Here is a 113,123-nt window from a genome sequence, read left to right on the forward strand (position 1 = left end):
GAGCTTCCGCCACCCGACACAACATTGACGGTTCATGCGGCGGGGCGCGATGCGGCAACCGGCGCCGATTACGATCGTCTCGGTGAGTGGTCGCGTGCCTGCCATGCCACACAGGGCATGGGGCGCTGGCCGGAAATGCCGAAGGTTGAGTGGCCGCTGCATCTGAAACTGCCAGAAAGCCATTCGGAAACGACAATCCTTGACGCGCTTCCCGAAACTCTTGCCACACTGGCTGAAGTCAACGGACTGGCGCTTGAAAGCCAAAAGCAGCTTCTCAATGTCCATTCTTCTATTGAGCAGGCAATAGCCGTTTTTCCCAATAGAGAAGCCATTATCAAAAATCTTGTCGAGGCCGCAAAACGCCTGAAAGCTGTTCTGGCCAGCGCGCAGGAAGGTTTCCTTTTGCAAGACGGGCACAGGCTGGAACGCAAGCTGCGGGAAATCGATGCCGCGCTGATCGAAGCCGCCTCGCTGTTTGAGCGCGCTTATCTGGATGAGCCGATATTGCCGACAGGCGGCGAGACGCGTCTTGTTGTCGAATACGGCCCCGGTGCGGCAGAGATTGCAGCAACGGCGGAAGCCATATTGCCGCAAGGCTGTTCGATCACCGGCGAGCACCGCACGCCGGAACGAGAAATCCTGACCATTTCCCTGGCGAAAGATGCAGCACCTTCCCCGCTTTTCGAACCTGTATGGCGGTCAGTCGGCGGCAATGGACAAGCCTATATCCGGCTGAAAGCGCAGTTTGACGGGCATCTGGCGGAATCTTGTTGCGATCTCGAAGAGCCGCTCGCCATTGTGCCGCCTGTCTCGTTGAAGATCGACCCGCCAGCCGTCATCATATCGGGCGAACACGCCCCATTGCCGATCCAGCTTCAGGCCAATGGCCCGGCAAAACAGATTACCTTCGCCTCGTCGAACGGCTGGGAAGTCAACGTAAACGGATCGAATGCCGTCTTGCACGGGCCATCCGATCCGGCACCCGGATTGACCTGCCTGCAGGCATTGGTTGATGGAACTCCCGCGTGGCAAACGCACGCCGCCAGCTATCCGCATATCGGCAGAACCGTCTGGTGCGAGCCTGCCGTACTGCCTGTGCTGACCCTCGACGTGAAGCTGCCCGACGCTCGCATCGGCTATATCGGCAACGGCGCTGACAATGTCGGCCTTTGGTTGAAACGCATGGGATTTGATGTCACCGACATCGAACCGCATCATCTTGCCGGTGATCTATCAGAGTTCACGACCATCGTGATCGGCATATTTGCCTTTGGCGTGCTCGACGATCTTGCTGCGGCAACGGAAAAGCTGCACCGCTTCGTTGAAGATGGCGGACATCTGGTAACGCTTTATCACCGGCCGTCGGACGGCTGGCATCCAGATCAAACACCACCGCGAAGACTGATCATCGGTTCCCCGTCATTGCGCTGGCGCGTTACGAACCCACATGCGGCGGTTACGGTCCTTGCGCCCGACCATCCTCTGCTGCTCGCCCCCAACATTATCGATCGGGATGATTGGGAAGGCTGGCAAAAGGAACGCGGGCTTTACTTCGCCTCTGCATGGGATGACGCCTATCAGCCGCTGCTGGCCATGCACGATGAAGGCGAACAGCCGCTTTTCGGTGCGCTTGTTTCAGCGCAGATCAGCAAGGGCCGTCATACGCATACAAGCCTCATCCTGCATCATCAGCTCGACAAGCTGGTCCCCGGTGCATTCCGGCTGATTGCCAATCTGGTACAACCTGCGGGATAATTTCGTGATGTCGTTTTCGTGAAATATTCATGACATTCACATCCTCTCGAGAAGAATGTATTTCCCTTATATTTCATTTCACTAATTAATTTTTCTTGAGTTTCCTTCGCTGGAAATTTCGCTCTATCACAGCGTGTATTCGACTCATGGAGATAAATTGTCATGCGCAATCTGGTACGTGTTTCTTTGACCGGCCTGTTCCTTGGAGCAGGTCTTGCTGGCGCTTTCGCACAGGCCACGCCGGAACAGATGGAAATGGCCTATAATGCCGCCCGCAACCAGCTTGGCGTGCTCCAGTACTGCCAGGAAAAGGGTTATACCGATGGCGGCGCCATCGAGATCCAGACGAAGATGATTGCGCTTATCCCTGCTCCTTCCGACACCGCCAAAGCCGATGCTGCAGAAGCTACAGGCAAGCAGGGTAAGGTTTCGGCTATGGGCATGGAGCAAGATCTTGCAACCAGCGCAAAGGCCCAAAACGTTTCGGAAGAAAAGCTCTGCCAGAGCATGGCCGATATCGTAAAACAGGCTGGTGCCCAGCTTCCAAAGTAAGACGGATCACGCCATTCCAGAAAAAGAGCCTCGCGTTAGCGGGGCTTTTTGCTGTCTGAGGTTTTATATTCGATATCACTTAAATAACGCGCATGGCGAGATTGCAGTTTTCGTTTTAAATTCAGCACTTTATTAATCATATGAAATACTCATTTTCCGTTTACCATGCAACTTAAGAGGGTACACATAATTGGCGGATAGTTTGCTCCCAGGTCACAGCGACCACTAAACAAGCAAGAATGATCTCAGGAGCAACACATGACCAAGTTTTTCGCACGCTTCCGTAAGGACGAATCCGGCGCAACCGCCATCGAATACGGCCTCATCGCGGCTTTGATTTCGGTTGCTATCATCGGCGGGGCCTCCACCCTCGGCAAAGATATCGGCAAGAAATTTACGGACATTAGTACAGCCGTTACAGGTGCAAAGTCGCCTACGGAATAATCAGATACCGTAGGTACTAGCTTATAAAGGCCCCTTCATCGAAGGGGCCTTTATAATTGCTGCACATCACCAATGAGCATGTATCATCACAGCTAACCAAGCTAACGTTCTGCAATCTTTATTGATTATGGGTGCTCGACAGAAACGCGCATAATCCCTCTAAATAGTGGTTCGCCGCGTGGTTTTTGCGTATTCCAGCGCTGACCCCGGCCTTTCGGGAGTAGCGAACATGTCATTGAAATCCATTTTACTGGCGCTCGGCATCGGCGCTGCCGGTTTGACACTTAGCGGTTGTGTTTCCGAGGGATATTATGGCTCCGGCTATTATGATCCGTATTATGTGCGCGGCGGCTATGTCGGTACGGGCGTGATCTATAATAACGGCGGCTATTATCGGAACTATCCGCGTTATTACCGAAACTCGCGCTACTATCGTGACCGCGATTATTACCGCTATCGTGACCGGGATCGTCCTGGCCGTCCATCGCACAGCAGACCGGACCGCCCACGCCCACCGCGGCCGGATCGTCCGCCGTCTGACAATGCAGGCCGTCCAAATCCGGGAAATCTGCCGGTTATCCAGCCGATCAAGCGTGGTCCGCATAACTGAAACAAAAACACCCGCCGAAATCCGGCGGGTGTTTTGCATAAAAGGAACCGATGTCAGAGCTTGATGACATATTCCTTGCGGGTGGTCTCGATGACTTCCCAGCTTCCCTTGAAACCGGGCCGGATGACGAAACTGTCTCCGGCTTCGACTTCACGGGTTTGACCGCCCTCTTCGCTGACGACGGACCGGCCTGACAGAATGTGGCAAAACTCCCATTCGTCATATTCGATACGCCATTTTCCAGGCGTGCTCTCCCAAATTCCTGCGAAAAGCGTGCCATCGGCATTCTCGTCCAGATTCCACGTGCGGAATTTTGGAGCACCTGAAAGAAGGCGCTCCGGTGACGGTGCGCCTTCCTCCGGTTCAATGCCGGTCAGGTCGAAATCGAGAAACCGGGTCATAAATTAGACCTTTGCCAGCGCCTGCTCGATATCGGCGATGATATCGTCCGCATCCTCGATGCCGATAGACAGGCGCACGACATCCGGACCAGCACCCGCCGCCACCTTCTGCTCGTCGCTGAGCTGGCGATGCGTCGTCGATGCCGGATGGATGACCAGCGAGCGCGTGTCGCCAATATTGGCCAGCAGCGAAAACAGTTCGAGGCTATCCACAAACTTGACGCCAGCTTCATAACCACTCTTGAGACCGAAGGTGAAAACAGAGCCCGCACCCTTCGGCGCATATTTCTGCTGGAGTGCATGGAATTTATCATGCGGCAGCCCGGCGTAATTCACCCATGACACTTTCTCATGGCCATGCAGCCAGGTGGCAACCTTCAGAGCGTTGTCGCTGTGGCGCTGCATGCGCAGCGGCAAGGTTTCCGCGCCGGTCAATATCTGGAACGCATTGAACGGTGAAATGGCCGGACCAAAATCGCGCAACCCCAGTACACGGGCCGCAATGGCGAAAGAAATATTGCCAAAGGTCTTGTGCAGTTCCAGACCGGCATAATCCGGGCGCGGTTCCGTCAGAAGCGGATAATTGCCGGATTTCGCCCAGTCGAACGTGCCGCCGTCGACCAGAATACCGCCCATCGAATTGCCATGACCGCCGATGAACTTGGTCAGCGAGTGAACGACGATATCCGCGCCGTGCTCGATCGGACGCACCAAGTAGGGTGATGCCAGCGTATTGTCCACGATGAGCGGGAGGCCGTTTCTGTGCGCGATTTCGGCAATAGCCTCGATATCCACCACGATGCCGCCGGGATTGGCAAAGCTTTCGATGAAGATAGCGCGCGTCTTGCTGTCGATCTGCTTTGCAAAATCGGTCGGGTTGGTGGCATCGGCCCAGCGCACCTGCCAGCCGAAGGATTTGAACGACTGACCGAACTGGTTGATCGAACCGCCGTAAAGCTGGCGCGCTGCTACGAAATTATCACCCGGCTGAAGCAGCGTATGGAACACGAGCAACTGCGCTGCATGACCGGATGCAGTTGCAACGGCTGCCGTACCGCCTTCGAGTGCCGCAATACGCTCTTCCAGAACAGCGGTCGTCGGATTTGTGATGCGCGTATAGATATTGCCGAACGCCTGCAAACCAAACAGCGAAGCGGCGTGGTCAGCATCATCGAACACAAATGAAGTCGTCTGATAGATTGGCGTTGCGCGGGCACCGGTTGTCGGATCGGGCTTTGCCCCTGCATGAACAGCAAGCGTTTCAATTCCGGGAGAGCGTTTCGACATCATTTCCTCCTGTGTCCCAAACCCTAATCAGGTCCGGACGTTAGGCGTTGCCGCCAGGAAAGCAAAGGAGGTTTTTCCGCCAAATGCCAGATTCGCAGAAATTAAATCCGAAAGCTCTTATTCAGCGACCAGACGTAGATATTCGATAGCCGGGCAGCGGTCCATGACGACGGTGACGCCTGCTTCTCTGGCCCTGTTTCCAGCGTCTTCGTGCACGACGCCAAGCTGCGTCCACAAGACCTTCGGGCGATGCTTCATTGCAAGAACTTCGTCCACGATGCCCGGCAGCGAATAAGGTTCACGGAAGACATCCACCATATCCACCGGTTCTTCGATATCTGCCAGACGCGCAACGACACGCTGACCGTGTATATCCTTTCCCGCCTGCCCCGGATTGACCGGAATCACGCGGTATCCCTTGGAAAGCAGGAATTCCATCACGCCATTGCTCGGCCGCTCCGGTTTCGGCGATGCGCCGAGAAGCGCGATTGTTTTGACGCAAAGAAGGATATCTCGGATCTGGTCGTCGGAAGGATTTTGCATCTTGTCCTCTTCAGTCGCTAGGGCCAGCGCTTGCATCAAGGCTGCCGCAGCCTCTATTGATAAATAAATTTGGGAGGAATGCATGAATATCAATACCGCGCATCGCACAAGCGTCAGCCCCGTCATGGCTATCGATGAACTGCGGGCTTTCATGAGGCGCGAATTTCCACAGCTTGGCGATGCTTTTGAGGTCGTGGCAGTGGATGAGGGTTCCGCGACAATGCGGCTTCACGCCGATGAGCAACATCTGCGCCCCGGTGGCACGGTTTCCGGCCCCTCGCTTTTCGCGCTCGCCGATGTGACGGCCTATGCAGCCATATTGGCCCATATCGGCCCGGTGGCGCTGGCCGTAACGACAAACCTCAATATCAATTTCCTGCGCAAGCCCTCCCCTGGCACCGTTGAGGCCGTTGCTCATCTGCTGAAGCTCGGCAAGCGCCTGGCGGTGCTCGATATCAGCCTGACCGACGGCACAAGCGGCGAGCTTGTGGCCCACGCCACTGCCACCTATTCGATCCCGCCGCGATAAAAATGCGCAAAAAGATAAGGTATTATAATACCAATTACATAACTAACTGATTTTACTATGTTTTTAAAACTATACTCCGAATATAAGACTTGACGGCCACCCGGACATTGTGTATCGACCCGCCAGTGAGCCGAGCAGAAGTGACCTTTTGCCCGCTCGTTCGGGTTGGACACGATCCAACACAAGCAACAAAAAAAGCCCTGATTTTCAAGATCGGGGATTAAGTCAAGGAAGACTTCAATGGCAACTTTCTCTCAGAAGCCGGCCGAAGTGGTGAAGAAGTGGGTGCTGATCGACGCCGAAGGCCTCGTGCTCGGCCGTCTCGCCACCATCGTCGCCAATCGCCTGCGCGGCAAGCATAAAGCAACCTTCACTCCGCATGTTGACGATGGCGACAATGTCGTAATCATCAATGCCGACAAGATCGTGCTGACCGGCAAGAAGTACACCGACAAGAAGTATTACTGGCACACCGGTCATCCGGGCGGCATCAAGGAGCGCACTGCTCGCCAGATTCTCGAAGGCCGTTTCCCGGAACGCGTCGTCGAAAAGGCAATTGAGCGTATGATCCCGCGCGGTCCGCTCGGCCGTCGCCAGATGAAGAACCTGCGCGTCTATGCAGGCCCGAACCATCAGCAGGAAGCTCAGCAGCCGGAAGTCCTCGACGTCGCCGCGCTGAACCGCAAGAACAAAGGGAATGCATAATCATGGCTGAGCAGCTCAACTCGCTCGAAGAACTCGGCACTGTTGCCAAGACCGAAGCTGCCGCTCCGGTTCATGTCCAGAAGCTGGACGCACAGGGCCGCGCTTATGCCACCGGCAAGCGTAAGGACGCCGTTGCACGCGTATGGGTCAAGCCGGGCACCGGCAAGATCACCGTCAACGACAAGGAATTCGAAAAGTATTTCGCACGTCCGGTCCTGCAGATGATCCTGCAGCAGCCGATCGTTGCATCGAATCGCGCTGGTCAGTTCGACATCGTTGCCACCGTTGCCGGTGGCGGCCTCTCCGGTCAGGCCGGTGCTGTTCGTCACGGCATCTCCAAAGCCCTCACCTACTACGAACCGGGCCTGCGCACGGTTCTCAAGAAGGGTGGCTTCCTGACCCGCGACAGCCGCGTCGTTGAACGTAAGAAGTACGGTAAGGCCAAGGCTCGCCGTTCGTTCCAGTTCTCCAAGCGCTAACGCGCTTAGGGCCAGTTCTCAAAGCGCTAATATTCTTATCGCTTTGGACTTACAGAAAAGCGGGCCTTTGGGTCCGCTTTTTTGTTTATTTAAACGATGCCTTATATGCATTGAAGTAAATCAATAAAAGATGCCACAATAACAGCTACCTATTATATGCAATATTCGGAATATTGAATAATATATATAGGCACTCCGTCTTAATTGGAGTGTCGTATGTCTATCAAAAAATACTACGGAATAAATTTCACATTATTAATTGCAGCTGCATTACCATTTTACCTGCCATCGATTTCGCAGGCGCAAGAGCTAATCCGCCACGACAAGAACATGCCTTTCAACAGAGCCGTCATCTTTGGCGACAGTCTGAGCGATAATGGTTACTTCCCTGATTTGCTTATGAGGCTTACCGGCAAGAATACGACAAACGGCCGTTTCAGCAACGGAAATATCTGGGATGAATATCTCTTTCCCATTCAGGCCAGAGGTGTAAAACTCTTTCTCTTTGGAGCCTACCGTAATGGGGATTATGGAAACCATACGGAAAACGGGGACAGTAATGTCAATTATGCCATAGGCGGCAGCACATACACGCCAGGCAATTCATTTTTTGGTCATTTAAAAGATAGATATATACTTCCAATTGACAAGCAAATCGGAAAATTTACACAAAACAACAATACCTTCTCTCGTGATAACCTCATATCTCTGTGGGCCGGCGCCAACGATGCACTGAACGCGATAGATGAAGGCCTTCCAGCCGATGAGCAGGCGGCGCTGGTGGCAGGTAAGTTTTCAGATGCGCTTGAACAGCTTTATCGTGCAGGGGCACGTCAGTTCCTGCTCCCCGACATGCCTGATTTTTCCAAAGTGCCACGCTTCAATGGTAACAACACTTCTATACCACACCAGACCGCAGAAGCCTTCAACAAGGCGATTGCGGACAGCATAGCTGCCTTTCACAACAAGCACCGTGACACAACGGTGTTCGCGCCGGAAATGAACGGACTGCTAGACACTGTGATAAATCATCCAGATCTGTTCGGATTCAAGAATGCGACAGATGCTTGCACCAGCATCGCCGAGTGCAAGAACGCTCCAGCGGGAGCGACTTTGCAAAATGAGTATCTTTTCTGGGACGACGTACATCCCACAACCATGACGCATCACTACATCGCCAATTACATGGAGGAATATTGGCAGAACCCGAACCTGGCTGGCTTCTATGTCCGATCACCTGAAGGGCGGTTCGAAACGGAGCGCAACTATTTCTTTCCAACTACCGATAAAGCCGTCACCGGATATCTGACCGGCAACAGAGCACTTTATAAGCTCAATGCCGGCAAACTCACCCTGACCGGAGATCACAGTTATACAGGAGGAACATTTGTAATAGAGGGCGAGCTGGAACTGGGCAATGGCGGTAGAACCGGTTCCGTGACCGGAGATGTCAACCTTAAACAGAAAACAACTTTTGCATTCAATCACAGCAATCTACTAGGCCATGTTGACAAAGTGCGGCATCCATATTTTGACGGCGGCGATGGCTAGGAATGCCTCGAAAGATTTTCTGGTTTTGTCGTATCGAGTGGCAATGCGACGAAATTGCTTTAACCTATTGAACATACGCTCGATGCGGTTGCGATCCTTGTAGGCCTGAAAGTCGCAAGCGGGAGGGTTTTTCCGGTTCGCTTTGGGCGGAATAACGGGCGTTATGCCACTCCACAGCAGGGCGTTCCGAATGTTGTCGCCATCATAGCCTTTATCGGCGAGCAACAGTCTGGGCTTTTTCACAGGAATGGACATCAAGTCTTCAACTGCATTGTAATCTGAAGCCTCTCCGCCTGTCAGAACGAAGCCAAGAGGGCGTCCCTGACCGTCTGTACGGGCGTGGACTTTTGGCGTAAAGCCGCCGCGTGATCGACCAAAAGCCTCCTTATAAGTCCCCCTTTTGCGTCGGCTGCCTGAGAATGACCACGAACAGTCGTGCTGTCGATCATATGTTGCCAGTCGTCAGTTAAGCCCAGTTCGACGAGGGTTTCCAAAAGCGCATCCCATACGCCTTGTTCCGCCCAGCGTCGAAACCGAACATAAACCGAATTCCATTTGCCGTAGCGTTCATGCATGTCGCGCCAGGGGCAGCCAACCCGCAGAACATGAAGCATACCGTTGAGGTAACGTCGGTTATCCAAAGAAGGCCGAGACTTTCGGCCCCGCTCAGCGGGCAACAAGCCCTCAATCAGAACCCATTCCTGCTCGCTAAGATCGCCGCGCGCCATAACCGCCTCCTAAAAAGCAGTTTTGAATCACGCTTTAGCTGATTTGTGAATCCACTTTGTCAACACGACCTAGCTGTTTGGTTGCGGAACATCATTGGGATGAGGTAGGATGGGCTATTGCTGAAAATGCCTGGCGTTTCGAAACCATGATTAATGAGGCCCTGTGATGATGCAAATCCATCCTCAAGCGCGAACGACCCCTGCAGTACGAGCAGAGATCGCCCGATCAACGGAGCCGACAAGTGTCATCGCCAGACGCTATGGCATCAGCGATGAAACAGTGCGCAAATGGCGCAAACGGGGAGAGCATGCTGTCCAGGATCGCTCGAGCCGTCCAAAGCGTTTGCCATGGCGCGTCACGGAGGAAGAGCGTGCCATCATCTGCGCGGTGCGACGCGCAACGGGCTTTCCACTGGATGATCTGACTTTCGTCCTTCGCCACTTTCTGCCGCATCTCAACCGCGACAACATCTATCGTGTCCTGAAGGCTGAAGGTCTGAACAGGCGTCCCGCAAAACCATCAACCCTTCCGACCAAAGGACAGGGCCGCTTTCGCGAATATGATCTGGGCTACGTCCATATTGACGTCAAACATTTACCGAAGCTGCGGACCGCAGATGGAGAGATACGCAAGCGTTATCTTTATGTTGCAATCGATCGCTGTTCGCGCTTCGTACATCTGGCCGTTTACGATGCTGAAAATGCAGCCAATGCAGTTGCCTTCTTGAGCCAGACACGAAAGGCGTTTCCCTTCCGCATCACGCATGTGCTCACTGATCGCGGATCATGCTTCACCGCCGATGCCTTCGAAGAAGCCTGCGCAAAACTCAAAGTCATCCGCCGTACGACAAAGCCATATACGCCCCAGACTAACGGCATGGTGGAACGCTTTAACGGTCGTGTCGCGAGCGAAGTTCTCGGTATCAATGTCGCCGGCCATGCAGATCTCGAAACACTGCTCATCGGCTTCAACCATGCCTACAATCGACGAAGACAGCGGGTTCTTTCGGGAATGTCGCCCGTCGACAAAGTAAAGCAACATATTGAGAAGAACGCTCGCCTCGCCAACCCTGTTTACAAACCCGCAATTGACGACGAACTCATGGCCAAAGTAGATGATGTGCTTTATTATGCCAATGAGGTCTCACAACCAGACACCTAGCACTACTTTGGCAGAATAGAATTTGGGGTCATTTGGAACCTGATACGGCAATGAGGACATCGTTGTGGTGGATGGTGGCTTGAGAGCGCGGCTATGACAGCGCGTCGGATGGCTGGCAGTGTCGGCTTAGGCGGGCCGTACCTCTTCCTTTTTTTCCCGCTTTGCCTTGTTGAGGCGCTGATGTTGCAAGAAGGCGTAAGCGATCATCGTCATCAACGCGTGTCGGTGGAGGCCCTGCCATGATCGGCCTTCGAAGTGATCGAGGCCGAGTTCTTCCTTCATCTGCTGATGGGCCTGCTCGCAGACCCATCGCGCCTTGATGGCCGCCGCGAGCGCTTTCAAGGTCGCCTCGGCCGGCAGATTGGAGAGATAATATTTGCGCTCGTCGTTTGAGCGCCATTCACCAACGAGCCACGCCTCTTCGCCCGGCATATGCTGCTGTCCCTTGTCCAGGATGCGTTGCGGGTTGCCATCAGCAATCCGAATGCGTAGGGCAGCGAAGCGTGCGGTCAATCGACCTTTCGTGCCATGACGCCAACTGACCTTCTTCCAGGTGGTTCCTTCCAGGATCGTTTCGGCTGCGGTCGAAAGGGTGTCGGGGATTGAATGCTTGCGCGGCCTTCCATGGCCGGCGACAGGAAAGATCAATGCAACATCATGAGGATAAACCTTCTGATGCTTGGGAATACCGACAGCCCAGGTGAGATTGCGTGCACTGAGCCCCTGGCGAAACGCAGCCGACAGACCATAGCCGGCATCCGCAAGCACGGTGCCAAACCGCACGCCTGCGGCCATCAGTCGATCGATCTCGCCGAGCGCGATCTCCGGTTTGGTGCGGGATCGGCGCATCTCCTCGGGAACACCAGCCTTCGCCATCCGATCCTGATCACTCGTCCAACTGTCGGGCAAGAACAATCGTAAGCCCACTGGGACGGGGACCTCGTCGCGGGCCAGCGTCAACGACACCAGCGTCTGGCAATTGGCACGCTTGCCCAGCACCGACGCATACTGCGGCGCGACCCCAACAGAATGGTCGCCTTTCTTCGGTAGACCTGTGTCGTCGATCACCAGAAAAGCATCTGAAGCCCCGACAATCCTGTCGGCCTGCACCGCCAGTTCCGCCTCAAGAGGACCAGCATCCCAAATCCCATCCGAGATGAAATGATGCAGGCGGTCGTAGCGATCGGGTGCCAGACGTTCCGCCATCGGCTCGATACTCTTGCGATCGCCAGGTCCGATGAGGCCCGAAATATAGACCGGGCACATCTGCCGCCGCTTCTTGTGACCAAGCTTCTCGACGAACGGCTTCAGCCAATCTGCCAGCGCAACATCCAGTTCCGACATCTCGCACACCCCTGTGAAAGTGCCCAAGATGGCCCATTATCGCAAATGGTCGGTTAATCTGCCAAAGTAGTGCTAGGTGTCTGGTTGTGAGACCTCATTGGCATAATAAAGCACATCATCTACTTTGGCCATGAGTTCGTCGTCAATTGCGGGTTTGTAAACAGGGTTGGCGAGGCGAGCGTTCTTCTCAATATGTTGCTTTACTTTGTCGACGGGCGACATTCCCGAAAGAACCCGCTGTCTTCGTCGATTGTAGGCATGGTTGAAGCCGATGAGCAGTGTTTCGAGATCTGCATGGCCGGCGACATTGATACCGAGAACTTCGCTCGCGACACGACCGTTAAAGCGTTCCACCATGCCGTTAGTCTGGGGCGTATATGGCTTTGTCGTACGGCGGATGACTTTGAGTTTTGCGCAGGCTTCTTCGAAGGCATCGGCGGTGAAGCATGATCCGCGATCAGTGAGCACATGCGTGATGCGGAAGGGAAACGCCTTTCGTGTCTGGCTCAGGAAGGCAACTGCATTGGCTGCATTTTCAGCATCGTAAACGGCCAGATGTACGAAGCGCGAACAGCGATCGATTGCAACATAAAGATAACGCTTGCGTATCTCTCCATCTGCGGTCCGCAGCTTCGGTAAATGTTTGACGTCAATATGGACGTAGCCCAGATCATATTCGCGAAAGCGGCCCTGTCCTTTGGTCGGAAGGGTTGATGGTTTTGCGGGACGCCTGTTCAGACCTTCAGCCTTCAGGACACGATAGATGTTGTCGCGGTTGAGATGCGGCAGAAAGTGGCGAAGGACGAAAGTCAGATCATCCAGTGGAAAGCCCGTTGCGCGTCGCACCGCGCAGATGATGGCACGCTCTTCCTCCGTGACGCGCCATGGCAAACGCTTTGGACGGCTCGAGCGATCCTGGACAGCATGCTCTCCCCGTTTGCGCCATTTGCGCACTGTTTCATCGCTGATGCCATAGCGTCTGGCGATGACACTTGTCGGCTCCGTTGATCGGGCGATCTCTGCTCGTACTGCAGGGGTCGTTCGCGCTTGAGGATGGATTTGCATCATCACAGGGCCTCATTAATCATGGTTTCGAAACGCCAGGCATTTTCAGCAATAGCCCATCCTACCTCATCCCAATGATGTTCCGCAACCAAACAGCTAGAACTGAACGGCATTGTGTCCGGTCAGGGCGCCGTCGTGCAACGGGGTAGCGGGATAACGGTCCTGAATGCTGCCAACAGCTATAGTGGACCGACCGATATCACCAACGGCGAGCTGATGGTAAACGGCTCGATCATTTCTCCGGTAGCCGTTCACACCGGAGGCGCTCTCAGTGGCATGGGATACATTGGCAATTTGACAGCAGAGAACGGTTCCGTCGTCTCTCCTGGTGATTTCCGGTCAACACAGAACGGATCGCTAACCGTAAGCGGGGATGCCCGATTTCAAGAAGGAAGTACACTTGCCATCGCATCCAACATCGATGGTTCCACTTCCGCGCTCAATGTTACCGGTTCTGCATATCTAGCCGGAACTGTTGTTTTCGGCGACGGACGAAGGGGCATTCCACTCAGCGTGGCCGATACGCTTGCGATGCTGGGCAAGGAAATGACATTTATTACAGCGGATAGCGGCGTTCAGGGTCAATTTGAAAGGGTAAGGCCCGAGTATCGTTTCATCGGAGCAACACTGGATTATCAGCCAAAGAACGTTCAGGTCTCCTTCGCCGAAACCGGACGGCGTTTTGCAGAAGATGCGAAAACACCCAATCAGCATGCCGTTGCCGATGCGCTACAGGCGCTCGGACGTGGCAATCAGCTCTACGATAATATTGCGGCCTCAACGTTCAGTGACGACCTGTCCGGCGCTTACGCTCAGCTCAGCGGCGATATTTACGCCTCCCTGCAAACCTCGCTGCTTCAGGACAGCCTATTGACGCGAGATGCCGTGTTGCAACGCATGGCCAACCTATTTGACGCGCATTTGGATCACTCACATACCTCTTCAAGCGATGCCATCTGGGGGCAGGCCTATGGCGCCAATACGCGTTTCAGCAGCGACGGCAACGCGCAAGCTATGAAACGTAACCTTGCCGGTTTCATTACGGGCATTGACGGCCAACTGGCAGACAATTGGAGACTTGGCCTTTTCACCGGCTATATGCAGGGTTCGCTTGATGCCGGATCGTCTTCCGCCACGGCCAACAGCTATCAACTGGGCGCCTATACCGGATATAAATGGGACAAGCTGAAGCTGGTTTTCGGCGGCAATGCGATGCTGCATGATATAGAGAGCCAGCGCTCGATAGCGTTCAAGGAACTCAACCATTCCAACCATGCCGACTTCAGAGGCTACAGCTTCCAGGGCTTTACGGAGCTAAGTTATGGCTTCCAGACTAAGCTGGCACAAATCGAGCCGTTTGCTGGCATTTCATATGCTTATGTGAAAACCGACGCGTTTGCAGAAAGTGGCTCCCCTTCCGCAGCTTCTGGAGCGGCGAGTGCAACGGATGCACTCAGCACGCTTCTAGGCACACGCATCCAACGGACTGATATAATTTCGGATACGGCGAGTGTTTACACCATTCTGATGGCTGGATGGCAACACAACAACCGTCAAAGCCCTCGGGCTGAGCTCAGCTTCAATGGCGGGGGTGATTTCACGATCAATGGATTAGCATTGGAGCGTGACACGTTCATCACACAGGCAGGGCTGAATTTCAATTTTGGACCTAACACAACGGTTGGCCTGACTTATCTGGGTCAAATGGCAAGCGGGCTGCAGGATCACGCGTTGAAGGCTAACATCTCGGTCCATTACTAGCGGCCTCTAGATTCCGGCATTTGCTAATCCCACGTAACTGGGAATACAAATGTCGGAATCAGATCAATACCGGATAGAGACATGTCCTCATCAGCCGACTTGAACCGTTTCGCCGCCACACCGGAACCTCCTTATCTGATTGTCACCTTTGCTTCGCAGCGTGTTACGGGCGAGGATGACGGCTATGGCGACATGGCAGTGCAGATGGGAGAACTTGCAGCGAAACAACCCGGCTATCTCGGTATTGAAAGCGCGCGCGACGCGGAAGGCTTCGGCATCACCAACTCCTTCTGGGCCGACGAGGAAAGCATCCGCGCATGGAAGCGCGACGTGGATCATCTGGTGGCGCAGAAGCTTGGTCGCCAAAAATGGTACGAAGCCTATCGTGTACGCATTGCCCGTGTGGAACGCGCTTATGGATTTGATGCCAAGAGCGCGTGAAAGCGCTATAGAAGCCAGATTATCATCGGGGAAGCGGCCATGCCCTCAAAGACCATCGACCACGCGATCACTGCCCGCAGCCTGACAAGCGCAGCAACGGACCCGACGCATGCTGGCGTGCTGTCCTTCATGCGGCGCATGTACACGAAGTCGCTGAAGGGCGCGGAAGCCGTCGTCTGGGGTATTCCCTTCGATGCCGCCGTATCCAACCGGCCCGGTGCGCGCTTCGGCCCGCAGGCGATCCGGCGGGCGTCGGCGATCTTCGACAATGATCCGCAATATCCGTTCCAGCGCGACCTTTTCGAGAATCTCGCCGTCATCGACTATGGCGACTGCCTGCTCGACTATGGTAATCACTATAAGACCCCAGCCACTATCGAGCGCGAAGCGGCGAGAATCCTGAAGTCGGATGCATTCCTGCTGACACTCGGCGGCGATCATTTCATCACGTGGCCGCTGCTCAAGGCCCATGCCGCGAAATATGGTCCGCTGGCGCTGGTGCAGTTTGATGCGCATCAGGATACATGGTTCGACGACGGCAAGCGGATCGATCACGGCTCTTTCGTGGCCCGTGCAGTGCGCGACGGCATTATCGATCCCGCTCATTCGATCCAGATCGGCATCCGCACGCACGCGCCGGAAGATTGCGGCATCAGGATCATTTATGGCCATGAGGTCGAGGATATGTCAGCGGCGGCGATTGCCGATGAAATCCTGAAGCGCACCAATGGCCGGAAGACCTATCTGACCTTCGATATCGACTGTCTCGATCCGGCCTTTGCGCCGGGAACCGGCACGCCGGTCGCGGGTGGCCCGTCTTCGGCAAAGATGCTGTCCGTCTTGCGTAAGCTGACGGCTCTTGACTTTGTGGGCGCCGATGTGGTCGAGGTTGCACCGGCCTATGACCATGCCGATATAACAGCAATCGCGGGAGCGACGATCGCAATGTACTATTTGGGCCTTTTGGCCGAACGGAAAGAACGACGATGAGATGCTTGTTCACAGATCGATTCAAGCAGCTCAAGAACTGATTCCGAATATTGTCGTAACTTTCTGAATTCAAAGGCAAAACGCATGAAACCGAAAATCTTCATTGATGGCGAACACGGCACCACCGGCTTGCAGATCCGCACCCGTTTGGCCGAACGCGACGATCTTGAAGTGATCTCCATTCCGGAAGCCGAGCGGCGCAACAAGGATTTGCGCGCCGACTATCTGCGCTCTGCCGATATTGCGATCCTGTGCCTGCCGGATGATGCTTCCAAGGAAGCGGTTTCCCTGCTCGAAGGCCATAACTCGACCCGCATCATCGATACCTCGACCGCGCATCGCGTGCATCCCGACTGGGCCTATGGCTTTGCGGAACTGGCCAGGGGCCAGCGCGAGCGGATTGCCGAGGCGCGTCTCGTTGCGAATCCGGGCTGCTATCCGACCGGCGCAATTGCGCTTGTTCGCCCGCTCCGCGATGCGGGCCTACTGCCTGCCGATTATCCGGTGAGCGTCAATGCCGTCTCCGGCTATACGGGCGGCGGCAAGCAGATGATTGCGCAGATGGAAGACAAGAACCATCCGGAGCATCTTGCCGCTAACAACTTCCTCTACGGCCTTCCGCTGCGTCACAAGCACGTGCCGGAACTGCAATTGCATGGCCGCCTGGATCGCCGCCCGATCTTCTCGCCCAGCGTCGGACGCTTCCCGCAGGGCATGATCGTGCAGGTTCCCCTGTTCCTGGGCGAACTGGAGGGAACGCCGTCGCTCGAAAAGGTTCATGCCGCGCTGACAGAGCATTACGCTGGTCAGGAAATCGTCGAGGTCGTACCGCTTGAAGAAAGCACCAAACTGGCGCGCGTCGATGCGGAAGAGCTTGCTGGCAAGGACGGCATGAAGCTTTTTGTCTTCGGAACTGAAGGCGACGGAGAGGTCAATCTGGTGGCGCTACTCGATAATCTCGGCAAGGGTGCATCGGGCGCGGCAGTCCAGAACATGAACCTCATGCTCGGCAAAGCCTAAAGCATGTCTCCCAAAAGTGGAAACCGGCTTTGGGATAAAGACATGCTTGAAAACAAAGACTCAAAGCCGATGTTTCCCATAGAATGGAATATCGGTTCATCTGAGCCCCTGGCAGATACACATTCAAGCCTCGTCTGGAAGGTCGAACGCAGCGACCATCCAGGCGAGATTTTTGTCGTCAAGCAGTTGAAGCCAGCCGGAATGGACGAACTGCGCGGCGCGCATTATCTGGACTGGCAGGATGGCCATGGTGCGGCACGATTATACGGCCTCAAGGGCACATCGATGCTGCTCGAATATGCGGGCGACTATCATCTCGATGAGCACCTGAAACGTGGCAAGGACGCCGAATGTCTACAGATACTCGGCGAGGTTCTGAACGCGCTGCATACGCCCTCTCCTGCCCCGATACCGGCCGACCTGCAACCTCTGGAGAAGCACTTTTCCGGTCTCTTCGCGGTGGCGCATGAAAGCCCCATCTATGCAGAAGGCGCGTCTGTTGCAAAGCGTCTGCTGGCGACGCCGCACAAGGCCATTCCGCTGCATGGTGACATTCACCATGAGAACATCATCAAGGGACCACGAGGCTGGCTGGCCATCGACCCGCACGGGCTGGTCGGCGACGCAGCGTTCGATGCAGCCAATATCTTCTACAATCCGCTCGATCGGGACAATCTATGTCTCGACCTTGAACGTGCCCGGTCCATGGCCGAGCATTTCGCACCGGTCATCGGGCGCGAACCAGCCTATATTCTGGATTATGCCTTCGCCTATGGCTGCCTTTCAGCCGCATGGCATCGTGAAGACGGCAACGACGCAGATGAAACGCGGGAATTGAAGATCGCGTCCGCGCTCAGACACTTGCGCCAAACGGCTTATACCGCGTAAGCGCCCTTTGTTGCGCGCCAGTGCGCGACCGCGAAGGCCAGCACGATCAGCGCAAAGAACTGATGCGTAAGACCCAGATGCAGCGGAACGCTCATCAAAAGCGTCGCAATGCCGATAACGGCCTGCACCAGAACAAGGCTAACCAGAACAATGGTGCGGCGCGCATGGGTGGTGCCGGGTGCCTGTTTCCACACCTGCAGCGAATGCAGGACCGTCAGAACCAGAACCGTATAGGCGAACATGCGGTGCACGAACTGTACAGTTTTCGGGTTTTCAAACAGGTTGCGCCACCATGGCGACTGGATGAACAGATCTGACGGGATGATAGCACCATCCATCAGCGGCCATGTATTATAGGTCAGACCGGCGTGAAGCCCAGCCACCAGACCGCCCAGATAAATCTGCACCAGAACTGCGAACACGACGCATCCGGCAAAGCGCTGGATCGACCGTTCCGCCGGTCGTTCGCTATAGGTGACAAGCCCGCGCGCAATATAGAAAACCGCCGTTATGATGATACAGGCTGTCGTCAGATGGATCGCCAGACGGTACTGGCTGACACTGGTAAGCTCACTCAGGCCGGAAGCGACCATCCACCAGCCGATGGCGCCCTGCAAGCCGCCGAGCGCGAGCAAGCCCAGCATACGGTACTTAAGACCGCCCCCGAGACGCCCGGTCACCCAGAAGAAGGCGAGCGGGACAGCAACCAGAAATCCGACAAAGCGCGCCAGCAGGCGATGCGCCCATTCCCACCAGAAAATATACTGGAATTCTTCAAGAGACATGCCCTTGTTGATCTGCTGGTATTGGGGAATCTGGCGATACTTGTCGAACTCTTCCACCCATTCGGCGTGGTTGAGCGGCGGAATGACGCCGTGAATGGGCTTCCATTCCGTGATGGAGAGGCCCGATCCGGTCATACGGGTAGCCCCGCCGACCATGACGATAGCAATCAGCACGACGAACACCGCATAAAGCCAGTATCGCACAAGGCGACGGTCTCGATCCTCTTTCGATGATCTGGACCCCTGCCCTACACGCTGCGCCGTTGCTGCCGTCATGCCATTCACCCTTCGATAATGAGCCGAAGGATACATGCAGCATCGACCTGTGAGTTACAAGTTCATGTCACGCGACATGCCGCCGCGTTTTTGCCCTTTCACTGTCCCTTCTCACGCGCTAGTGATGAGCCGGGAATAGGAGAGATGCATTATGCCCGTTCGGCTGAAGAAACTGATCGGCACTTTTTTGCTGGTTTCACTGGTCATCATCTATGCGGTGTTCGCGACCATCATCGCCGTGGCGCATCTTGCTGAATCGAGTGCCTGGGTGCATCTCCTTTATTTCTTCGTGACCGGCATTCTCTGGGTTCTGCCAGCCATGGGCATCATCTGGTGGATGGCACAGCCACCGCGCAAGAAACAACACTAATCCCATTTGAGGATACTGCGGACGATGGCGGGCGAAGTTACAGCGCGCATCCTGACGGATTTCAACGAGATCGGTCAACTCTGGACCTATGACCCAGCTATACATGGTGCGCCGCAATCGCTCGCATGGATCAATAACTGGCGCGCAATCGTCAATGCTGACAGTTTTGTCGTGGGGCTTTTTGACCGCGATGGTCCAATCCTGCTTCTGCCGCTAGAAGTCATCAGCCAGAACGGCGCGAAAATTGCGCGCTTTCCCGGCGGAAGCCACGCCAATTGCAATTTCCCATGGCTGCGAAAGGAATATGGCGGTGTCCTCGGACGCGATGTAGTCCGGCAACTGATCGAGGCGACCCGCAAAGCACGGTCTGATATCGGCGCACTGTCATTGACGCGCCAGCTTTCCGAACTGCAGGGCGTCGCCAATCCGCTGCTGGCTCTTGGAAAAGCGCCCAATCCAAATCCGGTTCTTGCCGCCTCGCTCGATGGTGGCTTCGATGCTGTGCTTGACCGCGCCAACCGCAAGCGAAAGCTGAAAAAGCATCGTCAGCACAGTCGCCGTTACGAGGAAAGCGGTGGCTGGAGAGTTACCGGGCCGCAAACTCGCGCGGAATCCGACACGATTCTCGATCTCTATTTTGCGATGAAGGCGCAGCGCTTCCGGAAGATGGGAATCCGTGATCCTTTTGCCGATGAAAATGTACGCAGTTTCTTCAAAGCTTTCTTCGGTGAAGGACCGGCAAAAGGTCAGAATCTGAATGAACTGCGCTTTCTCGAAGTTGGCGGCACTGTGCGCTCGATCATCGGAAAACTGTTCGGCAATACAGGCCCTACCGTCGAGTTCGCTGCCATCGCAGAAGACGAACTGATGGCGGCAAGCCCAGGGGAATTTCTCTTCTTCGAGGATATAAGCCGCAGTTGCGACGAAGGCCATTCGATCTACAGTTTCGGCATTGGAGATGAGCCATACAAACGCGAATGGTGCGATATCGAGCGCACGATCTATGACACACTGGTGCCGCTTTCCGCCAAGGGCAGGCTTTTCACGACACTGCAATCAAGCCGCAATGCGATTGCAGGAAGCCTCAAGCGCAATCCGCGTCTGTGGAGCCTGGCCAAGACACTGCGCAGCAGGTTCGCAAAAAGGTAGAGAGTGTTAGCAATCTGATTCAGGAACGCTACCTAAAGCACTGTTCTGGAATCGGATTCGACAATCAGGCGGTTTCGTCCATCAGAATGACGACGTCTTCATAACCACCCTGATCGAGATCTAGAGCAGCAAGCGCAACGCCCTTATCGTCCGGATCGACGATGCTCATCACCACAGAAGCAGGCCCGTCGGCAATGCGTCGGATTTGTTCCGAAGATGACGGACCACATTCCACAACGACAAAATCATAGACCGTTTCCAGCGCGTCCAGAATGAGCGGCAGACGATCAGCAGAACGCATGGCGGTTTCAGGATCGGCCTCGCCCAGCGGAACGACGTGAGCCTGCGAGAACCGATCACTGTGGATGACCTCGTTGAAGCGGCGCTCACCGGACAAAAGCTCGGTAATACCGGGCAAATGTGTACCGTCCAGCATGGCAAGCCCGACAGTTCCTTGTGCGGTCATATCCACGAGAATTGCGCGTTTGCCACGGTCTGCGAATTCACGCAGCAGACGTACCGTGCCTGCCGATGCTTTATCGCCCTCGGGAGAGACGACCACGATACGTTTCAGCTTTCCGCCGGACAGCAGATCGGCAACAGCTTCCACACCATTTGGATTGCGTGGTTTCGTCTCGCGCTGCCTGATCTCACTTTGCTTGGTCTCACCTTGCTTTATCACGGGAAACTCCTCCACGGATTTCCTTGTTTCGGAAACCGGCGGCTTCGCCGCAAACGGCATAGTCCATGAACGGCGCGGCGCCGCAATTGTTTCCTCGGAAACAGCGTCTCTGCCTTCGCCTCTGGACGGCGGCACGGCACCAGCTTCAGCGGCAGCAGCAATAACCGGCATTTCGATTTCCTCGACGGCGGCAACTCTTTGGCCATCTGCGGTCACGAAAGCACGCCCGCTGAACAATTCACGCAGGAGAACGAAAATTGACAGCAAGAGCAGACCGGCCGCAAAAGTTGCACCGACAATCGGCAATATCATCGGATAATAGGGAACTGCCGGGGCTTCGGCAGAAGAAAATACCCGAGCGTCGACCGGCACATAATTGCGGTCGGTGCGCGATGCAGCTTCGCGATAACGTGTCAGATAGGTTTCCAGAAGCTGGCGCTGTGCTGTCGCCTCGCGCTCCAACGCACGCAGTTCAACTTCCTGATCGCCCGCCTGCGCCGCCTGTGCCTTCACGCGGTTGAGTTCACGATTGAGTTCGTCTTCGCGAAGTTTTGCTGCGGAGACTTCGTTGTCGAGGCTTGCAACAAGCTTGCGACCTTCGATCCTGATCTGCTGGTCGAGATCGGCAAGCTGCGAGCGCAGTGCCTTAATGCGCGGATGGCCGTCCAAAAGTGTTGTCGAAAGATCGGCAATCTGGGCGTTGAGCTGAATGCGTCTTTCAGCAAGGCGCTGCATCATGCCGGAAGCAATCACGTCCGGCAGCGTGTCGATGGGCGCACCCGAGGCGAGTGCTTTTCGAATGCTTTCCGCCTTTGCTTCTGCCGAAGCGCGGCTGGTGCGAACCCGCGTCAGTTCGGTTGAGACTTCAGAGAGCTGCTGTGTCGCTATCGTGCTGTTGCTCTGGCCGGTCAGGAGCCCGCGCGAAGCACGATAATCCGCAACCTTCTTTTCCGCATCGCGGACGCGGTTGCGCAGATCGTCAATCTCGGGCGCGAGCCAGCCGGTAGCATCGTCGTTCGATTCCAGCTTCGCGGCCTGCTGAAACAGGATATACTGGTTGGCCAGCGCATTGGCGACGTTTTTGGCCGTTTCAGGATTTGCCGAATTATATTGCACCACAATGACGCGTGAAGCAGTAACGGTAAAAACCTGCATGTTCTTGCGAAGCTTCTGTAGAACGCGCTCTTCGGGGGTCAGCCGTGCGGGATCGGTGCGCATGCCGAGCAAGATGAGAACACGGGTCCACGGCTTCACTTCCGTCGCCGTGAAGGTTTCGTTGCTGGTCAGCTTGAGTTCGTCGGAAACTTTCTTGAGAAGATCGCCGGAGGAGAACACCTCGACCTGGCTCTTCACACCCTCGGCGTCGAATACGGGTCGCTCGGCTGCTGTCTCGCCATTTGGGCGGGTATAAATGGATTCGCGAGCCTCGATCATGATGCGGGCTTCGGCACGATAATCCGGCGTCAGAAGAAGGCAGATGGCCCACGCCAATGCCGCCATGAGAAGAGCGCCAACGACAATGAACAGCCAGTTGCGGCGCAGGCTGGAGAACAGCGCGCCGATATCGATATCTGCGTCCCTTGATAACGGATCGACTTCTGCCATTCCCCATTCTCCATGGACTTCGCGAGTGCGCTTGCGCGCGTGATCGCTCTCGCCCGCGTGGGGTAATACACCCCCGAATCTGGAGCGCTTTTCGATCTGATTACATCAGATCGGCGCTCTGCATGTTTCTTTTCACAGCGCATCTTGCCCGAAAACCGCGTCGCACTTTTCGGGATGCGCTTTACTGGAAGGTAAAGGAACAAGGTAACCAGAGGGTTAAGCACGATAAGTTCCCAACAGTTGGCGAGACATAAAGATTTTGCGCCGAACCCCGTCTTCTTTACCAGCCATTAACCCTAATCAATCGATAACGCTTGCAACCGATATTCGTAATCGCGCTGTCAGTACCGCGTCGATTGCGTTCGTAAGAAATATTGCTTTTCGGAAGAACCGAGGCGGATGATGACGGCGAAGACGATCCATAACAAGCGCAAAGGCCACGCTCTGCTCGTGGCGCTGGGCCTTGCCGCCATGACGCTTTCCGCTTGCTCCAGCTATCGCCCTGCCCCGCCCGCTTTCCACGAGGCGCTGAACCAACCTTATATGCTGGATGCCGGTGATCGCGTGCGCATCACTGTTTTCGAGCAGCCGAGCCTCTCCAATACCTATAGCGTCGATCAGGCTGGCTATATCGCCTTTCCGCTCGTGGGAAGCATTCCGGCGCGCGGCAAGACATCCAAGCAGCTTGAGGGGCTCATCGCCTCCAAACTGCGTGGCGGTTATCTGCGCGATCCCGATGTCAGCGCGGAAATCGACCGCTATCGCCCGATCTTCGTAATGGGTGAAGTTGGTGCCGCTGGCCAATATTCCTATGTTCCGGGCATGACCGTTCAGAAGGCCATTGCTGCCGCTGGCGGTTACAGTCCTCGCGCCAATCAGGAGAATGTGGACATCACGCGCCAGTTTAATGGCAAGGTGCTGACCGGTCGGGTGTTGATTTCCGATCCAATTCTGCCGGGTGACACGATCTATGTACGCGAACGTCTGTTCTGATGGCGATTGATGGCTGATGACACCAATGTCTCCCCACTGCGCATCGTCCACTGTTTCCGCGAGCCGACCGGTGGACTCTTCCGCCACGTTCGCGATCTCGTGGGCCTGCAGGCGGAAAAAGGCCACGCGGTCGGCATCGTCTGCGATGCAACGACCGGCGGCCCGCGCGAAGACGCGCTTCTCGAAGAATTACGGCCAAAGCTCGCGCTCGGCCTTCATCGCATTGCCATGCAGCGGCATGTCGGACTCGGCGACGCAGCGGCAGCGTACAAAGCATATCGCATCATCAAGAAATTGCGGCCGGACATATTGCACGGACACGGCGCCAAAGGCGGCGTCTATGCGCGATTGTTCGGCTCAGTCTTACGGGTTTTTAGGTCTCGCGTAGCCCGTATCTATTCACCGCATGGCGGTAGCCTTCATTTCGACCGGAAAACGCGCCGTGGTGGCGCCGTCTTTCTGGTCGAGAGAATGTTGGCTCCAATGACCGATGCGGTGATGTTCGTTTCCAACTTCGAAAAGCGCATCTATGAAGAAAAGGTGGGGCGGCCTTACGGCCTTCATGCCGTCGTTTACAACGGTTTGGCCGAAGAAGAATTTATATCGGTCGCCGACGCAGCCGATGCCAGCGATTTTCTTTTTGTCGGCACGATGCGCGAATTGAAGGGGCCAGACCTTCTGATCCGTGCACTGGCGCGCCTGCGTGACCAACACCAGCGCAATTTCACCGCAACGATGGTGGGAGACGGAACGGAGAAGCACGATTTCGTCAACCTGGCCAACGAGTTCGGAGTATCCAGGCAGATCCGCTTTCTGCCTGGAATGGCAGCGCGAGAGGCTTTCGAATTAGGACGGATCATGGTGGTTCCATCGCGCGCCGAAGCATTTCCCTATATCGTTCTGGAAGCGCTTGCCGCCGGAAAGTCCGTCATTGCCAGCAATGTCGGCGGCATTCCCGAAGTGTTCGGGCCGCAGTCCTCAGCACTGGTGGAGCCCGAGGACGAGGCGATTGCGAACAAGATGCTCGGTGTGGCGGACGATCCAACGGCGTTTCGCGCCGTGATGCCCGATTTGACACGGCTGCATGAGCGTTTCAGCTTGCAATCCATGGCACACTCGATCGAGACGATCTATTACGAGGCGCATCCGGACCGGGCAGTACCGGAAGACTGACTGATACCCCCTCAGCCCATCATCGCAGCAAAGGGTTCGGACGCTGAAAGCGACCGTCCGAACTGTGACCGAAACCCACCCCGCGCCGCAAAATAGATATAATGGAACGCATCAGCGCGTCCGCCAATGAGCGAGATATCTTCGCGTTGCCATTCCCAGGGCAGCATGTCCAGCTTGTCTTCAAACGGGTTCGATATGGTCGCAGACCAGAACGCGGCAATGCCATTTGGCTTGAGCGCCCTTTTCACCAGCCTCAGGCCATCATCTTCATAGATGACGCCATTGGCGGCCCGAACGGTAAAGTCGGGTCCGTTATCCGTGTCCATCAATATCGCATCGTATCGGCCCGGCTCTGCGAGGAGAACATCCATCACGTCGGCAACCCGCACATCAACGCGCGGATCATTTAGCGGATGGTCGGCTAGATGACCAATATGAGTCCGGTTCCAGCCTACGATTTCCGGGACAAGCTCACAAACCGTTACTCTGGCATCAGGTCCGAGCAAATCGAGTGCTGCCCGAAGCGTGAAGCCCATGCCAAGGCCACCGATAAGCATATGCGAAACCTGCCGCCCGTGCAGGCGAAGTGATCTTTCAGCCAGCACAGTCTCGGACTGGAAATTGACGTTGGACATCAATTCCAGACCGTTATAGCGAATTTCGTAGATGCGGTCGCGTTTTCGCAACAAGATTTCATCACCGGCAAGATTGCCTGCTTTAGCCACTTCGGCCCAAATAGTCATGATCAACCCTAGCGCGCCCTCCGATAAAGCTGAAACTGGCTCGGATAAAGCGCATTAAAACAAACAGTTAATACGACCTTGCAAGGTCGCAGCGTGAATTGTTCTCATCAGGATTTTGGGTCGCTATGCGGTCAGACGCGCAGCAACCCCATGACATCGTCCGATCTGGTGCCGATCAGGAGTGGGAAGAGTGCCGGCCTGTTGACGGCAACGTGAACCGAACAGTTCGACGGCGAAATGCCGCTTGCTGCATTGTCTTCCAACGGTTTCATATCACCGTCCTAGGCAATATAATCATACAAGGCAAGCTTGGCAGCGGCTTGGCTTGCGACAACTGGCGCGTATCGCTTCCCGCCTCCAATGCTGTAGCAATACGGACAGTAACAATGTTACTTTAGCTATCACTAACAGTAACGACTTTCGGTCGTGTATTTAATTGAGTGTTTACCTAAGTCAAAAGCTTGTCATGCGGCGTTTATATTCTGCTTAGGACTCTCGGTCTAATTACGAGGCTATCAATTTACGATCAGGGGCAATGTTGTGCGAGACAATGATGCGCTTTCTCCTTTTGGCCGCAAAGCCATGGAAGCCAGCAGCAAGCGAGATTCCGGACAAGATTCCAAATCGCAGGATCCGGTAGAACTCAGCCCATTGGCGCGCCAGATGGCCGAGCAATATCAACGCGATACGTTTTCGCCGCTGATGTTGAGCGGCGTCATGCGCATGGTGGAATTCGGGCTTGTCTTTTTCTCCGGCATTCTCAGCTTCCTGCTCTATATCGGCATCGACACGCATCTTGTGTTCTATTATCCGCTCGTCATCGTCGCTGGCGGCGCGCTTTTCGTCCTGCTGATGGAAATCAACGACGGCTATCAGATCAACATTTTGCGCAGCCCCGGTCGCTATCTGCGGCGGCTTTTCATCAGTTGGGCGGCAGTGCTTGGAACGCTGGCAATTGCCGGCTTCCTCATGAAGGCGTCTTCCGATTTCTCACGCGGCTGGTTCCTATATTGGGCACTCAGCGCCTGCGTGATGCTTTTGCTCTCACGCGTATTCGTCGCATGGAAAATCAAGCGTTGGGCGCGCAATGGCACAATGGAGCGCCGCGCCGTCATTGTCGGCGGCGGCCCCAATGCAGAAGCGCTTATCCGCTCGCTGGAACAGCAGCCTGACAACGACATCCGCATTTGCGGAATCTTCGACGACCGCGACGACAAGCGCTCGCCGCCTATCGTTGCGGGTTACCCCAAGCTTGGCAATATCAACGAGCTGATAGAGTTTGCCCGTATCGCTCATATTGACATGCTGATCGTGTCCCTCCCGATCAGCGCCGAAGCCCGTGTGCTGGCCCTGCTGAAGAAGCTTTGGGTTCTGCCTGTGGACATCCGCCTGTCCGCGCTGAACAATCACCTGCGTTTCCGGCCTCGTGCCTATTCCTATGTCGGCGCGGTGCCGATGCTGGATATTTTCGACAAGCCGATCAACGATTGGGATTCCGTCGCCAAACGCATCTTCGACGTTGTCTTCAGCATCCTCGGCATCGTTCTTCTGTCACCGATCATGATAGGCACCGCAATTGCCATCAAACTGGATAGCAAGGGCTCCGTGATCTTCAAGCAGAAGCGGCATGGCTTCAACAATGAAGTCATCAATGTCTGGAAATTCCGGTCGATGTACACCGAGATGTGCGACCCGACCGCCAAGCAGGCCGTCACCAAGAACGACCCCCGCGTCACGCGTGTCGGGCGCTTCATCCGCAAGGCCTCCATCGATGAGCTGCCGCAGTTCTTCAATGTTCTCGCCGGGTCCCTGTCGCTCGTCGGCCCGCGTCCGCATGCAGTCGCTGCCCATTCGCATAATGTGCTCTATAACGAGGTGGTTGACGGTTATTTCGCGCGCCATCGCGTGAAGCCGGGTGTCACCGGCTGGGCGCAGATCAATGGTTGGCGCGGTGAAATCGACAATGAGAACAAGATCCGTATGCGCACGGAATTCGATCTCTACTATATCGAAAACTGGTCGCTCTGGCTTGATCTCAAGATTCTGTTCCTCACACCTATACGGCTTCTCAATACGGAAAACGCTTATTGACCAGCGTGGCGCAAAGGTTTGACGGCAATCCACGTCCAGCCATGATGCTGCGGGCAGACGTAGCGCGCAAACGCGCGCTCAATCGCCTCATCGCCAATATTGCAATCGGGTTTGGCGTTTTTCTGCTTGGCTTCGTGATGAGCGAACCAGCACCTTATGAACTTTACATGGTCGGCCTGATTGCGCTGGCACTGCTGTTCGGACTGCGGCTAACCCGCACCAGCCTTGTGCTGCTGGCGATTTTTGTCGTGTTCAATTTCGGCGGGATGATCTCGGTCATGCAGATGGCCGACGTCAAGAAGGCCCCGCTCTATATCGCCGTTTCACTGTTTCTGGCTTTCACGTCCGTATTTTTCGCTGCGGCCATTGAAGGGGACTACCGGCGTCTCAGAACGATCTTCAATGCCTATCTTCTTGTTGGGGTACTTTCTTCCGTCCTCGGTATTGCCGGTTACCTCGGCCTTTTTCCGGGCGCAGAAATCTTCACGCGCTATGGTCGAGCGCAAGGCGCATTTCAGGACCCCAACGTCTATGGGCCCTTCCTGATATTGCCACTGACCTGGACGCTTTACCGCATCATGCGCGGGGGCATTCGCGATATGGCCATCTATCTGCCTTTTTGCTGCCTGCTGACGCTCGGCGTTCTTGTGTCCTTCTCGCGCGCAGCCTGGGCGATGGTTCCCCTCTCCTTCGCCATTCTGTTTGGCGTGCTTTTTCTGCAAAGCAACAGCAACCGTTTTCGGCTGCGTCTGATAATCATTGGTCTGCTTGCCGTTGCAACGATTGTTCTCGCGATCCTGATTATTCTGCAAATTCCCGGCGTCGGCGATTTCTTCCGCGAGCGCGCGCGCCTCGAACAAAGCTATGACAGCGCGAGACTGGGGCGCTTTGCGCGGCACTGGCTTGGAATGATCCTCGCCACACAACATCCACTCGGCATCGGCCCGCTCGAATTTGGTCCAATGTTCGGCGAGGATACGCACAATATCTGGCTGAAGGCCGTACTCGACTATGGCTGGATCGGCTTTATCGCTTTTCTGACGCTGACATTCCTGACACTCGGGATCGGCTTCAAACTTCTGTTTCGCAATCGTCCGTGGCAGCCGTTTCTTCTAGTCGCCTACGCAACCTATCTCGGGCACGTCCTGATCGGCAATGTTATCGACACCGATCACTGGCGCCACTTTTATCTGCTTTTCGGGATCATCTGGGGTTGTGCAGGACTCGAATACAAGTATCAGCTTTCACTCAAACTCAGAGAACGATCAGGAGAGCAGCATTTTGCAATTCGCGATATACGCCGCAGCAGCCCTCTTTGAAATTGCCGGGTGTTTCGCCTTCTGGGCATGGTTGAAGCTTGACAAGTCGCCGCTGTGGCTGGCGCCTGGCATGGTGTGCCTCGCATTATTCGCCTATCTGCTGACCCTCATTGAAAGCAATATCGCGGGCCGCGCTTACGCAGCCTATGGCGGCATCTATATCATCGCATCGATCCTGTGGATCTGGTTTGCCGAGGGCGCCCGTCCTGACCGTTGGGATGTCGTCGGCGCATGTACGGCATTCGCCGGCACGTGTATCATTCTCTTCGCGCCGCGATCATGATGCCTGAAGCGATGCACCAATGTCATGTGCAATTTGCCAGTTTCGGCAAATTAGCCCTTGCGTGCCAAGACGTTATATTCTACGGCTTTCCCCGGCTCGGAGCGTAGCGCAGCCCGGTAGCGCACTTGACTGGGGGTCAAGGGGTCGTGGGTTCGAATCCCGCCGCTCCGACCATTTTTCTTCCCCAAACCTTTATTTTCATACGATCTTTCCTTTGCACAGAAAGTGCAAATCGGATTAGCTCTGCCATGCATTGCATGGAGGAAAGCATGAAGAACGCCTTGATCACTGGCGGCAGTCGCGGCATTGGCCGCGCTACCGTTCTGCGCAGCGCCGCACAAGGCTGGTCTGTGGCCTTGAACTATGCTGGCAACGAACAGGCTGCACAGCAAACAGTGACCGAAGCAGCGAAGCTCGGGGCGAAAGCGCTGGCGATCCAGGGCGACATATCCAGAGAACAGGACGTAATTTCCATGTTCGACAAGGCCGAGGCCAATCTTGGTCCGCTGAAAGGTGTCGTCCTGAACGCCGGTATCGTTGCCCAAACCATGCCTCTGGCAGACATGAGCGCCGAGCGTCTGAAAATGATGTTCGACGTGAATGTTTACGGCACCTATCTATGCGCCCGCGAAGCAGCGCGGCGCTTGCAGCCGGACAGTGCAATCGTCATCGTTTCCTCCATGGCCTCTCGGCTTGGATCACCGTTTGAATATGTGGATTATGCCGGGGCGAAAGGTGCCCTCGATACGCTGACCACCGGTCTCTCGAAGGAACTGGCGTCGAAAGGCATTCGCGTCAATGCGGTGCGTCCCGGACTGATCGACACCGAGATTCATGCCAGCGGCGGCAATCCGGACCGCGCTGCGCGGTTAGGCGCCGGTACGCCGGTCGGACGTCCCGGAAAAGCGGAGGAAGTCGCGGAAGCCATTTTCTGGCTGCTGAACGACGCCCCCGCCTATGTGACCGGAACATTCATCGACGTTGCTGGCGGACGTTAGAGCGCGTTTCGCTCTGATTAGATCAGATCGGCGCTCTAACTTCTTCTATTTCAAGCATAATCTTATCGATCCTCGTTTCACTCCGGTCGGATTATGCTCTAAACAAACTGTTGGAACGCCTCGCTCTATTTCTCGCGTAGCTGGTAGGTTTCCGCAACGTAGCGATAGCCTTCGCCTTCCCGCTTGAGATAGGCCAGCGCCGGAAATGGCATATGATAGCCGATGAACGGTAGCCGGTCGGTCGCGATCATGTCGAACATGCGCTTGCGGGTCTGAACGGCGGCTTCCTTGTCGATATCGAAGGATACGTGCCATTCGGGTCGCTGCAACGTAATGACGAAATGGTTCGCCGTATCTGAGACCAGCATCAACGACTTGCCGTCTGTTTCGACCCGGAAAGCCAGATGCCCCGGCGTGTGGCCGTAAGCCGCCACGGAATGAATGCCGGAAACGACTTCGCTGTCATCACCCAGAAACGTCATCTTCTCGGCGAGAGGCTTCACATTTTTGGCCACCATTTCGGCAACTGTCTTGGCGGGACTATCGAGCCGCGCGGGATCGGTCCAGAAGTCGAATTCCTTCTGTCCCGCAGCATAACGGGCATTGGCGAAGGCTGGCTTGCCATCTTCCATCAGCCCGCCGATGTGATCGGGATGGAAATGGCTTAGCACCACGAGCGACACATCGTCCGCCTTGTAGCCCGAAGCCTCAAGCGCACTGGCGAGTTTACCCAGCCCCGCTTCGCGGGCACCAGCTCCCATGCCGGTGTCGAACAGGACAAGCTCCTTGCCCGTATTTATGAGCACCGGCGTGAAACTGTTGACGAAACGGTCGGCAGGCAGAAGATTTTCTTCAAGAAGTGCGGCAACCGCTTTCGGGTCCTGATCCACCGCATATATCTTTTCGGGCGCTTCACCTGCCCTCCGTCCATCGGAAAGCGTGGTGATCTCGAAATCACCAAACTGAAAACGATGGAAGCCCGGATTTTCTACCTGTGAAGGGGTTTTCACTTTGGAACTGCCTGTTTCGGCTGCGGCCCTGGCGCGTTCCAGTGGCGACATGGCCAATCCGGCACCGGCGGCAGATGCTGTAACAATGAAATTACGTCTTGAGATGGTCATCGATCGATCTCCCGGCATAATCTATGGGTAAGAATAACAGGATACCCGAAAAAGCCCTCTGATCCATGAAATACGCGATCAAGTTTCCGTTGGCTTGATTGCGACGGTCTCCTCTTGCGCCAAAAGCCAAGAATCACTATTTACAGGGCCGCGCGGGACGACCCACGCCTGTGTTCGCATCGGGGACGGCCCCATAGGGGGTGTCCTATGGCAGGGCCGATCGAACAATTTGCAATCAAGCCTATCGTTGAACTTGGAGAAATCGGCGGTCAGCCGGTTGCTTTCACCAATTCTGCACTCTTCATGGTGCTGACGGTATTGGGTGCGGCTGCGTTCATGTTCCTGTCGTCCCGCAGGGGCACCGTCGTTCCAGGCCGCTGGCAGTCGTCAGCCGAGATTCTTTACGAATTTGTGTCGAAGACACTGCGCGAGAATGCCGGTGAAAAAGGCATGACCTTTTTCCCGCTCGTGTTCTCGCTGTTTCTGTTTATCCTGTTTGCCAATCTGATCGGTATGTTTCCATACGCCTTTACAGTGACGAGCCACATCATCGTGACATTTGCTCTGGCTATGCTCGTATTCCTAACAGTCACGATCTATGGTCTCGTACGGCACGGCTTCAAGTTCTTTCGGCTGTTCATGCCTGCAGGCGTGCCGGTCGTGCTGGCGCCGATCATCGTGCCGATCGAGATCATGTCCTACATCTCGCGTCCGGTCAGCCATTCTGTTCGTCTGTTCGCTGTGATGCTTGCGGGACATATCACGCTGAAGGTCTTTGCGGGATTTGTCGTTGGGTTGGGTAGTCTTGGAACGCTCGGCATATTGACTGCCGTGCTGCCGCTGGCAATGACCGTCGCGTTGACCGCACTCGAATTGTTGATGGCAGTCATTCAGGCTTACGTATTTACTATGCTGACCTGCATGTATCTCAACGATGCACTGCACCCGTCGCACTGAATAATGACTTCGCAGGAAGGACGGCCTTCCTGCCTCTTCAACGAACGGGACGGCCCGTTCAGAACCCTCGTGAGGGAGCATTAAAATGGCATGGCTTTATCTGATTGTGGCCGGAATTCTTGAGGTCGTCTGGGCCTATTTCATGAAAAAATCGGAAGGTTTTTCCCTTCTGACACCAAGCGCTATTACCATCGTGACGATGATCGGCAGCTTCATTCTGCTGTCCATCGCCATGCGCAGCCTGCCGCTTGGAACGGCCTATGCAATCTGGACAGGTATCGGTGCGGTTGGCGCGTTTGTGGTGGGCATCTTCATTCTTGGTGAGGCTGCAACCTTCTTCCGTATCGCGAGCGTGACGCTGATCCTCGCCGGTATCATCGGATTAAAACTCTCATCCAGCTGATCCAGTCAGCTAAAAGAAAAGGGAGGCGAAAGCCTCCCTTTTTCATGTGATCCGAAGTCGATCAGCGCACCTGATCAAGAAGGCGCTTGCATTCGAGGAGATCGAACAATGCTTCCTGAAGGAGCGAGCGATTATCCTTCGAAGGCCGCTTTCCATCGGCTCCGATGGGGCCGTCTTCCTCGCCCTTCAATAAGCCGAAGAGCTTGCGGGCCGGTTGCGGCGCCTTGATGCCGTTTGGCAGCGCCATTTCATTGTCTGCCGCCTCTTCTGCCGCGCGCTTGTCAGCAGCGGCCTGTTTCTGGCGTGTGATCGCCTCAATGGCCTGAACGTCGCCATTGCCAAGAGCGATGATGAATTGCGCATTGTTTTCGCGAAGCAGACGTTGCACGCCCTTAATCGTATATCCCTGATCGTAGAGCAGATGGCGAATGCCCTTGAGCAATTCCACATCGAGCGGTCGATAATATCGACGGCCGCCGCCACGCTTCATGGGCTTGATCTGGGTAAAACGCGTTTCCCAGAAACGCAGCACATGCTGCGGAAGATCCAGATCATCCGCTACTTCGCTGATCGTCCTGAATGCATCAGGGCTCTTGTCCATTCCACTTGCCCTTTCCAGTGGTTCAGGTTTCGCCATTGCGGCGCAACCTCGCCGATCCAGATAGTTCAACTCGCTGCCAACGCGAACGCGTCTCCAACACGAAAGGTGCTTGTTACCATCGGATTTTAAAAGACGGGAGTTAACAAACTCCAGCGTGCGGAAAGACACGGCGCAAACGTCATTCAAAACCGGACGGCGTGCAACACAAACTCGCTCTGAAAAGCCAAACGCTTTCCAGATTTCAATATTAGCGAAGCGATTCGTTCCGCTAAATCCATTATATAATATCAGAGCTTTATAAGCATCCCTTCACGCATGGCCGAAGGTAGCGTGGCCAATTCGTGGCCAACCCAAGGTAAACAGCGACCGTCACCCCTGACAGGTCTGGCGGTCGAAACAAAACAAACGTTCTCCGCGCCTGGTCCTAAACCAGACGCGGAGAACTGTCAGCGATTTGCAATGATGGCGCCAAAAACAAAATGCTGCCCGTCGGGCAGCATTCTAGCAATTACTTCTGGCTTTTGGTTTCACGCTTCTGGTGTTCCTGCAGAATACGCTGCTTGAGAACGTTGGAAGCTTTGAAAGTCATCACACGACGGGGAAGAATTGGAACCTCCTCGCCTGTTTTCGGATTACGGCCAATGCGCTCGTTCTTGTCACGAACCTGAAATGTCGCGAAAGACGACAATTTCACGGTTTCGCCGTTGACGATAGCGTCACAGACTTCATCGAGGATCATCTCGACAAGAGCCGCCGACTCCGTTCTGGAAAGGCCTACCTTCCGGTAAACAGCCTCTGCCAGATCAGCTCGCGTGACCGTTTTACCTCCCATGACCGAACCTGCCTGGTTAGCGTTTGAACAGATAATATCCTTACGTGACAGGACGTTACACAAATAAAAGCGCAACGGTCAAGCCGCGAGTTCCCTCACGGCAGATCAAATTTGTACTTACCAGCGCAACAGAACCGCGCCCCACGTGAATCCGCCGCCCATTGCTTCCAGAAGAACGAGGTCGCCCTTCTTGATGCGACCGTCTGCAACGGCGGTCGCAAGAGCCAGCGGAACCGACGCTGCAGAGGTGTTACCATGGCGATCAACGGTGATGACCACCTTGTTTTCAGCAATGTTCAGCTTCTTGGCGGAAGCATCGATAATGCGCTTGTTGGCCTGATGTGGAACGAACCAGTCGATATCCTCGGCAGTAAGGCCGGTTTCCGCGAAAGAAGCCTCGATAACGTCCGTAATCATGCCAACGGCATGCTTGAAGACTTCACGGCCTTCCATGCGCAGGTGCCCGACTGTCTGGGTGGTAGACGGGCCACCATCCACAAAAAGTTTTTCCTTGTGATTGCCGTCCGAGCGCAGATTGGCTGCGAGAACACCGCGATCCGAGGTCAGCCCGTTGCCTTCGGCAGCTTCCAGAACCACCGCGCCGGCACCATCGCCGAACAGAACACAGGTCGTACGATCATTCCAGTCGAGGATTCGCGAGAAGGTTTCCGCGCCGATGACCAAAACCCGCTTCGCCATGCCGCCGCGGATATAGAGGTCAGCCGTCGTGATGGCATAGATGAAGCCGCTGCACACGGCCTGCATATCGAAGGCAAAACCCTTGGTGATTCCCAATTCGCGCTGAATTTCCACGGCACTTGCCGGAAAAGTATGGTTGGGCGTCGAGGTTGCCAACAGAACGAGATCAATATCGGTCGGCTGAAGACCGGCATTCTCGATTGCCGCGCGGGCCGCAGCCGCGCCGAGCGAAACCGTGGTTTCGTCATCGCCTGCAATATGGCGCTCACGGATACCCGTGCGCTGCACGATCCACTCGTCCGAGGTTTCGATAATACCTTCGAAATCGGTATTCTTCATGACCCGCTTCGGCAATGCCGAACCGATACCCCGCACGACAGATCTTATCATCTCTTATTTCCTGTCCTTACATGCGACCGGCGCGACAAGCATTCGCGCGCGCAGCCGTGAATTCTGGCCCTACACATATTCGGTAAAAGTTACTTCACCGCTTCGGTGCCGAAAAAATAATCGGCGAACCGCAAATCTTATCCAATTCCGTCTTCCGGATGGCGTTGCCGGAATTATGCCTTTGCGGCCTCGCCACCTTCATTCGAAACATGCGGATGACTGTGGTGGAAATGCGCCAGATCGGCTTCGATCTTTTCCAGAAGGCGATTTCTCACCATGTCATAGCCGACTTCCACTGCCGAGCAGAAACCTTCTGCGTTCGCGCTGCCATGACTTTTGATGACAATTCCGCTGAGACCGAGGAAAACGCCGCCATTGACCTTATTCGGGTCCATCTTTTCACGCAGACGGTCGAACGCGCCCTTGGCGAAAACATAGCCGATCTTGGCAAGCAGCGTGCGACTCATTGCCTGACGCAACAGTTCCGCCATCTGGCGGGCCGTGCCTTCCGCAGCCTTGAGCGCGATATTGCCGGTGAAACCTTCGGTCACGACTACGTCCACCGTGCCCTTGCCTATATCATTGCCTTCAACGAAGCCGGAATAGGCCAGCCCGTCCAGCGGAGTATCACGCAGAATCTGGCCCGCTTCCTTGATCTCGTCGAGACCCTTGACCTCTTCCGTGCCTACATTCAGGAGACCGACGGTCGGCTTGCGCACTTCGAACAGGGCACGCGCCATGCCCGCGCCCATAACGGCATAATCGACGAGCTGACGTGCATCGGCACCAATTGTGGCGCCAATGTCGAGCACGATGCTTTCGCCGCGCAGCGTTGGCCAGATGCCTGCAATCGCGGGGCGCTCGACGTCCGACATCATGCGCAGGCAGAATTTGGACATGGCCATCAGAGCACCCGTATTGCCGGCGGAGATACACGCCTGCGCGTCACCGGTCTTTACAGCCTCGATAGCCTGCCACATGGACGACTTGCCCCGACCGGCGCGCAAAGCCTGGCTCGGCTTGTCATCCATGCTGATGGCAACCTCGCTCGCGCGAAACTCGGATGCGGCCTTCAGTTTCGGGTAACGTGCCAGAACGGGCTCCACCTGAGCGGGGAGACCGAAAAATATGAAACGGATGTCAGGATGGCGCTCAAGCGCCTTCGCTGCGCCGGGGATGACCACTTCAGGGCCAAAATCACCGCCCATCGCGTCAATCGAAATTTTGATCACTCTTGATTATTCCTGTGCGATCCCTGTTCCTGCCCTGCCTTTGCAGCAGACAGGTTTTCGGCGAAAATAGTGTTTTTGCGTTTCCGCACAACCAAATTCTATCAAACTCACCGTGAATCACGGCTTCTTTTGCCATTCCGAAAGTTTCGCAAACGGCGAAACGGGCTTCTCGTCCCCCTCTTCGTCCCCGAAAACCTTCGGCTCGCTCTCGTCAGGCAAGCCCGGTTTGCGGGGATATGGATCAATGGCGAGATCGAAGAATTCCTCTGCAATCGCGCCGACATCAATCTTGTCACCGACAAAAACTTCCGGACTGTCCGCGCCTTCCGCATCGAGCAGCATTTCACCGCTTTCATCAAGCTGAATTCGGGCGAGCCGTGAATTTTCCGGCACGAAGATCGTGTCGACCTCTTCAGCGACACTGTTGGTCAGCGGCTCCAGCGTCACGACGCAGGATTGAACGATCTCCGCATCGATGCGGCCGCGCACCCGGATACCGTCCTTCTTCCAGGGCGTAATCAGAAATTCCGCGCTAAAGGCGTTCACGGCCTCAAGTCCATGGTCTGCCGCAAGCGCTGCGCGCTCTTTCTCATCCGTGCCTATTTTCACCGTTACGCCTTTTTGCGGCAGGTGAAGAACCGGAACAGGATAGGTGAGCGCCGGTTTATCAGTCATTCTTATTGGCCTCTTCAGCATTGTTCGTTGGCGCAAGGCCAATCTCATCGGCATCCATATAGGAAATGTCGCCTGCCGCCAAAGCATCGTCCGCAATTTTTTGCAGGCGGTCGCGGCATCCCAGAACATATTCGCTTAAATGGTGGGCATGCGGCCAGAATTCGAGGTCCGGACGGATATTTCGCGTCAGCGCCGCTGCCAACGCCTCTGCATCGTTTGCATCCAGCGCCTCACCATAGGCCGCGACACGACCGTAGAACATGCGCGCAAGTTTCTTCATGCGCTTCGGCACGCCCTGATCGCCGATGCCGAGTTCGCGCAGCGAATGGTCGACATCCTTGAAAAACTCATCCGCGATTTCCTGCGCAAGATCGGCAAGCACCTTGTTTTCTCCCCTCATGCGGTGAAGGGCGAGAAAAATATGCAAGGAAAGCATTTCATAGCGACCGAGTGGCGTATCGGGCACCTGAAATTGTGCATAAAACCGTTTTTGCCGCGCCGCCGCCACGATCACCTCGTAAACGCGAAGCATAATTGCCTCGTTTGCTTTCGACTTGCGGCGGAATAGTTGGAGAATCATGTCCGTACGACCGTTCCAGTTGCATAAATAAGCAAGGTGGTTTACCGAAGTTCTCCCGACGGCGAAAGTGCCGCGCTGATTTAGAATGTATGGAGAGGTCTTTGTTGCAGCGAATTTTACCAAGTGTACGCAAGCAGCGTGCTCTTCTCGCAGGCACGGCAGTTCTCGTCTCAGTGGCTCTTGCCGGATGTAACACTGCGTCCACGCTCAATCCATCCGAAACGCTGACAGAGGGTTACGTGCTCGATCAGGGTGCGCTTGATTCGGTTCCTGTCGGTTCCAGCCGCGAGCAGGTGCTTCTGGCGCTCGGCACGCCGTCCACCACTGCGACCTTCGACAACGAAGTGTTCTATTACATTTCGCAGAAGCGTTATCGCGCGGCGCAGTTCATGAAGCCGAAGATCGTTGAGCGGCAGATTCTTGCCATCTATTTCGACAAGGACGGCAAGGTCGAGCATATCGCCAATTACGGCCTGAAGGACGGCAAGCTGTTCGACTTCGTGTCGCGCACAACGCCGACAGGCGGCAAGGACCAGACCTTCCTCGGTCAGATCATTCAGGGCGTTTCCAAGGCCCCAACATCATTGCCGGGCATGGGCTCTTCAGGCGGCGCCAACAACTGATCCGTCAAATATCTACAAAAAGAAAACCCGCCTTCACGGCGGGTTTTCTTTGTTTGAAGTTCAATCCGTCATGCCATATGCGCCAGCACAGCCAACAGAAGAAGGGCCACGATGTTGGTAATCTTGATGGCCGGATTGACGGCCGGACCAGCGGTATCCTTATAGGGATCACCAACAGTATCGCCGGTCACCGATGCCTTGTGCGCTTCCGACCCTTTCAGGTGCTTCACGCCATCGGTGTCGGTAAATCCATCTTCGAAGCTCTTCTTGGCATTGTCCCAAGCGCCGCCGCCGGACGTCATGGAAATCGCCACGAACAGGCCGTTGACGATGACACCGAGAAGCGATGCGCCGAGTGCTGCAAAGGCTGCTGCCTTCGAGCCTGAGATGAGCAGCACGCCGAAATAGACGACTATCGGCGCCAGCACAGGCAAAAGCGACGGGATGATCATTTCACGAATGGCCGCTCTGGTCAGCAGATCGACCGCACGGGCATAGTCCGGACGTTCCTTGCCGGTCATGATCCCCGGCTTTTCGCGGAACTGGCGGCGCACTTCCTGCACGACCGCGCCGCCTGCCCGGCCCACGGCCGTCATGGCCATGCCACCGAACAGATAAGGGATCAGACCGCCGAAGATCAGTCCCGCAACCACATAAGGATTGGAGAGATCGAAGGAGACAGGTCCCATATCCGCGAAGTAGGGATAGGTTTGCCCGTTGGCGGCGAAATAGGCCAGATCGTTGGAATAAGCCGCAAACAGCACCAGTGCACCAAGTCCCGCCGAACCGATGGCATAGCCCTTGGTGACGGCCTTGGTCGTATTGCCCACGGCGTCGAGCGCATCGGTAGCCTTGCGGACTTCCGGGTCGAGACCGGCCATTTCCGCGATGCCGCCCGCATTGTCCGTAACCGGGCCGAAGGCATCAAGCGCTACGATCATGCCCGCGATGCCAAGCATGGCAGTAACAGCAATAGCGGTCCCGAACAGGCCTGCAAGCTGGTAGGTCGAGATAATGCCACCTACGATCACGATTGCCGGAAGCGCGGTTGATTCAAGCGAAACCGCCAGTCCCTGAATGACATTCGTGCCGTGGCCCGTGACGGAAGCCTGCGCAATGGAATTGACCGGGCGCTTGTTGGTACCGGTATAATATTCCGTAATCACGACGATCAGACCGGTCACGATCAGACCGATCAGACCGCAGATGAAGAGATTGGCGCCGGTAATGCTCTTTCCGGCCACAGTTCCGATTTCACCCCAGCCGATGGTCAGTGTATTGGCAACGGCAAGACCGACAATGGAAAGCAGGCCGGTCGCGATCAGCCCCTTGTAGAGCGCACCCATGATGGAACCATCGACGCTGAGCTTGACGAAGAAAGTCCCTATGATCGACGTAATCACGCAGGCACCGCAGATCATCAGCGGATAAAGCATGACACTCGGCAAAACGTCCGATCCGTTGAAGAAGATTGCGCCGAGAACCATGGTAGCAACGACCGTCACAGCGTAAGTTTCGAACAGGTCAGCGGCCATGCCTGCGCAATCGCCAACATTGTCACCGACATTGTCTGCAATAGTTGCAGGATTGCGCGGATCATCTTCGGGAATACCGGCTTCCACCTTGCCCACCAGATCGCCGCCGACGTCGGCGCCCTTGGTGAAGATACCACCACCCAGACGTGCGAAGATCGAAATCAGCGAAGCGCCGAAACCGAGCGACACCAGCGCATCGATAACGGTACGGTCCGACGGCGAATAACCAAGCCAGACGGTGAGAATGAAATAGTAAACGGATACGCCGAGCAGCGCGAGCCCGGCCACCAGAAGGCCGGTAATGGCCCCGGACTTGAAGGCCAGTTCAAGCCCTCCGGCAAGGCTCAGCGAAGCTGCCTGCGCGGTGCGCACATTGGCGCGAACCGAAACGTGCATTCCGATAAATCCGGTGACACCCGACAAAACCGCACCAATCAGGAAGCCGATTGCGGCGCTGATCGACAACAGATACCAGGCTGCCAGAAAGACCACGACGCCGACGATGGCAATCGTTGAATATTGTCTTGTGAGATAGGCTGAGGCACCCTCGCGGATGGCTTCAGCAATTTCCTGCATGCGCTGCGTCCCCTGATCGGCTGCAAGAACCGAACGGATCGCCCATATGGCGAAAAGAACGGAAACCACGCCGCAAGCAATGACGAGAACTAAGACTGCCACTCCCATTTGCATAAAGGCCAACTCCCATTGAGTTTGCGCTGGCTACCGTCAGACCGCGAGCCGCGATTGTCGGCAGGCACATGCGCAGGATAGGCCCGAAAACCCCTCCCCGGACCCGATTGAGCGGCATGGAAGTGCCTGAAGCCAATAAAGGATACCGGGCTTCATCGGTATATTCACGTCTGGAACTTACGCCTTGGAATCAATCAATTGGCGCGATTCCTTGTATTTCAGCGTTCTCAATGCCGCACGCCCAACATGCGAAACGGTTTAACAAACGTCAAGTCGTTCTTTGCCAGCGCACAATGAAAGAAGGGCTGCGATTTCTCACAGCCCTTCTTTCATATTTGTTGTTGCTTAAATCTGATCAGCGCGGCTTCACGCCGCGGCTCTCGCCACGAATGACAAATGCGAGGCGATCAAGCACAGCGTTGACCAGCTTCGGCTCTTCTTCCGTATAGAATGCCTTGGCGATATCGACATATTCGGACACGATCACAGCCGTTGGCACGTCTTTGCGCGTCTGCAATTCCCATGCGCCTGCACGGAGAATTGCGCGCAGCGTCGAATCGAGACGCGACAGCGGCCAGTCTTCCGTCAGCGCCTGATGAATCAACGGATCGAGCTTCAGCTGTTCATCGACGACCCCGGCCACAATCGCGCGGAACCATTGCGGATCGGCATCGAGATACTGGGTGCCGTCCACTTCCTTGCCAAGACGGAAAGCTTCGTACTCAGCCACCACTTCCAGAACCCCCGTCCCGGCAACATCCATCTGATAGAGCGCCTGGACTGCAGCAAGACGGGCAACGCCGCGCTTGTTCGCCGTGCGTGGAAGATTGGGGGTCGGGCGGCCTTCGGTAGAAGAAGTCATGGTAATCAGACTCCGAACTTCTTGCGCAGGTCGATCATGGTCAGTGCGGCACGAGCGGCAAATCCGCCCTTGTCCTTGTCTTCACGGCGAGCGCGAACCCATGCCTGCTCTTCGTTTTCGACGGTCAGAATGCCGTTGCCGATAGCGATGCTTTCCTCGACCGAGAGATCGGTAAGCGCACGGCAGGATTCATTGGACACGATATCGAAATGATAGGTCTCGCCACGGATAACCGTGCCGAGCGCGACAAAGCCGTCATATTCCTTGCCGCCATTGTCTTCGCCGTCGAGTGCGAAAGAAATGACTGCCGGAACCTCAAGCGCACCTGGAACCGTCACGACATCATAGGTCGCCCCTGCTTCATCCAAGGCTGCCTTTGCGCCATCCAGAAGCGCGTCGGCGAGATCATCGTAGAAACGCGCTTCGACAATAAGCAAATGCGGCGCATGCGCCTCGTGCTTGGACATGAGAGACTCCATGACAAATTTTGCGGACCGCAACGATTGCGGTCAACGCTTAAAATCGGGATATGCTTTTACAGCCTGGGAATTTAGGCTGTAAGCCTATTTCTGATATTGCGCAAGCCTTGCCGCGTAACGTGCCAACTGGTCGATCTCGATATTTACCTTATCACCTGCTTTCCGCTCGCCCCAAGTCGTGACTTCAAGCGAATGGCGGATCAGGAGCACATCAAACTCGTTTCCGTTGACGCCATTGACCGTCAGCGAAGTTCCGTCGAGCGCAACCGAACCCTTCTGGGCAATGAATGGAGCCAGTTCTTCCGGCACGCGCAGGGTGAAGCGCACTGCGTCGCCCTCATCCTTGCGTTCGATGATTTCAGCCTGTCCGTCGACATGGCCCGAAACGAGGTGGCCGCCCATTTCATCACCGAGTTTCAGCGAGCGCTCCAGATTGATGCTCCGTCCGCTCTGCCAATTGGAGATCGTGGTCAGGCGCAGCGCTTCTTCCCATGCCTCCACCTCGAACCAGCGGGCATTCGTGCCTTTTTCCGGAAGTGCCACCACCGTGAGACACACACCGGAACAGGCAATCGATGCACCAAGCTCGATCGTTTCGGGATCATATGCGGTTTCGATACGCAGAAGAACGCCTTCATTCAGCGGCTTGATACGGTCAACTTTGCCGATATCGGTAATAATGCCTGTAAACATCAAGTCTTCCTTACATATTCCGCATAGGCATCGTCACCATAGCGAGCCTGCCTCAGAATTTTGAATTCGTCTGCGATATGGGTTTCAAGCCCTTCCACGGCAACCCCGTGTTCGCCGCCGATTTCAACCGGCGAGCGGAAGATAGCAAGCCGATCTACCAACCCCTCGTCCATAAAGCTTTTCGCAACACCTGCTCCGCCCTCAACGAGAACCGATGAAATACCCTGCGCCGCAAGATCATCCATCAGTTCAGGCAAGGCGATGCGGCAGTCATGTGCTTCTGTTGCGAGAATGCGGCAACCAGCGGCCTTCAATTCATACCGCCGTTCCGGCGATGCCTCTTCACCGCAGGCGACCCACAAGGGCTGCGCATCGGCCGTCTGCACGAGCTTCGAGGACAGCGGCAGGCGCAATCCGCTGTCGAGCACGACACGAACGGGTGAACGCTGCTCCAGCCCCGGCAGACGACAATTCAGCACCGGATCGTCGGCTAGCGCTGTTTCGATACCAATCAGGATCACATCGGTTTGCGCTCGCAGAATATGCGACTGCGCCCGCGCAATCGGCCCGGTTATCGCAACCTGCCCCTCACCCCGGCGACCGATCATGCCGTCGGCGGAAAGTGCAAGTTTCAGAATCACTTCCGGGCGCTTCTTCGCAGATCGATTCAGATAACCGGCAAGATCGTCAGCAGCCTGTTCGGCGAGAATGCCCGGCACGACCTCGATCCCTGCCTCGCGCAGTATGGCAAAACCTTTTCCGCTGACGCGTTCATCCGGATCGGTTGCGGCAACCACGACACGCGCTACCCCTGCCCGCACCAGGGCCTCCGCACAAGGCGGCGTGCGTCCGTGATGTGCGCATGGCTCCAGCGTCACATAAGCCGTCGCGCCGCGAGCGGCCTCTCCCGCATCAGCCAGTGCCTGCGGCTCGGCATGGGGTCTGCCGCCAATTGCAGTTACACCGCGTCCGACGATGACGCCATCTTTGACTATAATGGTGCCGACGGAAGGATTGGTTCCCGTCAGCCCCTTATGACGGCGGGCATGACGGATCGTTGATTCCATGAAGCGAACATCTTCCGAGGTTGCATTCGAAGGCGGAAACTTGCTGCCACTCATACTCAAGCGTCCAGATCGTCCTCGATTTCAGCAACTGTCAATTCATCGATGACGTTGTGGAAATCGACGGCCTTGCTGAAATTGCGATAGACCGACGCAAATCGGATATAGGCAATATCGTCGATGCCTTTCAGCGCATCCATCGCCAGCCGCCCGATTTCATCGGATGTCACCTCTGCCTCACCCGAGCTTTCAAGCTGGCGCACAATGCCGGAAATGGCGCGTTCGACCCTGTCGTTATCGACATCGCGTTTGCGCAGCGCGACTTCGATGGACCGCGTGAGCTTGTCACGATCGAAGGGGACCCGACGCCCGCTTTTTTTCACGACCATCAGGTCGCGCAACTGCACGCGCTCAAAGGTCGTGAAACGACCGCCGCACACCGAACAGACACGGCGCCTGCGAATGACAGCACCGTCTTCCGCAGGGCGGGAATCCTTCACTTGCGTATCTTCAGACTGGCAATAGGGACAACGCATGGAACTCTTTCGATTTCAATATCGGCAATCTCAATATCGGCAGCTTCAATACTGGCAAGTTTGCACTGGCGACGAACAGCTCATATGTGGGGTTACCCCCGCCAAAAACTCAAGAGCTGTACCATCGGCAACCGATTCCCGGCAATCATAGCCCATAAGCGGCAACCTACCTACCGGATGCGACAATGAAAAAGCCCCGCTCAACAAGTTGAAACGGGGCTTCATCTCAATCATGGAAACAGGCTTATCCCTGATAGTCGTACATCGGGAAACGGGCGGTCAAGGTCATGACCTTTTCCTTCACGGCCTGTTCGACGGCAGCATTGCCTTCGTCGGAATTGGCAACCTTGAGGCCGTCGAGAACTTCGGCGATCAGCGAACCGATTTCCTTGAATTCAGCAGCGCCGAAACCGCGGGTCGTGCCTGCAGGCGTGCCGAGACGGACGCCGGAGGTGACGAACGGCTTTTCAGGGTCGAACGGAATACCATTCTTGTTGCAGGTTATGTTGGCGCGGCCGAGAGCTGCTTCCGCACGCTTGCCCGTTGCGTTCTTCGGACGCAGATCGACCAGCATCAGATGGTTGTCAGTGCCACCCGAAACGATATCGAGGCCATTCGACTTCAGTTCTTCGGCAAGCGCGCGCGCATTGTCGACGACGTTCTTGGCATAGAGCTTGAATTCAGGCTTCAGTGCTTCACCGAAGGCAACCGCCTTGGCGGCGATGACGTGCATCAGCGGGCCGCCCTGAAGACCTGGGAAAACAGCCGAATTGAACTTCTTCGCCAGGTCAGCATCATTGGTGAGGATCATGCCGCCGCGTGGACCGCGAAGCGACTTGTGCGTCGTCGTCGTGCAGACATGGGCATGCGGAACCGGCGAAGGATGAACGCCGCCGGCAACGAGACCGGCAATATGCGCCATATCGACCATGAGATACGCACCGACTTCGTCAGCGATCTCGCGGAAGCGCTTCCAGTCCCAGACGCGCGAATAGGCCGTGCCGCCTGCGAGGATGAGCTTCGGCTTGTTTTCACGTGCGAGACGGGCAACTTCGTCCATATCGAGCAGATGGTCGTCCTTGCGAACGCCATAGGACACGACATTGAACCACTTGCCGGACATGTTGACCGGCGAACCGTGGGTAAGGTGACCACCCGAATTGAGGTCGAGGCCCATGAATGTATCGCCCGGCTGAAGCAGAGCGAGGAACACGGCCTGGTTCATCTGGCTGCCGGAGTTCGGCTGAACATTTGCGAATTCGCAGCCGAAGAGCTTCTTGGCGCGTTCGATGGCCAGTTCTTCCACGACGTCCACATACTGGCAGCCGCCGTAATAGCGCTTGCCCGGATAGCCTTCGGCATATTTGTTGGTGAGGATGGAACCCTGTGCTTCCAAAACAGCGCGCGAAACGATGTTTTCCGAGGCAATCAGCTCGATCTCATGACGCTGACGACCGAGTTCGTTGCGAATTGCACCGAAAATCTCGGAATCGATGTCCTCGAGGCTTGCATTGAAGAAAACGTCGGAAGACGCATTCTTGGCGGCGGCGTTGGCTTGAGACATGTTTCACACCCTCCGGGTTAGCCGGTAAAAGCTATATGGATGAGGCGCATTATCACACTTGAACGCACAAGGCCAATGGTCGCAAAGCGAAAAGCTTATTCCAAAATGCGGCAAACCGATTTGATAATTAAACGGAGACGAAAAAGCCGCCCAAAAAGCTTTCGGACGGCTTCGAAAACTCAAACTTAGGATGAGAATCAGGTGTCGGTGCCGAGTGCGAGTTCGGTCGCACCGTCCATCTTGTAGATGTCGTCGCGGAACTGCACCACGCCATCGCCAGTGGACCAGGCGGAAATGTAGACAAAGTGCAACGGAACCGGATCAGCAAGCTGGATCGGGGTATTCGTACCGGACTTGATCGTGCCTTCGATGTTCTGGCGGTCCCAGCCAGCAGTGTTCTTCAACAGCCATACGTCGAGATCGCGTACGTTCTGGACGCGGACGCAGCCCGACGAGTCGAAGCGCATGAGCTTGTTGAAATAGCTCTTCTGCGGCGTATCGTGCATATAGACCGCATACTGGTTGTGGAAGTTGATCTTGGTCGAGGACATGGCGTTGATCTTGCCTGGGTCCTGACGGAACATCAGCTTCACCGCATCGTCCGTATTCCAGTCGATGCTTTCCGGTGCCACTTCCTGACCGGACTGGTCGTAGAGGCGGATCTTGTTCTTCGCCAGATATTGCGGGTCTTTCCGCATCAGCGGAATGATATCCTTCTGGATGATCGACTTTGGCGCGGTCCAGTAAGGATTGAGAATGACTTCGTGAATCTTCGAATTGAGGATCGGCGTCTGACGGTCGATCTTGCCGACAACCGCCGTGTGGCGCTGCACGACGCTGCCGCCTTCAACGGCCTCGATGCGCGCGGCCGGGATGTTGACCATCACGAAACGCTGCTCCTGCATACCCTGATTGGCCAGAGGCGAAAGGCGCTGCAGATTGGTCTGGAGCTGTCCGAGGCGCGTATTGGCATCCACATTCATGGCCGCATAGGTAAACTGCCCCATGACGCCGTCGGCTGGCAGGCCATGACGGGACTGGAAGCGCTTCACGGCAGCATCGACATAAGTGTCGAAGGAACTAGAAAGCCCCGCTTCCTGCGGCAGATCGCCCGAAATCATGAGGCGCTTGCGCAGCGCTTGCACTGATGGATCGGTGACACCGATCTGAAGCTTTGCATTACCCGGAACGCTCGGCCAGCCGCCGCGACCGGCGATGTCGGTATATTGCGCGATAGCAGTCTGGAGATTGCCGACCGTCTGCTGGCTCAAAACCGGCTGGTTGGTCGCGACCCGCTGGCCACCCGTTGCACGGGCGTCGAACTGGTCAGCCCAGTTGCCGCGGCGCGACGATCCAATAACGTCGGTCAGAGCTTGCTGAGCATAAGCCGAGGAAACCATGGCGGAGGCAGCCACGGAAAGGCCGGCGGTCGCCGCGCCGCGCAGGAAACTGCGGCGATCTACTCTGAAAGCATCGGCTGGTCTGTCGGTCTTGGTCATTTTGCTTAGTCCCAAAAGGCTAACCGCTCGCGCGGGATCTTCCCAGAGAATATCAGCAATAGGTCAACAAGGCGATAACCGGATTGCAAGCAACGCAAAGCTACTCGCTTATCCGAAATTCGATTTCGAGCCCATTCCTGACTGAAGGTGGCACAATATTGCTCGTGCCGTTCTAAAACGCTTATGTCGTTTTTTATGGCTTAATCATGTCGCATGGCCTGAATTTCAAGCCATGCGCCTTACGATTGAGAGCTTCACAGCACCTTATTCTTCTCAATGGCAGCCTGTTGTGACAGTTCTGCAACTACTTAGAGCCGATAGGCGATGCTGTCGTTCCAGAAGCGGTCGAGACGCTGCAGCGACTTGTTCATCGCCGTGAATTCTTCAACCTGAATGCCGCCGACCTGTTCGATCGAGGAGATATGGCGTTCGTAGAGCGAAGCCACCTGATCGGCAATCGCATTGCCCTTGTCCGTCAGGCTGACGCGTACCGAGCGACGGTCAACGCGCGAGCGCTGATGATGAATGAAGCCCATTTCGACCAGCTTCTTCAGATTGTACGAAACATTGGAGCCGAGATAGTAACCGCGCGAGCGCAGTTCACCGGCGGTCAGCTCCGAATTACCGATGTTGAAGAGCAGAAGAGCCTGCGTCGCGTTGATATCGTTCTGGCCGTTACGGTCGAACTCGTACTTGACAACGTCGAGCAGGCGGCGATGCAGGCGCTCGACCAGCTGAAGTGCTTCCAGATAAAGCGAGCGAAGTGCAGTTTCCGGTGTCATGAGCGGAGCGGATATGTCCGTCTTGCGCTGTGCGTTGATCATTTCTTTTGCCTCTCTGTCGGAGCCGCATTCCATGAAGCCATGATGCAGCTCTCTGTCCTGTTTTATTCGGTGTATTGTTCTCACCGTGTCTGGAGAGGAATTTAGGGGAGATGCATAAAATTCGACTTAAAAGTCAGCCTTAACAGTAACTTACCGGCGAGATTGAGCATTCAGGCTTAATGTTTGCTTACTCCGCACCATTTGCGGGGCCTGATCCGGAAGCGCTGTTCCAGCCTGAGAATGCCGGCTTTTCGGGGGTTAGAGCAGCGTGCAACATTAAACTTTCGTCATTTGAGAAGTGCCTTTGTTGAGGCTAGATACTGGCCAGCAACAATCCATTGGAGGGACCATGACGCTTCGTCTTGCACAGTATTTTGTGGTCGGCGGGCTGTTAAGCTTTACCGGCTTTACGAGTTTCGCTCACGCGGAACCGGTTATCACAGCTCCACAGATGACCATGTATAAGGACCCCTATTGCGGCTGCTGCGAGGGCTGGGCTGAACATATGAAAGCCGCTGGCTTCAATGTCACTGTGAAGGTCGAGGAAGCGATGGATACCGTAAAGGCAAAGTATGGTGTCGGTGCCAATCTTGCCTCATGCCACACAGCAGTCGTGGACGGATATGTCATCGAGGGGCATGTTCCAGCCGGTGCGGTCAAGCGGCTGCTGGCTGAACGTCCGCAAGCCACGGGACTGACCGCGCCCGGTATGCCTATGGGATCACCTGGCATGGAAATGCCGGGCAGCAAAGCCGATACCTATGATGTTCTGCTTTTCAAAGGCCAGATGACGAAGCCATTTGCCCGCTATGAAGGGACACAATCGCTATAAAAGCTAGATCGGCAGGCTCGCACGGGCCTGCCGTCTCTTTTCGAAGAAGAGCAGAATACGAAAAGCGATGAAAATGACGATGCAGGCCGCATTGAACCCGACGGTCAGCGGCTTGTATTCGAAATGTCGCGAAAAAACGGAATAAATGGCAATTTCGCCGAGTGCCGCCACGAACCACAACACAGGCCCCCAGGGCGCGCGCATCCACAGCCCGGTTGCCGCAACAGGCATCAGAACGGCCAGAGCGACAACGGCTGTCTGCCAGGGCCATGGCATAAGATCGAAACGCCAAAGAAGCCCCGGGTGAATACCGATCAGCCTGATCCAGTAGAAAACGCCGCTGGCCAGCGCCACAAGAGCGAGTATCCGAACGAACCATGTGAAGGCCCATTCTGTTCCGCTCGGCTGGGTATGCTGGCGTAGCTCGTTCATATGCATCAAAAGGTCAGTTCCTTGTCACCCAGATTTGCAAAATAGGCATTGACCTGTTCGGGCTTCACTTCATCGAGCGTTGCCGGTTTCCACGCTGGCGCACCGTCCTTGTCTATAAGCAATGCGCGAACGCCCTCATAGAAATCGTGCGCTTCCAGCATGCGGTTGGCAATGCGGTATTCCATGCGCATGCAATCATCGAGATCGAGCGGGCGACCATCGGCAATCTGGCGGAAAGTCACCGCGACACTCGTTGGCGAGCGTGTGGCGATTACCTTCACGATGTCCATCGCAGCCTTGTTGCCCGCCTGGGCTTCTTTTTCCAGAGCGGCCATGCAATCGCCAAGCGTTGCACCGGAAAAGCATTCCGCGATGATCTGGCGCGTTTCGACGGAAGTTTCAAAATCGGGATACTGGCTGCGCGTCAGTGCCGCGTCGATGTCGGCAGTCGCAATGATATCGTCTCGCAGATCATGCAGATCGCTTGCAGCTACGGCATGAGTTGCAATCCCGCTCTGCAGGCAGTCGCCCCAACGGATGCGATTACCGGTCAGTGCCAGATAGTATCCGAAATTGTCATGCAGATGCGGCAGGAACGCACTGCCGCCCACATCCGGGAAGAAGCCGATGCCGGTTTCCGGCATGGCAAACATGGTGTTTTCCGTCACGATGCGATGCGAACCGTGAACGGAAATGCCCGCACCACCGCCCATGACGATCCCGTTGATCAACGAGATATAGGGTTTTGGGAAACGGCCAATACGCGCGTTGAGCCGATATTCGTCGCGGAAGAACTCGTAGGCGGGCGTTCCAGCCTGACCAGCCTTGTAAGCGGCAACCACATCGCCGCCCGCACAAAACGCACGTCCTTCGCCTTCCACAATCACGCAGGCCACTTCAAGGTCGTCTTCCCAGGCCTGCAACGCGCGGTCGAGCGCCAGAATCATTTTATGCGTGAGCGCATTGAGAGCCTCGGTCCGCGTGAGCTTCACAAGCCCCGCTTTTCCCTTGCGCTCAAAGCTGATTTCGCTGCCACCGCCGAAGTCAATCTGCATATCCTGTCTCCCGTTCCATCAAATGGGTAGAAAGTGAGACGCCCCGCGTCAATCCTGCACAGGTCAATGTTCTTGGTTTCATCACTTTTCCCATGATAAACGGTGCGCATCCGATATCAGCCTTGTGATTTCATATTCCAAGGCATCAATTCTCGGGAATAGCTTCATGACCGACCGCCAGTCCAAATATTTGCCCGCCAATATCAGTCAGCATGTCGATGACGTCACCGGCAGCAGACGTCTGCGTCGCATGCGCAAGGCCGACTGGTCGCGCAGGCTGGTGCAGGAAACCCGGCTGACGGTCGATGACCTCATCCTGCCGTTTTTCCTGACCTATGGAACCGGTGTGGCGGAACCTGTGGAAGCAATGCCCGGTGTCGAACGCTATTCGGTCGATATGGCTGTTCGCATGGCGGAAAAGGCCGCCAAGCTTGGCATTCCTGCCATTGCCCCCTTCCCCCGCGAAAAACTGGAAGTGAAAACCGAGGATGGCGCCTTCGTCGCAAGCCCGGACAACCTGATCAATCGCGCCGTGCGCGCAATCAAAAAGGAAGTGCCGGAAATTGGTATCATCACCGATGCGGCACTTGATCCCTTCACCACGCATGGCCATGACGGCATTTTGCGGAACGGCGAGATCGTCAACGACGAATCGGTCGCCATGGTGGTTCGCGGTGCTCTTTCGCAGGCTGAAGCCGGTGCGGATATCATCGCGCCGTCCGATATGATGGACGGTCGCGTCGGCGCCGTGCGTCAGGCGCTGGACGAACATGGGTTCTGCCACCTGCCGATCATGTCCTATGCCACCAAATTCGCGTCGGCCTTCTATGGTCCGTATCGCGATGCCATCGGCACGCAGGGACTGCTCAAAGGCGACAAGAAGACCTATTATCTCGACCCGGCCAATCCAGAAGAAGCCCTGCGCGAGGCCGAGCAGGATATTGCCGAAGGCGCCGACATGCTCATGGTCAAGCCGGGCCTGCCCTATCTCGACATCATCCATCGTCTGAAGAGCGAGTTCCGCCTACCCACCTATGCCTATCAGGTGTCGGGTGAATACGCGATGATCAAGGCCGCTGGTATCAATGGCTGGATCGACGAAGAAAAGGTGATGATGGAAAGCCTTCTGGCGTTCAAGCGTGCAGGCTGTGACGGAATTCTTACTTACTTCGCAATCGAAGTGGCTGAAAAGCTTAAGCAACAGAACTGAACCACAAGTGTTACCGGCGGGAAATCACCAAATTTCCTTGAAACCGCCGATTTTGGTTCCCATGTTGATGACTGTTCCGCTGAGGTAGCGGGACAGCGCCGGTTGTCTCATTCCCCGGACGCTTCCTTGGAAACGACTGGAAGGAAAAATGTCCGACCATATTCTGCACGGCGAAGTCATGGGCCCGCGTTATGAAAGCCGCGCATTCTTTGAAGGCGTGCGCACGCGCCGCATTATGGCTTTTCTTATCGATTACCTGATTGTCTTTCTACTCTGCATCCCAGCTGCAATCGTCATTGCAATACTCGGCATCATTACGCTGAGCCTCGGCTGGATGCTCTATGGCATCATGTTTCCCATGGTGGCGCTGTTTTATGTAGCGCGCACGCTGGGCGGACCGCAGCAGGCCACCAAGGGCATGCAGATGATGAACATCAAGCTCGTACGACTTGAAGGCGGCACGGTCGATCCGATGCTCGCAATCGTTCATACAGTCCTGTTCTGGGGCTTGAATGTGGTGCTGACGCCGCTGATCCTGCTTGCAACGCTGGTTCTCGACCGCAAGCGCACCGTGCACGACCTTCTACTTGGCACAGCCGTGATCCGTTCGGATCGATAAGCGGATAGAGTTGAAGACGCATCGTGTTTTCCGAAAATCGATTCCGATTTTCGGGCTGATGCTTCAGATCAAAAAAATTCAGAGCCGGCTGCGCAAAATGCCTATTGACGTTTTGTGCCGTCGGCTCAATCCTTAGAGACAGTATCGTGATGGTTTTGCCAGAGCATTTCCAGCAAAAGTGCGAAGCGGTTTTGCGTAGGAAAATGCGTCAAAGCGAGTAAATTAAGCCATTTCGTGGATATTGAATGACTCATCAACCGCAACAGTCTCCGCAGTTCTTTCTGACAGCTCCGTCGCCCTGCCCTTATCTTGAGGGTCAGATGGAGCGAAAAGTCTTTACGCATCTGGTCGGTGACAAAGCGAACGAAATCAACGATCTTCTGACCCAAGGCGGTTTCCGCCGTTCCCAGAACATTGCCTATCGTCCGGCCTGCGAATTGTGCAGAGCATGCATATCCGTTCGCATCCTCACCGGAGAGTTCAAGATGACGCGCAACATGCGCCGCGTCTGGACGCAGAACAATGACCTGATCGGGCGCGTGCACAAGGCACAGCCCAGCACCGAACAATATGCGCTTTTCCGCGATTATCTCGATGCGCGCCACCGTTCGGGCGGCATGTCGGACATGACTGTCCTCGACTATGCGATGATGATCGAGGATACGCATGTGAACACGCAGATCATCGAGTATCGCAAGCGCGGCCCGGATAGCTTCATCAGCGCCAAGGGCGACGGTGAATTGATCGCGGTAGCACTCACCGATGTGATGGCCGATGGCCTATCAATGGTCTATTCATTCTTCTCACCGCATATGCATGACCGGTCGCTTGGGACCTACATGATCCTCGATCATATCCAGCGCGCACATGCCGCCGGTCTGCCGCATGTTTATCTCGGCTATTGGGTCGAGGGATCACGCAAGATGCAGTATAAAATCCGCTTCACTCCGCAGGAACATCTGGGCCCCCGCGGCTGGCAACGGTTTGAGGGTTAGACATAAAAAGCGGCGAAAGCCGCTTTTTTATTGATCCGTTTGCGCAGTGTCTGAATCAAATAGCGGCAGGCCGTGGCGAAAATGGTGATTTCGAGAACCGGAGCGCAGCGTACATAAAGGTACGTGAGCACCGGAAGCACAGAAATCGCCATTTTCAGACCGGCATGACGACTTTTAGATCAGGCACTTAGAACTTGCCTGAACGCGGAAAGCCCTTCGGCACCAGACGGCCCGCAGAGGCGCGTGCGCCGATCCACTCGACAAGCTCTTCCTTGTTGCGATTGAAGGTGCGCTCTGCCGAATCCTGCCAGGAAAGCCCCTCGGCAAGTGCAAAGGTGCGGACGTCGGAAACACCGCCATCCTTGTATTTTTGCAGGCGCACGCCCTTGCCGCGTGTCATTTCCGGAATGTCGGAAAGCGGGAAGACCACCATCTTGCGATTCTCGCCGACGACAGCGATATGATCGCCCGAAACGCGCTGGCAAAGCTTTGCCTCGTCCGGCGCCTTGACGTTCATCACCTGCTTGCCCTTGCGGGTGTTGGCGACCGCTTCGTTTTCCGGAACGATGAAACCGTTACCTTCATGGCTGACAAGCAGCAGTTTCGCGGATGGATCATGCACGAAGGCCGTCAAGATATCCTGATCGTTTTCCATGTCGACAAGGATGCGGATCGGCTCGCCATGGCCGCGACCGCCCGGCAGCGTGTTTGCGCCGATGGTGAAGAACTTGCCGCCCGTCGTGAAGAACAGAAGCTTGTCCGTCGTCTCGGCATGGAAAGCGAGCTTGAGCTTGTCGCCTTCCTTGAAGGCGAGCGTCGAGAAATCGGCCAGATGCCCCTTCATCGCGCGCAGCCAGCCCTTTTCCGAAACCACGATCGTGACCGGCTCACGCTCGATCATCGCCTGATGAATATCTTCCAGATCGTGGGTCGGCGCATCAGCAAAGGTCGTGCGACGCGCGCCGAGCTTGGTCTTCGGACCGAACTTTTCGCGCACCGACTTGATTTCGGCGCTGATCTTCTTCCACTGGCGTGTGCCCGAAGCGAGCAACCCTTCGAGATCGGTCTTCTCGACGGTGAGATCGTCGAACTCCTTGCGGATTTCGAATTCCTCGAGCTTGCGCAACGAACGCAGGCGCATATTGAGGATCGACTCGGCCTGAACGTCGGTCAGCTCGAAGGTCCGCATCAGGTCCTGCTTCGGCTCATCCTCCTCGCGGATGATGCGGATCACTTCATCCAGATTAAGATAGGCGATCAGGAAGCCACCAAGGATTTCCAGGCGTCTTTCGATTTCCGCCAGACGGAATTGCGAACGGCGGACAAGCACTTCCTTGCGGTGGTCGAGCCACTCGCGCAGAACGCTGCCCAACGACAGAACATTCGGCACCTTGCCATGCGACAGCACGTTCATGTTCAGTGAAACGCGGCTTTCCAGCTCGGTCAGCTTGAACAGCGATTCCATCAGCAGTTCAGGATCGACAGTCCTGTTCTTCGGCTCCAGAACGATACGGATGTCTTCCGCCGACTCGTCACGAATGTCGTCGAGCAATGGCAGCTTCTTTGCCAGCAGCAGCTCGGCAATCTTTTCGATCAGGCGCGATTTCTGAACCTGATAGGGAATTTCGGTGACGACGATCACCCAGGTGCCGCGATTGCCTTCTTCCTTCTCCCAGCGCGCGCGCACACGAAATGCGCCGCGGCCCGTGCGATAGGCTTCCAAGATATTGCCATGCTCTTCGACAAGGATGCCGCCGGTCGGGAAATCCGGGCCACGCACCTTGCACTTCAACAGAGCAGCCGGGTCGGTCTCGGCTTCGCGCTTCAGTTCTTCCCATTGCTCCGGCGAGGTAACGAGTTCCTCAACCGGCGTGTCAGGATGATTGATGATATAGAGCGCCGACGAGCAAAGCTCCGCCACATTATGCGGCGGAATATTGGTCGCCATGCCGACCGCAATGCCCGCCGAACCGTTTGCAAGCAGGTTCGGGAAAGCGCCCGGCAGAACGATCGGCTCTTCGTCCTCTTCATTATAGGTCGGGCGGAAATCGATGGCGTTTTCGTTGATGCCTTCCAGCAGCAACGTCGCCACTTCCGTCATACGCGCTTCGGTGTAACGCATGGCAGCCGCGTTATCGCCGTCGATATTGCCGAAGTTGCCTTGCCCGTCCACGAGCGGATAACGCACCGCGAAATCCTGCGCCAGACGCACCAGCGCATCGTAGATCGACGCATCGCCATGCGGATGGAACTTACCCATCACATCACCGACGATACGGGCGCATTTTGCATAGGCCTGATCGGGATTGAGACGCAGCAGACGCATGGCGTGCATGATGCGACGATGCACCGGCTTCAAGCCGTCGCGCACGTCCGGCAGCGCACGATGCATGATCGTCGACAGCGCATAAGCGAGGTAACGTTCCTCGAGAGCCGATTTGAGATCGACCCGTTCGATGTGTTCTTCGCCGTCATCCGGCGGAATCAGACTTTTTCCCATGTCTCTCAGTACCAACTGCGCGATTCGCCAGCAAGAGTTCAGGAGAACCAATCCAGTACATTAGTGTGTAATAGTCGCAATCCTGCCGCCATTTATGTCCTATAGAGGTATCAAGGGTAAGTTTCCCCGGCTGCAATCGCAGGATGAGGAAATCATGTTGTTATTGCGAGTGATTTCCGCCTATGAATGCCGCGCTATATTAGAGATTAGGCAGGAGCTTCGAATGCAGGTTTTCGTCAATATCAAGCCAGCGGCACGTGTTTTGGCTGCAGGTACAGCGCTTTCGCTGATTTTCGGCAGCGCGGCCATGGCAGCTGACGCCAATGCAGTCGCCGAGCGTATCAAGGCACTTTATGCGAAACAGGGCGGCGAACTGAGCTTCGCCAATGTTCAGGCGAACGGCTCCGACATCGTGCTCCAGGGCACCAAGATCAAGCTGCCGACGGTGGGCGAAAAAGAAACCGCCCTCGGCGACGTGACGCTCCAGAACGTTCAGGATGCGCCGGACGGCGGCTACAGCATCGAACAGGTCACCGTGCCCGATCTTGCCTTTGCTGGCGAGGAAGACAAGAACGACAAGGCCGAGATCAAGGGCCTTGCCATGCAGAACGTGTATATTCCGTCGGAAACCGCCAAGGGTCCGCTCGACAGCATGGTCATGTATGACAAGCTGAAGATTGACGAAATCCAGTTCGGCACCCCCGGCACGGATGGCGCCACCGTAAAGGGTTTCGACCTGTCGCTCGACACCTCCAACAAGGCCGAGAAGATCGGCTATGTCTGGACCATCGCCAATATCGACGCGACCTTTGAGAAGGGCGGCAAGAACCCGCTTGCACCGCTCGACATGAACACCTTCAACGGCTCGCTGAACTCCAAGGGCAGCTGGTCGCCGACTTCGGGCGACACATCGCTGGACCAGCTGGAACTTCAGGCCGAGGAACTTGGCAAGATCAACATCACCGGCAGCCTCGGTGGGTATGATCTGGCCTTCCTCGAAGCCGTCCAGAAGACACAGGAAAACATGAGCAAGGCCGACGCAGACAAGGATGCTGCCGGACTTGCAATTCTGGGTCTGGCGGAACAGCTGAACTTGAAGAACCTGTCGATCCGCTTCGACAACGAAACCCTGACCCAGAAGCTTCTCGACTATTACGGCAAGCAGCAGGGCGCGGATGGCAAGCAGCTTGGCGAGCAGCTGAAAATGATGGTTCCGCTGATGGCGACACAGCTGAAGAACCCTGAATTTGCCCAGCAGCTCAAGGCCGCATCCGACAAGTTCTTCGATGATCCGAAGTCGCTGACCATTAGCGCATCGCCGGACCAGCCGGTGACCTTCGCTTCCATTGTTGCCACCGCATCGCTGGACCCGACGAAGATCATCCAGCTTCTGAAAGTCAGCGTCGACGCTAATAATTAAAACCAAAAAGCCCGGTGAGAAAACTCATCGGGCTTATTGTTGCCTAATAAAAAAAACCCGGCTCAAGTCCGGGTTTTTGCTTTTCATAGAGGTCGCTTAGCTCTTCTGTACCGGAGCCAGACGGATATGCAGGTCACGCAGTTGCGCGGGCGACACATCCGAAGGCGCATTCATCAGAAGATCGAGCGCCTGCTGGTTCATCGGGAACAGCGAGATTTCGCGCAGGTTCTTCGCACCGACCAGAAGCATGATGACGCGGTCGATACCGGCAGCCATGCCGCCATGCGGAGGTGCACCGTACTGGAACGCACGATAGAGACCGCCGAAACGCTCTTCCACGTCCTGCTGGCTGAGACCAACCTTTTCAAATGCCTTGACCATGACGTCCGGCAGCTGGTTACGGATCGAACCGGAAGCGATTTCGAAGCCGTTGCAGACGAGATCGTACTGGTAAGCCTTGATGGCGAGCGGGTCCTGATTTTCCAGCGCGTCCATTCCGCCCTGCGGCATGGAGAACGGGTTGTGTGCGAAGTCGAGCTTCTTGTTGTCTTCGTCCCATTCGTAGAACGGGAAGTCGATGATCCAGGCCAGTTCGAAACGGTCACGATCGACGAGGTTCAGTTCTTCACCAGCGCGCGTGCGGGCATCGCCTGCGAATTTGTAGAACTTGGAGGGCAGACCAGCAACGAAGAAGCAGGCATCGCCGTCTTCCAGACCCATCTGCGTGCGGATCGCTTCCGTGCGCTCTTCACCGATGTTCTTGGCAATCGGGCCAGCGCCTTCAAGCTTGTCACCTTCCTTGCGCCAGAAGATATAGCCGAGACCCGGCTGACCTTCGCTCTGCGCCCAGGAATTCATGCGGTCGCAAAATGCGCGCGATCCGCCGGTCTTGGCCGGAATTGCCCAGACTTCGACCTTCGGATCGTTGGCGATCATGTTTGCGAAGACCTTGAAGCCCGAACCGGCGAAATGGTCGGTCACAGCCTGCATCTCGATCGGGTTGCGCAGATCCGGCTTGTCCGAACCATAGGTGCGGATTGCATCGTCATAGGCGATGCGGCGGAACTGCTGCGTCACCGGCTTGCCTTCAGCAAACTCTTCGAAGATGCCGCGCATGACAGGTTCCATCGTTTCCCAGACTTCTTCCTGGGTCACGAAGCTCATTTCGAGGTCGAGCTGGTAGAATTCGCCCGGCAGACGGTCGGCACGCGGGTCTTCGTCGCGGAAGCAAGGCGCGATCTGGAAGTAGCGGTCGAAACCGGCAACCATCAGAAGCTGCTTGTACTGCTGCGGCGCCTGCGGCAGCGCATAGAACTTGCCTTCGTGAATACGGCTCGGCACGAGGAAATCGCGTGCGCCTTCCGGCGACGAGGCCGTCAGGATCGGCGTGCTGAACTCATTGAAACCGATTTCGGTCATGCGGCGACGCATCGCGGCGATGATCTTCGTGCGGCTCATGATGTTCTTGTGCAGCGTTTCGCGGCGCAGATCGAGGAAACGGTACTTCAGGCGGATATCTTCCGGGTAGTCCGGCTCGCCGAAGACCGGCAGCGGCAATTCCTTGGCGGCTGCGAGTACTTCGATCTCGGTTGCGAAGATTTCCACCTCTCCGGTCGGCAGATTCGTATTGACCGCATCGTCTGCGCGGGCCTTCACTTCACCATCGACGCGGATAACCCACTCGCCGCGAACCGTCTCGGCAACCTTGAACGCGGGCGAATCAGGATCGGCCACGATCTGGGTAATGCCGTAATGATCGCGAAGATCGATGAAGAGAATGCCGCCATGGTCACGGACGCGGTGAACCCATCCGGAAAGGCGAACGTTCGAACCAACGTCCGTCTTGCGAAGGGCTGCGCAGGTATGGCTGCGGTAACGGTGCATGATTTCTGCCTTTTGGTAAGATAAGTCAGTGCAGGCAAAGCGCTGCAAATTCTGGCGGAAAAGCGCATTTTGACCGGGTTTTGTCAAGTCTGCACTCTCTACAAGGGTCGAGGTTCGGGGCACATGACGCAACGTATCGACAAAAAACACGATTTGCACTTGTTATGCTGCGGGTTTTGCGCATTCTTTCGCGACAAGCGGCCGCGCTTTCTCTAAAAGGTAGACATGCATCTCATCACGACGACAGAGGCCCTCGAAGAGGCCGTATCCGCCCTTGCCAAATCCGATTTCGTCACGGTCGATACAGAATTCATCCGTGAAACGACGTTCTGGCCGGAATTGTGCCTTATCCAGATGGCTTCGCCAGACCATACGGCGCTAGTGGACGCGCTGGCACCGGGGCTCGACCTTGCGCCGTTCTTCCGCCTGATGGCGGACGAGAAGATCGTCAAGGTTTTCCACGCCGCACGGCAGGACATCGAAATTGTCTTCCATCTGGGCGACCTCATCCCTTCACCGGTCTTCGACAGTCAGGTCGCGGCGATGGTCTGTGGTTTCGGTGATGCGATTTCCTACGACCAGCTGGTCCAGAAGGTGACCGGCAAACACATCGACAAGTCGTCGCGCTTCACCGACTGGCGCCGCCGTCCGCTTTCGGAAAAGCAGCTCGACTATGCTCTGGCCGACGTTACCTATTTGCGCGACATCTACCTCTACCTGAAGGAAGAGCTTCAGAAAGAAGGCCGCAGCGAGTGGGTAAACGAGGAAATGGCGGTGCTGACTTCCCGCGAAACCTACGACCTGCATCCGGACGATGCCTGGCGGCGGGTCAAGGCGCGCGTCCGCAAACCGCTCGAACTTGCCATTGTGCAGGCTGTGGCCGCCTGGCGTGAACGCGAAGCACGCGAGCGCAATGTGCCGCGCGGACGTATCATCAAGGACGATACCATCGCTGAAATCGCACAGCAGCAGCCGCGTGACGCAGAAGCACTCGGTCGCCTTCGTTCGATCCCGAAAGGCTGGGAGCGCTCGGCACAGGCTGCAGGGCTTGTCGCTGCGATCCAGTCAGCGCTTGAAATCCCCAAGGAAGATTTGCCGAAATTGCCGAAGCCGTTGCATTCGCCGGAAGGCAGCGCTGCTGCTGCAGATATCCTCAAGGTTCTGCTCAAGCTTGTGACGGAAGAGCACGGCGTCGCGGCAAAGATCGTCGCCAGTTCTGATGACATCGAAAAGATCGCCTCAGAAGGCGAAAAGGCCAATGTACCTGCCCTGCATGGCTGGCGTCGCGAGGTGTTCGGTCAGAAAGCCCTCGATCTCATCGACGGCAAGATCGTTATCAAGTTCGAGAACCGGCGGATCAGGGCGGTTGAGTTAGGGGAATAAGGCAATAGGGCAGTAAGGCAGTATGTGAACGTTTGCGTTAAACATACCGCCTTACTGCCCTACTCACTTACTGCCTTATTCCCGTGTCCCCTCAATCGCCGCGTCACCGACCGCGAAATAGATATTCTTTCCCGTCAGCTTGGAAAGCTGCTGCAAGCGGCCTTCGGGACGATCCGAAATCAGATCGGCAAGGTCTCCCGGCACGACAAGCGCAATGCCGTTTTCCTCTTCACGCCAGACAAGGCGCGGGATGACGCCCGGCATCGAAGCCGACAGAAGATAGACCACGCGCAGCAAGGCTCCGAGCAACTTCGCCCTTTCACGCAGGCGCGGCGTGGCGAGTTGCATGATTTCCGGTGCAATCTCGTCTTCGATCAGACCTTCATGACGATAATAATTGGCAAGCGCCATGAAGGAACGCCCGGCATGGTCGATACCGCCGAACGAGCCGTGAGCAATGATGTTCAGCGCCTGTGATCCGCGATAATCGGGATGCGCGCGCCAGCTAATATCGGCCACGAGACAGGCAGCCTGCCTGTAGCGCGCTTCGTCTTCGGTTTCGTCAAAACCGAGCACCGGCAAGGACAAAGTCGTCCATGTTGCCAGTTCGCGAGCATGACGCGGAGAGCGTGAGCGCAGAATGGACAGTTCGTCTGCCGAGGCCAGCAGCGGATCGAGCCGCTGTTCGTTCTTGGGCAAAAGCGAATAAAGATAGCCTTCGCGTACGCCGAGCGCCGAGAAAACGATCTTCGAAGGCTTCATCAGACGGATCGTCTCCAACAGCACCGTAGCACCATAGGCCAAAAGCTGGCGACGGTTTTTCGAAACCGCCTCGATGCCGCGCATCGTGTCCAGATTGCCCTTGGCAACACGCTTGAGGAAGCTTTGCGCTTCCACCGGGTTTATCTCATAGCCGTGCATGACATGGAGCGGATAGTTCTTCGCCGTCATATGCAGCTTGGCAAGGTTACGCCAGGTACCGCCGACCGCATAGAACACCTGGCCCTGATGTGCTTGCAGAAGCGTAGCCTTTGCCAGCTCCGTACGCGCGATCTTGGTTGCCTCTGGCAGCCGTCCATCGGACATATCCTGCAAGCGCAGGCCGCCGAGCGGCAAGGTGATCCCCTCGCCTACCTCGTGGTCGTCCACTGCGATCAGCTCAAGGCTGCCGCCGCCAAGGTCACCTGTCACGCCCTTTGGTCGATAGAAGCCCGAAATGATACCAAGCGCCGAATAATGGGCTTCTTCCTTGCCGGACAGCACTTCAATGTGCCGGCCGAGAATGGCTTCCGCCTGAGCGATGAAGTCCGGGCCGTTTTTCGCTTCACGCGCAGCCGCAGTCGCCAGCGCGTGGATGGATACAGCGCCGGCCTGCTCGGCCAGCGCGCGAAAACGCTTGAGCGCACGAAGCGCCGCCTCAACGGATTTCTCGTTGAGCTTGCCGGTTTTCGCGAGGCCTTTCCCGAGACCGCAGAGTATCTTTTCGTTGAAAAGCACCGTCGGAGAACGGACAATGCCTTCATAGATGACGACACGGATCGAGTTCGAGCCAATGTCGATGACCGCGACGGGCTTGAGCCCCTTGAGGCGGCCTTGTGCTACAGCTGGACTCATGCAGTCGTTTTTCTTTCCGCCTGCGCGCGCTTGCGATGCGCGATAAGGCGGGGGGCCGAAGACTTCAGCGACTTTCCGCGACCCGACAGGCTAGGATTGGTCATGAAATATTCCTGCGCGTTGAAAGCTTCCTCTCCTGCTTCTTTTTCTATCCGGCGAGAGGTGCCGTCCGCAAGTAGCTGATAGCTCTGTTGGTTATCAATTATGTTGGCAAACATGATTTGCGACAAGATTTGCTGGTGCACTGTGGCATTTGTGATCGGAACGAGGGTCTCCACCCGGCGGTCGAGATTGCGCGGCATCATGTCGGCGGACCCGATATAGACGATTGCCTTGTCGGAAGGCAGGTCGTTGCCGTTTCCGAAACAGAATATACGGCTGTGCTCCAGAAAACGCCCGACAATCGACTTGGCGCGAATATTGTCGGAAAGTCCCGGAACACCTGGACGCAGACAGCAGATGCCGCGCACGACCAGATCAATCTGAACACCCGCCTGGCTCGCCATATAGAGCGCGTCAATGATCTGTGGATCAACAAGCGAGTTCATCTTCATCCAGATCGCAGCCGGACGCCCCGCCTTCGCATGCGCCACTTCATCCTCAATGTGCTTCAGGATTCGTGCACGCAGCGTGAAGGGTGAAATCGCGATCTTCATCTCTTCGGCAGGCTGGGCATAGCCCGTGATGAAGTTGAAGATATGCGCCACGTCGCGCGCAATATCCGCATCTGACGTAAAGAACGACAGATCGGTATAGATGCGCGCCGTGATCGGATGGTAGTTGCCCGTGCCCAGATGCACATAGGAACGCAGCCTCTGGTCTTCGCGACGCACGACCAGCGACATTTTCGCGTGGGTTTTCAACTCGATGAAGCCGAACACCACCTGAACGCCTGCGCGCTCCAGATCGCGTGCCCAACGAATATTCGCCTCCTCGTCGAAGCGTGCTTTCAGCTCGACCAGCGCCGTTACGGACTTTCCGGCTTCAGCGGCATCCACCAGCGCGCGCACGATCGGGCTGTCGTTAGAGGTGCGATAAAGCGTCTGCTTGATTGCCAGCACATCCGGGTCGGCTGCTGCCTGCCGCAGGAACTGCACAACAACATCAAAGGATTCATAGGGGTGGTGGACCACAATGTCCTTTTCGCGAATCGCTGCGAAGCAATCGCCGCCATGCTCGCGAATACGCTCCGGGAAACGCGGATTGTAAGAGACGAATTTCAGGTCTTCACGCGGGATCGAAACAATCTCCGAAATCATGTTGAGCGCAAGAAGGCCCTCATGCACGCTGATACGGTTTTCCGAAACACCAAGTTCCGTCGCCACGAAGACGCGCAGAGCTTCCGGCATTTCTCCATCAAACTCGATGCGGATCACCTGTCCGCGACGGCGGCGTTTCAGTGCCGTCTCGAAGAGACGAACGAGATCTTCCGCCTCTTCTTCCACTTCGATATCACTGTCGCGGATGATGCGGAATGTACCGGCGCCGCGCACTTCATAACCAGGGAACAACCGCCCGATGAACAGGCTCACTGCGTCCTCGATGGTGATGAAGCGGTAAACATTGGCCTGATCAGTCGGCAGTTGGATAAAGCGCTTCAACGCGACAGGAATACGCAACAGCGCCGTCATAGGATGATTATCGGCACGACGCGCAAGCTGCAGGGCGATGGAAAAGCCGAGGTTCGGAATGAACGGGAACGGATGCGCCGGATCGATGGAGAGTGGCGTCAAGACCGGAAAAATCGTTTCGAGGAAGTGATTTTCGAGCCATTCCTTCTCCTGCCTTGAAAGTGCAGACGGACGAACGATCTCGATACTTTCCTGTTCCAGTTCCTCGCGCAATGCGCGCAGGCGTTGCTGCTGTTCTTCCTGCAGGCGCCCCACTTCGTCGAGAACGAAATCGAGCTGTTCCTGTGGTGTACGTCCATCGGCGCTGCGCAGCGCCACACCGGCGCGCACCTGTGCAGCGAGACCGGCAATGCGGACCATGAAGAATTCATCGAGATTGGCGGCGGAAATGGACAGGAAGCGCAGGCGTTCGAGTAAGGGCTGGCGCATATTCGCGGCTTCCTCGAGAACGCGCCGGTTGAATTGCAGCCAGGAAAACTCGCGATTGACGAAGCGGTCGGCGCTTTGCATCAACTCGCTGTTCAAAGCTTTGTGAACGTCAGGCGCTATCTCCATATCGGGAACCACGGTTGGGTTGGGGGCTAGTCCGGCTGTCATCTCGTGTGTTCCGCCTTGGGATGCGCTGGGGGTTTCGCTCGCCATAACGCTGTTTTCGCTCATTTTTCCTGTCCCGACTTCCACCGGAATATTCCGGCTCTGCCTTAAGCCTATGGCTGTCATATGACAGTTTGATAGCAATTAGCTTGAAATGTCCTCAGAATTGATGAAAACGCTTCCGGAAACAAGACTTTCGCGGTACACGCATGCCAATGTTTACGCATGATCTCGTCCGGCGCACGGTTCAGGACCATGCTCATACCGCCCATCGACCAGAACCGGAGCATATTATGTCCGATCACATCATTCCTCACTTTCAGAACGACGCCGGCCACGCTGCCATCGAAATCGGCGTGAAGGAATTCATGTGCGTTGGTGCAAACCCGCCTTTCGATCATCCGCACGTGTTTCTGGACATGGGTGATGAAAGCGAAGTCGTTTGCCCGTATTGCTCGACCCTCTATCGCTACAACGCCAAGCTCCATGCCGACGAAACCGTTCCGGCAGGCTGCGTTTACGAAGCATCTGCTGATAAGGCTGCTTAATCGGAGCAGCCTCACGACGGGGCTGAATGCCGGATGATCTCATCGACATGAGCAAAGGGCGCATATTGATTGCCGGGGCCGGAGTAGCTGGTCTGTCGGCAGCACTGGAGCTGGCAGCACGCGGCTGGAATGTCCGGCTTGTCGAAAAGGCCGAGACCCTTTCGGAAGTCGGCGCCGGCCTGCAACTTGCCCCCAATGCGATGCGGCATCTGGAACGGCTCGGCGTTGCCGACCGTCTTTCTACCCAAACAGTAACGCCAGAAACGCTCTATCTCATGGATGGGCGTAAAGCGCGGCCGCTGATGGAAATGAAGCTTGGCGACGAGGCTCGTCAGCGCTGGCATCATCCTTACGTCGTTTGTCACCGTGCCGACCTGCAATCTGCTTTGCTCGATGCCTGCCGTGAAGAGCCCCGCATCGAGATCAGTCTCGGCGCTGAAATCACAAATCAACGCGTCGAAAACGGAACCGTTGCGACCACCATCCGCCATGGCAATTCCGAAGAATCCGTCGAAGCAGCCTATCTGATTGCCTGCGATGGCGTCTGGTCGGCGGAGCGCTCGAAGACCAGTTTCAGCAAGGCACGGTTCAGCGGCCATATTGCCTGGCGCACGACACTTGCCGTCGGAGCCCTCCCCGCATCGTTTTTATCCGCCATGAAGACGAGGAACGCCGTTTCCGCATGGCTCGGCAACAAGGCGCATTTCATCGCCTATCCGGTCAAGGGCGGCAGCTTCTTCAATTTCGTCGCCATCACGACGGGCGAAAACCCCGGAGAAGTCTGGTCCAGGACCGGCGATCCGGCACGTTTGCGCACCATCTATGCGGATTGGGGCGCTCCGGTTCGCGATGTTCTGGCAGCGACCGATGCATGGACCTATTGGCCGCTTTTCGAAATGGCAGACGCCCAATTCGTCGGGCCCGACCGGACGATTTTTCTCGGCGATGCATCGCACGCGGTCACACCTTTTGCCGCGCAGGGTGCCGCCATGGCAATCGAGGATGCGGCGGCCCTTGCCGAAGTGCTGGACGGTGACGACCACGAAGCAGCTCTGAAACGCTTCGATAGCGCCCGCAAGCAGCGGATCGCGGCGGTTGCCAAACGCGGTCAGTTAAACAGGTTCGCCTATCACGCCACCGGCATTTTCGCGCTTGGCCGCAACACGCTCTTCGCCATGCGCAGTCCGGAAAGCTTCCTGAAGGATCTGGACTGGCTCTATGGCTACGATGCCATTGCGGCCGTACGGAATTAAGCTGCGTCGCGCGCTGCTTCGAGCGTCGCAACGTCCAGCTTGACCATCTTCATCACGGCATCGGCCACGCGCTGGCGCTGTTCGGCAGTGCCGTTCTGCAGGATATCCAGCACCATTTGCGGGACCACCTGCCACGAGAAGCCATATTTATCCGTCAGCCAGCCGCATTCCATCGGCGCACCACCCTCCATCAGTTTTTCCCAGAACATATCCAGTTCCGCCTGATCCTTGCATTGGACGAAGAGCGAGACTGCCGGGGAAAACTTGAATGTCGGCCCACCGTTGAGACCGGATATCGCCTGCCCGTCGAGCGTGAAGTTCACGACGACCGGCTGATCCTCGTTCTGCCCGTGGCCATGCTTGAAACGGATAGCGCCGTCGATCGAAGCTGATCTTCCACAGGCCCGGAAGATCGAGACATAGTGGTTCGCGGCTTCTTCAGCCTGTCCGTCGAACCAGAGACAGATTGTCAGACCTGACATTTTCTCCTCCCTGCCGCATCGGCCCGAAAATCGGAATCGATCTTCGGGGCGATGCGTAGTTTTAAAGGGTTAGAAGAGTGGAGCGTTCTTTGTGCATCCGTAAGGACGCAGGGCGCTCCAAGTGTTTGTTTTTTCTATTGTCTGGAGTACTCTACCCCATGACCTTGCTGGCTTCTTCCATATCCATCCACATTATCTCCCAGATATGACCGTCAAGATCTTCGAAGCTGCGTCCATACATGAAACCATAATCCTGCTTCGGCCCCGGATCGGCCTTTCCGCCAGCATTCACCGCTTTCTCCACCGTCGTATCGACTTCAGCCTTGCTTTCCGCAGACAGACAGATCAGCACCTCGCTGACTGTGTTGGCATCGGCGATCTTCTTCGGCGTGAACTGGCTGAACTTTTCATGGTCAAGAATCATCGCGTGAATAGTGTCCGAAAAGACCATGCAGGAAGCCGTTTCGTCCGAGAACATGGGATTCTTGGTGCCGCCGATGGCTTCATAGAAGCTGGTTGACTGCACAACATTCTTCACTGGCAGGTTCACGAAAATCATTTTCGGCATGAGATTTCCTCCGTTGGCGGGCCAAGCGACCCGATCTTATTTTACGATTATCTATCGCCTGCCCGGCTCCCCCGGCGATAAGGTCGAGCCATGAGTCTGAGGCCCGATATGCAATCGATGCTTGGTTCTTCCGTGCGTAAAACAATTCACGCGATTGGCATCGGAAGAACTCAAAGTTCGCTTGTACATAATGGCATATAAGTTATAATTAGCAACCATGAAGTTAGAAAAAATAACCAAACCGGGAAAGTCAGCCGCCAAGCGCAGTTATGATGATGCCTGCGCTGCGGCTCATGCCCTTGATTTAATTGGGGAACGCTGGTCTCTTCTCGTCATGCGCGAATTGATGTTCGGCCCCAAACGCTTCAGCGATCTGCGGGCTGATTTGCCGGGCGTGAGTGCAAATGTCCTCACGCAGAGGCTTGAAGGGCTGGAAGAAGCTGGCATTCTTCGCAAAACGAAACTCCCCCCTCCAGCATCGGTACAGGTCTACGAATTGACCGAGTGGGGTTATGAGAGTGAACCTATCCTTCAAACATTGGGTCGTTGGGCAGCGCGTTCGCCAAAGCACGATCCCAACCTGCCGATTTCAACCGCTTCCTTCCTGCTTTCACTGCGAACCATGATGGATCATAACAGGTCCCTCGGTATGCGCGCCGTGATCGGTCTCCGTCTGGACGAAGAAGATTTCACCGCCTGGCTGGACGATGACGGAATTCGGATAGAGCGCGGCACAGCGCAGAAATACGATCTCCATTTCGAAAGTTCTCCGCGCATGCTGGCGGCAGCCATCTATGGAGGGCAGCCGCTTTCGGCGTTGGAAAGCGCCAATGTTCTCAAGGTCATAGGCGACCGCGCTTTGGCAGAAAAATTTGTGACACTGTTCCCTTTGCCCGACAAAGCTCCGCTGCCCGAATAAAATATGCAACTTTTTGGTTGCTCATTTTCGCAATCACGCTATATTGGCAACCATTAAGTTGCCAATTACGGAGGATGCATATCATGACCGTCGCAAGCAATACTGACCGCATCGTAAAGACCGTCGACATTCATGCAGGGATCGACCGCGTATGGCGCGCCCTTACCGATCATGAAGAGTTTGGAAGCTGGTTTCAGGTCAAGATCGACGGGCCATTCATCGTCGGCACCCGTTCGACTGGCCATATCACCTATCCCGGTTTCGAGCACGAGCCTTGGGAATCCTTCATCAAGGAAATGAAGGCACCGAGCTATTTTGCCTTCACTTGGCATCCCTATGCGGTGGACCACAACATTGATTATTCCAAGGAGCCGCCGACGCTGGTGGAATTCAGATTGGAAACGGTCGAGACCGGAACGCGGCTGACTGTGATCGAAAGCGGTTTCGACGCCCTGCCTGCTGAACGCAGCCCGCTGGCGTTGCGGATGAACGAAGGCGGCTGGGAGGAGCAAGTCGGCAACATCAAAAGACACGTCGAAAATGAACGATAGGCAAGCTGTGACCGGCACGGATATGTCTATGGTTTTCGCGGCGCTCGCCGATCCGACCCGGCTGGCGCTCATCGAAACCCTGAGTGATGGTGAAAGCCGCTCAATTGTGGCGCTGTCGCAAAATGGCAGCATTACCCGGCAGGCAGTCACCAAGCACCTGACAGTGCTGGAACAGGCAAAACTGGTCGAGCGGGAAAAGGTCGGACGGGAAAGCAGGTTTCGCCTGCATCCCGCACCACTGATCGACGCCCGTGCCTATCTCGCAACCGTTTCCAGCCAATGGGATGATGCCCTGCAACGTCTGCGCCGGTTTGTGGAAGATTAGAGCATTTCCAGCAAAAGTGCGAAGCGCATAGGCGGGGAAATCAGTCCACTGGACTGATTTCTGATCCCGCTTCGATGTGTCGGACAATGCGGTGATAACAAACAGCTAGTACTGGTTGAAGAGCAGCGAGGATGTGCCCTTCACGAAGCCAAGCTTCTGGTAGAAGGGCACAAGCCGTTCCGGGCAATAAAGTTCGAAGCTTTTCACACGCCTCAGCTTTTCATGATTGAGAACGCGTTCGACAAGGGCCTGCCCCAACCCCTGCCCCCGATGCTTCTCCGACACAATCACGTCGAAGATCAGCGCCTTGAAGGTGAAGTCCGTGAGGACGCGGACGAAACCTGCAATCCCGCCTTTTGCATCGAGGCAGAAGAGAAGCAAATCGCAATGGGCCAGCATATGCGTGACCTCATCCAGCGTCCGTTCGCTCGTCCACCATTCTTTACTATAAAACTCATGAAATTCGCGATATTGCTCAGGTGCGAGTTTCTCCACCCATTGAAAATCAGTCACGAATTGCCTCTCCCGTTCGTTGAACTATCAGTCGCAAAGGCGTTTCAGAATGGCAATCCAGTTTGAGCAGACCTGTCCGATCTTTCGCATTTTCGACATTGAAAAGGCCCGCGAATTCTATCTCGGCTTTCTCGGATTCAATCTGGATTGGGAGCATCGCTTTGCCGAGGGAATGCCGCTTTATATGCAGGTTTCCCGCAGTGGGCTTGCCCTGCATCTTAGCGAACATCACGGCGACGGAAGTCCGGGCGCCAATATTTTCGTGCGCATGCAGGGTGTCGAGGAACTGCATAAGGAGATTAACGCGCGCGGCTACCGTTTCATGCGGCCGGGAATCGAGAATGAGCCGTGGGGCCGCGTGATGACGGTCATCGACCCTTTCGGCAATCGTATCCAGTTCTGCGAAGGTCCGCACGACGAATAAACAAAAACACCCGCTGGCGAACCGGCGGGTGTCTTGATTCTAGCTCAAAAATCCGATCAGTGCAGGATCTGGCTCAGGAACAGCTTGGTGCGTTCGTGCTGCGGATTGTCGAAGAACTCGTTTGGCGAGTTCTGTTCAACGATCTGGCCCTGATCCATGAAAATCACGCGGTTGGCAACCTGACGGGCAAAGCCCATTTCGTGCGTCACGCAGATCATGGTCATGCCTTCGGCAGCAAGGCTCACCATGGTGTCCAGAACTTCCTTCACCATTTCTGGATCGAGAGCCGATGTCGGTTCGTCGAACAGCATGACTTTCGGGTTCATGCACAATGCGCGAGCAATCGCCACGCGTTGCTGCTGGCCACCCGAAAGCTGGCCCGGATATTTGTTGGCCTGTTCCGGAATCTTCACGCGGGCCAGATAATGCATGGCGATTTCTTCCGCCTGCTTCTTCGGCATCTTGCGCACCCAGATCGGTGCCAGCGTGCAGTTTTCCAGAATGGTCAGATGTGGGAAGAGGTTGAAGTGCTGGAACACCATGCCGACTTCGCGGCGCACTTCGTCGATCTTCTTGAGGTCGTTGGTCAGTTCAATGCCATCGACGACGATCTTGCCCTTCTGGTGTTCTTCCAGACGATTGATGCAACGGATCATAGTCGATTTGCCCGAGCCAGACGGTCCCGCCACAACGATGCGCTCACCGCGCATGACCTTGAGGTTGATGTCGCGCAGGACGTGAAACTCGCCATACCACTTATGCATATTGGTGATTTCGATGGCGACATCGGTTTTGGAAACCTGCATCTTCGAACGGTCGACATCCACTCCGAGTTCGGATTGCGGGAGGGCGCTTTGTGCACTCATTTCCATTATTCCCTTTATTTTTATCGTTTATGACCCGTGTCGAGCCGTCGTTCCATGAATATAGAGTATCGCGACATAGCGAAACAGAAAATCCAGAAAACGAAGCCAGCAAAGATCAGACCTGTGGCAGGCGTCTGTGGAGAAGCCCAGTTGGCATCGGAAAAGTTCTGACGGACGATGCCCAGCAGATCGAACATGCCGATGATGTAGACAAGGCTCGTATCCTTGAAGAGGCCGATGAAGGTGTTGACGATACCCGGAATGACCAGCTTCAGCGCCTGCGGCAGGACGATCAGTCCCGTCTTCTGCCAGTAGCTGAGGCCAAGCGCATCAGCGCCTTCATACTGCCCACGCGGAATAGCCTGAAGACCGCCGCGCACCACTTCCGCCATATAGGCCGAGGCGAACAGCGCCACGCCGATGAGCGCACGCAGCAGCTTGTCGAATGTGACGCCCGGCGGCAGGAACAAAGGCAGCATGACGCTGGCCATGAACAACACCGTCACCAGCGGAACGCCACGCACCATTTCGATGAAGATGATCGAAAAGGTCTTGATGACAGGCAGCTTCGACCGGCGTCCCAGCGCAAGAACGATACCGAGCGGCAGCGACACGGCAATGCCGACAAAGGACAGCACAAGCGTGACCAGCAGGCCGCCCCAGAGCGGCGTTTCCACGAAGGGAAGACCGAACCAGCCGCCAACCAAAAGGAAGAAGGCGACAATCGGGAACACGAAGAAGAACAGGATCGCATTGAGACCCTTCTTCGGAGCCTTCGGGATGAGAAGCGGCACGAGCAGGACAACGAACATCAACGCCGTCAGATTGACACGCCAGCGTTCGGAAATCGGATAGCGGCCATAGATGAACTGCTCATATTTCGCGTTCACGAATGCCCAGCAGGCGCCCGACCAGCCTTCCGGTTGCGTGCCGCCCTGTGCGACAGTCAGGCAGGCAGTGCGATCGGCGCCGGTCCAAACGGCCTTGAAGAACAGCCACTCGATGATCGGCGGAAGGAACCATGCCACGGCCAGCAGGCCGAGAATGGTCAGCGCCGCATCGACCGGCGTTGCGAACAGATTGACGCGCAGCCAGTGTGAAAAGCCCTGGACGGAACGTGGCGGCGCTTCGCCATCCACCATCTGCGCGCGGACATATTGGAGCTCTGCGTTTTCCATTGTCACCTCTCCACCAGCGCCATCTTGGCATTGAACCAGTTCATCAGGCCGGACACGATCAGGCTGATGCCCAGGTAGATCACCATCCAGATCGCCACGACTTCGACCGATTGACCGGTCTGGTTGAGGATCGTGCCGCCTACGGCGACAAGATCGGGATAGCCGATGGCAATGGCGAGCGACGAGTTCTTGATGAGGTTCAAATACTGGCTCGAGAGTGGCGGAATGATGATGCGCAGCGCCTGCGGCACGATGATGAGACGCATCGTCTGGCCGGGACGGAGCCCGACTGCGTAGGCCGCCTCGGTCTGCCCCTTGTTGACGCCCAGAACACCGGCGCGAACGGTCTCGGCGATGAAGGACGCCGTGTAGAAGGAAAGCGCCAGAAACAGAGCCAGGAACTCCGGCTTGACCTGCGCGCCGCCGGTTAGATTGAAGGTTCCGAGCTTCGGCGAGTCAAACGAAATCGGAAAGCCGGTCGCGATCAGCGCCAGTATCGGAAGGCCGATAATCAGGGCGGCGGACACGCGTATCGTATGAAAGGACTGGCCGGTTGCCATCTGGCGGCGTTTTGCCCAGCGCGCAACAACGACGGAGGCCACGATGCCAACGAGAAGTGCCACCGGCAGAAGCCATGCCCCTTCACCCCAGATAGGGGATGGCATGAAGAAGCCGCGATTGTTCAGATAGGTGCCAAGCGGGAGCGCAACGCTGTCGCGTGCCTGCGGCAGGACCGACAGAACGCCGAAATACCAAAAGAAGATGACGAGCAGCGGCGGAATATTGCGGAAGACCTCCACATAGACCGTGCAGATCTTGCGGATCAGCCAGTTGCGCGAAAGACGCCCAATACCGACGAGAAACCCGATAATCGATGCCGTGATGACACCGAGCAAGGCCACATAAAGCGTATTCACGAGGCCGACCAGAAAGGCCCGGCCATAGTTTGAATCGCTGTTGTACTGAATGAGCGTCTGGCTGATATCAAAACCAGCGCGCCCGTTGAGGAAACCAAAGCCGGACGCAATGTTTGCCCGCTGCAGATTGGTGATCGTGTTGCCGACGATCCAGTAGATTGCGCCAATGACCGCAGCAAAGACAAGGACCTGATAGAAGATGCCGCGAATTCGCGGATCATACAGGAGCGAAGTTCCGCCGCGGTCCTGGCGACGTTCAGTTGCAGAATAGGAAGCCATATGTTTCCTGTGCCTCTCGGCTGGCTGCATCAATGTCGAGCAGGAAAGGTTGGCCGCGTTTGCGGGGCAATTCCTGAAATCGAGGCATCGAATGCCGAACCGTTCGGTCTTGCATTCCTCTATTCAGGCTCATCTCGAGCTTGCGGGCCTGCAAGACGCGGTTGAATTCCAAAATGCAGCTTGTCAGCATTCAAATGCCCGCGTGATACGGGAGCCAGTGGCAAACGGACAAACTGCAGAGCCGACAAATCCGGCGGGCGCTATTGCACCCGCCGATGATCAGTCTGGAGAGTAATTCCCGTTAGCGCACAGGGACGCCATATTGCAGGCCGCCCTTGTTCCACTGGGCGTTGATGCCACGTGCAATCTTGAGCGGGCTGCTGGCACCAATATTGCGCTCGAAGATTTCACCGTAATTGCCGACGCCCTTTACGATCTTCACCACCCAGTCATTGTCGAGACCGAGATCGGTGCCGATCTTCGTGTCTGCTTCCACGCCGAGAAGACGCTTGATGTCCGGATTGTCGGACTTCTTCATCTCTTCGACATTGGCCTGCGTAATGCCGTATTCCTCGGCGTTGAGCAGCGCATTATGGGTCCAGCGAACGACGTCCGCCCACTTGGAATCGCCCTGACGAACGGTCAGACCGAATGGCTCCTTGGAGATGATTTCCGGCAAGATGACGTGATCGTCCGGATTGGCAAGCGCCAGACGAACCCCGTAGAGGCTGGACTGGTCGGTCGTATAGGCGTCGCAACGGCCGGAATCGTAAGCGGCGTTGGCTTCTTCGATCTTCTCGAAGACAACCGGATTATATTCCATCTTGTTGGCGCGGAAATAGTCGGCCATGTTCAGCTCGGTGGTCGTACCGGCCTGAACGCAGATGGAAGCACCCGAAAGCTGCAATGCGGAATTGATGCCCGACAGCTTCTTCGAATTGATCATGAAGCCCTGGCCGTCAAAGTAGTTGATGCCAGCAAAATCGAGGCCAAGCGCAGTGTCGCGGCTGATGGTCCAAGTCGTGTTACGGATCAGAACATCCACTTCACCCGACTGCAGGGCCGTGAAACGTTCCTTCGCATTCAGCGGCGTGAACTTCACCTTGGTTGGATCGCCGAAAATCGCAGAAGCCACAGCGCGGCAATAGTCCACGTCGAAGCCAGACCACTCGCCCTTGTCGTTGGGCGAAGCAAATCCCAGCAGACCCGTATTAACGCCGCACTGCAGAAAACCTTTCGCCTTCACATCGGAAAGCGTGTCCGCGGATGCTCCCGAAGCGACGCCAAACAGCGCCGCCGCACCCAATACACCCGTCATAAGAGTTTTTTTCATCTGGCCTGCAACCTTTTTGTTCCCTGGAGAACGTCGAACCATCGGCTCACAACGTCTCTTGTTGCTTTATTTTTGCATAAACCCGTTGGAAAATCCGCGTGACCTCCCAAGCCCATGCCCTACAGCAGGTTGCCCCTCGCCCGAGACCGCTATCCGGTCTTCAATTCTTATTTTTGAGCGCAGTGACAAACCTGTCGCCTTCACGGGTCTTATCGAAGGCGAAATTTTTCCGTTGGTCAAGGCAATAACGCAGTCTGTTAGGCAGGCTTTCAAAAAAGATGAGGGAGAAATATTTGAAAATTTACACGATTTCCCGATTTCTGGGTAGGCGACTTCACTAATGAAACTCATACTGCACCTTAACGAAATACAGCAATATAGTTCAATCAATACAATTCTTTAGATTACACTACCATACCAGATGCACAGGCCTCACGACAACTTTTGCGGGAAATCAGACGCGTGGCATCGCGCTATCGTCATCCAAAGAAAAAATAATATTTCGCGTCGCCATATAGCGGGCAACCCACCAGGTCGTGACGAAACCGATTGTCAGGCCGGCGACCACATCCGTCGGATAATGCGCGCCGGCCGCGAGCCGGCTGATCCCGAAGAGAATGCAGATAAGGACCGTCAGGATGCGCCAGCGCGGCAGGAATATCCAAAGCGAAACCATCATGATGCCAGCCATCATGGAATGGCCGGACGGGAAGCTTTCATAGAGGAACTGCCCCTTGAAAGGCGAGAAATAAGCCGCTCCCACATCATCGAGCAAAAACGGACGCGCCCGGCCGATGGCAAGTTTTCCGATTTCAACCGGCACGCTTGCGACAACGATTGAGGTCAGCACGAGTGTTGCCCAGCTATGGAGTTTCACCAACCAGGATCTGGCACTGGCACGCAGTTTGGGCGAAAGAAGTATCGCAGTGACAAGCCATACGACAATGCCGATGGCCAGCCAGACGATGGTGCGAATCGCGTCCGTGACCGCACGCAGGAATTCCATGATGAAATTGGTGCTCTGCGCGGTGACGCGGATAATGTCGGCGTCCCACATATGCAACACAAGAATGATGAAAGGCAGAAGCACGACGATTGCCGTCATCTCAAGCGTCCAGGAAGACGGCGCGCCCTTGTAAGCCGGGCGTATAAGAGCTTGAAGGAGTTCCAATGCAGCGCGAAAGGGATAAAGAAAAATGCTTCCCGTGCCTGGCGCCGTCATAACAGAGATATCCTTTCAAACGCATCTTACACAATGAATTGCACGCGAGGTTGCATCCGAAACGCGCGCATCCTATCCAAGTATTCAAAGTTTCCGCCACAAACGGAATCGCAGATCTTTTTGCCGCAGCCGATCTTGATGCGACCCGGCAGAATCCTCTCTTTCGAGAAGCGGCGGGCGAGAATCGGCGGACGAGAATCAGTGGGATAGCATGCAACATGGTCTGGAGGCATTTTCGTGACTAAGCAGCAGGGCAAGACACAGCAGGGCAAAGCTGGGAAGCTGGGTATAAACACACGGCTCGCTCACGACGGTTATCAGCCGCGCGATTATCATGGTTTCGTCAACCCACCCGTTGTCCGTGCCTCGACCGTTCTATTCCCCGATGCGGAAACAATGGCGACCGGCAACCAGAAATACACTTATGGTACGCGCGGCACGCCCACCAGCGATGCGCTGTGCGCGGCCATCGATGCGCTGGAAGGTTCGGCGGGTACCGTCTGCGTGCCGTCCGGACTTGCAGCTGTAACCGTTCCGCTACTGGCCTTCCTGTCACCGGGCGATCATGCGCTGTTCGTCGATTCGATCTACAATCCGACCCGACATTTTGCGGATACGATCCTGAAGCGCATGGGCGTGGACGTCGAATATTACGATCCGGAAATCGGTTCCGGCATCGCAAAGCTGATGCGACCGAACACCAAAGTCGTATTTACGGAATCACCGGCATCCAACACTTTCGAGATGCAGGACATACCGGCAATCGTTGAAGAAGCGCACAAGGGCGGCGCCATCGTCATGATGGACAATACATGGGCCACCCCGCTTTATTTCAAGGCGCTCGATTTCGGCGTGGACATCACGATCCATGCCTCGACCAAATATCCGTCCGGTCATTCCGATATTCTGTTCGGCACGGTTTCGGCCAACGAAAAATGCTGGCCGCAGCTTCTGGAAACGCATGGAACGCTTGGACTGTGCACGTCGGCTGACGACACCTATCAGATCCTGCGCGGCATGCGCACGATGGGCGTGCGGCTGGAACATCATCGCAAGAGCGCGTTGGAAGTCGCGCGCTGGCTTGAAAAACACCCGGCTGTCGACCGTGTTCTGCATCCGGCATTGGAAAGCCATCCCGGCCATGAAATCTGGAAACGGGATTTCTCCGGCTCCTCGGGTATTTTCTCCGTCGTGCTTGCAAGTGGCGGGCAGAAGGAAGCTCATGCCTTCCTTGATGCGCTGGAGATTTTCGGTCTTGGTTATTCCTGGGGCGGCTACGAAAGCCTCGCGGTTCATGTCCGTCTCAATGACCGGACAGTAGCCAAGGGCAACTATCCGGGACCGGTAATTCGGCTCCAGATCGGTCTGGAAGACGTGGCTGATATCATTGCCGATCTCGAAAAAGGCTTTGCAGCGATCTAAGCCGGTTTTGCGGCGGTCACCTTGCGTGACCGCGCTCGAACGGTCTTTTTTGCCGTTTTCAAGGGTTTCGGTTCTCTTTCGGAAAGTCCTTCCACAACGGCCTCTATCATGGTGCAGGCGACGAAATCCGCCTGCATTTCTTCCCGCAACGCCTCCCGGTCAACGGATCGTGCTTCGCCTGGATCATGCCACAGCACCACACCGATGCGCAGAGAAGGTTGCAGCCGTCGCAGACGACGAACGGCAAAACGGGCATGGCGTGCCGCGCGACGATCCAGAAAGCAGATCATCAGCGTATCTTTACCGGAAAGATCCAGCGCCCTGAGATTTGCCGGTTTCAGCGCATCATGCGCGACGGCTTCTGCTGAAGCGCCCTGTACGGCAAGCACCTGGGCCAGCATGATCGCAGCCGTGTCATCAAGCCCCCTTCGGCCCCCGAATGTCAGAAATGACCGGCCTTCGCCAGACGGAAGCTCCAGATCGGATGCGTTGCCGTCGCCATCAGGGTTTTCGATCGCGATCTCTTCGTCATCGCCCTCCTCTTCGTTCGCAATCTGCTCCAGATTGGCCACCAGCGTTTTCGTGCTTTCGGCAACGATCTGCAATTGCGGCTCGGTCAGGACCCCACGAAGGCGATCCTGCTCCGCCATCAAAAGCGCCGGAATTGCGACAGAACCGTAAAACTCGACCAGATATTTCCGTTCCAGCATTTCCTCGGCATTATCCGTGGCTTCGTCCGGGTCTCCGGCCAGAAGGCGCTGATAGAGGCGCTCTTTCGGGTCGAGCACCGGCTCGTTGCCGAACAGGATTTCCAGAAACTCGAATTGCGGCACGTGACGCCCCAGCACGACGAGACAGACCGTCAGCGGCGTCGACAGAACAAGCCCGACCGGCCCCCAGAGCCATGTCCAGAAAATGGCCGAGACGATGATCGCAAGCGGTGAGAGGCCGGTGCGAGAACCATAAAGCCACGGCTCGATCACATTGTTTATAAGAAGCTCGATGAGGACGAAGAGCCCGATTGTCCACAGCAGCAGATCCCATCCGGGTGCGACCGCAAAGGCGAGGAACAACGGCAGGATCGCCGCAATGACCGGGCCGATATAGGGAACGAACCGCAAAACGATTGCCAGCATCCCCCACAAGGCGGCGTTCGGGATACCCAGAATCCAGAGCCCGAAAGCGAGCGGCACGCCATAGGTGATATTCACCACAAGCTGGGTCAGCAGATATTGGCCGACACGCTTTCCCGCATCCTGCAAGGCTTCGGTCGTGCGGTGAAGATCACCGTAGCCGACAAGCCTTATGAAGCGATCCCGCAGTTCCTCCCGTTCGAGCAGCATGAAAATCACGACGACCACGACGAGACCCGTCGTTGCGAGCGGACCGATGAGCGGCTCGATGATGCTCCTGAGCGTTTCAACCGGATGGCGGGGTGAGAATATCTGGACGAGGAGCGGCTTTTCCTCCGGTTGGTCCGAAGGCAGAGCCTGTGTTTTTTGTTCGGGTCTGTTGATTTCAGTGCCGATGCGCTCGGCAAAACTGTTTAGCCTGTCGAAGAAACTGTTGTCGGAACTCGCTTCCTTGAGCGTTCTGATCTTCTCGATGATGTTGTACTGATAGATCGAGATATTCTGAGCGACTTCTGAGACCTGAAAAGCAACCACCGCACTGAAGACGGCCACGATCAGGAAGCCACCGGCAACACTCGTAATCACCGCGAACAGGCGCGGAAGACCGGCCCTGCGCAGAAAAGCGACAATCGGCGCAAGCGCAAATGTCAGCAGCACCGCTATGGCAAGCGGCAAAAAGACGTCTTTTGCAAAGTAGAGAATGGCAACGGCCACTGCCATTGCCGCCAGGGTTGGCAGGCGTGGCGGTGCCGTCGTGACAGAACGCACCGCAGAATCCGGGTTGTCGATACTCTCCATGAACCCCTCTTTTGCCGCGTTATGATTTTCGGCTTGTTAGCCGCAATAACTGAAAAGGAGGCGTTCGGTTCCATATACGCATAAAACAGACAACAAATTAATTAGCAGATACTAATAATAATATTTCCCACAATATCATTTTGTTCATAGAAGTAAATTTTAACACAATCAAAATATCGGATATACATTGAATTCGGTTAGTACTGGGAATATGTGGGGACCTGCTTTGTCGTTAATATCAGCCAAAAACCTTATCAATCTAAGATTAAGCAAACTTCTTCTGACTCTACTTTTGGTGGTGGTTTCGTCGGGTTCATACGCTCAACAGACACCCAAGCCTGTAGAGGTCGGCGTCTATGTCAGCGAGCCATTCGTCAACAAGCAGGGCGATTCTTATTCCGGCATGGCAATCGATATCTGGCAGGATATCGCCACCCGGATGAACCTTGCTTCGAAATATGTGGAGTATCCGAACTATACCGAACTGGTGAAAGCCGTCTCAGAAGGCAAAGTTGAAGCCGCCGTCACCAATTTGACGATTACGGAGCAGCGCGCCGAGATCGTCGACTTCACTCATCCGTGGTTCGATGCGGGCTTGCGCATCATGGTGCACACCCAGGCAGGAAGCGGCTGGGATGATCTGATCAATCGCTTGGATGACGCCGGGCATCTGGCAACCTATGCCTGGATACTCGGTATTCTCGTTGCGGCCACGATATTACTTACGATCTTCGACAGGCGTTTCGATGAAGGCTTTCCAAAACGCTGGCGCGAGGGGCTGGCCGAGAGCTTTTATCACGTGGTTTCCATTGCGACGTCAGGCAAAACATCGCGAAAGAACCTGTTCGGCTGGGTGGGACGCATCTGGCAGACATTCTGGATGGTGTTCGGTATCGCAATTATCGCCTACGTTACCTCATCGATTACAAGCGTCATGACCGTCGCTCATATCGACAACAACATTTCCAGCCTTTCCGATCTGCAGGGAAAATCCGTTGGCGTACGCGCAGGCAGCGTCGCCGAACAATTCCTGAAGTCCCGCTCCATCGCGACAGTGCCTTTCGACCATATGCCGGAAGCCGTCAACGCACTCGTCAGCGATGAAATTGCGGCCATCGTCGGCGATGGCCCTGTGCTGGAATATTACGCTCATCAGCATGCCGACCAGCCTATCGATATGGTCGGTAACATATTCAGTCCGGATAAATATGGTTTTGCTTTTCCGCGTCATAGCGAACTTGTCAAACCCGCGACCGTGGCGATCATCAGCGCTCATGAAAATGAAGCCGTGGCCAAGCTGAAAGCCAAGTATTTTGGTCCCGAGAATTGACGACAGATACAGAAAAGGCGGCCATTGGCCGCCTTTTCATTATTCCTGCGAATGGTTTACCGGCCTGCCACGATGGAAGAAATGATGCCGGTGGCAATGCCGATCAACATATAATCATTGTTGACCTTGACCCAGTGATAACCACGCGGCGGCTTGCGCAGCTTGTAGCTCGAATAGTTGTTGACGACATGACCGCGATAATTTGGCGGCAGACGGTTGCCCTTCTTCCAGCTCTGATGACGACGGTTGTCATATTTGCGTGCATCATATTTCGGACCACCCTTGTGCATCTGGCTGTGCGAAGGCTGGCTGTGATGCGACGGATAAGGCTGTGCCATTGCGGCAGGGGCTGCGAGAAAGGAAAAGGCAGCAAGAGCAATAACGATCTTCTTCATGTCGGCATCCTTTGTTGTATTCGATGTGGGGACAATGCGCCTGCTAATGTGAATGCCAAGTGAACGCTCCCATTAAATAAATTTAATGATTTCATCGGTCTAGCGCAAAGGCATCATCCTGCATTTCCCATCCGTTCAAAATGCGCTAGGTAGAAGCCAAATTCGTACGTACCTCTCAACGAGGTAAGTGTCAGAGGACTGCATCATGATGAACTGGGTTTTCATTCTGCAAGGCGTTATCGCGTTTGGGCTAGCTGGACTGGCCATTGCAGTCATCCTGCGTCATCGCCGCCACTGAGGCGCCCCGGACTGGGCCCCGGACTGGGCCTGGGCCTGGGCCTGCGATATTTTTCGCACCGGCCTGCCGGTTCAAAGCAACCGAACACGAAATCAATCGTTTAAACTTAGTCTGATTTTTCTCAGGAGGAGACAGGGATGCGGAAAGTGGCGCTTGGGTTGGTTGCCTTACTCGCAATTACGGGCTGCACAACCACGGAAAAGGACATTTCCATCGGCACCGGCGCAGGTGCCATCATTGGCGGCATTGCTGGCGGTGGACGTGGTGCGCTGATCGGTGCCGGTGCGGGCGCATTGGGCGGCCTGCTGGTGCGCGAATTGCGCAACGGCAATTGCCAGTATCGCGACCGTCATGGCCGCATATATGTGGCTCGCTGCAGACGATAGTCGCGGACATATTCAACGATCATCAAAAGCGCCGGTTTTCCGGCGCTTTTTGTTTTCGACAACTTTAGACTGCCTGACTTGCCGAGCGGACCTGATTGGAACCTTCTCTCGCCGATGTCGTTTTACAAGCAATAAAGACAGTTCAGGGAGAACTCCGATGAAGCTTGCTTTCAAAGCCGCCCTTGTTGCCTTGGGCGTATTTGCGGCGGGCGCGGCGCAGGCGTCGAACGCCATATCCACCACCAACCTCAATATTCGTACAGGTCCCGGCACACGCTATGCGACGCTTGGCTCCATCCCCAGCGGAGCGCCTGTGAATGTGCGTGGCTGCACATCCGGCTACGGCTGGTGTCAGGTGAGCTACGGTCCGACCTATGGCTGGGCATCTTCGCGCTATCTGGCATTTCGAGAGGGAACATCCAGCGGTTATTCCGATGATTTCGGTCGAACGGCTGCGCTAATCGGTATTCCGCTCATTGCTGGCGTCGCCATAGGCTCCGCACTCAATGACCGCGACGACTATTGGTATCGTGATCGCCGCTATTATCGCGACAGACATTGGGATCGTCGTGGATGGCACGACCGTCCCGGCTGGCATGGGCGCCCCGGCAATCACGGGCCGCGAGTCTATATGAGACACCGCGTTCCTGACGGACCGCACGGACAGTAATGGACATAGGAACGAAACTGGAAACGCCGCGAAGTGCTCGCGGCGTTCTGTCATCGCGGGAAGCTCCACACAGTCTCTATTCTGTCTTCAGATAAACTTCATGCCAGAGGGTGATGCGGTCAGTTTCATCGAATTTCAAAAGCAGCATCGCTTCGAATTGATCCGTTGTTTCATCAAGACGCACGACTGTAGCAGTCATTGCCAGCACCGCCGAACTTCCTTCCGCAACAACCTCCTGCACATCATAGTCGATAGCGTGGATCGTGCTGCGGAAACCATTCAGAAACGTCAGATAATTGGAATGATTGGCAGGATGGACGCGTCCATTGGCCTTGACGACAAACTGGTCCGCGAATCTCTCCGCGATGATTGCCTCGGTAAGCGTTTCGCTTTGAACCAGATGCTTTCGGTTCCAATCCAGAAGGCCCAACGCCAATTGTGTTGTGGTTTGCTTGTGCAAGATGACCTCCGGAAATTAATTGACGGGTGGGCGGTGTGCCCCGCATGACATCAAACAGGTGAACGCTAAAAACTCGCTCAATCGGGCACAAAGAAACTGAAGAGAACATGATACTCCCCTCACATCAAAAAAGGGGGAGCTATTTCAATATGTTGGGTGGGTGGAAAAATAAGGTGGCGATCCCGACAGGATTCGAACCTGTGACATTCAGCTTAGAAGGCTGACGCTCTATCCAACTGAGCTACGGGACCTCGCCTTTCGAAAAAGATCGAAGATATTTCAATGAACGCAGGGCTTTGCCAGCAAAGCCCTGCCGAATTATCGCATCGTCCGGCCTGAAACAAGTGTCAGGCCAGACAGGCAATCAATGCGTCTCAATGCGTCCAGGGCATTGTCCGGTCGAAGCGGAAATTATCCGAATAGGAAACCTTGCGGCGCTTCGGCTCATTCGGCTCGATAATGCGATAGGCGATGCCGTTGCGCTTTGCGTAATCGACTGCTTCTTCCTGCGTGGCGAAGAACAGACGAATCTGGCTCTTCATATCGCCGGAAGAAGTATAGCCCATCAAAGGCTCGACCATACGCGGGCTTTCCGGCTCATATTCCAGAAGCCACTGATCTGTCTTGGCCTGACCGGACTGCATGGCAGTCTTAGCTGGACGGTAAATACGTGCAACCATTTGAAGAACCCTGAACTACTCTCTTGCCCCGCTGGGGAGCTGAAAATCCACCAAGCCAATAGTTTACACGGGAATGCATGTCAACGCGATAAAGGCGCACGCCACAGCCTGTGCCGGGACGTTCATATATCGACCAAATCAAATCTTGGGGAAGTTGGTCGGAGCGGCAGGATTCGAACCTGCGACCCCCTGATCCCAAATCAGGTGCGCTACCAGACTGCGCTACGCTCCGTGGCCCTCTCGGACGTTGAGTTCCCTAGAGAATTCGCATTCCTAAGGCAAGAGCTATTTTCAATCTTCAATAAAAAAATAAGCCGAACCGCTCATTGCAGGAGATGTTGTGCCCTCGAACCTGACGCTAGTGGATTGAATTTGACGTTTGATACCCTTCCGATATCAATCCCGTTTCAAACGTCAAATTTGAAAAATCCTCTAGATTCATAAAGTTACTAGTGGTCTTTTTGATTCCAACATTTGCTCAGCGCTCATATCCGAGGGATGCAAATGTCGAAAGCAGAACCACTAGCACAAAGGCTATGCTCAGCTTCGCATCGTCGGTCCGAATCTTTCGGAGCGCAATCACAGGATGTTCAGCGTGTTAGGAGAGTTGACCACTCCACGAGGAACCAGCGGAGATTTAGGCCGTTCATTTCAGCGGCGGGCGCAAAACCAACGATGGATAGGTGCCATGTACAAATTTTCGGCAATCGCAGCGGTGATTATGGTGGCTGCTTTTTCAACCGCCTCCGCACAGGCACAGAGTATCGAAATAGGTCCCAATGGTATCCAGGTTAATCCTGATGGCGACCGGCGCCCCATGCATGAGGGTGGGGAAATCAGCGAACGAAGAGCAGCGCGAATCGCACGCAGTGAGGGAATGGACGAAGTCGAAAGCGTTTCACGGCGCCGTAACGTCTACGTTGTTCGGGGGATAGACCGTCGCGATAATGATATGCGCGTGGTGATTGATCGTCGTACTGGCGAAGTGCTTGAGGTACGCTGACAGCCCCCGAACGATGTATTCAGCAGCCGCGCCCGCAGGCGCGGTTTTCCTCTTGGGGATTTGCAAAAGATGATGACCAAGCGCGATCTGCACGAAGGCTTGGTGATTTCGCGCCATTTTTGTGCGCGAATCTTACCAGTTTCCCATTGCATGACGTAACGAGCAGTTGATGGATACCCTGCCTGGGTACAACTTGAAGCAGCACGGACCAGACTACATGCAAGCGCTTGAAGCGCTTTCCCGTCCGAAAGTAGCAGAATCAGCGAATTGACAGCTCTGGTAAAGTAAGCTTACCAATTATCTGTCTACATAAATTAGCACTTCGTAATTCAACTGCCATTCGGGAGAGGATGGTCGTTCATTGCATAACCGTCGAAAAAATTGCGACGGCGCATTCATTATCAAGGAGAGGAACTGCACATCCAGGAAGGGAGGACCTATGCCCTGGAATCAAGTTTATGACCCTTTGGGGAGCATGTTCTGGTCGACATTGCTTGCCGCCTTGCCAATTGTCGTCCTGCTGGGCGGTATCGGCTTTTTCCACATCAAAGCACACACCGCAGCCATACTCGGGCTTCTGACAGCGCTTGTCATCGCAGTCGTCGGCTTCGGAATGCCTGCCGACATGGCGGGTGCCACCGCCGTTTACGGTGCCGCCTATGGACTTCTGCCCATTGGCTGGATCATTCTCAACGTCATATTTCTCTATCGGCTGACCGAACAGACCGGCCAGTTCAATATTCTGCGTGATTCCATCGCCGGCATCACGCCGGATCGTCGTCTCCAGCTTCTCTTTATCGCCTTTTCGTTCGGTGCTTTCTTTGAGGGTGCCGCGGGTTTCGGCACGCCTGTAGCCGTGACGGCTGCGATGCTGATGGGGCTGGGTTTTGCTCCCCTGCCCGCGGCTGGCCTTTCACTGATCGCCAATACGGCGCCGGTCGCCTATGGCGCGCTTGGAACGCCGGTCATTGCGCTTTCGGCGGTGACCGGAATTGACCTTTTGCAACTCTCCGGGATGATCGGACGCCAGCTTCCGTTCTTCTCCGTCATCGTGCCCTTCTGGCTGATATGGGCCTTTGCCGGTCGCAAAGGCATGCTGGAAGTCTGGCCTGCATTGCTGGTGGCAGGTGCTGCCTTCGCCGTTCCGCAATATCTGGTGTCCAATTTCCATGGGCCGTGGCTGGTGGATGTGGTCGCTGCGATCTGCTCGATGGCGGCACTCGCCGGTTTCCTGCGCATCTGGCAACCGAAGCGAATCTGGACCTCGACCGGCAAGGAAGGCGAAGCGGATTCGGCCCCTATGCCAGCGCCGCCGAAGCATTCCACCGGAACCGTTTTCCGGGCCTGGACGCCCTGGCTTATCCTGTCGGTGTTCGTGTTCCTCTGGGGCACGCCGCAATTCCGGACATGGCTCGACTCGCTCTGGGTCTGGAAAATGCCGATCCCCTATCTGCACAACCTGGTGTTCAAGGTTCCGCCCGTCGTGGCCGAAGCGCATTCCGAGGCCGCGATCTATACGCTCAATCTGCTTTCGGCCACCGGCACGGGCATCCTGCTCTCTGCCGTGGTCGGCGGACTTGTGCTCGGCTTCAACCCGCTAAGGCTTCTGAAGGAATATGGCGAGACCGCCTACGTGGTTCGCTTCTCGCTGATCACGATCTCGGCCATGCTGGCGCTTGGCTATGTCACGCGCTATTCGGGCACCGATGCGACCCTCGGCCTCGCTTTCGCGCAGACCGGCTGGGTCTATCCGTTCTTCGGGGCGATGCTGGGCTGGCTCGGCGTTGCGCTGACAGGGTCCGACACGGCGTCGAACGTCCTGTTTGGCGGCCTGCAGAAGATCACGGCGGAACAGCTCGGCCTGTCGCCTGTCCTGATGGCGGCTGCAAACTCCTCTGGTGGCGTGATGGGCAAGATGATCGACGCACAGTCCATCGTCGTCGCCTCAACCGCGACGCAGTGGTACGGGCATGAATCGAAGATCCTGCGCTATGTGTTCTTCCATTCCATTGCGCTGGCCGCACTCGTCGGCCTTCTGGTGATGGCTCAGGCCTATCTGCCGCCATTCACCTCCATGGTTCCGACCGAAACACTACCGGCCATCACGCACTGACGTGAAGTGAACGACAGACGAACCCACGCGAGCCCCCTCGCGTGGGTTTTCTGCTTTTCTGCGAAGCCTCTCGGGGGAACAAAATCGCACGCGCACGCGTTTTCACTTCACTACCAATAAGCTGGAGACTGAATGTGAATAGAAACGGGCTTTATCTGATTATTGGCGCGCTGATTGTCGTGGCTGCGGGTCTTGCGGTTTATGTCTATCGTGAAGAGACCAAACCCGCCGGAATCGAGATGAAAATCGGAGAAGGTGGTGTTTCCATTCAGGAAAATTGAAATCGGCAAGACGTTATAAACATATAAACCGATTAAGATTTCAAACGCTTACGCTTTGTGATGCAACATTTCGGACTTCGCCATGTTATTTGGGGCACCAGATAAAACGGAGGACCGAAATGGGTATCCAGACTGTTTCCGACGAGCTTTATCGTCGTCATGAACGCGAATGGGCAGAGCTGCGCAACGCAGTTGAGGCAAGCGAAGCCAACCAACGGCAGCAAGAGAAGGCATCAGGCCAGACCTCTTGCGATGACAAGACGTCTGGGCACCAGTAAGTCTTCACCAATCTACCTTGAAACGCCGCGAAAGCGGCGTTTTTTGTTTCCGCTTCGTCGTTCCAGCGTTCGCGCCAGACGCTGTGGTAACCAAATGCGAAGGAACAATTGGTAGTGTCTCCCCATCGCGATTCGAACAGGAGACAGACGATGGCTGCACGGAAACGCACCACCCGCTCGCCCCAGCGCTCCACAAAGCGCTCGGCCAAGTCGTCGGGCAAGTCTTCCGGCTCATCCACCCCCGTTCTCGCGCTTGCCGCAATTTTGGGTCTAGGTGCCTTCAGCTTGTGGGCAACCTCTCAGCATAAGAGCCCGCAAGCCGCGATAACAGCCCTGTTCCAGCGCCCCGCTTCCAAGCCGAATACACAGCCCGCAGCACGAACCGAGCCAAAGGCGACCGTCACCAGCAAAGCCTCCGAGAGCAAGCCCCCCGAGAGCAGGGCGCCGTCGAAGGATTACGGCGCCGCTGTCGGCCCTGTACCGCGTCCATCGGCACCCGTTGTCGCGGCGCCCGTTGTGGCACCCGCACCGCAAAAGCCGGCGCAGCAGGCGGCAATCCAGACCGCCACCCCGCCGCGCCCCACAAATCAGGTTGTCGTATCCTCGCCCGCCGCTGCGCTACGCTCCATGCCGCCGCGTGGCGTCAACACTCCGGCAAGCTCCCCATCGGTGATTTATGCCAAGGCGCGGCTCACCATCCATAAGAATGCCTGGGACAAGTCGCCATCTATCGGCGTCGTGGAAAAAGGTCGCGAGATGCGCTCCTATGGAAAGACCGGACGCTGGCATCGCGTGATCGTCCCGAAGACGAACATGATCGGCTGGGTGCACGAAGATCAGCTTATCGGTGGGCGCAACAAGCCTGACAGCGCAAGCCTTATCACCGGCTCGATTGCCAGGAAGACGCAAACTGCAACGGCAGCCGCACCCAAACAGGCTCCAAATCCAGCGCATTCACGCATGGAGCCGCCAAAAGCTGTCGGCCAGAAAAACTAGAGCGGTTCCGGTTAAAACGGAGCCGCTGGAACCGCTCTATCTCTTTGTTTTTACGCATGTCTTTTTCCCAAAAACGGTTCCGACTTTTGGGAGACATGCTCTAATCCAGACCACGCGCCATTGCTTCGAGCTGCCGGTCGCCCGGCAGATAATCGAATCCTGCTTCAATCAGTGATGAACTGTCTGCGACCAGATCACCGTAAAGCTGGTCGTAGAGACCGCTTTTGCCCGCCGCCGATAGCAGGAGCCGCATGAAGACCGGTGGAACGGGTACAAGACGCAAAGGCTTTCCCAAGGCAGCACGCAGCTTCGTCACGAGTTCTTTTGTGGAGCGCGGTTGCGGCTCAGCAAGATGAAACACCCGCCCGGCAACCTTTTCGGCAGGCGCCACGCTTAAAAATGTCAGCGCATGTGCGACGTTTTCAAGCGACACGAAACTGCGCCTGTTGTTTGCCAGACCGAACGGTAACGGCAATCCGCTGTTGCAGAGCTTTATCAAGGCTTTCAAGTTCGCCCGCGCTCTAGGACCGTAAACGAGAACCGGGCGCGCAATGACGATCTCGATCCCGTTGATTCCGCGCAGATCGGCTTCCGCCTTCGCCTTGGCACGGCCGTAATCATCACGCGGCTTCAGCGGCATGTCCGGCGTCAGCGGCGACGGATTTCCCACAATCGTATAGATCGTGGATACAAACACGAAGCGCTTTACGCCGGCGGCTTTTGCCTTTGTCGCGAGTTCTACGGCCAGTCGATGATTGACCGCATCGAATGTATCTGCATCCGGTCGTTCCGCGCCGGTGCGGTGAGCAAGTGCTGCAGAATGAACAACCGTTTCAACACCTGAGAAATCCGGATCAGTCAGTTCATTCCGGGACAGAGGCAGGACTTCATGCCCTTCCCCGACCAGCACTTGAGTGAGTGCGCTTCCGATAAAACCACCCGCCCCGGTAACCGCTATCTTCATCCTCAGCGATCCGGCTGTTCGCTGCCCGCCAGAACCTGTGCGGCAAGCGTGCGCGTGATGCGGCTTTTCTGCTCAAGCGCCGCCCGGTCGAGCTTGTCGACGATCAGGATCGCCGACAAAAGCGAGCGCTCGATCCGGCTCACCAGATAGGCGACGACATGCGGTTCGACGCTTACCTGCCGGTCCGCGAAGAGCTTGTGAATGACGCCGGAAAGCAGCAGGTCGTCCGGTTCTGAAATTTCCACGACGGTTGCGGCCTTGAGACGCGAGGCAAGATCAGGAAGCTTTACGTTCCAGTTGGCTGGCCACAGACGAGAGGTCATGAGCAGGGAAGGCCCAAGCCCCTGAGCCGCATTCTGCCGAACGCTATTGATGAGATGGAAAAGTCCGGTTTCATCGAAAGGCGCAGCACCAATATCATCGATCAGCACCGGATATTCGGCAGCGCCGTTCACGGCTTCCTCGGTAATGTGCGTGGGGTCTACCAGAAGTGCGCCTGTTCCGGCGCGCCAGATTTCCGCCAGATGTGTCTTGCCTGATCCGGTCGGTCCGGCAAGGATCGTGACAGGCGACAGCCAGTTCGGCCAGCGATCGATAAGATCGACGGCGGCACGGTTGGAATCTGTGACGATCATGTCTTCCCGATGATAACCGGGCTGATGCTCAAGATTCAACGGAATCTGGCGCGGTGCCTCACGCATCGCGGCCTCCTGCAAATCCCGTTTCAAATCCTGCCCGGTTACGACCCAGTCTCATTTCTCTTTGCCTGCATTCTCGCCTGCCTCGATCAGCGGCCCGGCGTCGGGGTTCGGCTGATGGTAGGCAGGATCATACATCGGTGAGTGGAGATAGCTATTCAATGCGAACCGCACAAGCACCCCGACTGCAGCCGCTGCGGGCACTGCCACCAGCATTCCGGTGAAGCCGAACAGCGAACCGAAGGCAAAAAGAGCGAACATGAGCCAGACCGGATGAAGCCCCACGGACGAGCCGACGAGCTTCGGCTGGAGGATGTTTCCTTCCACAAACTGACCAAGGAAAAACACACCCGCGACGGCACAGATCATGATCCAGTCAGGCCAGAACTGGACCAGCGCCACACCGATGGCGAGCGCCAGGCCGACAAAGGAACCGATATAGGGAATAAAGCTGATGAGACCGGCAAAAAAGCCGATCAGCAGACCGAAATTAAGCCCGGTCAGCGTGAGACCGATGGCGTAATAGGTTCCCAGAATGAGGCAGAGCGTTCCCTGCCCGCGAATGAAACCGGCGACGGCGGCATTCATCTCGGCGGCGATGCGGCGCACGGTATGAAGCTGGCGGCGCGGCACCCATGAATCGATGCTGCCGACCATGCGGTCCCAGTCCAGAAGCATGTAGAATGCAACCACCGGAGTGACGACGAAAAGCCCCGCAATATCGATCAGCGATTTCCCCGAATTCCACAGGGACTGAAGCAATGTCGACAGGAAACCGGCACCCTGCTGGAGCAGCGAACTCAGATTCTGCTGAATGACCGAACTGTCAATGCCGATATATTTCTTCAGCCATTGCGAATCCTCATTTGCCAGCAACGACTGCAACTGGGTGATGTATTCGGGGATTTTGGAAATGAAATCAGCGAGCTGCGTTGCGAGGATCGGCACGACGATCATCAGGCCGAGGATCAGCGCCATCAGGAAGATGAGCAGGATGACGATTGTGGCCGCAAGCCGGGACAGGCCGAAACGTTCGAGCCTGTCTGCGACAGGGTCGAGGAAATAGGCCAGCGCCATGCCCGCAACAAAAGGCAACAGCACTGAACTGAATACGACGAGAAACAGAATGAAGACCGCGACGGTCCCCACCCAGAACATCGCCTGACGACGTACCGAAGAGCCGGTCAGCGCGCCGACTTCCACATTGACGTGGATATCACCATCGCGAACTGTCGCTTCCGACTGACGGATCGTTCGGCTGGCGCTCGTGCGCGTGGGTGTCGGTTTCTTGACCATGTGCATCTATTTCCAGGAAACGTATTGGATAGAGCCAGTCCTGATAGCAGAATGGCGTTACGGATATCTTAGTGCGAACGGGAACAAGTTAGAACGGTTACTGAGGATTGCAATGTCTGTGCGAAAAGCCTGACGAAACACAACCTTCTATCGAGTTATGGACGGTGCTTTACGATTTCAGGCAGAATCCTGCGCTGTTTGGCTCTTTTCGGGCTTTGTGGCCTTGCAGGCAGCGCCGTCTCGTGCCATTGCGCGCACATTCTCTGTTTATCGCATTTTTCTTGAGCAAAACCGTTACACGCTTTTGCCGAAAATGCATTAAACAGCTGCGTGGATAAGCACCCAATTTCAGGAGCAGGCCATGACCATGGAAAATAAGCCCGCCGATAAGCCTGTTGGCCAGAACGGCCTGACCTATGCGCAGGCTGGTGTCGACATCGATGCTGGTAACCTGATGGTCGAGAAGATCAAGCCCCTCGTGCGCTCCACGCGCCGCCCCGGTGCGGACGGAGAGATTGGCGGCTTTGGCGGCCTGTTCGACCTCAAGGCCGCTGGTTTCAAAGACCCGGTACTCGTTGCCGCCAATGACGGTGTCGGCACCAAGCTGAAGATCGCCATCGATGCCGACAAGCACGACACGGTAGGCATTGATCTTGTTGCCATGTGTGTCAACGATCTCGTCGTTCAGGGTGCTGAACCGCTTTTCTTCCTCGACTATTTTGCGACCGGCAAGCTTTCGCCGGATCAGGGTGTCGATATCGTTGCGGGCATCGCCGAAGGATGCCGGCAGGCCGGTTGCGCGCTGATCGGTGGTGAAACCGCTGAAATGCCCGGCATGTACCGGGATGGCGATTATGATCTTGCCGGTTTCGCCGTTGGTGCGGCCGAACGCGACCGTCTACTGCCGCGTGGCGATGTTGCCGAAGGCGATGTCATCCTTGGCCTTGCTTCGTCCGGTGTGCATTCCAACGGATTTTCTCTGGTGCGCCGCATCGTCGAACTCTCCGGCCTTGGCTGGAAGTCCGATGCCCCGTTCCAGCCGGGCGCGACGCTCGGCGAAGCGCTGCTGACCCCGACACGCATTTATGTGAAGCCTCTTCTTGCCGCGATCCGCGCTTCGGACGGCATCAAGGCGCTGGCACACATCACGGGCGGCGGTTTTCCCGACAATATTCCGCGCGTTCTGCCGGAAGGTCTCGCTGCCGAAATCGATCTTGCGTCCATTTCCGTTCCGCCAGTCTTCTCCTGGCTTGCCAAGACGGGCGGTGTCGAGCCGAATGAAATGCTGCGCACATTCAATTGCGGCATCGGAATGATTGCCGTCGTGAAGCCTGAGAAGGTTGAGGAAGTCGTGGCTGTCCTTGCCGCAGAAGGCGAAAAGGTCGTCACGCTCGGCCGGATGGTGAAGCGTGAAAAAGACGGCGTCGTCTATAAGGGTACGCTTTCGCTATGAGCCGCAAGCGGGTCGTCATCTTCATTTCGGGCGGCGGCTCCAACATGGAGGCGCTGATCCGCGCTGCGCAAGCCGCCGATTTTCCGGCGGAAGTAGTGGCGGTTTTTTCCGACAAGGAAGAAGCTGGCGGCCTTGCCAAGGCAAAGGCTGCCGGAATTGCGACACAGGTTTTCAAGCGCAAGGACTTTACCTCGAAGGATGCGCATGAAGATGCCATTCTGGACGCACTCGCCGCGTTGAAGCCGGATATGATCTGCCTTGCTGGCTATATGCGTCTTCTGTCGGGCCGTTTCATTGCTCCCTATGAAGGCCGCATTCTCAACATTCACCCTTCCCTGCTCCCGCTTTTCCCCGGACTGCATACCCACCAGCGCGCGCTGGATGCGGGTATGAAAGTCGCAGGCTGCACCGTTCATCTTGTAACGGAAGGGATGGATGAAGGTCCGATACTGGCACAGGCAGCGGTGCCGGTGCATGCTGGTGACGATGCCGAAGCGCTCGCGGCCCGCGTTCTGAAAGCCGAGCATCAACTTTATGCATTGGCCCTTCGCAAATTTGCCGGCGAACAAAACAGCCAGCCGGATTTCACCGGAGCGATGGTTCTCAGTGCGTGATAGCGCGCGACAAATTAATCACATCCCAATTTTTTTGTTAATAAAACTTTAATTTCCCGCAAAAAGCTCTAATTCCCATTCGTAACGGAACTTGCTTCGGCAAATCTCGTTAAGGGACGTGTAAGCGTCTCTTTCAATATGTGTTTTAGAAGAGGACAAAGACATGTCTCTCCGTTTTTCGACTTCCTTCCTTTCGGCAATGACCGTCATTTCCGGCATTGCGGTCGCGGCTCCAGCCATTGCTGCCGACTACGTAGCTCCTCCCGCTTCAGGTCGCACCCAGCCGCGCTCGGAAGTCGGCACGCTGTCCTGCGATATTTCTCCTGCAATCGGCGTCATCATCGGCAGCCAGCAGGATGTGGACTGCGTATTCAGCCCGGCCCGTGGACGTGGTCCGGCTGAGCGTTATACAGGGACGATTACCAAGCTCGGCATCGATGTCGGCTTCATAAATGGCGGCCGTGTCGCCTGGGCCGTCTGGGCTCCGACCGTTCGTCCCGAAGGCGCTCTTCAGGGCCGTTATGTCGGCGCATCTGCCAATGCAGCGATTGGCGTCGGCTTCGGCACCAACATCCTGACCGGCGGTTCGTGGAAGACGATTTCGCTTCAGCCGATTTCGCTTCAGGGCCAGCGCGGCCTGAATGCCGCTGTGGGTGTTTCCAAGCTGAGACTGCGTTACGCTGGCTAACAAGCAGCGCGAATAAACAACAACGCCGGGACGCATATATATTTTATATATGCGTCCCGGCGTTGTTGGATAAATATTTATGCGTTTATTTTGCGTATCCAGATCTTGGTGTCGTGCACCGCCAGCCCGCCATAGGGGGCGGCAGGTTCAGCGCCGATCAATATATTGATCCCCTCGCCGCGCTCGAATGTCGAGTTCGGAAAAATGCCCTCCGACACGACGACCCCGCGTTTTTGTCCGGCGCGCAGCACGGCATGAAGCACCAGTTCGCCACGATGATTGCCGATCTCGATCCGCTCGCCATTCTCGATGCCAAGTTCTGCCGCATCGTCGGGATGGATAAGCAGTTCAGGCCGGATTTCCTTGGCAAGCGATGTCAGCGTCTCGGCGAAGGTCGAGTTCAGGAAATTATGCGCCGGTGAAGTCGTCATGCGGAAGGGATGTTCGGCATCCGCCGTTTCAATCACTTCCCAATAATCCGGAAATTCCGGTATCGACTGGAAATCACCCTGAAGCCCCATGACTTCCGGTGGCTTGTTCGGCGACGGGCTTCCGGTCCAGTCAGGACGAAAGCGGAACTTGCCATCCGGCCATTTGAAACCATTGATATAATGCGCATCTTCGAAAGGCGGTTGCAGATCGACAAAGCGCTTTTCCTTCAATTCATCGAATTGTGGCAAGTCGCTATTGGCGTTCATGTTGTTAATCAGCGTGCGCTCATCCAGATCGAAGCCCGGCAGATCGCCAACACCGAGGCGCTTTGCCAGTTCGTTGATTACGAAGATATTCGGACGCGCATCGGCGAGAGGCTCGATCAGCTTCGGCCCCAGAACCACATGCTGCTGCCCGCCGCCGCGATAAATATCGTCATGTTCGAGGAACGTCGTGGCTGGCAATGCAACATCGGCCATCTTCGCCGTATCGGTCATGAATTGTTCGTGCACGGCGACGAAAAGATCCTCGCGCGCAAAGCCTTTGCGAACCAGCCGCTGTTCCGGCGTCACATTCATCGGGTTGGTGTTCTGGATCAGCATTGCCATGACGGGCGGGCCGCCATAAAGCGCCTGCGCGTCACCGGTAAGAATGCGACCGATCTTCGACTGATCGAGAAAACGAAGCCCCATATCCTGCATGGCGCGACCTTCGATCTCGCGCTTGTCCATCTTGAAGATGCCGGAGTTCGAGTGGAATGCCCCGCCGCCTTCATAAAGGAAAGCACCTGTCACGCAGGCAATCGAAGCGGCTGCATGCATGTTCACCGCGCCGTTGCGTTGGCGGGTGAAACCATAGCCGAGGCGGAAATAAGTTCGCTTGGTTTTGCCGACGAGATGGGCAAATGCTTCGATCTCTTCAACGGACAGGCCGGTGATCGCGGCTGCCCATTCCGGTGTACGGGTCTGAAGATGTGCTTCCAGCCCCTTCGGATCGTCGGTGTAGCGCTCCAGATAATCCCAGTCTGCAAAGCCGTCACGAAACAGCACATGCATGACCGCGCAGGCAAAGGCGCCATCGGTTCCGGGTTTCAGCACAATGCCCATATCCGCCTGGCGGACGGTCGCATTGGCATAAACGTCGATGACGACGATCTTGGCGCCGCGTTCCTTACGTGCCCGGACCGCGTGGGTCATGACATTGACCTGCGTGGCGGCGGCGTTGGTGCCCCAGATCACCACCACATCGGCCTTCGCCATTTCACGCGGATCAGGACCGGTCAGGCTTCCTGTTCCCGCAAAATAGCCGGTCCAGGCCATATTGGTACAGAAACTGTCGAACTGGTTGGAATAGCGCTTGGCAAAGCGCAGGCGATTGATCGAGTCGCGCTGCACCAGCCCCATGGTGCCCGCATAGTAATAGGGCCAGACGCTCTCGCTGCCATAATCGCGCTCGGCTTTCAGGAAACGCTCGGCAATGAGATCAAGTGCGGCTTCCCATGAAGCTTCCTTCCACTGCCCAGCACCTTTCGCACCGGCACGAACCAGCGGATGCTTCAGGCGATCAGGATGATGAACCCGTTCCGCATAACGCGCCACCTTGGCGCAGATGACGCCAGCCGTGTAGCTGTTGTCCTTCGCGCCGCGCACGCGCCCGATGGTCCGCTCATCGAGAATTTCGACATCGAGTGCGCAAGTTGACGGACAGTCGTGCGGACAAGCCGAATGACCGGTTTTGATGTTCGAGATTGGAGCGTGCTGGTTCATGTTACTTTATTAGCCCAAGCCACTTCCTGCAGAAACGAATTTCTGCCGGAAGATTGTCACTGTGACGAAATAAATTTTCAAGACAAGCGCAATGCAATCGCACCGAGAACAATAAAGCCGGCAGCCACGAAACGTGGTAGCCCGACTTTTTCTTTCAATACCAGAGCCGAAATGAGCACACCGAAGAGTATCGCGGTTTCGCGGAGTGCCGCCACGACGGCAATCGGAGCCATGGTCATCGCCCAGAGTGCAAGGCCATAGGAACCGAGCGTACCAACGCCACCGATCATGGCCGGTCGCCAGTGATTACGCAGATACTGGATGAAACGGTCCGGTTCGCGGTAAAGGGCCCACCCCGCCAGCGGTATGGCGTTCATCAGGAACAGCCACAGCGTATAGGAAATCGGCTCGCCCGACACACGGACACCGAGGCCGTCAATGATCGTATAACTTGCTATGAAACCGGCATTGGTCAGCGCAAGCAAGGCAGTGCGACTTGAAGCTCCACGATTTCTTCGCCGCGCATCAAGCGCCATCGCCAGAACGCCGGAGCAGATCAGCACGATACCAAGCCAGCTCTGCCAGCCCATGATCTCGCCGACCAGCGGCGCACTGACCAGCGCCACCAGCAAGGGCGGAGTGCCGCGCATGATCGGATAGGCTTCGCTCATATCGCCGGATTTATAAGCCGCCGCCACGAGCGACATATAGAAGGTCTGCGTAACCGTAGACAGAAGCATGTAAATCCAGCTTGCCGGGTTCGGCAGCGGCAGAAAAGGCAAGGTGAAAAGGGCGATCAACCCGGCAGCGCTGGTCACACTGGCCGCACTGAAGAACTTGTCTCCGCTTCCCTTTACAATTGCGTTCCAGCTCGCGTGGAGGAACGCGCCAAAGAGGACGATCAGAAGGACACCACCAGACATTTCGGGACTCGACTCAAAGGATAAGGAGCGGATTTTGAAGGTTATATGTCACATTTGTGACGGGACGTCTATTGCACGAACGACGCAGTGTCTGATCCAAAAGCCGCCATGCCAGTCTGCAAATGGCAATTTGTCTGCGTTCCGGTGCTCACGTAGCTTTCTCAGACGCATAGTCTTATCCGAAAAATCTGCAACTTTTCGGGACTATGCTTGGAAGTACGCTGTGCTCCGGTACTCGAAAATCACCATTTTCGCCGCGGCCTGCCGCTTTTTAATTCAGACACTGAGTGTTTTTGCCTTTCCCCATCCTCCCTCTTGCCGAAAACAGGCCGACATGAAACAAGCGCAGCCATGAATTATCGTCACGCCTATCACGCCGGAAATTTTGCGGATGTCGTCAAGCACGTCATCCTGACGCGTCTTGTCGAATATCTGAAACGCAAGGAACAGGCCTTTCGCGTCATCGACACCCATGCAGGGATCGGGCTCTACGACCTGAAGGGTATTGAGGCAGGAAAAACCGGCGAATGGACGGGCGGCATCGACCGCATCGTGGATGCGGTGAAGAAAGGGCAGATCGAGCAACCCGTGCTGGATTTGCTGGAGCCTTATCTTGCTGCCGTCCGCGCGGTCAATGAAGGCGAAAAGCTGCGTCATTATCCGGGGTCCCCCCTTCTCGTGCGGCATTTGCTGCGCAAGCAGGACCGCCTGTCCGCACTGGAACTGCATCCGCAGGACTCCACCAAACTGGCGAAACTCTTCGACGGTGATTATCAGGTTCGGGTGACCGAGCTCGACGGCTGGCTGGCGCTTGGCGCTCACCTCCCGCCGAAGGAAAAACGCGGCATGGTGCTTGTCGACCCGCCTTTTGAAAAGGAAGGCGAATTTGATCGTCTGGTTGACGGCCTGGCCAAGGCATACAAGCGTTTCGGCGGCGGCATTTATGCGCTGTGGTATCCGGTGAAAGACCGCAAGGAAACGGAACGTTTCACCAGACAGTTACGTGAAACCGGCATTCCGAAGATCATGCAGATCGAGCTTGCGATTCGTGCGCCATCCGCCGAACCACGCCTTGATGGCACCGGCATGATTGTCGTCAACCCGCCCTATACACTCGAAAGTGAGATGCAAACCCTGCTTCCCTGCCTTACCAAGCTTCTGGCAGAGGAAAAAGGGAGCAATTTCAGCATCAAGTGGGTGCGAAGCGAGACGGATCGCACTTGACCCGCGTGAATTGCTGACGGAAACTGCGCCTCAACGCTTCGGCTATCATAGATTTGAACGGGTGCCAGCCCGCAATTTGGGACAGGACAGAGATATGCAACGAACCCTGGAACGTATCGGACAGTATTCACGCGCAGCCCTGTTTGCGGCGTCTGTCCTCCCCCTGACGCTTGTGTCTCTGCCGGCCAGTGCCGCAGACTATCTCACTCCGGCTCCAGCAGGCGTTGCCGATGCAGGCGCTTGCAGCCAGCAGAGCGTTTTGCGTTCGGTGGTTTCCGATTTCGGCTATCAGGTACGTCATGTCCCGAACCTGCCGCAGGTCGGCATTTCGGCCATGAGCGATGTTCAACTGACACGCTATGAGCCCAAGACCAATCCGGCCCAGATCGAACGCACCTATTGCAAGGCAACCGCCGTTCTCACCGATGGTCAGTATCGCTCGGTCTGGTATATGGTCGAAGAAGGTCAGGGCTTTGCCTCGATGGGACGGAACGTTGAATTCTGCGTCGACGGTTTCGACCGCTGGTATGTTTACGACGCGAGCTGTCGCGTTCTTCGCTAAAATTAAGCGGCTTGATACGGTCAGCCGTTGAATGAGTGGAGGGCATATGCTGCGGAGGTTTGGCGCGGCTGCGACTATGTTGTTCGCAGCGGCGGTTGCGAGTGCTTTGGCAGTTGCGCCAAGCCGGGCTGACGATATTCCGGGCGAGTTCGACTTCTACGTCCTTGCCCTCTCCTGGTCACCCAGTTATTGCGCATCGGAAGGCCCGCGCGCCAACAAGCAGCAATGCGGAATCAGCCGTCCCTTTGGTTTTGTAGTGCACGGTCTCTGGCCCCAGAACGAATGGGGTTACCCGGCCAACTGCCAGCTCGATAACGTCCGCAGTCGGGGCGGCTATGTGCCTCGCCAGATTATTTCGCGTCTGTCAGACATCATGCCCTCTGCCGGTCTTGTCGCTTATCAGTGGCGCAAGCACGGCAGTTGCTCAGGCCTGTCGCAGGACGACTATTTTTTGACGCTGCGCAACGCCTTCGATCAGGTCAAGATTCCGCCCAGCCTGCGCAATCTGGCGAGCGGACGCCGCGTTGATCCCCTCCTTGTCGAAAAAGCTTTTATCGCAGCAAATCCGGGCATGAAGCCCGATGGCATATCCGTCAGCTGCAAGCGAAACTATCTTCAGGAAGTGCGCATCTGCATGACAAAGGACCTGCAATACCGCGCCTGCGGTCAGGTGGATGCCAATGCTTGCCGAAGCCGCTCTGTTATGATGCCCGCCACGCAATGATTTATCAGGCCCTAATCAGGAATTTACGATGACACAGATTCTCTATTCGCCCGCTTCGCCCTACAGCGCGAAAGTCCGCATGGCTGCTCACTATGCCGGCGTTCCGTTTGAAAGCGTCGTCGTCAACACATCGGCGGAACCGGAGAACCTGATCCATGCCAATCCGCTCGGGAAAATTCCGACGCTGGTGACGGATGACGGGAAACCCGTTTTCGACAGCCGCGCGATCACCCAGTATCTGAACCGGGTTTCGGGCAACAAGCTTTTCCCGCGCAACGCGGAAAAGCGCACCGATGCAGAGCGCTATGAAGCCATCGCCGACGGTCTTTGCGACGTGCTTCTGGCGCATGTCTATGAAAGACGCTTGCGTCCGGAAGAGAAGATCCATCAGCCCTGGCTCGACCTGCAATGGCGCAAGGCCGAACGCGCGCTCGATCTTCTGAACGAAGCGCCGCCGCGTCTGGCTGGCAAGCTGCATGGCGGTCACATTGCCGTTGCTGCTGCGCTTGGCTATCTGGCGCTGCGCTTTGAAGGCAAGTGGGAGCGTAACCGTCCCAAGCTCAAGCGCTGGATGAAGCGTTTTCAGGAACTGCATCCGGAATTGACGGAATTGCTGCCGCGCGGCTGATCGGTCTGGAAAGAATGAAACCCCGGATTTTCCGGGGTTTCTTTTTGAGGATTACTGCTTCTTGTCGAGAGCCTGCAATATCCGATATGCGGCTTTTACGCGTTCATCGATCGGATAGTTCCGGTTTGCAAGCAGAACAATTCCGGTCTTCTTCGCGGGAATAAAGGCTGCATAGGCGCCGAAGCCGTTGGTCGAGCCTGTCTTGTTGATCAGGACGTCTGCTGACGGCTGCAAGGGCTGGTCAAATTTCTCGACTTTGTGCGACTTCAGCGCCATGTCGGACGAATTGCCCGTAAGAAGCGTCTTGAGCGCAGTCGGATAGCTGTAGAACTCCCATCCAAGCCCCTGATTGTTGGCACCAACATGATAGTAACCCGTATGTGTCGCGGCCATGGCCTTCTGGAAATCAGGCTCCAGCGACGAATTGTCGATATTCAGTTCGACAAAGCGGATGAGATCAGGCGCTGTTGTCTTGATGCCATAGGCCTGCGCATCGAGCGCACCGCCCGATACCCGGATCGGCTTGTCGGTTTTGGAGTAGCCGTAAGCGTAGTTCTTCATCCGGCTTTCCGGCACATTGACGAAGGTGTTCGTCAGACCGAATGCGGGGAGAAGCTTTTGCTCCATCAGAACATCGAACGGCTTGTCCATGCTTCGCGCCGCCAGATAGCCGAACAGGCCGATGCTTGGGTTAGAATAGCGGCGCTGCGTGCCTGCCGGATAGTCCGGCTTCCATTTCTTGAAGTAAGACAGCATTGAACTGTCATCGGTGACAGAATCGGGAAATTGCAGGGGCAATCCGCCCGGCGTGTAGGTTCCCAGATCAAGCATGGTGATCTTGTCGAAGCTGCTGCCTGCCAGTTCGGGAGCCCATTTGGTGGCCGGATCGGACAAGGAGAATGCGCCGGTCGCCAGCCCATAGCCGCCGAGCGTTGCGGTAAACGTCTTGCTGACCGAGCCGATCTCGAAAATCGTGTTTTCGTCGACTTTCTGTCCGCTCTCCTTCGATGCCACGCCATAACCGAAGAAGTGGCCCTTGCCGTCGATGGTTATGGCAACCGCCATGCCGGGAATCTTCTGCTCGGCCATGAGCGGGCGTACAGTCTCATCGACGATGCGGCGCAGCTCACTATGGTCTGCAGCAAACGCGCCGCTATTAGCGGCAGTGGCGAGGAAACCGATCAAAAATATCGTAGATTTTCTCATGACAGATAAATAAACCTCATGATTATGGGTTCCGCTGCGTCTTTCTCAAGACATAGCCGGTATCGCGCGATCCATTATATTGAAGCCCGCTTATAGCATTTTTTCAGCGCTTCTGCGGGATATAAGCCTTTCAGGCCCTGCTGATATACGATGCTTGCGCAAACTCGACAAACGACGTTATCTAGCATTTGGCATTAGAAAAATTTGGGGCAATATGGTTCGTCCGCATCTCCCGCTCAATTCCCTGCGCGCCTTCGAAGCTTCGGCTCGTCATCTGAGTTTTACGAAGGCCGCGATTGAACTTTGCGTCACCCAAGCGGCTGTCAGCCATCAGGTCAAAAGTCTGGAAACCCGGCTGAATGTGACTTTGTTCGAGCGCCTGCCCCGCGGACTGATGCTGACGAGCGAAGGAGAAACGCTGCTTCCCACATTGAAGGACGCATTCGACAGAATTGCCGGAACGCTTGAGCGTTTCGAGGCGGGACATTACCGGGAAATATTGCGTGTGGGTGCGGTTGGCACGCTAGCCGTCGGCTGGCTTCTGCCGCGCCTGCGAGATTTTCAGAACCGCTATCCGTTTATCGATCTGCGGCTTTCGACCAACAATAACCGGGTGGATATTGCGGCGGAGGGTCTCGATTACGCCATCCGTTTCGGCAGTGGCGCCTGGCACGGCATCGATGCAACCCGATTGCTGGAAGCGCCTTTGTCGCCGCTTTGCATCCCGGAACTGGCACATGAATTGCGAACACCGGCCGATCTCGCGCGGCATACTTTGTTGCGTTCCTATCGTGCCGATGAATGGACGCAATGGTTTCTGGCGGCGGGCGTCACAGGCGACATGCCCCTGCCCCGAAGCATCATGTTCGATTCGTCACTCGCGATGATGGAAGCAGCCATGCAGGGGGAGCAGGCATAGCACTCGCACCCCCACTGATGTTCGCCCGGCAATTGCTGTCGGAAACCATCATCCAGCCATTCGATACGACGGTGACGATGGGCGGCTATTGGCTGACAAGGCTGCAATCACGGACGGAAACGCAAGCAATGGCAGCTTTTCGCGACTGGCTGGTCGAGGTGGCAAACCTCTAACCTTAAAAAAAGTGCAACAAAAAACCGGGCAGTTGCCTGCCCGGTTTTTCGTGTTCAATTATCAGATAATTAGAACTTGTAGCCAACGCCGACGCGAATGTCGTGGGTGTCGAGCTTGTTACGAACCGATTCGTTGCCGAGGTCGTAGGTCTTGTTACCGAACTGGGTGTAACGATATTCAACGCGGCCCAGGATGTTGTCCGTGAGCTTGGCTTCAATACCGGCGCCAGCAGTCCAACCGACGCGGAACTTGCTTTCGTCGTCAAAGCCGTTGTCGAGCTTGACCTGCGAACCGGCAACACCTGCCGTGATGTATGGCATAACCGGGTTCAGGTCGTAGCCGAGACGTGCACGCAGCGAGCCTTCGAAGCCCTGCTTGACTTCCAGGCCGTCCTTGGACTTCTTGGCCCAGGAGTAACCAGCGTCACCTTCAACACCGTATACGAACTGATCCTGCTGGAAGTTCCAGCCAGCGTAGGCGCCAGCCTTCATATCGTCAGGCTTAACAGTGCCTACGGAATCGGTCTTGGCCTTGTTCCAGCCATAGCCGAGGTACAGACCGGTGTAGCCACCAGCCCAGCTGTACTGCGGAGCCATTTCAACCGGAGCCGGAACAGGAGGCTGTTCCTGAATGGCATCAGCAGCGAAAGCAGTCGCAGAGAACGGCAGCAGCGCAGCCGAGGCGATTACGAGAGACTTAAGAGTGCGCATAGCATTCTCCTTACACAAATTACCTTTAGCGCGGTCCCTTATCGGGCGGACGATGTTGGGAGCAAATCGTCCATGCCGCGCTGACAGGACCGACATATCGGCGGTAATTGCGGCACGAAATGCCCGCTTCTGTGGAGAGAACCTGACGAGAACATGGCAAAAATGCGATGTTGCATTATCGCAACGGCGAGTTCCGTCACCTATATAACAAGTCAGTTCCAATAACAGATAACCAGACACCTGCCGAAATGGAACGAAGCCGCTGAAATCTCTACAAATTTGTCAGTTATCAGCAGTACCAGTTCGGTTTTTAGCTGCAATCTTCTGACCGAAATGGCATGAAAAGATCGAAGAATCTCGATAAGAAAGTGTTTACCTTGTTGAACGATCACGAGCCTCGCCTGCTTGCCAAATGTCCGGTTCTGGTCACCGGCGGCGCACGGCGCATTGGAAAGGCAATTGTCGAAGACCTTGCCGCCCACGGCTTCCCGGTCGCCATACACTATAATCACTCCATCGATGAAGGCGCGGCCCTTGCAACGGCCATAAACGAACGAGGCGGGAAAGCCTGTGTCGTGCGCGCAGACCTTTCGTCCGAATCCGATGTTCGCAATCTTGTGAAAGATGCGTCGCGCCAGATCGGGCCGATCCGGCTTCTCGTCAATAATGCGTCCCTTTTCGAAGATGATCACATCGGTCAATTGGATATGGCGCTATGGGACAAGCACTTTGCCATCCATCTCAAGGCGCCGGTCCTGCTGACTGAAGAAATGGCGAAAGCCCTTCCGGACGGTGAAGAAGCACTCGTCGTCAATGTCATCGACCAGCGCGTCTGGAAGCTCAACCCGAACTTCTTTTCCTATACACTCTCGAAGACAGCTCTCTGGAATGCCACCCGAACCATGGCGCAAGCGCTAGCACCGCAAATCCGGGTCAACGCAATCGCTCCCGGCCCGACCTTGCCAAGCGAACGACAGCAGCCGGGCGACTTCGAACAGCAGGTCGGGAAACTTCTTTTACAGCGCGCGCCGGAATTGTCGGAATTCGGGCGTACTGTTCGCTACTTCTGGGAAAGCCGCTCGGTCACCGGCCAGATGATCGCCCTTGATGGCGGACAGCATCTGGCATGGGAAACCCCCGATATTGCAGGAATTGCCGAATGACTGGAAACCGCAAGAACAATGAGGATACCGCTGCAAAGCTGCCGTCTGATGACGAGCAGGATGTGGCGGGTATTATCATTGGTGACGCGGAAACCGAAGAGGATGACGAAAGCGACGATATAATCGACGTTCCGGCATCGCCGTCCGCTGCCGATTCCATTCAATGGGATTCCTCAGATGGCCTGCCCGATATCGAGGGCCTGAGCGGTCAGGACATTATCAATGCCTTCGTGAAGCGCCTGCCCAACAATCCGGGCGTCTATCGCATGTTCAACAGCGATGGCGATGTGCTTTATGTCGGCAAGGCACGCAATCTCAAGAAGCGCGTGTCCAATTATGCACGCGGGATCGGCCATTCGAATCGCATAACGCGGATGATCCGCGAAACGGTGACGATGGAATTCGTCGTCACTCGCACGGAAACCGAAGCCTTGTTGCTGGAAGCCAATCTCATCAAGAGGTTGCGCCCGCGCTTCAACGTGCTGATGCGCGACGACAAGTCGTTTCCCTATATTCTCCTGACTGGTGACCATCGGGCACCCGGCATTTTCAAGCATCGCGGTGCGCGGTCCCGCAAGGGAGACTATTTCGGCCCATTCGCCTCCGCTGGCGCCGTCGGTCGCACGATCAACGCGCTTCAGCGCGCCTTCCTGCTGCGAACCTGCACGGATTCGGTTTTTGAAACGCGCACCCGTCCCTGCCTTCTCTTTCAGATCAAGCGTTGTTCCGGCCCCTGCACGCACGAGATCAGCGATGAGGACTATGCTGAGCTTGTCCGCGAGGCCAAGGCATTTCTGTCCGGAAAGAGCCAGTCGGTAAAGGACCATCTTGCAACAGCGATGCAGGCCGCATCGGCAGACCTCGATTTCGAACATGCCGCAGTTTACCGGGATCGTCTGGCCGCGCTTTCGCACGTCCAGTCACATCAGGGCATCAACCCGCAGACGGTCGAAGAGGCCGACGTTTTCGCCATCCATCAGGAAGGCGGCATGACCTGCATTCAGGTCTTCTTCTTCCGTACCGGTCAGAATTGGGGCAACCGCGCCTATTTTCCCAAGGCAGACAGTTCACTTGGCCCGGCGGAGGTTCTGGGGGCATTCCTGTCTCAGTTCTACGACGACAAGCCATGTCCGCGTCTCGTTCTCTTGTCCGAGACTGTTGAGGAACAATCGCTGATCGCCGAGGCGCTCTCGACGCGCGCCGGGCATAAGGTACGGGTCAACGTTCCCCAGCGCGGCGAGAAGAAAGATCTTGTCGATCACGCGCTTACCAATGCGCGCGAAGCGCTTGGACGACGGCTTGCCGAAACATCATCGCAAGCGCGCCTGCTGCAAGGCATGGCCGAGACCTTCGGCCTGGCCCAGCCGCCGCGTCGCATCGAGGTCTATGATAACTCGCATATTATGGGCACGAATGCTGTCGGCGGCATGATCGTCGCCGGACCGGAAGGCTTCGTCAAAAATCAGTATCGCAAGTTCAACATCCGTTCGACCGACATCACGCCGGGCGACGATTTCGGCATGATGCGCGAGGTGATCGAGCGGCGCTTCTCGCGCCTCGTCAAGGAACATGGCACCCCCGAAGAACCAACCGATGCAGAAGCAATCGATACGTTTCCCGCATGGCCCGATGTCATTCTGATCGACGGTGGGCAAGGTCAGGTTGGTGCGGTCAGGCAAATTCTCGGTGAGCTAGGGATCAGCCACCTCGTCAATGCAATCGGCATCGCCAAGGGCGTTGACCGTGAAGCGGGACGCGAGCGTTTCTTCGTGGAAGGCAAGCAGGCGTTCACACTGCCGCCGCGCGATCCCGTACTCTATTTCATCCAGCGCCTGCGCGACGAAGCGCACCGGTTCGCCATCGGCACGCACCGCGCCCGGCGCAAGAAGGAAATGGTCAAGAATCCGCTCGACGAGATTGCGGGAATCGGCCCGTCGCGCAAGCGTGCGCTTCTGCACCATTTCGGAACTGCAAAGGCCGTCTCCAGAGCTGCGATTGCCGACCTTATGCAGATCGAAGGCATCTCTGAAGCCATGGCCAAGACGATTCACGATCATTTTCGCGACAGATGACGTAATTTTGTCCGAGATTCGTGCACAAGCGTCATTAGGTCCCGGCACAACATATTCGCAGGTGTTGATTTTATCGGTCATCCCTGTTGATGTGCGCTAGAGCATTTTCGAGCCAACAACGCGAAACGGTTTTGCGTTCGGAAATGCATAAAAACAGATGGTTAGAGCAGTTCGAACGATCCTGCTGAAAACAGGAACCGCTCTAACAACGATGCGGCGGAACAATGCAGAAAAAACATACCCTCTCCTTGCCCAATATCCTCACCTATGGCCGGATCATCGCCGTCCCCCTTGTGGTATTGTGCTTCTTTATCGAGGGGAAACTGGAATCGAGCGATTTCGCCCGATGGACCGCTCTGGGATTGTTTGCCGTCGCCAGTATCACGGACTTTTTCGACGGCTATCTCGCCCGCATCTGGAAACAGACATCGACCATCGGTCGCATGCTTGACCCGATTGCCGACAAGCTTCTCGTATCCGCCATTCTGTTGCTTCTCGCAGCTGACGGTACCATTGCAGGCTGGACGCTTTGGGCCGCAATCATCATCCTGTGCCGCGAAATCCTGGTTTCGGGTCTGCGTGAATATCTTGCGGAACTCAAGGTCAGTGTTCCCGTTTCCCGTCTGGCCAAGTGGAAGACGACCGCGCAAATGATTGCGCTCGCATTTCTGCTCGCAGGCCCTGCCGGTGACAAAGTCATGCCCTATGTAACGGAAATTGGCATTGTCCTGCTTTGGGTCTCGGCGCTTCTGACGCTTTATACGGGCTGGGATTACTTCAAGGCGGGCCTTAAACACGTAATGGATTGATCCAGTGACGGTAAAACTCGTTTATTTCGCATGGGTGCGCGAGAAAATCGGCAAGGGCGAGGAGGTCATTGAACTCCCCTCACCCAAAACAACCGTGGGCGATCTGATCAGCCACCTGAAATCGCTTGGGCATGAATATGAAGCTGCCTTCGAGCATGAGCACGTCATTCGTGCCGCGATCAATCAGGAACATGCCGAGCATATTGAACTCGTGAATGATGGCGATGAAGTTGCGCTCTTTCCGCCCATGACGGGAGGATGAGATGAGCGGGCAAACCACATGCCCACTTTTCGTCGGCATAAGAAGCGAAGACTTCGATATCGCAGCGGAACTGCGCAAGCTTGAGCATGGGCGCACGGATATCGGCGCCATCGTCACCTTTACCGGTCTGTGTCGCGATGAAAGCGGCGCGCTTTCGGCCCTGGAGCTGGAACATTATCCCGGCATGGCCGAAGCGGAAATCACACGCATCGCCCGACAGGCTATCGAGCGCTGGCCGATAACAGCCCTCACGATCATTCACCGTTACGGGCTCATCAAACCGGGCGAAAACATCGTTCTGGTCGCAGCGGCATCATCGCATCGACATGCCGCTTTCGAAGCTGCATCATTCCTGATGGATTACATGAAAACCGACGCTCCATTCTGGAAAAGGGAGCATCTTGCAGACGGTTCTGTCGGCGGTTGGGTGTCGTCCAAGGAGGAAGATGAAAAGATCCGAGAACGCTGGCAACAGTCATAATCTTCCGATTACCAGCAATTCTACTGATCTCTATTTCCCATTTTAATTGCGAATTAACTATTTAACCCCCTAAAATAATGGATAATTTAGTCGGCGTGTTCTTGCGTCGCCACAATTTTCACATGAAGATTTCGCTAATGTCAGCCTTATGAATCAGGCGCTGACAAGCGATGATGACAGGCAGATTGGAATCCCCATTAGCGCCATCTGTCTGGTAACAAACAACGCGTGCGGGAACGGAAGTTTCGGGCTTTAACGATGCGAAATGGACTGGCGAAAACCCTTTCAATTGCGGCAGCACTTGTGGTCGGCATTGGCGCGCTTGGCGGCGCTGCCTTGTTCCTGACCACATCCATGCCGACAAGCAGCATAGCGGCCGAAGAAACGGTCAGCGGCAAAGTGATGTATCGCGAACGTATCGCGCTGCCGCCGGAGGCAAACCTGACCGTTCAGCTTTCCGACATCTCTCTGGCCGACGCCCCCTCCAAAGTCATTGGAGAAACAAGGATTGAATCCGTTCAGGGTTCGCCGATCCCGTTCGCCATCAATTTTGATACGGACCAGATTCAGCCCGGCCATACCTATGCCTTGCAAGCGCGGATTTCGGCGGGCGATACGCTATGGTTCGTCAATGACGAACGCTACGCCATCGACCCGGAGAATCCCGGCACCCCGGCAGAAATCAAGGTTGTGATGGTTCGCAAGAGCGGCGACGAAGGTGCTGCCATCGGCATTGAGGGCAAGGACTGGCTGGCAGAAGACATTCAAGGCGGCGGCGTGATCGACAATGCACAGACGACATTGACGGTCTCGACCGATGGCACCGTCAGCGGTTCGGGTGGCTGCAATCGTTATTTCAGCAAGGCAATCGTCACTGGCGAGAACATTTCCTTCGCCGATATCGGATCGACCTATGTTCAATGCCCGCCTGCTCTTATGACGCAGGAGCGCAAGTTCCTCGACGTGCTTGGCAAGACGAAGTCCTACAAGATCGACATGGGGAAACTGGTTCTCTTCGATGACGACGGAAAAGAAATGGCAAGGCTCGCACAAAGCCTTTGAAACTAAAAAAGCCCGGTTAAACCGGGCTTTTTCTTTGAATTCCGGGTGGGATTAGCCGACGATTTCGGTGCCCGAGAACCAGTATGCGATTTCTTCTGCAGCGGTTTCAGGAGCGTCCGAACCGTGCACGGAGTTTTCGCCGATCGACAGGGCGAATTCCTTGCGGATGGTACCTTCGTCAGCGTTTGCCGGGTTGGTTGCACCCATGACTTCGCGGTTCTTGGCGATGGCGTTTTCGCCTTCGAGAACCTGAACAATCGTCGGGCCAGAAGACATGAATTCGGTCAGTTCGCCGAAGAACGGGCGATCCTTGTGAACAGCATAGAAGCCTTCAGCTTCACGCAGGCTCATCCAGACGCGCTTCGAAGCGACAACGCGCAGGCCAGCTGCTTCGAGCTTGGCAGTGATGGCGCCGGTCAGGTTGCGGCGGGTCGCATCGGGCTTGATCATGGAGAAGGTACGTTCGATTGCCATTATGACACCTTGTTCGCTGGAATTTTTAGAAAAGTGAGGCTCTATACCGTCGATAGGCCGAATTGCCAAGAGGCGAACCGATTAGCACCTTGAGAGAGCATAGAATTGATTGCATAGATACGCCGTGCCGATTCAACTTCGCGGGAAGCGGCATGGACAGGTGTTCAGGGGGCTCTCATGGAACAGTACTTTCAGATGTTCGCCTATTATAACCGATGGGCAAATGAACTGGTCTATGCTGCGGCTGCCGAGCTGAGCGACGAGGAATACAGGCTCGATCTCGGCTTGTTCTTTGGTTCCATTCACCGCACCTTCAATCATTTGCTGGTTGCCGACCGCATCTGGATGAAACGCTTCACCACCGAAGGCGATCATCCGAAGACGCTCGACGCCATTATTTCCGACAATTTCATCATGCTGCGTGACCTGCGGCAGGCGGAAGACGCGCGCATTTGCCGCTATGCCGACAGCCTCGACACACAGAAGCTTGCCGGACGCTATACTTACACCCCTACTCGTGAAATGCGCACGATAAGCCAGCGGCTCGCTCCCTCGCTTGCTCATATGTTCAACAACCAGACCCACCATCGCGGACAGATTCACGCCGCGTTCACACGGCTGGGTACGGAAGCTCCGTCACTCGATCTTGCACATTTCCTGCGGACGGAAGAGGGACGGCGTTTCGCCTGACTGACGTTGATACTTGCGGAAACGCTTCAAGCCGTGCAAAAGCGCTTTCACCATGCTTATCCTTGACGACATCTCCGTACGAATTGCCGGACGCCTCCTGATCGACCACGCCAGCGTAACGCTGCCAGCGGGATCGAAGACGGGTTTTGTGGGCCGCAACGGCACCGGCAAATCGACCCTGTTCCGTGTGATTACGGGCGATCTTGCGCCGGAAACAGGCAGCATCTCGCTTCCCAAAAATACCCGTATCGGTCAGGTGGCGCAGGAAGCGCCCGGCACAGAGGATGCACTGATCGAAATCGTCATGAAGGCGGACAAGGAGCGCACAGCACTTCTTGAAGAGGCTGACACGGCAACCGATCCGCACCGCATTGCCGAAATTCACACCCGCCTTGCCGACATCGACGCTCACTCTGCGGAAGCTCGCGCAGGCGCCATTCTGTCCGGTCTCGGTTTCAACGCCGAAGCACAACGCCAGCCCGCATCCGCATTTTCCGGCGGCTGGCGTATGCGTGTCGCTCTGGCAGCGGTTCTTTTTGCCGAGCCGGACCTGCTGCTCCTCGACGAACCAACCAACTATCTCGACCTTGAAGGCGTGCTGTGGCTGGTCGACTATGTGAAGCGCTATCCGCACACAGTCATCATCATCAGCCACGACCGTGATCTCCTGAACTCTGCGACCAGTTCGATCATGCATCTCGACCAGAAGAAGATCAGCTTCTGGCGAGGCAACTACGATCAGTTCGAGCGCCAGCGCCACGAAATGCTGGAATTGCAGCAGAAGGCCCACGCAAAGCAGGAAGCCCACCGCAAGCACATGGAATCCTTCGTGGAACGGTTCCGTGCCAAGGCCACCAAGGCCCGTCAGGCGCAATCGCGCATGAAGGCTTTGGAAAAGCTCAAGCCAATCGAGCTTTACGTTGAAAGCAATGTGCAGCCGTTTCGTTTTCCGGATGCCGACAAAAAGACGGCATCGCCTGTCATCGCGCTTGATAATGCCGATGTCGGTTATGTGCCGGGCAAGCCCGTCCTTCGCAATGTAAACTTGCGTATCGACAATGACGACCGCATCGCCCTCCTCGGCTCGAACGGTAACGGTAAGTCAACGCTGGCGAAGCTGATTGCCGGTCGCCAGACGCCGGAAAAAGGCACGCTCACACTTTCGCCGAGCCTGAAAGTCGCCTTCTTCGCACAGCATCAGATGGATGATCTGATCCCCGAAGACAACGCCATCGAGCATGTGCGCAAGCTCATGCCGACGGAACCAGAGGCGAAGGTGCGTGCGCGGGTTGCGCAGATGGGCCTTTCGACAGAGAAGATGCTGACACCGGCCAAAGACCTGTCCGGTGGCGAGAAAGCGCGCCTCCTGATGGGGCTTGCGACCTTTCACGGTCCCAACCTGCTGATCCTCGACGAACCAACCAACCATCTCGACATCGACAGCCGCGAAGAGCTTGTGCATGCGCTCAACGCTTTCAACGGCGCGGTTATCCTGATTGCCCACGACCGCCATCTGATCGAAGCCACGATGGAACGGCTCTGGCTGGTCCGCGAAGGTGGCGTAAAGGCGTTTGAAGGCGATCTCGACGAGTACCGGCAGATCGTTCTTGCCGATGCCAAGGGAGAACCGGCTGCCGACCGCGACGACACCTCCAAGGTCAACAAGGCAGAACAGCGGAAACTTGCTGCCCAGAAACGCGAAACCCTGGCGCCGCTACAGAAAAAGATCAAGGAAACCGAAGCCTTGATTCAAAAGCTGCAGAAACAGATTCAAGGCTTCTCGTCACAATTGGAAGACCCGGCTCTGTACGAGAAGGAACCCCAAAAGGCGATCCGGATCAACAAGGACATGAGCGACGCCCGTTCTGCACTTGCGGATGCTGAGGACAAGTGGCTGGAACTTTCCACCGAATATGAAGAAGCGATGGCGGATTAAAACAGCCATTGCTTCGGCGCACCGCCGCCTAAGCGAACATCAACAAGGCCACGATTGCCAGCGCCAGCCAACCCACGATGCGCATGGCAACCGGCAGAGGACGCGGCATGAACCGCACCGCGAGAAGCGCGAAAATAACGGTCAGAGTGGGAAACCCGAAATAAAGGGCAGCGTAACCGCTCTGCCCTTCAAAGGAAGAGCCGAAGACGCCCAGCTTTTCGAGTGGTATCAGCGCAACCAGTGCTGCAAGAGCCGAAAGCAGCAACAGCAGCAATCTGTCGGAAATTTTGCAGAGCATCGTCATCAATCAGCTCTGGGGACGCAGGCGGGTACGCATCAGGGCATAAAGACCGAATGCACCGAGGATCAGACCGATGGTCGTATAGACCTCGTCAGGCGTTTCGGCTCCACGGCGCAGTACGAGATCGGCTTTTGAAAGCTGAAGCCCATCCGTGTTTCCCTGCACCAGACGAAATGCATAAAGCCCCGGAATGACCGGATCGATGTCCCCCGCGCTCTGACGCAGAACGCTGCCATCCTGCGGGCGGTCCGTATTGATGGAACCGCTGGTGGAGGCGAAATCGAGTCCCTGGGAGAGAACCGGCTGGCCGTCGCGGCTGACCGCAAGGGTCACCGCCGAGCGCCTTTCCGCGGGCACGTAACCCGGCAAAGGCGTGGCATCGATGAACACACGCACCGGCCCATCATCCGCCGACAGCCTGACTTCCTGTATCTTGAAACCGCTTTGACGGTTTTCAAGCATCGTCCAGCGGCCAATCTCGCTGCCGGTGAAATGACGCATATACCAGGGATAGCCGATAC

The 113,123-nt window shown here is 56.0% G+C and carries 113 protein-coding genes, 3 tRNA genes and 3 pseudogenes (2 of these 119 cut by a window edge); 63 read left to right on the forward strand and 56 right to left on the reverse strand.

The features are described 5' to 3' along the window. From MKS82_RS05325 to MKS82_RS05340, 4 genes are all read left to right on the forward strand, one after another. Window positions 1-1,755 carry the 3' portion of a PIG-L family deacetylase gene (locus MKS82_RS05325; RefSeq protein WP_240578456.1) on the forward strand. Its footprint begins 639 nt before the window's first position, so the window shows 1,755 of its 2,394 coding nt (coding positions 640-2,394); its start codon lies beyond the left edge, outside the window; the stop codon is at window positions 1,753-1,755. A 162-nt stretch (window positions 1,756-1,917) separates the two neighbouring features. Beyond that, a complete protein-coding gene (locus MKS82_RS05330) occupies window positions 1,918-2,307 on the forward strand; it encodes a pore-forming ESAT-6 family protein (protein WP_109987567.1) in 390 nt (129 codons plus the stop codon). Between the two features lie 258 nt (window positions 2,308-2,565). Continuing rightward, window positions 2,566-2,751, forward strand: coding sequence for a Flp family type IVb pilin (locus MKS82_RS05335; RefSeq protein WP_109987566.1), 186 nt, complete (start codon window positions 2,566-2,568; stop codon window positions 2,749-2,751). A gap of 229 nt (window positions 2,752-2,980) precedes the next feature. Beyond that, on the forward strand, window positions 2,981-3,361 hold the full coding sequence (locus tag MKS82_RS05340) for a hypothetical protein (RefSeq protein ID WP_109987565.1): 381 nt from the start codon (window positions 2,981-2,983) through the stop codon (window positions 3,359-3,361). Window positions 3,362-3,414: 53 nt separating this feature from the next. Here MKS82_RS05340 and MKS82_RS05345 read toward each other — a convergent pair whose 3' ends face one another. The 3 genes from MKS82_RS05345 to MKS82_RS05355 form a co-directional block, all read right to left on the reverse strand. Beyond that, window positions 3,415-3,762: a cupin domain-containing protein gene (locus MKS82_RS05345; protein WP_109987564.1), complete on the reverse strand. Its 348-nt coding sequence runs from the start codon at window positions 3,760-3,762 to the stop codon at window positions 3,415-3,417. A 3-nt stretch (window positions 3,763-3,765) separates the two neighbouring features. Beyond that, entirely contained in the window at window positions 3,766-5,049 is a 1,284-nt protein-coding gene (locus MKS82_RS05350) for an O-acetylhomoserine aminocarboxypropyltransferase (protein ID WP_109987563.1), read from the reverse strand. Window positions 5,050-5,166: 117 nt separating this feature from the next. Further along, window positions 5,167-5,592, reverse strand: a complete 426-nt coding sequence (locus MKS82_RS05355; protein WP_181394276.1) for a CoA-binding protein — start codon at window positions 5,590-5,592, stop codon at window positions 5,167-5,169. An 82-nt stretch (window positions 5,593-5,674) separates the two neighbouring features. Here MKS82_RS05355 and MKS82_RS05360 point away from each other — a divergent pair, with 82 nt between their 5' ends. The 4 genes from MKS82_RS05360 (at window position 5,675) to MKS82_RS05375 (ending at window position 8,856) form a co-directional block, all read left to right on the forward strand. Then, window positions 5,675-6,121 carry a PaaI family thioesterase gene (locus tag MKS82_RS05360; RefSeq protein WP_109987561.1) on the forward strand — a complete coding sequence of 149 codons (447 nt, stop codon included), beginning with the start codon at window positions 5,675-5,677 and terminating at the stop codon, window positions 6,119-6,121. 240 nt (window positions 6,122-6,361) lie between these two features. Then, on the forward strand, window positions 6,362-6,826 hold the full coding sequence (gene rplM, locus MKS82_RS05365; RefSeq protein WP_109987560.1) for a 50S ribosomal protein L13: 465 nt from the start codon (window positions 6,362-6,364) through the stop codon (window positions 6,824-6,826). A 2-nt stretch (window positions 6,827-6,828) separates the two neighbouring features. Further along, on the forward strand, window positions 6,829-7,305 hold the full coding sequence (rpsI, locus tag MKS82_RS05370; protein ID WP_006466519.1) for a 30S ribosomal protein S9: 477 nt from the start codon (window positions 6,829-6,831) through the stop codon (window positions 7,303-7,305). A gap of 216 nt (window positions 7,306-7,521) precedes the next feature. Then, complete coding sequence (locus tag MKS82_RS05375; protein WP_109987559.1) at window positions 7,522-8,856, forward strand: SGNH/GDSL hydrolase family protein; 1,335 nt, start codon at window positions 7,522-7,524, stop codon at window positions 8,854-8,856. Here MKS82_RS05375 and MKS82_RS05380 read toward each other — a convergent pair. Then, a pseudogene (locus MKS82_RS05380) lies at window positions 8,803-9,584 on the reverse strand (IS5 family transposase). The gene MKS82_RS05375 and the pseudogene MKS82_RS05380 overlap by 54 nt on opposite strands. A gap of 166 nt (window positions 9,585-9,750) precedes the next feature. Between MKS82_RS05380 and MKS82_RS05390 the strand changes: the two are divergent. Beyond that, the gene (locus MKS82_RS05390; protein ID WP_240578457.1) at window positions 9,751-10,746 is read left to right on the forward strand and encodes an IS481 family transposase; all 996 of its coding nucleotides are present in this window, start codon (window positions 9,751-9,753) and stop codon (window positions 10,744-10,746) included. On the opposite strand, the pseudogene MKS82_RS05395 reads toward MKS82_RS05390, so the two are convergent. Then, a pseudogene (locus MKS82_RS05395) lies at window positions 10,729-12,090 on the reverse strand (IS701 family transposase). The gene MKS82_RS05390 and the pseudogene MKS82_RS05395 overlap by 18 nt on opposite strands. A 72-nt stretch (window positions 12,091-12,162) precedes the next feature. Continuing rightward, window positions 12,163-13,158 (reverse strand): IS481 family transposase, encoded by a 996-nt coding sequence (locus tag MKS82_RS05400; protein ID WP_240578457.1) that lies wholly within the window; start codon window positions 13,156-13,158, stop codon window positions 12,163-12,165. A 132-nt stretch (window positions 13,159-13,290) separates the two neighbouring features. On the opposite strand from MKS82_RS05400, the gene MKS82_RS05405 reads away from it, so the two are divergent. The 5 genes from MKS82_RS05405 to MKS82_RS05425 all read left to right on the forward strand — a co-directional run bounded on the left by MKS82_RS05405 (window position 13,291) and on the right by MKS82_RS05425 (window position 18,255). Beyond that, the gene (locus tag MKS82_RS05405; RefSeq protein WP_445558069.1) at window positions 13,291-14,916 is read left to right on the forward strand and encodes an autotransporter outer membrane beta-barrel domain-containing protein; all 1,626 of its coding nucleotides are present in this window, start codon (window positions 13,291-13,293) and stop codon (window positions 14,914-14,916) included. 81 nt (window positions 14,917-14,997) lie between these two features. Next, window positions 14,998-15,357, forward strand: a complete 360-nt coding sequence (locus tag MKS82_RS05410) for an antibiotic biosynthesis monooxygenase family protein (RefSeq protein WP_109988332.1) — start codon at window positions 14,998-15,000, stop codon at window positions 15,355-15,357. 39 nt (window positions 15,358-15,396) lie between these two features. Continuing rightward, window positions 15,397-16,347: an agmatinase gene (gene speB / locus MKS82_RS05415; protein WP_109988333.1), complete on the forward strand. Its 951-nt coding sequence runs from the start codon at window positions 15,397-15,399 to the stop codon at window positions 16,345-16,347. Window positions 16,348-16,431: 84 nt separating this feature from the next. Beyond that, complete coding sequence (gene argC / locus MKS82_RS05420; protein ID WP_109988334.1) at window positions 16,432-17,367, forward strand: N-acetyl-gamma-glutamyl-phosphate reductase; 936 nt, start codon at window positions 16,432-16,434, stop codon at window positions 17,365-17,367. A gap of 42 nt (window positions 17,368-17,409) precedes the next feature. Further along, window positions 17,410-18,255: an aminoglycoside phosphotransferase family protein gene (locus tag MKS82_RS05425; protein WP_109988335.1), complete on the forward strand. Its 846-nt coding sequence runs from the start codon at window positions 17,410-17,412 to the stop codon at window positions 18,253-18,255. Here MKS82_RS05425 and MKS82_RS05430 read toward each other — a convergent pair. Continuing rightward, window positions 18,243-19,316 carry a COX15/CtaA family protein gene (locus tag MKS82_RS05430; RefSeq protein ID WP_109988336.1) on the reverse strand — a complete coding sequence of 358 codons (1,074 nt, stop codon included), beginning with the start codon at window positions 19,314-19,316 and terminating at the stop codon, window positions 18,243-18,245. The genes MKS82_RS05425 and MKS82_RS05430 overlap by 13 nt on opposite strands. A gap of 151 nt (window positions 19,317-19,467) precedes the next feature. Here MKS82_RS05430 and MKS82_RS05435 point away from each other — a divergent pair, with 151 nt between their 5' ends. Further along, entirely contained in the window at window positions 19,468-19,686 is a 219-nt protein-coding gene (locus MKS82_RS05435) for a DUF2842 domain-containing protein (RefSeq protein WP_010661115.1), read from the forward strand. 24 nt (window positions 19,687-19,710) lie between these two features. Next, complete coding sequence (locus tag MKS82_RS05440; protein WP_240578458.1) at window positions 19,711-20,835, forward strand: GNAT family N-acetyltransferase; 1,125 nt, start codon at window positions 19,711-19,713, stop codon at window positions 20,833-20,835. A 64-nt stretch (window positions 20,836-20,899) separates the two neighbouring features. On the opposite strand, the gene MKS82_RS05445 is transcribed toward MKS82_RS05440, so the two are convergent. Beyond that, window positions 20,900-23,122, reverse strand: a complete 2,223-nt coding sequence (locus MKS82_RS05445; RefSeq protein WP_240578459.1) for an exopolysaccharide transport family protein — start codon at window positions 23,120-23,122, stop codon at window positions 20,900-20,902. A 402-nt stretch (window positions 23,123-23,524) separates the two neighbouring features. Between MKS82_RS05445 and MKS82_RS05450 the strand changes: the two genes are divergently transcribed. Beyond that, on the forward strand, window positions 23,525-24,115 hold the full coding sequence (locus MKS82_RS05450) for a polysaccharide biosynthesis/export family protein (RefSeq protein ID WP_109988433.1): 591 nt from the start codon (window positions 23,525-23,527) through the stop codon (window positions 24,113-24,115). Window positions 24,116-24,124: 9 nt separating this feature from the next. Next, on the forward strand, window positions 24,125-25,288 hold the full coding sequence (locus tag MKS82_RS05455) for a glycosyltransferase family 4 protein (RefSeq protein ID WP_240578460.1): 1,164 nt from the start codon (window positions 24,125-24,127) through the stop codon (window positions 25,286-25,288). A gap of 11 nt (window positions 25,289-25,299) precedes the next feature. Here MKS82_RS05455 and MKS82_RS05460 read toward each other — a convergent pair whose 3' ends face one another. Further along, a complete protein-coding gene (locus MKS82_RS05460) occupies window positions 25,300-26,031 on the reverse strand; it encodes a spermidine synthase (RefSeq protein WP_240578461.1) in 732 nt (243 codons plus the stop codon). Between the two features lie 131 nt (window positions 26,032-26,162). Continuing rightward, window positions 26,163-26,303 carry a hypothetical protein gene (locus MKS82_RS05465; protein ID WP_181394302.1) on the reverse strand — a complete coding sequence of 47 codons (141 nt, stop codon included), beginning with the start codon at window positions 26,301-26,303 and terminating at the stop codon, window positions 26,163-26,165. 310 nt (window positions 26,304-26,613) lie between these two features. Between MKS82_RS05465 and MKS82_RS05470 the strand changes: the two genes are divergently transcribed. The 5 genes from MKS82_RS05470 to MKS82_RS05490 all read left to right on the forward strand — a co-directional run bounded on the left by MKS82_RS05470 (window position 26,614) and on the right by MKS82_RS05490 (window position 30,722). Further along, window positions 26,614-28,122, forward strand: coding sequence for an undecaprenyl-phosphate glucose phosphotransferase (locus MKS82_RS05470; RefSeq protein WP_276313280.1), 1,509 nt, complete (start codon window positions 26,614-26,616; stop codon window positions 28,120-28,122). Further along, complete coding sequence (locus MKS82_RS05475; RefSeq protein ID WP_240578463.1) at window positions 28,119-29,441, forward strand: O-antigen ligase family protein; 1,323 nt, start codon at window positions 28,119-28,121, stop codon at window positions 29,439-29,441. Before MKS82_RS05470 ends, MKS82_RS05475 begins: the two co-directional genes overlap by 4 nt. Further along, window positions 29,404-29,724, forward strand: coding sequence for a YnfA family protein (locus MKS82_RS05480; protein ID WP_109988343.1), 321 nt, complete (start codon window positions 29,404-29,406; stop codon window positions 29,722-29,724). The genes MKS82_RS05475 and MKS82_RS05480 overlap by 38 nt, the downstream gene beginning before the upstream one ends. A gap of 97 nt (window positions 29,725-29,821) precedes the next feature. Next, window positions 29,822-29,898, forward strand: a tRNA-Pro gene (locus tag MKS82_RS05485). A gap of 95 nt (window positions 29,899-29,993) precedes the next feature. After that, window positions 29,994-30,722, forward strand: coding sequence for an SDR family oxidoreductase (locus tag MKS82_RS05490; RefSeq protein WP_109988388.1), 729 nt, complete (start codon window positions 29,994-29,996; stop codon window positions 30,720-30,722). A 125-nt stretch (window positions 30,723-30,847) separates the two neighbouring features. On the opposite strand, the gene MKS82_RS05495 is transcribed toward MKS82_RS05490, so the two are convergent. Further along, window positions 30,848-31,843: an MBL fold metallo-hydrolase gene (locus MKS82_RS05495; protein WP_109988389.1), complete on the reverse strand. Its 996-nt coding sequence runs from the start codon at window positions 31,841-31,843 to the stop codon at window positions 30,848-30,850. A gap of 207 nt (window positions 31,844-32,050) precedes the next feature. On the opposite strand from MKS82_RS05495, the gene MKS82_RS05500 reads away from it, so the two are divergent. Beyond that, window positions 32,051-32,800 carry a F0F1 ATP synthase subunit A gene (locus MKS82_RS05500; RefSeq protein WP_240578464.1) on the forward strand — a complete coding sequence of 250 codons (750 nt, stop codon included), beginning with the start codon at window positions 32,051-32,053 and terminating at the stop codon, window positions 32,798-32,800. Window positions 32,801-32,885: 85 nt separating this feature from the next. Further along, entirely contained in the window at window positions 32,886-33,203 is a 318-nt protein-coding gene (gene sugE / locus MKS82_RS05505; protein ID WP_109988391.1) for a quaternary ammonium compound efflux SMR transporter SugE, read from the forward strand. A gap of 61 nt (window positions 33,204-33,264) precedes the next feature. On the opposite strand, the gene MKS82_RS05510 is transcribed toward sugE, so the two are convergent. The 6 genes from MKS82_RS05510 to MKS82_RS05535 all read right to left on the reverse strand — a co-directional run bounded on the left by MKS82_RS05510 (window position 33,265) and on the right by MKS82_RS05535 (window position 38,212). Next, a complete protein-coding gene (locus MKS82_RS05510; RefSeq protein ID WP_109988392.1) occupies window positions 33,265-33,804 on the reverse strand; it encodes a MerR family transcriptional regulator in 540 nt (179 codons plus the stop codon). Window positions 33,805-34,312: 508 nt separating this feature from the next. After that, complete coding sequence (locus tag MKS82_RS05515; protein ID WP_010661102.1) at window positions 34,313-34,636, reverse strand: integration host factor subunit alpha; 324 nt, start codon at window positions 34,634-34,636, stop codon at window positions 34,313-34,315. Between the two features lie 117 nt (window positions 34,637-34,753). Then, window positions 34,754-35,725 (reverse strand): beta-ketoacyl-ACP synthase III, encoded by a 972-nt coding sequence (locus MKS82_RS05520; protein ID WP_109988393.1) that lies wholly within the window; start codon window positions 35,723-35,725, stop codon window positions 34,754-34,756. Window positions 35,726-35,898: 173 nt separating this feature from the next. Continuing rightward, window positions 35,899-36,957, reverse strand: coding sequence for a phosphate acyltransferase PlsX (gene plsX / locus MKS82_RS05525; protein ID WP_109988394.1), 1,059 nt, complete (start codon window positions 36,955-36,957; stop codon window positions 35,899-35,901). A 117-nt stretch (window positions 36,958-37,074) separates the two neighbouring features. Then, complete coding sequence (locus tag MKS82_RS05530; protein ID WP_151677941.1) at window positions 37,075-37,632, reverse strand: YceD family protein; 558 nt, start codon at window positions 37,630-37,632, stop codon at window positions 37,075-37,077. After that, complete coding sequence (locus tag MKS82_RS05535; protein WP_109988396.1) at window positions 37,625-38,212, reverse strand: ubiquinol-cytochrome C chaperone family protein; 588 nt, start codon at window positions 38,210-38,212, stop codon at window positions 37,625-37,627. The genes MKS82_RS05530 and MKS82_RS05535 overlap by 8 nt, the downstream gene beginning before the upstream one ends. A gap of 101 nt (window positions 38,213-38,313) precedes the next feature. On the opposite strand from MKS82_RS05535, the gene MKS82_RS05540 reads away from it, so the two are divergent. Further along, window positions 38,314-38,835 (forward strand): outer membrane protein assembly factor BamE, encoded by a 522-nt coding sequence (locus tag MKS82_RS05540; RefSeq protein WP_109988397.1) that lies wholly within the window; start codon window positions 38,314-38,316, stop codon window positions 38,833-38,835. A 68-nt stretch (window positions 38,836-38,903) separates the two neighbouring features. Here MKS82_RS05540 and MKS82_RS05545 read toward each other — a convergent pair whose 3' ends face one another. The 9 genes from MKS82_RS05545 to ldtR form a co-directional block, all read right to left on the reverse strand. After that, a complete protein-coding gene (locus tag MKS82_RS05545) occupies window positions 38,904-41,060 on the reverse strand; it encodes a sodium-translocating pyrophosphatase (protein WP_109988398.1) in 2,157 nt (718 codons plus the stop codon). Between the two features lie 355 nt (window positions 41,061-41,415). Continuing rightward, window positions 41,416-41,922 carry a transcription antitermination factor NusB gene (nusB, locus tag MKS82_RS05550; RefSeq protein ID WP_109988399.1) on the reverse strand — a complete coding sequence of 169 codons (507 nt, stop codon included), beginning with the start codon at window positions 41,920-41,922 and terminating at the stop codon, window positions 41,416-41,418. 5 nt (window positions 41,923-41,927) lie between these two features. Then, window positions 41,928-42,389: a 6,7-dimethyl-8-ribityllumazine synthase gene (locus MKS82_RS05555; protein WP_010661093.1), complete on the reverse strand. Its 462-nt coding sequence runs from the start codon at window positions 42,387-42,389 to the stop codon at window positions 41,928-41,930. A gap of 96 nt (window positions 42,390-42,485) precedes the next feature. Next, window positions 42,486-43,094, reverse strand: a complete 609-nt coding sequence (locus MKS82_RS05560; protein WP_109988400.1) for a riboflavin synthase — start codon at window positions 43,092-43,094, stop codon at window positions 42,486-42,488. Further along, on the reverse strand, window positions 43,094-44,215 hold the full coding sequence (ribD, locus tag MKS82_RS05565) for a bifunctional diaminohydroxyphosphoribosylaminopyrimidine deaminase/5-amino-6-(5-phosphoribosylamino)uracil reductase RibD (RefSeq protein WP_109988401.1): 1,122 nt from the start codon (window positions 44,213-44,215) through the stop codon (window positions 43,094-43,096). The genes MKS82_RS05560 and ribD overlap by 1 nt, the downstream gene beginning before the upstream one ends. A gap of 2 nt (window positions 44,216-44,217) precedes the next feature. Further along, on the reverse strand, window positions 44,218-44,694 hold the full coding sequence (nrdR, locus tag MKS82_RS05570) for a transcriptional regulator NrdR (RefSeq protein ID WP_109988402.1): 477 nt from the start codon (window positions 44,692-44,694) through the stop codon (window positions 44,218-44,220). A 244-nt stretch (window positions 44,695-44,938) separates the two neighbouring features. Next, window positions 44,939-46,258, reverse strand: coding sequence for a serine hydroxymethyltransferase (gene glyA / locus MKS82_RS05575; protein WP_109988403.1), 1,320 nt, complete (start codon window positions 46,256-46,258; stop codon window positions 44,939-44,941). A gap of 197 nt (window positions 46,259-46,455) precedes the next feature. Continuing rightward, window positions 46,456-47,757, reverse strand: coding sequence for a L,D-transpeptidase family protein (locus tag MKS82_RS05580; protein WP_109988404.1), 1,302 nt, complete (start codon window positions 47,755-47,757; stop codon window positions 46,456-46,458). A gap of 308 nt (window positions 47,758-48,065) precedes the next feature. Then, complete coding sequence (ldtR, locus tag MKS82_RS05585; RefSeq protein ID WP_109988405.1) at window positions 48,066-48,581, reverse strand: transcriptional regulator LdtR; 516 nt, start codon at window positions 48,579-48,581, stop codon at window positions 48,066-48,068. Window positions 48,582-48,930: 349 nt separating this feature from the next. Here ldtR and MKS82_RS05590 point away from each other — a divergent pair, with 349 nt between their 5' ends. Continuing rightward, window positions 48,931-49,413 (forward strand): DUF411 domain-containing protein, encoded by a 483-nt coding sequence (locus MKS82_RS05590; protein WP_109988406.1) that lies wholly within the window; start codon window positions 48,931-48,933, stop codon window positions 49,411-49,413. A 3-nt stretch (window positions 49,414-49,416) separates the two neighbouring features. Here MKS82_RS05590 and MKS82_RS05595 read toward each other — a convergent pair whose 3' ends face one another. Together MKS82_RS05595 and MKS82_RS05600 are read right to left on the reverse strand one after the other, a co-directional pair. Continuing rightward, window positions 49,417-49,851 carry a DUF6163 family protein gene (locus MKS82_RS05595; RefSeq protein WP_109988407.1) on the reverse strand — a complete coding sequence of 145 codons (435 nt, stop codon included), beginning with the start codon at window positions 49,849-49,851 and terminating at the stop codon, window positions 49,417-49,419. Next, complete coding sequence (locus tag MKS82_RS05600; RefSeq protein ID WP_109988408.1) at window positions 49,851-50,900, reverse strand: enoyl-CoA hydratase/isomerase family protein; 1,050 nt, start codon at window positions 50,898-50,900, stop codon at window positions 49,851-49,853. The genes MKS82_RS05595 and MKS82_RS05600 overlap by 1 nt, the downstream gene beginning before the upstream one ends. A 166-nt stretch (window positions 50,901-51,066) precedes the next feature. Between MKS82_RS05600 and hemB the strand changes: the two genes are divergently transcribed. The 3 genes from hemB (at window position 51,067) to MKS82_RS05615 (ending at window position 53,724) form a co-directional block, all read left to right on the forward strand. Further along, entirely contained in the window at window positions 51,067-52,110 is a 1,044-nt protein-coding gene (hemB, locus tag MKS82_RS05605) for a porphobilinogen synthase (protein WP_109988409.1), read from the forward strand. Between the two features lie 148 nt (window positions 52,111-52,258). Continuing rightward, window positions 52,259-52,729 (forward strand): RDD family protein, encoded by a 471-nt coding sequence (locus MKS82_RS05610; protein WP_006472776.1) that lies wholly within the window; start codon window positions 52,259-52,261, stop codon window positions 52,727-52,729. A gap of 245 nt (window positions 52,730-52,974) precedes the next feature. Beyond that, window positions 52,975-53,724, forward strand: a complete 750-nt coding sequence (locus MKS82_RS05615) for an arginyltransferase (protein WP_109988410.1) — start codon at window positions 52,975-52,977, stop codon at window positions 53,722-53,724. 187 nt (window positions 53,725-53,911) lie between these two features. Here the strand turns inward: MKS82_RS05615 and MKS82_RS05620 are convergent, their stop codons facing one another. Beyond that, window positions 53,912-56,224 (reverse strand): DNA topoisomerase IV subunit A, encoded by a 2,313-nt coding sequence (locus tag MKS82_RS05620; RefSeq protein WP_240578465.1) that lies wholly within the window; start codon window positions 56,222-56,224, stop codon window positions 53,912-53,914. Window positions 56,225-56,447: 223 nt separating this feature from the next. On the opposite strand from MKS82_RS05620, the gene MKS82_RS05625 reads away from it, so the two are divergent. Continuing rightward, window positions 56,448-57,644: a hypothetical protein gene (locus MKS82_RS05625; RefSeq protein WP_240578466.1), complete on the forward strand. Its 1,197-nt coding sequence runs from the start codon at window positions 56,448-56,450 to the stop codon at window positions 57,642-57,644. A gap of 96 nt (window positions 57,645-57,740) precedes the next feature. Here the strand turns inward: MKS82_RS05625 and aspS are convergent, their stop codons facing one another. Then, window positions 57,741-59,528, reverse strand: coding sequence for an aspartate--tRNA ligase (aspS, locus tag MKS82_RS05630; protein ID WP_240578467.1), 1,788 nt, complete (start codon window positions 59,526-59,528; stop codon window positions 57,741-57,743). Window positions 59,529-59,753: 225 nt separating this feature from the next. Here aspS and rnd point away from each other — a divergent pair, with 225 nt between their 5' ends. Beyond that, complete coding sequence (rnd, locus tag MKS82_RS05635) at window positions 59,754-60,911, forward strand: ribonuclease D (RefSeq protein ID WP_240578468.1); 1,158 nt, start codon at window positions 59,754-59,756, stop codon at window positions 60,909-60,911. A 75-nt stretch (window positions 60,912-60,986) separates the two neighbouring features. On the opposite strand, the gene ppx is transcribed toward rnd, so the two are convergent. Together ppx and MKS82_RS05645 are read right to left on the reverse strand one after the other, a co-directional pair. Further along, the gene (gene ppx, locus MKS82_RS05640; RefSeq protein WP_240578469.1) at window positions 60,987-62,525 is read right to left on the reverse strand and encodes an exopolyphosphatase; all 1,539 of its coding nucleotides are present in this window, start codon (window positions 62,523-62,525) and stop codon (window positions 60,987-60,989) included. Next, window positions 62,522-64,753 carry an RNA degradosome polyphosphate kinase gene (locus MKS82_RS05645; protein ID WP_240578657.1) on the reverse strand — a complete coding sequence of 744 codons (2,232 nt, stop codon included), beginning with the start codon at window positions 64,751-64,753 and terminating at the stop codon, window positions 62,522-62,524. Before MKS82_RS05645 ends, ppx begins: the two co-directional genes overlap by 4 nt. A 290-nt stretch (window positions 64,754-65,043) precedes the next feature. On the opposite strand from MKS82_RS05645, the gene MKS82_RS05650 reads away from it, so the two are divergent. Both MKS82_RS05650 and MKS82_RS05655 read left to right on the forward strand, forming a co-directional pair. Next, window positions 65,044-65,298, forward strand: coding sequence for a zinc-finger domain-containing protein (locus tag MKS82_RS05650; RefSeq protein WP_240578470.1), 255 nt, complete (start codon window positions 65,044-65,046; stop codon window positions 65,296-65,298). A 47-nt stretch (window positions 65,299-65,345) separates the two neighbouring features. After that, a complete protein-coding gene (locus MKS82_RS05655; RefSeq protein WP_240578658.1) occupies window positions 65,346-66,551 on the forward strand; it encodes an FAD-binding protein in 1,206 nt (401 codons plus the stop codon). On the opposite strand, the gene MKS82_RS05660 is transcribed toward MKS82_RS05655, so the two are convergent. Beyond that, complete coding sequence (locus tag MKS82_RS05660) at window positions 66,548-67,033, reverse strand: VOC family protein (RefSeq protein ID WP_109988418.1); 486 nt, start codon at window positions 67,031-67,033, stop codon at window positions 66,548-66,550. The two genes, MKS82_RS05655 and MKS82_RS05660, sit on opposite strands and share 4 nt — an antisense overlap. A 151-nt stretch (window positions 67,034-67,184) precedes the next feature. Beyond that, window positions 67,185-67,601, reverse strand: a complete 417-nt coding sequence (locus MKS82_RS05665; protein ID WP_240578471.1) for a VOC family protein — start codon at window positions 67,599-67,601, stop codon at window positions 67,185-67,187. Window positions 67,602-67,818: 217 nt separating this feature from the next. Between MKS82_RS05665 and MKS82_RS05670 the strand changes: the two genes are divergently transcribed. From MKS82_RS05670 to MKS82_RS05680, 3 genes are all read left to right on the forward strand, one after another. After that, window positions 67,819-68,520 (forward strand): winged helix-turn-helix transcriptional regulator, encoded by a 702-nt coding sequence (locus MKS82_RS05670; RefSeq protein ID WP_240578472.1) that lies wholly within the window; start codon window positions 67,819-67,821, stop codon window positions 68,518-68,520. A gap of 83 nt (window positions 68,521-68,603) precedes the next feature. Continuing rightward, on the forward strand, window positions 68,604-69,071 hold the full coding sequence (locus MKS82_RS05675) for an SRPBCC family protein (protein ID WP_240578473.1): 468 nt from the start codon (window positions 68,604-68,606) through the stop codon (window positions 69,069-69,071). Beyond that, window positions 69,061-69,396 carry an ArsR/SmtB family transcription factor gene (locus MKS82_RS05680; RefSeq protein WP_176037485.1) on the forward strand — a complete coding sequence of 112 codons (336 nt, stop codon included), beginning with the start codon at window positions 69,061-69,063 and terminating at the stop codon, window positions 69,394-69,396. Before MKS82_RS05675 ends, MKS82_RS05680 begins: the two co-directional genes overlap by 11 nt. Window positions 69,397-69,501: 105 nt before the next feature. On the opposite strand, the gene MKS82_RS05685 is transcribed toward MKS82_RS05680, so the two are convergent. Further along, complete coding sequence (locus tag MKS82_RS05685) at window positions 69,502-69,909, reverse strand: GNAT family N-acetyltransferase (protein ID WP_240578474.1); 408 nt, start codon at window positions 69,907-69,909, stop codon at window positions 69,502-69,504. A 49-nt stretch (window positions 69,910-69,958) separates the two neighbouring features. Between MKS82_RS05685 and MKS82_RS05690 the strand changes: the two genes are divergently transcribed. Further along, entirely contained in the window at window positions 69,959-70,333 is a 375-nt protein-coding gene (locus tag MKS82_RS05690; protein ID WP_151554792.1) for a glyoxalase superfamily protein, read from the forward strand. Window positions 70,334-70,389: 56 nt separating this feature from the next. Here MKS82_RS05690 and MKS82_RS05695 read toward each other — a convergent pair whose 3' ends face one another. The 5 genes from MKS82_RS05695 to lpxE form a co-directional block, all read right to left on the reverse strand. Then, the gene (locus MKS82_RS05695) at window positions 70,390-71,199 is read right to left on the reverse strand and encodes an amino acid ABC transporter ATP-binding protein (RefSeq protein WP_109988423.1); all 810 of its coding nucleotides are present in this window, start codon (window positions 71,197-71,199) and stop codon (window positions 70,390-70,392) included. 20 nt (window positions 71,200-71,219) lie between these two features. Next, the gene (locus MKS82_RS05700) at window positions 71,220-72,377 is read right to left on the reverse strand and encodes an amino acid ABC transporter permease (protein WP_240578475.1); all 1,158 of its coding nucleotides are present in this window, start codon (window positions 72,375-72,377) and stop codon (window positions 71,220-71,222) included. 2 nt (window positions 72,378-72,379) lie between these two features. Further along, window positions 72,380-73,573 (reverse strand): amino acid ABC transporter permease, encoded by a 1,194-nt coding sequence (locus MKS82_RS05705; RefSeq protein WP_240578476.1) that lies wholly within the window; start codon window positions 73,571-73,573, stop codon window positions 72,380-72,382. Window positions 73,574-73,874: 301 nt separating this feature from the next. After that, window positions 73,875-74,906 (reverse strand): amino acid ABC transporter substrate-binding protein, encoded by a 1,032-nt coding sequence (locus MKS82_RS05710; RefSeq protein WP_071631386.1) that lies wholly within the window; start codon window positions 74,904-74,906, stop codon window positions 73,875-73,877. Between the two features lie 454 nt (window positions 74,907-75,360). Next, window positions 75,361-76,128, reverse strand: a complete 768-nt coding sequence (gene lpxE, locus MKS82_RS05715; protein WP_240578477.1) for a lipid A 1-phosphatase LpxE — start codon at window positions 76,126-76,128, stop codon at window positions 75,361-75,363. 237 nt (window positions 76,129-76,365) lie between these two features. Between lpxE and MKS82_RS05720 the strand changes: the two genes are divergently transcribed. Then, entirely contained in the window at window positions 76,366-77,550 is a 1,185-nt protein-coding gene (locus tag MKS82_RS05720) for a cystathionine beta-lyase (RefSeq protein WP_240578478.1), read from the forward strand. On the opposite strand, the gene MKS82_RS05725 is transcribed toward MKS82_RS05720, so the two are convergent. Continuing rightward, entirely contained in the window at window positions 77,547-79,481 is a 1,935-nt protein-coding gene (locus MKS82_RS05725; RefSeq protein WP_240578479.1) for an AI-2E family transporter, read from the reverse strand. The genes MKS82_RS05720 and MKS82_RS05725 overlap by 4 nt on opposite strands. Before the next feature lie 295 nt (window positions 79,482-79,776). Between MKS82_RS05725 and MKS82_RS05730 the strand changes: the two genes are divergently transcribed. Further along, window positions 79,777-80,811, forward strand: a complete 1,035-nt coding sequence (locus tag MKS82_RS05730; RefSeq protein ID WP_240578480.1) for a transporter substrate-binding domain-containing protein — start codon at window positions 79,777-79,779, stop codon at window positions 80,809-80,811. A gap of 56 nt (window positions 80,812-80,867) precedes the next feature. Here the strand turns inward: MKS82_RS05730 and MKS82_RS05735 are convergent, their stop codons facing one another. After that, complete coding sequence (locus tag MKS82_RS05735; RefSeq protein ID WP_240578481.1) at window positions 80,868-81,206, reverse strand: RcnB family protein; 339 nt, start codon at window positions 81,204-81,206, stop codon at window positions 80,868-80,870. Window positions 81,207-81,641: 435 nt separating this feature from the next. Between MKS82_RS05735 and MKS82_RS05740 the strand changes: the two genes are divergently transcribed. Together MKS82_RS05740 and MKS82_RS05745 are read left to right on the forward strand one after the other, a co-directional pair. Next, on the forward strand, window positions 81,642-81,890 hold the full coding sequence (locus MKS82_RS05740) for a YMGG-like glycine zipper-containing protein (protein WP_061347348.1): 249 nt from the start codon (window positions 81,642-81,644) through the stop codon (window positions 81,888-81,890). A 157-nt stretch (window positions 81,891-82,047) separates the two neighbouring features. Then, on the forward strand, window positions 82,048-82,560 hold the full coding sequence (locus tag MKS82_RS05745; protein WP_240578482.1) for an SH3 domain-containing protein: 513 nt from the start codon (window positions 82,048-82,050) through the stop codon (window positions 82,558-82,560). 76 nt (window positions 82,561-82,636) lie between these two features. On the opposite strand, the gene MKS82_RS05750 is transcribed toward MKS82_RS05745, so the two are convergent. The 4 genes from MKS82_RS05750 to MKS82_RS05765 all read right to left on the reverse strand — a co-directional run bounded on the left by MKS82_RS05750 (window position 82,637) and on the right by MKS82_RS05765 (window position 83,932). Beyond that, on the reverse strand, window positions 82,637-83,020 hold the full coding sequence (locus MKS82_RS05750; protein ID WP_235912981.1) for a hypothetical protein: 384 nt from the start codon (window positions 83,018-83,020) through the stop codon (window positions 82,637-82,639). 174 nt (window positions 83,021-83,194) lie between these two features. Beyond that, window positions 83,195-83,271, reverse strand: a tRNA-Arg gene (locus MKS82_RS05755). Window positions 83,272-83,394: 123 nt separating this feature from the next. Further along, window positions 83,395-83,700 carry an ETC complex I subunit gene (locus tag MKS82_RS05760; protein ID WP_061347344.1) on the reverse strand — a complete coding sequence of 102 codons (306 nt, stop codon included), beginning with the start codon at window positions 83,698-83,700 and terminating at the stop codon, window positions 83,395-83,397. Window positions 83,701-83,855: 155 nt separating this feature from the next. Beyond that, window positions 83,856-83,932: transfer RNA gene (locus MKS82_RS05765), tRNA-Pro, on the reverse strand. Between the two features lie 456 nt (window positions 83,933-84,388). Between MKS82_RS05765 and MKS82_RS05770 the strand changes: the two genes are divergently transcribed. From MKS82_RS05770 to MKS82_RS05790, 5 genes are all read left to right on the forward strand, one after another. Beyond that, entirely contained in the window at window positions 84,389-84,703 is a 315-nt protein-coding gene (locus MKS82_RS05770; protein ID WP_151554803.1) for a PepSY domain-containing protein, read from the forward strand. A 439-nt stretch (window positions 84,704-85,142) separates the two neighbouring features. Then, complete coding sequence (locus MKS82_RS05775) at window positions 85,143-86,816, forward strand: L-lactate permease (RefSeq protein WP_151554804.1); 1,674 nt, start codon at window positions 85,143-85,145, stop codon at window positions 86,814-86,816. A gap of 134 nt (window positions 86,817-86,950) precedes the next feature. Then, window positions 86,951-87,097 (forward strand): hypothetical protein, encoded by a 147-nt coding sequence (locus tag MKS82_RS05780; RefSeq protein WP_010661698.1) that lies wholly within the window; start codon window positions 86,951-86,953, stop codon window positions 87,095-87,097. Window positions 87,098-87,216: 119 nt separating this feature from the next. Continuing rightward, on the forward strand, window positions 87,217-87,375 hold the full coding sequence (locus MKS82_RS05785; RefSeq protein ID WP_010661697.1) for a hypothetical protein: 159 nt from the start codon (window positions 87,217-87,219) through the stop codon (window positions 87,373-87,375). 150 nt (window positions 87,376-87,525) lie between these two features. Continuing rightward, on the forward strand, window positions 87,526-88,371 hold the full coding sequence (locus MKS82_RS05790) for a hypothetical protein (protein ID WP_151677957.1): 846 nt from the start codon (window positions 87,526-87,528) through the stop codon (window positions 88,369-88,371). A 100-nt stretch (window positions 88,372-88,471) separates the two neighbouring features. On the opposite strand, the gene MKS82_RS05795 is transcribed toward MKS82_RS05790, so the two are convergent. Genes MKS82_RS05795 through MKS82_RS05805 form a run of 3 tightly spaced genes read right to left on the reverse strand, consistent with a single transcriptional unit; the run spans window position 88,472 to window position 91,329 of the window. Next, window positions 88,472-89,335 carry an NAD-dependent epimerase/dehydratase family protein gene (locus MKS82_RS05795; protein WP_151677958.1) on the reverse strand — a complete coding sequence of 288 codons (864 nt, stop codon included), beginning with the start codon at window positions 89,333-89,335 and terminating at the stop codon, window positions 88,472-88,474. Window positions 89,336-89,337: 2 nt separating this feature from the next. Then, window positions 89,338-90,036, reverse strand: a complete 699-nt coding sequence (gene hdaA, locus MKS82_RS05800; RefSeq protein ID WP_151554807.1) for a DnaA regulatory inactivator HdaA — start codon at window positions 90,034-90,036, stop codon at window positions 89,338-89,340. A 51-nt stretch (window positions 90,037-90,087) separates the two neighbouring features. Beyond that, window positions 90,088-91,329: an AI-2E family transporter gene (locus tag MKS82_RS05805; RefSeq protein ID WP_176037488.1), complete on the reverse strand. Its 1,242-nt coding sequence runs from the start codon at window positions 91,327-91,329 to the stop codon at window positions 90,088-90,090. Window positions 91,330-91,690: 361 nt separating this feature from the next. Here MKS82_RS05805 and purM point away from each other — a divergent pair, with 361 nt between their 5' ends. From purM to MKS82_RS05820, 3 genes are all read left to right on the forward strand, one after another. Then, window positions 91,691-92,782 carry a phosphoribosylformylglycinamidine cyclo-ligase gene (gene purM / locus MKS82_RS05810; protein ID WP_151554808.1) on the forward strand — a complete coding sequence of 364 codons (1,092 nt, stop codon included), beginning with the start codon at window positions 91,691-91,693 and terminating at the stop codon, window positions 92,780-92,782. After that, complete coding sequence (gene purN / locus MKS82_RS05815) at window positions 92,779-93,396, forward strand: phosphoribosylglycinamide formyltransferase (protein ID WP_151554809.1); 618 nt, start codon at window positions 92,779-92,781, stop codon at window positions 93,394-93,396. Before purM ends, purN begins: the two co-directional genes overlap by 4 nt. Window positions 93,397-93,559: 163 nt before the next feature. After that, complete coding sequence (locus tag MKS82_RS05820) at window positions 93,560-94,084, forward strand: DUF992 domain-containing protein (RefSeq protein WP_151677959.1); 525 nt, start codon at window positions 93,560-93,562, stop codon at window positions 94,082-94,084. A 77-nt stretch (window positions 94,085-94,161) separates the two neighbouring features. On the opposite strand, the gene MKS82_RS05825 is transcribed toward MKS82_RS05820, so the two are convergent. Both MKS82_RS05825 and MKS82_RS05830 read right to left on the reverse strand, forming a co-directional pair. Beyond that, complete coding sequence (locus MKS82_RS05825) at window positions 94,162-96,282, reverse strand: molybdopterin oxidoreductase family protein (RefSeq protein WP_151677960.1); 2,121 nt, start codon at window positions 96,280-96,282, stop codon at window positions 94,162-94,164. A 77-nt stretch (window positions 96,283-96,359) separates the two neighbouring features. Beyond that, the gene (locus tag MKS82_RS05830; RefSeq protein WP_151554811.1) at window positions 96,360-97,205 is read right to left on the reverse strand and encodes a DMT family transporter; all 846 of its coding nucleotides are present in this window, start codon (window positions 97,203-97,205) and stop codon (window positions 96,360-96,362) included. Between the two features lie 351 nt (window positions 97,206-97,556). Between MKS82_RS05830 and MKS82_RS05835 the strand changes: the two genes are divergently transcribed. The 4 genes from MKS82_RS05835 to MKS82_RS05850 all read left to right on the forward strand — a co-directional run bounded on the left by MKS82_RS05835 (window position 97,557) and on the right by MKS82_RS05850 (window position 100,343). Then, complete coding sequence (locus MKS82_RS05835; protein WP_109988010.1) at window positions 97,557-98,429, forward strand: 23S rRNA (adenine(2030)-N(6))-methyltransferase RlmJ; 873 nt, start codon at window positions 97,557-97,559, stop codon at window positions 98,427-98,429. Between the two features lie 94 nt (window positions 98,430-98,523). Then, a complete protein-coding gene (locus MKS82_RS05840; RefSeq protein WP_010661686.1) occupies window positions 98,524-98,991 on the forward strand; it encodes a phage portal protein in 468 nt (155 codons plus the stop codon). Between the two features lie 46 nt (window positions 98,992-99,037). Beyond that, window positions 99,038-99,715: a ribonuclease T2 family protein gene (locus tag MKS82_RS05845; protein WP_109988009.1), complete on the forward strand. Its 678-nt coding sequence runs from the start codon at window positions 99,038-99,040 to the stop codon at window positions 99,713-99,715. Window positions 99,716-99,743: 28 nt separating this feature from the next. After that, window positions 99,744-100,343: a glutathione S-transferase gene (locus tag MKS82_RS05850; RefSeq protein ID WP_109988008.1), complete on the forward strand. Its 600-nt coding sequence runs from the start codon at window positions 99,744-99,746 to the stop codon at window positions 100,341-100,343. 51 nt (window positions 100,344-100,394) lie between these two features. Here the strand turns inward: MKS82_RS05850 and blaOCH are convergent, their stop codons facing one another. Continuing rightward, window positions 100,395-101,549: an OCH family extended-spectrum class C beta-lactamase gene (gene blaOCH / locus MKS82_RS05855; protein ID WP_240578483.1), complete on the reverse strand. Its 1,155-nt coding sequence runs from the start codon at window positions 101,547-101,549 to the stop codon at window positions 100,395-100,397. A gap of 214 nt (window positions 101,550-101,763) precedes the next feature. On the opposite strand from blaOCH, the pseudogene MKS82_RS05860 reads away from it, so the two are divergent. Further along, window positions 101,764-102,641, forward strand: a pseudogene (locus tag MKS82_RS05860) (LysR substrate-binding domain-containing protein). 69 nt (window positions 102,642-102,710) lie between these two features. On the opposite strand, the gene omp25 reads toward MKS82_RS05860, so the two are convergent. After that, window positions 102,711-103,352, reverse strand: coding sequence for an outer membrane protein Omp25 (gene omp25 / locus MKS82_RS05865; protein ID WP_109988005.1), 642 nt, complete (start codon window positions 103,350-103,352; stop codon window positions 102,711-102,713). A 338-nt stretch (window positions 103,353-103,690) separates the two neighbouring features. Between omp25 and MKS82_RS05870 the strand changes: the two genes are divergently transcribed. From MKS82_RS05870 to MKS82_RS05895, 6 genes are all read left to right on the forward strand, one after another. Continuing rightward, on the forward strand, window positions 103,691-104,515 hold the full coding sequence (locus MKS82_RS05870; protein ID WP_240578484.1) for an SDR family oxidoreductase: 825 nt from the start codon (window positions 103,691-103,693) through the stop codon (window positions 104,513-104,515). Further along, window positions 104,512-106,587 (forward strand): excinuclease ABC subunit UvrC, encoded by a 2,076-nt coding sequence (uvrC, locus tag MKS82_RS05875; RefSeq protein WP_240578485.1) that lies wholly within the window; start codon window positions 104,512-104,514, stop codon window positions 106,585-106,587. Before MKS82_RS05870 ends, uvrC begins: the two co-directional genes overlap by 4 nt. Before the next feature lie 224 nt (window positions 106,588-106,811). Next, the gene (gene pgsA / locus MKS82_RS05880; protein ID WP_109988002.1) at window positions 106,812-107,396 is read left to right on the forward strand and encodes a CDP-diacylglycerol--glycerol-3-phosphate 3-phosphatidyltransferase; all 585 of its coding nucleotides are present in this window, start codon (window positions 106,812-106,814) and stop codon (window positions 107,394-107,396) included. Window positions 107,397-107,400: 4 nt separating this feature from the next. Further along, a complete protein-coding gene (gene moaD / locus MKS82_RS05885; RefSeq protein ID WP_109988001.1) occupies window positions 107,401-107,658 on the forward strand; it encodes a molybdopterin converting factor subunit 1 in 258 nt (85 codons plus the stop codon). Between the two features lies 1 nt (window position 107,659). After that, window positions 107,660-108,139, forward strand: a complete 480-nt coding sequence (locus tag MKS82_RS05890; RefSeq protein WP_176037490.1) for a molybdenum cofactor biosynthesis protein MoaE — start codon at window positions 107,660-107,662, stop codon at window positions 108,137-108,139. A gap of 258 nt (window positions 108,140-108,397) precedes the next feature. Next, window positions 108,398-109,201, forward strand: a complete 804-nt coding sequence (locus tag MKS82_RS05895) for a YbaY family lipoprotein (RefSeq protein WP_240578486.1) — start codon at window positions 108,398-108,400, stop codon at window positions 109,199-109,201. A gap of 51 nt (window positions 109,202-109,252) precedes the next feature. On the opposite strand, the gene ndk is transcribed toward MKS82_RS05895, so the two are convergent. After that, window positions 109,253-109,675, reverse strand: a complete 423-nt coding sequence (gene ndk / locus MKS82_RS05900) for a nucleoside-diphosphate kinase (protein ID WP_010661674.1) — start codon at window positions 109,673-109,675, stop codon at window positions 109,253-109,255. Between the two features lie 177 nt (window positions 109,676-109,852). Between ndk and MKS82_RS05905 the strand changes: the two genes are divergently transcribed. Together MKS82_RS05905 and MKS82_RS05910 are read left to right on the forward strand one after the other, a co-directional pair. Further along, the gene (locus MKS82_RS05905) at window positions 109,853-110,365 is read left to right on the forward strand and encodes a DinB family protein (RefSeq protein ID WP_176037492.1); all 513 of its coding nucleotides are present in this window, start codon (window positions 109,853-109,855) and stop codon (window positions 110,363-110,365) included. Between the two features lie 52 nt (window positions 110,366-110,417). Then, a complete protein-coding gene (locus tag MKS82_RS05910; RefSeq protein WP_240578487.1) occupies window positions 110,418-112,301 on the forward strand; it encodes an ABC-F family ATP-binding cassette domain-containing protein in 1,884 nt (627 codons plus the stop codon). A 28-nt stretch (window positions 112,302-112,329) separates the two neighbouring features. Here MKS82_RS05910 and MKS82_RS05915 read toward each other — a convergent pair whose 3' ends face one another. Together MKS82_RS05915 and bspB are read right to left on the reverse strand one after the other, a co-directional pair. Then, window positions 112,330-112,605 (reverse strand): hypothetical protein, encoded by a 276-nt coding sequence (locus MKS82_RS05915; protein WP_109987996.1) that lies wholly within the window; start codon window positions 112,603-112,605, stop codon window positions 112,330-112,332. Between the two features lie 3 nt (window positions 112,606-112,608). Beyond that, on the reverse strand, window positions 112,609-113,123 hold the 3' portion of the coding sequence (gene bspB / locus MKS82_RS05920) for a type IV secretion system effector BspB (protein WP_109987995.1). 46 nt of this gene lie beyond the right edge of the window; the window shows 515 of its 561 coding nt (coding positions 47-561); its start codon lies beyond the right edge, outside the window; the stop codon is at window positions 112,609-112,611.

Origin of the sequence: Ochrobactrum sp. A-1 (genome assembly GCF_022488005.1) — a bacterium.
Lineage (GTDB): Bacteria > Pseudomonadota > Alphaproteobacteria > Rhizobiales > Rhizobiaceae > Brucella.

Coding starts and splice junctions, on each gene's coding strand:
- MKS82_RS05330 (WP_109987567.1), top strand. CDS start 1,918: ATGCGCAATCTGGTACGTGTTTCTTTGACCGGCCTGTTCCTTGGAGCA.
- MKS82_RS05335 (WP_109987566.1), top strand. CDS start 2,566: ATGACCAAGTTTTTCGCACGCTTCCGTAAGGACGAATCCGGCGCAACC.
- MKS82_RS05340 (WP_109987565.1), top strand. CDS start 2,981: ATGTCATTGAAATCCATTTTACTGGCGCTCGGCATCGGCGCTGCCGGT.
- MKS82_RS05345 (WP_109987564.1), bottom strand. CDS start 3,762: ATGACCCGGTTTCTCGATTTCGACCTGACCGGCATTGAACCGGAGGAA.
- MKS82_RS05350 (WP_109987563.1), bottom strand. CDS start 5,049: ATGTCGAAACGCTCTCCCGGAATTGAAACGCTTGCTGTTCATGCAGGG.
- MKS82_RS05355 (WP_181394276.1), bottom strand. CDS start 5,592: ATGCAAAATCCTTCCGACGACCAGATCCGAGATATCCTTCTTTGCGTC.
- MKS82_RS05360 (WP_109987561.1), top strand. CDS start 5,675: ATGAATATCAATACCGCGCATCGCACAAGCGTCAGCCCCGTCATGGCT.
- rplM (WP_109987560.1), top strand. CDS start 6,362: ATGGCAACTTTCTCTCAGAAGCCGGCCGAAGTGGTGAAGAAGTGGGTG.
- rpsI (WP_006466519.1), top strand. CDS start 6,829: ATGGCTGAGCAGCTCAACTCGCTCGAAGAACTCGGCACTGTTGCCAAG.
- MKS82_RS05375 (WP_109987559.1), top strand. CDS start 7,522: ATGTCTATCAAAAAATACTACGGAATAAATTTCACATTATTAATTGCA.
- MKS82_RS05390 (WP_240578457.1), top strand. CDS start 9,751: ATGATGCAAATCCATCCTCAAGCGCGAACGACCCCTGCAGTACGAGCA.
- MKS82_RS05400 (WP_240578457.1), bottom strand. CDS start 13,158: ATGATGCAAATCCATCCTCAAGCGCGAACGACCCCTGCAGTACGAGCA.
- MKS82_RS05410 (WP_109988332.1), top strand. CDS start 14,998: ATGTCCTCATCAGCCGACTTGAACCGTTTCGCCGCCACACCGGAACCT.
- speB (WP_109988333.1), top strand. CDS start 15,397: ATGCCCTCAAAGACCATCGACCACGCGATCACTGCCCGCAGCCTGACA.
- argC (WP_109988334.1), top strand. CDS start 16,432: ATGAAACCGAAAATCTTCATTGATGGCGAACACGGCACCACCGGCTTG.
- MKS82_RS05425 (WP_109988335.1), top strand. CDS start 17,410: ATGCTTGAAAACAAAGACTCAAAGCCGATGTTTCCCATAGAATGGAAT.
- MKS82_RS05430 (WP_109988336.1), bottom strand. CDS start 19,316: ATGACGGCAGCAACGGCGCAGCGTGTAGGGCAGGGGTCCAGATCATCG.
- MKS82_RS05435 (WP_010661115.1), top strand. CDS start 19,468: ATGCCCGTTCGGCTGAAGAAACTGATCGGCACTTTTTTGCTGGTTTCA.
- MKS82_RS05440 (WP_240578458.1), top strand. CDS start 19,711: ATGGCGGGCGAAGTTACAGCGCGCATCCTGACGGATTTCAACGAGATC.
- MKS82_RS05445 (WP_240578459.1), bottom strand. CDS start 23,122: ATGGCAGAAGTCGATCCGTTATCAAGGGACGCAGATATCGATATCGGC.
- MKS82_RS05450 (WP_109988433.1), top strand. CDS start 23,525: ATGACGGCGAAGACGATCCATAACAAGCGCAAAGGCCACGCTCTGCTC.
- MKS82_RS05455 (WP_240578460.1), top strand. CDS start 24,125: ATGGCTGATGACACCAATGTCTCCCCACTGCGCATCGTCCACTGTTTC.
- MKS82_RS05460 (WP_240578461.1), bottom strand. CDS start 26,031: ATGACTATTTGGGCCGAAGTGGCTAAAGCAGGCAATCTTGCCGGTGAT.
- MKS82_RS05465 (WP_181394302.1), bottom strand. CDS start 26,303: ATGAAACCGTTGGAAGACAATGCAGCAAGCGGCATTTCGCCGTCGAAC.
- MKS82_RS05470 (WP_276313280.1), top strand. CDS start 26,614: ATGGAAGCCAGCAGCAAGCGAGATTCCGGACAAGATTCCAAATCGCAG.
- MKS82_RS05490 (WP_109988388.1), top strand. CDS start 29,994: ATGAAGAACGCCTTGATCACTGGCGGCAGTCGCGGCATTGGCCGCGCT.
- MKS82_RS05495 (WP_109988389.1), bottom strand. CDS start 31,843: ATGACCATCTCAAGACGTAATTTCATTGTTACAGCATCTGCCGCCGGT.
- MKS82_RS05500 (WP_240578464.1), top strand. CDS start 32,051: ATGGCAGGGCCGATCGAACAATTTGCAATCAAGCCTATCGTTGAACTT.
- sugE (WP_109988391.1), top strand. CDS start 32,886: ATGGCATGGCTTTATCTGATTGTGGCCGGAATTCTTGAGGTCGTCTGG.
- MKS82_RS05510 (WP_109988392.1), bottom strand. CDS start 33,804: ATGGACAAGAGCCCTGATGCATTCAGGACGATCAGCGAAGTAGCGGAT.
- MKS82_RS05515 (WP_010661102.1), bottom strand. CDS start 34,636: ATGGGAGGTAAAACGGTCACGCGAGCTGATCTGGCAGAGGCTGTTTAC.
- MKS82_RS05520 (WP_109988393.1), bottom strand. CDS start 35,725: ATGATAAGATCTGTCGTGCGGGGTATCGGTTCGGCATTGCCGAAGCGG.
- MKS82_RS05530 (WP_151677941.1), bottom strand. CDS start 37,632: ATGACTGATAAACCGGCGCTCACCTATCCTGTTCCGGTTCTTCACCTG.
- MKS82_RS05535 (WP_109988396.1), bottom strand. CDS start 38,212: ATGATTCTCCAACTATTCCGCCGCAAGTCGAAAGCAAACGAGGCAATT.
- MKS82_RS05545 (WP_109988398.1), bottom strand. CDS start 41,060: ATGCAAATGGGAGTGGCAGTCTTAGTTCTCGTCATTGCTTGCGGCGTG.
- nusB (WP_109988399.1), bottom strand. CDS start 41,922: ATGACTTCTTCTACCGAAGGCCGCCCGACCCCCAATCTTCCACGCACG.
- MKS82_RS05555 (WP_010661093.1), bottom strand. CDS start 42,389: ATGTCCAAGCACGAGGCGCATGCGCCGCATTTGCTTATTGTCGAAGCG.
- MKS82_RS05560 (WP_109988400.1), bottom strand. CDS start 43,094: ATGTTTACAGGCATTATTACCGATATCGGCAAAGTTGACCGTATCAAG.
- ribD (WP_109988401.1), bottom strand. CDS start 44,215: ATGAGTGGCAGCAAGTTTCCGCCTTCGAATGCAACCTCGGAAGATGTT.
- nrdR (WP_109988402.1), bottom strand. CDS start 44,694: ATGCGTTGTCCCTATTGCCAGTCTGAAGATACGCAAGTGAAGGATTCC.
- glyA (WP_109988403.1), bottom strand. CDS start 46,258: ATGTCTCAAGCCAACGCCGCCGCCAAGAATGCGTCTTCCGACGTTTTC.
- MKS82_RS05580 (WP_109988404.1), bottom strand. CDS start 47,757: ATGACCAAGACCGACAGACCAGCCGATGCTTTCAGAGTAGATCGCCGC.
- ldtR (WP_109988405.1), bottom strand. CDS start 48,581: ATGATCAACGCACAGCGCAAGACGGACATATCCGCTCCGCTCATGACA.
- MKS82_RS05590 (WP_109988406.1), top strand. CDS start 48,931: ATGACGCTTCGTCTTGCACAGTATTTTGTGGTCGGCGGGCTGTTAAGC.
- MKS82_RS05595 (WP_109988407.1), bottom strand. CDS start 49,851: ATGCATATGAACGAGCTACGCCAGCATACCCAGCCGAGCGGAACAGAA.
- MKS82_RS05600 (WP_109988408.1), bottom strand. CDS start 50,900: ATGCAGATTGACTTCGGCGGTGGCAGCGAAATCAGCTTTGAGCGCAAG.
- hemB (WP_109988409.1), top strand. CDS start 51,067: ATGACCGACCGCCAGTCCAAATATTTGCCCGCCAATATCAGTCAGCAT.
- MKS82_RS05610 (WP_006472776.1), top strand. CDS start 52,259: ATGTCCGACCATATTCTGCACGGCGAAGTCATGGGCCCGCGTTATGAA.
- MKS82_RS05615 (WP_109988410.1), top strand. CDS start 52,975: ATGACTCATCAACCGCAACAGTCTCCGCAGTTCTTTCTGACAGCTCCG.
- MKS82_RS05620 (WP_240578465.1), bottom strand. CDS start 56,224: ATGGGAAAAAGTCTGATTCCGCCGGATGACGGCGAAGAACACATCGAA.
- MKS82_RS05625 (WP_240578466.1), top strand. CDS start 56,448: ATGCAGGTTTTCGTCAATATCAAGCCAGCGGCACGTGTTTTGGCTGCA.
- aspS (WP_240578467.1), bottom strand. CDS start 59,528: ATGCACCGTTACCGCAGCCATACCTGCGCAGCCCTTCGCAAGACGGAC.
- rnd (WP_240578468.1), top strand. CDS start 59,754: ATGCATCTCATCACGACGACAGAGGCCCTCGAAGAGGCCGTATCCGCC.
- ppx (WP_240578469.1), bottom strand. CDS start 62,525: ATGAGTCCAGCTGTAGCACAAGGCCGCCTCAAGGGGCTCAAGCCCGTC.
- MKS82_RS05645 (WP_240578657.1), bottom strand. CDS start 64,753: ATGACAGCCGGACTAGCCCCCAACCCAACCGTGGTTCCCGATATGGAG.
- MKS82_RS05650 (WP_240578470.1), top strand. CDS start 65,044: ATGTCCGATCACATCATTCCTCACTTTCAGAACGACGCCGGCCACGCT.
- MKS82_RS05655 (WP_240578658.1), top strand. CDS start 65,346: ATGAGCAAAGGGCGCATATTGATTGCCGGGGCCGGAGTAGCTGGTCTG.
- MKS82_RS05660 (WP_109988418.1), bottom strand. CDS start 67,033: ATGTCAGGTCTGACAATCTGTCTCTGGTTCGACGGACAGGCTGAAGAA.
- MKS82_RS05665 (WP_240578471.1), bottom strand. CDS start 67,601: ATGCCGAAAATGATTTTCGTGAACCTGCCAGTGAAGAATGTTGTGCAG.
- MKS82_RS05670 (WP_240578472.1), top strand. CDS start 67,819: ATGAAGTTAGAAAAAATAACCAAACCGGGAAAGTCAGCCGCCAAGCGC.
- MKS82_RS05675 (WP_240578473.1), top strand. CDS start 68,604: ATGACCGTCGCAAGCAATACTGACCGCATCGTAAAGACCGTCGACATT.
- MKS82_RS05680 (WP_176037485.1), top strand. CDS start 69,061: ATGAACGATAGGCAAGCTGTGACCGGCACGGATATGTCTATGGTTTTC.
- MKS82_RS05690 (WP_151554792.1), top strand. CDS start 69,959: ATGGCAATCCAGTTTGAGCAGACCTGTCCGATCTTTCGCATTTTCGAC.
- MKS82_RS05695 (WP_109988423.1), bottom strand. CDS start 71,199: ATGAGTGCACAAAGCGCCCTCCCGCAATCCGAACTCGGAGTGGATGTC.
- MKS82_RS05700 (WP_240578475.1), bottom strand. CDS start 72,377: ATGGAAAACGCAGAGCTCCAATATGTCCGCGCGCAGATGGTGGATGGC.
- MKS82_RS05705 (WP_240578476.1), bottom strand. CDS start 73,573: ATGGCTTCCTATTCTGCAACTGAACGTCGCCAGGACCGCGGCGGAACT.
- MKS82_RS05710 (WP_071631386.1), bottom strand. CDS start 74,906: ATGAAAAAAACTCTTATGACGGGTGTATTGGGTGCGGCGGCGCTGTTT.
- lpxE (WP_240578477.1), bottom strand. CDS start 76,128: ATGACGGCGCCAGGCACGGGAAGCATTTTTCTTTATCCCTTTCGCGCT.
- MKS82_RS05725 (WP_240578479.1), bottom strand. CDS start 79,481: ATGGAGAGTATCGACAACCCGGATTCTGCGGTGCGTTCTGTCACGACG.
- MKS82_RS05735 (WP_240578481.1), bottom strand. CDS start 81,206: ATGAAGAAGATCGTTATTGCTCTTGCTGCCTTTTCCTTTCTCGCAGCC.
- MKS82_RS05740 (WP_061347348.1), top strand. CDS start 81,642: ATGCGGAAAGTGGCGCTTGGGTTGGTTGCCTTACTCGCAATTACGGGC.
- MKS82_RS05745 (WP_240578482.1), top strand. CDS start 82,048: ATGAAGCTTGCTTTCAAAGCCGCCCTTGTTGCCTTGGGCGTATTTGCG.
- MKS82_RS05760 (WP_061347344.1), bottom strand. CDS start 83,700: ATGGTTGCACGTATTTACCGTCCAGCTAAGACTGCCATGCAGTCCGGT.
- MKS82_RS05770 (WP_151554803.1), top strand. CDS start 84,389: ATGTACAAATTTTCGGCAATCGCAGCGGTGATTATGGTGGCTGCTTTT.
- MKS82_RS05775 (WP_151554804.1), top strand. CDS start 85,143: ATGCCCTGGAATCAAGTTTATGACCCTTTGGGGAGCATGTTCTGGTCG.
- MKS82_RS05785 (WP_010661697.1), top strand. CDS start 87,217: ATGGGTATCCAGACTGTTTCCGACGAGCTTTATCGTCGTCATGAACGC.
- MKS82_RS05790 (WP_151677957.1), top strand. CDS start 87,526: ATGGCTGCACGGAAACGCACCACCCGCTCGCCCCAGCGCTCCACAAAG.
- MKS82_RS05795 (WP_151677958.1), bottom strand. CDS start 89,335: ATGAAGATAGCGGTTACCGGGGCGGGTGGTTTTATCGGAAGCGCACTC.
- hdaA (WP_151554807.1), bottom strand. CDS start 90,036: ATGCGTGAGGCACCGCGCCAGATTCCGTTGAATCTTGAGCATCAGCCC.
- MKS82_RS05805 (WP_176037488.1), bottom strand. CDS start 91,329: ATGGTCAAGAAACCGACACCCACGCGCACGAGCGCCAGCCGAACGATC.
- purM (WP_151554808.1), top strand. CDS start 91,691: ATGACCATGGAAAATAAGCCCGCCGATAAGCCTGTTGGCCAGAACGGC.
- purN (WP_151554809.1), top strand. CDS start 92,779: ATGAGCCGCAAGCGGGTCGTCATCTTCATTTCGGGCGGCGGCTCCAAC.
- MKS82_RS05820 (WP_151677959.1), top strand. CDS start 93,560: ATGTCTCTCCGTTTTTCGACTTCCTTCCTTTCGGCAATGACCGTCATT.
- MKS82_RS05825 (WP_151677960.1), bottom strand. CDS start 96,282: ATGAACCAGCACGCTCCAATCTCGAACATCAAAACCGGTCATTCGGCT.
- MKS82_RS05830 (WP_151554811.1), bottom strand. CDS start 97,205: ATGTCTGGTGGTGTCCTTCTGATCGTCCTCTTTGGCGCGTTCCTCCAC.
- MKS82_RS05835 (WP_109988010.1), top strand. CDS start 97,557: ATGAATTATCGTCACGCCTATCACGCCGGAAATTTTGCGGATGTCGTC.
- MKS82_RS05840 (WP_010661686.1), top strand. CDS start 98,524: ATGCAACGAACCCTGGAACGTATCGGACAGTATTCACGCGCAGCCCTG.
- MKS82_RS05845 (WP_109988009.1), top strand. CDS start 99,038: ATGCTGCGGAGGTTTGGCGCGGCTGCGACTATGTTGTTCGCAGCGGCG.
- MKS82_RS05850 (WP_109988008.1), top strand. CDS start 99,744: ATGACACAGATTCTCTATTCGCCCGCTTCGCCCTACAGCGCGAAAGTC.
- blaOCH (WP_240578483.1), bottom strand. CDS start 101,549: ATGAGAAAATCTACGATATTTTTGATCGGTTTCCTCGCCACTGCCGCT.
- omp25 (WP_109988005.1), bottom strand. CDS start 103,352: ATGCGCACTCTTAAGTCTCTCGTAATCGCCTCGGCTGCGCTGCTGCCG.
- MKS82_RS05870 (WP_240578484.1), top strand. CDS start 103,691: ATGAAAAGATCGAAGAATCTCGATAAGAAAGTGTTTACCTTGTTGAAC.
- uvrC (WP_240578485.1), top strand. CDS start 104,512: ATGACTGGAAACCGCAAGAACAATGAGGATACCGCTGCAAAGCTGCCG.
- pgsA (WP_109988002.1), top strand. CDS start 106,812: ATGCAGAAAAAACATACCCTCTCCTTGCCCAATATCCTCACCTATGGC.
- MKS82_RS05890 (WP_176037490.1), top strand. CDS start 107,660: ATGAGCGGGCAAACCACATGCCCACTTTTCGTCGGCATAAGAAGCGAA.
- MKS82_RS05895 (WP_240578486.1), top strand. CDS start 108,398: ATGCGAAATGGACTGGCGAAAACCCTTTCAATTGCGGCAGCACTTGTG.
- ndk (WP_010661674.1), bottom strand. CDS start 109,675: ATGGCAATCGAACGTACCTTCTCCATGATCAAGCCCGATGCGACCCGC.
- MKS82_RS05905 (WP_176037492.1), top strand. CDS start 109,853: ATGGAACAGTACTTTCAGATGTTCGCCTATTATAACCGATGGGCAAAT.
- MKS82_RS05910 (WP_240578487.1), top strand. CDS start 110,418: ATGCTTATCCTTGACGACATCTCCGTACGAATTGCCGGACGCCTCCTG.
- MKS82_RS05915 (WP_109987996.1), bottom strand. CDS start 112,605: ATGACGATGCTCTGCAAAATTTCCGACAGATTGCTGCTGTTGCTGCTT.